Below are 109,893 nucleotides of genomic sequence, written 5' to 3'. Positions count from 1 at the left end.
TCCCGGGGATCAGGCGAGGGGTGCGCGGGCCGTGTTGGATGGTGACATGGCCCTACGACTCCCCCGCCCGCGCCGCTTCGACGTGTACGCCGCGTCGGCCGGTCTGCTCGGCGGCCTGTTGCTGTGGGGCATCGGGCTGGGCGTGCGGCCCGGCGACGACCCGATCGTGCTGTTCGACGGCCGCTGGCCGCTGCTGGTCCCGCTCGCCGTCATGGCGGGCTGCGAGGTGCTGCGCCGGGCCGCGCCGCTCACCGGCCTGCTGATCGGCACGGCCGCCCTGGTCACGGACACCCTCACGCAGGGCAGTCTGGTCACGCTGATCATGTACACCGACCTGATGTACGCCGCCGTGCTGTACGGCTCGCCCGCCTCGGCCCGCCGCATTCCGTGGATCACCGGGCTGCTCACGGTGGCCGCGACCCTGGTGCCGTTCGCGGTGTGGCGGGTGCCCGAGGCACTGCTCATCGGTGTCGCCGTCGGCGTGGTGTCGTTCGCGCCCGCCTCCACCGGGCTGATCGTGCGCAATCACCGCGAGGCCGCCGACGCCGCACTGCTGCGGGCCGAGCAGACCGCGCTGCTCGCGGAGATGGACCGGGTGCAGGCGGTGACCGCGGAACGCGCCCGGATGGCCCGCGAGCTGCACGACATGGTCGCCAACCACCTGTCCGCGATCGCCATCCACTCCACGGCCGCCCTCTCCCTGGACGACCCGACGACCACCCGGCAGGCGCTCGGCGTCATCCGCGAGAACAGCGTCGAGGGACTTGCCGAGATGCGCCGTCTGATCGGCATCCTGCGGGACGACGGCGGGGACGGCGAGCCGGCCGCCGCCCCCACCCTCGACGGACTCGGCGCGCTGGTCGAGGGCGCCCGCGCCAACGGTCTCGACGTCGTCCTGGAGGCGGCACACGGGGAGGGCCTGCCCGCGCCGGTCGAACTGGCCGCGTACCGGATCGTCCAGGAATCCCTCACCAACGCGCTGAAGCACGCCGCGAAGGGCACGGTACGCGTGACGCTCGACCGCCACGACGGGGTCCTGCACGTGCGGGTGACCAGCCCCTACGGCGGCCGGAACCTCCCGCGCGCCCCCGGCTCGGGGGCCGGCCTGGTGGGTATGCGCGAGCGGGCGGCGCTGCTGCACGGCACCTTCGAGGCCGGGCCGGTCGCGGGCCCCGACCCGACGGGCGGCAAGATCTGGGCCGTACGCGCCGCGCTGCCCCTGACCGAAGGAGAACCCGCATGATCCGCGTCCTGGTCGCCGAGGACCAGTCCGCCGTCCGGGCCGGACTGGTACTGATCCTGGGCAGCGCACCGGACATCGAGGTGGTCGGGGAGGCGGCGGACGGCGAGCAGGCGGTGGCGCTGGCCCGGGAGCTGCGCCCGGACGTGGTGCTGATGGACGTCCAGATGCCGCGACTGGACGGGGTGTCGGCGACCCGGCTGGTGGTCGCCGAGGAACTCGCCGACGTACTGGTGCTGACCACGTTCGACCTGGACGAGTACGTCTTCGGGGCACTGCGGGCGGGCGCCGCCGGCTTCCTGCTGAAGAACACGGAGGCGAAGGACCTCCTCGCGGCGGTGCGCACGGTGGCGGACGGCGAGGGGATCGTCGCCCCGGCCGTCACCCGGCGCCTGATCGCCGAGTTCGCCGCCCGGACGGTGCGGGAGCCGGCTGCCGTACCGGCGGCCCTGGAGGACCTGACCCGGCGGGAGCGCGAGGTGTTGTCCTGTCTCGGCGAGGGGCTGTCCAACGCCGCCATCGCCGACCGCCTGGACATGGCCGAGGCGACGGTGAAGACGCATGTCAGCCGACTGCTGCGGAAGCTGGAGCTGCGCAGTCGGGTGCAAGCGGCGGTTCTGGCCCAGGAGTTGGGTCTCTAGGACGCCGGGTCTCCGGGACCGGCCCGCGGGAGGCTCAGGGCAGAAAAAGAGGCCCCCGAAATGAACGGGGGCCACTCGGAAGACAAGCGCCCAGCGCCTCTCGGCCCGGGCCGGGAAGCCGTCAGCGACGGCTCGCCCGGCCACCGGCCGGCGGGTACTAGTCCTTCTGCAGGAAGAAGGCGGCCTCGGCGCTGTTGTCGCTCTCGTCGACGATGTGCAGCTCCTTGTCCTCCTCCTCCTTGTTGTTGTCGGAGCAGTCGATGTTGTTGTTGGCCGCCGACAGGATCGGGATGTCGATCACCTCGACGACGTCGCAGCTGAGGACCTGCGAGTTGTTCTCGAACTTCGAGGTGTCGTCGTCGGCGGCAGCGGCCGTGCCGGCGGCGCCACCGGCCATGACCAGGGCGGTGACGGTGCAGGCGATCGCCTTCTTGAGAGCCATGCGGGTTTTCCTCCTGAGTGGGGTGTGTCATCGCCGAAGGCATGCGCCCATTGATGAGCATCACACAATCGGCAGTTTCGCCGGGCTCGGAACAGTCACTGTCGAACTCGACCGTGCTTTCCGTGCGGCTATCAATGCAACGAATCCCTACCCCGCGGGTTCTGCTCCAACGGAGTGAATTCCCGTTCGCAGGCTCCGGCGGCGGCACTCCGCTCCGTCTTCGGCGACCTCCGGGCGGGCGGCTCGCGCAATTCTTTGCCCGCGTCCGCACTCTCAGTATCGTTCGCCCACAGGCAACTGTGCCGATGAGGAGTTACCGTCGTGCGCAGGTGCCGCAGCGCCCCGTCTCCGACTCAGACAGGACCCAAGGAATGTCGAGCACTCGTCTGGCCATTCTCTCGCTGTGTGCGGTGTCCTTGACAGCTCTCCAGGCTGGAACCGCTCAAGCAGGAGAAGAAAAGGCAACGTTCGAGAACAACACCCAGATCCTCTCCTGCGTGAACATCGAAGTCCTCGACCTTCCGATCGCGTCGGTTTCGGGAACGACGATCGACTGTTCCGATCATCATGAGGAATCAACCACCGCTTCCTCGTCCCGCGGATAACGGCTTCACTCCGTCGGAGCAACACCCGCCGCACCGCGGCTTCGTTCTCTGAATAGTCGCGTCGAGAAAACGCTGTCGGAGTACGGCTAGACAGCCGCAAGACGCGGCCACCACCGAGCGCGGGCGATGCCATCAGTGAATTTCGCTTGCCTCAAGTTCCACCCGACCCCACTCAGGAGGAAACCCGCATGGCTCTCAAGAAGGCGATCGCCTGCACCGTCACCGCGCTGGTCATGGCCGGTGGCGCCGCCGGCACGGCCGCTGCCGCCGACGACGACACCGCGAAGTTCGAGAACAACTCGCAGGTCCTCAGCTGCCTGCCCCTCGAAGTGATCGACATCCCGATCCTGTCGTCGGCCAACAACAACATCGACTGCTCCGAGAACAACAAGGAGGAGAAGGAGACCGAGGTCACCGTCGTCGACGAGGACGACAACAGCGCCAAGGCCCACTTCCTCCTCCAGGACGAGGCGTCGGAGGACCGGCACGCCGAGTACCGCTGAGTCGGCCACCGGGCGAGCCGTCCCCCGACGGCCCCACCTGACAGCGCGCCGACAGTGCCGCGGTGAACCCGGCACTCGCTGATCGCAGTCCGAGCGGCCCCCAGGCTTCAACGCCTGGGGGCCGCTCCGCCGTTTCCGGACACGGCGCCGCCCCGCCCGCCGCCCGAGTCACCCCCGCGCGCCCAACAGAACAGTGGTCCAGACCTATTGACCCATGGTCCAGACCTTTCTATTCTCGCGGCACTGCGGGCATGAGGCTCAGTCATGCCGGCGACGACAACTCCCATAAGGAGGCGCAGCATGCGCTTCAGACACAGAGCCGCGGCACTCCTCGCGACCTTGTCGCTCCCGCTGGCCGGTCTGGTGGGCCTTGCCAGTCCTGCCCAGGCGGCCACGAGTGCGACGGCCACCTTCGCCAAGACCTCGGACTGGGGCACCGGCTTCGGCGGCAAGTGGACGGTGAAGAACACCGGCACCACCACCATCAGCTCCTGGACCGTCGAGTGGGACTTCCCCTCCGGCACCAAGGTCACCTCCGCCTGGGACGCCACGGTCACCAACTCCGGTGACCACTGGACCGCCAAGAACGTCGGCTGGAACGGCACCCTCGCCCCCGGGGCGTCGGTCTCCTTCGGCTTCAACGGCAGCGGCCCGGGCTCCCCCGCCAACTGCAAGCTCAACGGCGGCAGCTGCGACGGCACCTCCGTCCCCGGCGACGAGGCCCCCTCCGCGCCCGGCACGCCCACCGCCTCGGGCATCACCGACACCTCGGTGAAGCTGTCCTGGTCGGCGGCGACCGACGACAAGGGCATCAAGAACTACGACGTCCTGCGCGACGGCGCCAAGGTCGCCACCGTGACGGGCACCTCGTACACGGACACCGGCCTCACCAAGGGCACCGACTACTCGTACAGCGTCCAGGCCCGCGACACCGCCGACCAGACCGGTCCGGTGAGCGGCGCGGTGAAGGTCACCACCACCGGCGACGGCGGTCCCCAGCCGCAGCCGGGCGACGAGGTCAAGCTCGGCTACTTCACCAACTGGGGCGTCTACGGGCGCAACTACCACGTGAAGAACCTGGTCACCTCCGGCTCCGCCGAGAAGATCACGCACATCAACTACGCCTTCGGCAACGTCCAGGGCGGCAAGTGCACCATCGGTGACGCCTACGCCGACTACGACAAGGCCTACACGGCCGACCAGTCCGTCGACGGCGTCGCCGACACCTGGGACCAGCCGCTGCGCGGCAACTTCAACCAGCTGCGCAAGCTGAAGGAGAAGTACCCGCACATCAAGGTGCTGTGGTCGTTCGGCGGCTGGACCTGGTCCGGCGGCTTCCCCGACGCGGTGAAGAACCCGGCCGCCTTCGCGAAGTCCTGCCACGACCTGGTCGAGGACCCGCGCTGGGCCGACGTCTTCGACGGCATCGACCTGGACTGGGAGTACCCGAACGCCTGCGGTCTCAGCTGTGACACGACCAGTGCCCCGAACGCCTTCAGCACCATGATGAAGGCCATGCGGGCCGAGTTCGGCGACGACCTGGTCACCGCGGCCACCACCGCCGACGCCTCCGACGGCGGCAAGATCGAGGCCGCCGACTACGGCGCCGCCGCGCAGTACATCGACTGGTACAACGTGATGACGTACGACTTCTTCGGCGCCTGGGCGAAGAACGGCCCGACCGCTCCGCACTCGCCGCTGACCTCGTACGCCGGCATCCCGCAGCAGGGCTTCAACTCCGCCGAGGCGATCGCGAAGTTCAAGGCGGCCGGCGTGCCGGCCGACAAGCTGCTCCTCGGCATCGGCTTCTACGGCCGCGGCTGGACCGGCGTCACCCAGTCCGCGCCCGGCGGCACCGCGACCGGCCCGGCGGCCGGCACCTACGAGGCGGGCATCGAGGACTACAAGGTCCTCAGGAACAGCTGCCCGGCCACCGGCACCGTCGCCGGCACCGCGTACGCCCACTGCGGCACCAACTGGTGGTCCTACGACACCCCGGCCACCGTCAAGTCCAAGATGGACTGGGCCGAGCAGCAGAAGCTCGGCGGTGCCTTCTTCTGGGAGTTCAGCGGTGACACCGCCGACGGCGAGCTGGTGAGCGCCATCGACAGCGGTCTGAAGTAATCCCTGAGGGAGTCATCCCTACGGGCCACAGGCCCTAAGCGACGTTGACGCGCTGACCGGGCGGGGCTGCTTCCAGCCACGCGAGGAATCCGGTCAGCGCGTCTTCGCTCATCGCCAGTTCGAGCCGGGTGCCGCGATGGAGACAGGCGAGCACCACGGCGTCCGAGAGCAACGCCAGCTCCTCCTCGCCCTCCGGCACCCGGCGGCCGGCCACTTCGATGGCCGAGCGCTCCAGCACGCGGCGCGGTCGGGGCGAGTACGAGAAGACCCGGTACCACTCGACCCGGTCACCGTTGTAGCGGGCCACTCCGTAGGCCCAGCCCTTGCCGCCGGCGTCGCCCTCCTTGGGGGCGTCCCAGCGCAGGGAACAGTCGAAGGTGCCGCCCGAGCGCTGGATCAGCCGGCGGCGCAGACCGAAGACGAAGAGCCCGATCACCACCAGGGCCACAACGATTCCGCACACAGTCAGAGCGAGGGCCATCGACACCGACCTCCTCGTCTCCTAGGTAACGGAACGGAAAAAACACCCGGATCTGCCTCAGCCGCGGCCGGGTCCGGATCGCTCCGGTCCCAGCCGCGGCTGAGTGACGTCATGGCACGACGTTATCGCACAGTGCTGTGGATCAGCGTCCCGCCGCCGCGCGCAGACGGACGTCCGCGCGACGCTCGGCGTGGGCGTCGCCCTCCGCCTTCGCGCGCTCGAGCTCCCGCTCCGCGCGCTGGACGTCGATCTCGTCCGACAGCTCGGCGATCTCGGCCAGCAGCGACAGCTTGTTGTCGGCGAACGAGATGAAACCGCCGTGCACCGCGGCGACGACCGTCCCACCGTCACTCGTACGGATGGTCACCGGGCCCGACTCCAGCACACCGAGCAGCGGCTGGTGACCGGGCATGACGCCGATGTCGCCGGACGTGGTGCGCGCGACGACCAGGGTGGCCTCGCCGGACCAGACCTCTCGGTCGGCCGCGACCAGCGCGACGTGCAGATCAGCAGCCAAGGTGGCTCCTCGGGTCACCACCCGGCCGGTCAGCCGGGTGTTGGTTACAAGTCTAAGGGGCGTGACGGAGGGGACGGGACGTGCCCGCCCCCTCCGGTGTGAGCCCTGGGGCTCACGATGAGCACGGGGCTCAGGAGACGCCGAGCTCCTTCGCGTTCTTCTTCAGGTCCTCGATGCCACCGCACATGAAGAACGCCTGCTCCGGGAAGTGGTCGTACTCGCCGTCGCAGATCGCGTTGAAGGCCGCGATCGACTCGTCCAGCGGGACGTCCGACCCGTCGACGCCGGTGAACTGCTTGGCGACGTGGGTGTTCTGGGACAGGAAGCGCTCCACGCGACGGGCACGGTGGACGACGAGCTTGTCCTCCTCGCCGAGCTCGTCGATACCGAGGATCGCGATGATGTCCTGCAGGTCCTTGTACTTCTGCAGGATGTTCTTCACGCGCATCGCGGCCTGGTAGTGGTCCGCCGCGATGTACCGCGGGTCGAGGATGCGGGACGTCGAGTCCAGCGGGTCCACGGCCGGGTAGATGCCCTTCTCGGAGATCGGACGGGAGAGAACCGTCGTCGCGTCGAGGTGGGCGAAGGTGGTGGCCGGGGCCGGGTCGGTCAGGTCGTCCGCGGGGACGTAGATCGCCTGCATCGAGGTGATCGAGTGACCGCGGGTCGAGGTGATGCGCTCCTGGAGGAGACCCATCTCGTCGGCCAGGTTCGGCTGGTAGCCCACCGCGGAGGGCATGCGGCCGAGCAGGGTCGACACCTCGGAACCGGCCTGGGTGAAGCGGAAGATGTTGTCGATGAAGAACAGCACGTCCTGCTTCTGCACATCGCGGAAGTACTCCGCCATGGTCAGGCCGGCGAGGGCCACGCGCAGACGGGTGCCCGGCGGCTCGTCCATCTGACCGAAGACCAGCGCGGTCTTGTCGATGACGCCGGACTCGCTCATCTCGTCGATGAGGTCGTTGCCCTCACGGGTGCGCTCACCGACACCGGCGAACACGGAGACACCGTCGTGGTTGTTGGCGACGCGGTAGATCATCTCCTGGATGAGCACCGTCTTACCGACGCCGGCGCCGCCGAACAGACCGATCTTGCCGCCCTTGACGTACGGGGTCAGCAGGTCGATGACCTTGACGCCGGTCTCGAACATCTCGGTCTTCGACTCGAGCTCGTCGAAGTTCGGAGCCTTGCGGTGGATCGGCCAGCGCTCACCGGTGTAGGTCTCGTCGACGTTCAGCACCTCGCCGAGGGTGTTGAACACCTTGCCCTTGGTGAAGTCGCCGACGGGGACGGAGATGGCCGTGCCCGTGTCGGTCACCGGGGCCTGGCGGACCAGGCCGTCGGTGGGCTGCATGGAGATGGTGCGGACCAGGCCGTCACCGAGGTGCTGCGCGACCTCGAGGGTCAGCGTCTTGATCTCGCCAGCCTGCGCCGGGTCGGCGACCTCGACGTGGAGGGCGTTGTAGATCTCCGGCATGGCGTCGACGGGGAACTCCACGTCGACGACCGGGCCGATGACCCGGGCGACGCGGCCCGTAGCCGTCGCGGTCTCAACAGTGGTGGTCATTAGTTGTCACTCCCCGCGTTCGCGTCGGCCAGGGCACTGGCGCCACCGACGATCTCGCTGATTTCCTGGGTGATTTCGGCCTGGCGGGCCGCGTTGGCAAGACGGGAGAGCGTGTTGATCAGCTCGCCCGCGTTGTCGGTGGCCGACTTCATCGCGCGCCGCGTGGCGGCGTGCTTGGAGGCGGCCGACTGCAGCAGCGCGTTGTAGATGCGGCTCTCGACGTAGCGCGGCAGCAGGGCGTCGAGGACGTCCTCCGCCGACGGCTCGAAGTCGTACAGCGGGAGGATCTCGTCCTTCGCCGTCGACTCCTGCGCGACCTCTTCGAGGCGCAGGGGCAGCAGCCGGGAGTCGACCGCCGTCTGCGTCATCATCGAGACGAACTCGGTGTAGACGATGTGGAGCTCGTCCACGCCGCCCTCCGCCGTGTCCTTCTCGATGGCCTCGATCAGCGGCGCCGCGACCTTCTTGGCGTCCGCGTACGAGGGCTCGTCGGTGAAGCCCGCGAACGACTCCGCGACCTTGCGCTCACGGAAGTTGTAGTGGGCGAGACCGCGCCGGCCGACGATGTACGTGTCGACCTGCCTGCCCTCGCGCTCGAGGCGCTCGGTCAGCTGCTCCGCCGCCTTGATGGCGTTGGAGTTGAAGGCGCCGGCCAGACCGCGGTCGCTCGTGAGGAGCAGGACCGCGGCACGGGTCGGGTTCTCCGCCTCCGTGGTGAGCGGGTGCTTCGTGTTCGACCCGGTACCGACCGCCGTGACCGCGCGGGTGAGCTCCTGCGCGTACGGCGTGGAGGCCGCCACCTTGCGCTGCGCCTTGACGACGCGCGAGGCGGCGATCATCTCCATCGCCTTGGTGATCTTCTTGGTCGCGGTGACGGATCGGATGCGACGCTTGTAGACCCGGAGCTGGGCTCCCATGAGTCAGGTCCCTTCCTTACGTCACTTGGCGGCGGACGGGGCGTCCTCGCCGAGCAGCTTGCCGTCCGAGGTCTCGAACTGCTTCTTGAACGCGGCGATCGCGTCACCCACGGCCTGAAGGGTGTCGTCGGACATCTTGCCGCCCTCGCGGATGGAGGTCATGAGGCCCTGCTCCTTGCGGTGCAGGTACTCCAGGAGCTCCTTCTCGAAGCGGCGGATGTCGGCGACCGGCACCTCGTCCATCTTGCCGGTGGTGCCGGCCCAGACGGAGACGACCTGGTCCTCGGTGGCCATCGGCTGGTACTGGTCCTGCTTCAGCAGCTCGACCATGCGCTGACCGCGCTCCAGCTGGGACTTCGACGCGGCGTCCAGGTCGGAACCGAAGGCGGCGAACGCCTCGAGCTCACGGAACTGGGCGAGGTCCACGCGAAGACGGCCGGAGACCTGCTTCATGGCCTTGTGCTGGGCGGAGCCACCGACGCGGGAGACCGAGATACCGACGTTCAGGGCCGGGCGCTGACCGGCGTTGAACAGGTCGGACTCCAGGAAGCACTGGCCGTCGGTGATGGAGATGACGTTGGTCGGGATGAACGCCGAGACGTCGTTGGCCTTGGTCTCGACGATCGGCAGACCCGTCATCGAACCGGCGCCCATCTCGTCGGAGAGCTTGGCGCAGCGCTCCAGCAGACGGGAGTGCAGGTAGAAGACGTCACCCGGGTAGGCCTCGCGGCCCGGCGGGCGGCGCAGCAGCAGCGACACGGCGCGGTAGGCGTCGGCCTGCTTCGACAGGTCGTCGAAGATGATCAGGACGTGCTTGCCCTCGTACATCCACTGCTGGCCGATGGCCGAGCCGGTGTACGGCGCCAGGTACTTGAAGCCGGCCGGGTCGGACGCCGGGGCGGCCACGATGGTCGTGTACTCCAGCGCGCCGTTCTCCTCCAGCGCGCGGCGGACCGACGCGATGGTGGAGCCCTTCTGGCCGATGGCGACGTAGATGCAGCGGACCTGCTTGTTCGGGTCGCCGGTGCGCCAGTTGTCGCGCTGGTTGATGATCGTGTCGACGGCCAGGGCGGTCTTGCCGGTCTGGCGGTCGCCGATGATCAGCTGACGCTGACCGCGGCCGATCGGGGTCATGGCGTCGACGGCCTTGTAGCCCGTCTCCATCGGCTCGTGCACCGACTTGCGCTGCATGACCGTGGGGGCCTGCAGTTCGAGGGCGCGGCGGCCCTCGGTCTCGATCTCGCCGAGGCCGTCGATCGGGTTGCCGAGGGGGTCGACGACGCGGCCGAGGTAACCCTCGCCCACGGCGACCGACAGGACCTCGCCGGTACGGGTGACCGGCTGGCCCTCCTCGATACCGCTGAACTCACCGAGGACGATGGCACCGATCTCGCGCTCCTCGAGGTTGAGGGCGAGGCCGAGGGTGCCGTCCTCGAACTTCAGCAGTTCGTTGGCCATGGCCGAGGGCAGGCCCTCGACCTTCGCGATGCCGTCGCCGGCAAGGGTGACCGTACCGACCTCCTCGCGCGAGGCCGCGTCCGGCTTGTACGACTGGACGAAGTTCTCCAGTGCGTCCCGGATCTCCTCCGGCCGGATCGTGAGCTCCGCCATCTGAGTTCCCTGCTCTCCTTGTTGGGCCCGAAGTTTCACTTGGGGGGTATTCCACGAGTCGGGACTCCCCCCAATGAGAGGTGAATCCTCTGCACGGCCCAACCAGGGCCGTCGTAAGTACGTACTGCTACTGCTTGTTGTGCTGTTGTCGCGCGGGAGCGTCAGCTCGCCATACGGCGGCCGGCGTCCTCCAGGCGGTCCGCGATGGAGCCGTTGATGACCTCGTCACCGACCTGCACCCGGATCCCGCCGAGGACCTCGGGGTCCACGTCGAGGTTGAGGTGCATCGGACGGCCGTAGACCTTCGCGAGGGCCGCGCCGAGGCGCTGCTTCTGCGTGTCGCTCAGCGGCACCGCCGAGGTGACGACGGCGACCATCCGGTCCCGCCGGTCGGCGGCGAGCTTGGACAGGGACTCGAGTCCCGACTCCAGGCTACGTCCCCGCGGCGCGGTGACAAGGCGCGTCACCAGACGCTCGGTGGTCCGCTCCGCCCGGCCGCCGAGCAGGCCGCGCAGCAGCTCGCCCTTGGCCGCGGTGGTGGCCGAGCGGTTGGTGAGCGCGGCGCGCAGCTCGGTGTTCGAGGCGACGATCCGGCCGAACCGGAACAGCTCGTCCTCGACGCTGTCGAGCCGGCCCCGCTTCTGGGCGGCGGTGAGGTCGGCGGTGTTCGCCAGCTCCTCCAGGGCGTCCACCAGGTCGCGCGACTGCGACCAGCGGGAGCGCACCATGCCGGCCACCACGTCGGCGGTCGGGCCGCTGACCTGGGTGCCGAGCAGACGCTGGGCGAGTTCGGCCTTGGCCTCGCCGGCCTGCGCCGGGTCGGTCAGGACCCGACGCAGCGACACCTCGCGGTGGAGCAGCGCGGTGACGGCGGCCAGCTCGTCGGCGAGCGAGCCGGCGTCCACGGACGTGGAGTCCGTCAGCGCGTCGAGACGCTCGCGTGCGGCAGCCAGGGCCTCGCGGCTCGCTCCGTTCATCGGGTCGCCTCTGCCTTCGTCGCCTTGTCGTCCAGCTCGTCCAGGAAGCGGTCGATGACGCGGCTCTGGCGGGCGTGGTCCTCGAGGGACTCGCCGACGAGCTTGCCGGCCAGCTCGGTGGCCAGCTTGCCGACGTCCTGGCGCAGCGCGGACGCTGCGGCCTTGCGGTCGGCCTGGATCTGGGCGTGACCGGCGGCGATGATCTCCTCACGCTGCCGCTGGCCTTCCGCGCGCATCTCGGCGATGAGCGTGGCGCCCTGCTCCTGCGCCTCCTGACGCAGGCGCGCGGCCTCGTGCCGGGCCTCGGCGAGCTGGGCCTTGTACTGCTCAAGGACGCTCTGGGCCTCGGTCTGCGCGGCCTCGGCCTTCTCGATACCGCCCTCGATGGCCTCGCGACGCTCTTCCAGAACCTTGTTGATGTTCGGGAGCAGCTTCTTGGCGAGGAAGCCGAAGACGATGACGAAAGCGATGAGGCCGATGACAACTTCCGGCCACGGCGGAATGAGGGGATTCTCCTTCTCACCCTCAGCCGCCAGGAAAACCAGGGCGGAGTTCACATCAGTGCCTTTCGTCGAAAGGGTCGGTCGTCAGTGCTCGTCTTAGTAGACGAACGGCATGACGAGACCGATGAGGGCGAGCGCCTCACAGAACGCGAAGCCCAGGATCTGGTTGGCGCGGATCAGACCGGCCGCCTCGGGCTGGCGGGCGAGGGCCTGGGTGCCGTTACCGAAGATGATGCCGACGCCGACGCCGGGGCCAATGGCGGCCAGGCCGTAACCGACGGAGCTGAGCGAACCTTCGACGGCAGCAAGGGTCTGGGACATGCCAGTTCTTCCTTCTCTTTACGGACCGGTGGGGGTTGGCCACCGGACGGCTGGGGGTGTGATGCGGGACGACTCAGTGGTGCTCGGCGAGCGCGCCCTGGATGTAGGTGCAGGTCAGCAGCACGAACACGTACGCCTGCACGGCCTGGATGAAGAGCTCGAAGGCCGTCATGATGATCGTCATCACGAACGAGACGCCCGCGTAGGCGATGCCGATGCCGTTCAGCATGTACCAGCTGGCGATCGTGAAGAGGAGCAGCAGCGTGTGGCCCGCGAACATGTTCGCGAAGAGCCGGACGGCGTGGGTGAAGGGGCGGACCAGCAGGTTCGAGAAGAACTCGATGGTCATCGACAGCGGCAGCACGGCGCCGAGGGACTTGTCGTAGCCCGTGACGTTCTTGAAGAAGCCGACGAAGCCGTGGCGCTTGAAGGTCAGCGAGACCCACAGCACGTAGACGATCAGTGCCAGGACCATCGGGTAGGCGATGATCGAGGTGACCGGGAACTGGGCGACCGGAATGATCGACCAGAGGTTCATCATCCAGACGAAGAAGAAGAGCGTGACGACGAGCGGTACGTACTTCTCGCCTTCCTTCTTGCCGATCGTCTCGTAGACGACACCGCGGCGGATGAAGTCGTAGCCGGCCTCGGCGACCATCTGGAGCTTGCCGGGGACGACCTTCGGCTTGTTGAAGGCGGCCCAGAAGAAGCCCACGATGATGACCGAGCCGAGCAGCGCGAGCAGCATCGGCTTGTTGAAGTACATGCCGTTGCCGTCTGCGTTGCCCCAGAGCGGCTCGAAGAGGAACGAGTGCAGGCCGGGAGCCGGGAAGCCACACCCGTCGAACAGGTGGCAGTCGGTCTCGAAGGCGAGCACCTGCGTCGGGTCAGCACTCACCGCGGGCTCCTTCATCGTGGCGCATGGGTACGGCAACCTCGTTGTGTCGGCGCGGCGCGGAGCCGCTGTACGGCACGGGACTGGTGTTACGGATGTGGGGGCGGCTGTGGGGCATCTCGCCTCGCGAATGAGCAGGCGTCAGCTGGGATGCCCGCGCCCGCGATGCCGCAGTTGGCACCGGACGATAGCAGGACTTCACATGCCTCTTTATCCCGGCCCTACCCGTCACGACGAGCGGCCCGTCTTTTCGGACTTTTCACTCGACGACTCGGGCTCGACGTAGAGAATCTTGGCCTTCATGTGCGCCCGCGTCTGCGCGGCGATCCACGTGAGCGTGACGACGACCAAAGTGATCGCGAAGGACCGGGGGTTGAACAGCGTCGTGTTCTTGAACGCGGCCAGGAAGACGAACAGCAGCAGGATCTGTGCCGCGTAGAGCATCAGGCCCATCGCCTGGAAAAGGTGCGGAAGCGATTTGGCGGTGCGCTGCAGGACGTAGAGCCCGATTCCCATGAAGAGCATCGCCACCACGGTCGCGACGACGGCGCCGACCGCTCCCTTGCCGCCGGCGACCACGGCGCTGACGACGGCGGCTACTGCGCCGACGGCAGCCGTGGGCACGGCAGCCTGAAGCAAGGTCCGGACGTCATTGGACGGCATGGCGGCAACTCCGCTTTTCACAGGGGGCAGGGTGTCGTCATGGACGAGCGTAGTCCCGGGCCGAACGATGTCCTGACGCCCAAGAGACCGTCGCACTACGGTCCTTAAGCCTTACCCGGGGGTTCTCGTGAACCGTATCACAAACTATTTGATGAGGTCTTTACCTGTGGGTGTGCTTACTGTCACACATGAGAGTGACAGTGCGCGTCTGAGCGATTACTGCACCCACTTGTCTGGTAATGGGGTACTTCGTTCCCCCACGAGTTGGCAATGCTCTAGTCAGATTCTTACCTTGTGCCTCTTACCTCGTGCGCGAGCGGGGGCCGACGGCAGTGGCTCCGTTGACGCCTGAGACTCCCGCGGCCACCGGCACCCGCTCCTCGTCCGCGCCCACCGCGGGCGTCGGCTCGGCCCCGGCCTCGACGGCGACGGCCTTGCGGCGGCGGTAGCGGGGCGGCACGAAGCGCTCGGCCCAGCGCGGGGCGCGCGGCGTGAAGCGCGGCAGCAGGAGCAGCACCAGCCCGACCGCGCTCAGCGCGACGACGCCCAGCACGATCCACATCGACGCGGAGTTGACGGAGTAGGCGAGCGCGCCGAAGGCGATCAGCGCCGACCAGAAGTACATGATCAGCACCGCGCGGCTGTGCGAGTGCCCGATCTCCAGCAGCCGGTGGTGCAGGTGCCCCCGGTCGGCGGCGAACGGCGACTGACCGCGCCAGGTGCGCCGGACGATCGCGAGGATCAGGTCGGCGGCCGGGATGGCGATGATGGTCAGCGGCATCAGCAGCGGGATGTAGACGGGCACCATCTGGTGCACGGTGTTGCGCTCGGAGCCGGAGAACAGCTTCATCACGTCCGGGTCGACCTGCCCGGTGACGGAGATCGCGCCGGCCGCGAGCACGAGCCCGATCAGCATCGAGCCGGAGTCGCCCATGAAGATCCGGGCCGGATGCATGTTGTGCGGCAGGAAACCGAGGCACATGCCCATCAGGATGGCCGCGAACAGCGAGGCGGGCGCCGCGGCCTCGATGCCGTACGAGTACCAGATCCGGTAGGCGTACATGAAGAAGGCCGCCGCCGCGATGCACACCATGCCCGCCGCGAGACCGTCCAGGCCGTCCACGAAGTTGACCGCGTTGATGGTGATGACGACCAGCGCCACCGTCAGCAGGGTGCCCTGCCACTGGGTGAGCGCCACCGTGCCGATGCCCGGCAGCGGGATCCACAGGATGGTCAGGCCCTGCACCACCATCACGCCGGCGGCGATCATCTGCCCGCCCAGCTTGATCAGGGCGTCGATCTCGAACTTGTCGTCCAGGACGCCGATCAGCCAGATCAGGGCCGCGCCGGAGAGCAGGGCCCGCGGCTCGTTGGACTTCTCGAAGACCTCGCTGAGGTTGGTGAGGTGGTCGGCCACCAGCAGTCCGGCGCACAGCCCGAAGAACATGGCGATACCGCCGAGGCGCGGAGTGGGTTCCCGGTGCACGTCACGTGCCCGGATCTCCGGCATCGCCCCCGCCACGATCGCGAACTTCCGTACCGGTCCTGTCAGCAGGTACGTCACCGCGGCCGTGATGCAGAGCGTCAGCAGGTATTCACGCACGGGCTTCCCCACAGGTCTCGCTGGCCATTCCCAGCCTCACACCCTAGCGATGCGCGCATATGGTTGAGGACTTCCGGGTAGCGACGATGGTTGCACGTGTGGCTGTGCACGTGCGCGCGCCTACCCCGCCTCAGTCCGGATACGGCGGGAACTGAGCGACCAGATCCCGTACGTCGTCCCGCGCCTTCGCCGGTTCCGCGGAGCCCCTGAGCACCTCGGCGAGCAGCGTGGCCACCGCCCGCATCTCCCGCTCCCCCATCCCCTGGGTGGTCACCGCCGCCGTCCCCAGGCGCAGCCCGCGGGCGTCCGCGTGGGGCAGTGCGCAGCAGTCCAGGACGATCCCGGCCGCCGCGAGCCGGCCCCGCGCGGTCCTGCCGTCGACGCCGAGCGGGGCGGGGTCGGCGGTGAGCAGGTGGGTGTCGGTCCCGCCGGTGGTGACGGTCAGGCCCTCGGCGGCCAGGTGGGCGGCGAGGGCGCGGGCGTTGGCGATCACCTGATGGGCGTACGCGGCGAAGGCCGGGGTCGACGCCTCGCCGAAGGCGACCGCCTTGGCGGCGATGGTGTGCATCTGCGCGCCGCCCTGCGTGAACGGGAAGACGGCCCGGTCGACCCGCTCCGCCAGTTCGCTCCCGCACAGGACCATGCCGCCGCGCGGCCCGCGCAGCACCTTGTGCGTGGTGGCGCAGACGACGTCGGCGTACGGCACCGGGCTGGGCGCCGCTCCCCCGGCGATCAGCCCCATCGGGTGGGCGGCGTCCGCGATGAGGTAGGCGCCCACCTCGTCGGCGATGTCGCGGAAGGTCGCGTAGTCGGGGTTGCGGGGGTAGGCGATGGAGCCGCACACGATCGCCTTGGGGCGGTGCGTGCGGGCCAGGGTGCGCACCTGGTCGTAGTCGATCAGCCCGGTCTCCGCGTCCACGCCGTAGCCGACGAAGTCGAACCAGCGGCCGGAGAAGTTCGCCGGGGAGCCGTGGGTGAGGTGGCCGCCGTAGGGCAGGCCGAGGGCGAGGACGGTGTCGCCGGGGCGCAGCAGTGCCGCGTAGGCGGCCAGGACGGCCGAGGAGCCGGAGTGGGACTGCACGTTGGCGTGCTCGGCGCCGAAGAGGTCCTGGGCGCGTTCGACGGCCAGCCGCTCGGCGACGTCGACGATCTCGCAGCCGCCGTGGTGCCGGGCGCCCGGGTAGCCCTCGGCGTACTTGTTGGCCAGCGGGGAGCCGAGGGCGGCGAGCACGGCGGGGGACGTGAAGTTCTCGGCGGCGATCAGCTGGAGGGTCGTCGACTGGCGGCGGCCCTCGGCGAGCAGGATCTCGGCCAGCTCGGGGTCCTGGCGCAGCAGGGCGCCGAGCAGGCTGTCATCGGCCTCGAGGATGTCGCGGGTGACCGACATGGTGCGCTCCGGGCGTGCGTCGACGGTGACGTACGACCAATGTAGGCCCGGGGCGCGAAAGCCGCCCGGCGTTGCCGCGCGACGGGGTGCCTACGTCCGCGCGGCGACCCCGGTCAGCGCCGTGACCACCGGATCCAGCGCCTGGTGTATCTCGTCCCCGATCGACCGGAAGAACGTCAGCGGCGCCCCGTACGGGTCGTACACCTCGTCCGCCTCCGCGGTGGGGGCCAGGAGCCACCCGCGCAGCGCGGCCGCCGCGCGCACCAGCGCCCGCGCGCGCACGACCACGCCGTCGTCCAGGGACGGCAGCGTCGCGGGGTCGATGGCGTTCACCAGGCGGGTGAACTCCTTGAGGGTGAAGGTGCGCAGCCCGGCCGAGTGCCCCATGGAGATGACCTGCGCGCGGTGGTCACGGGTCGCGGTGAGCACCAGGTCGGCGCGGATCACGTGCTCGTCGAGCAGCTCGCGCCCGGTGAAGCCGGCCGCGTCCGCGCCGAAGTCGGCGAGGACCGTCTCGGCGTTCGCCTCCATGGGAGCGCCCTCGTGGCCCCAGGTGCCCGCGCTCTCCACGATGAGGCCGCCGCCCAGCACGCCGAGCCGCTCCGTCACGAAATGCCGGGTCAGCCGCTCGGTGATGGGCGAGCGGCACACGTTTCCGGTGCTGACGTGGAGGATGCGGAAGCTGTCGCGCGGGAGTCCCACGAACGTCGTCGTGATCTCCGCGGCGCGTTCCCCGTTGCCTATGCCACGCCCCGTCCCAGGGGCCGTCAATTCGCCACCTCGAGGTCGGGTACTACCTTTCGCAGCTCCTCGGCCGACAGCGCGCCCGCGCGCAGCAGCACGGGCACCTCGCGGGTGACGTCGACGATGGACGACGGGACGTTGCCGGGGGTGGGGCCGCCGTCGAGGTAGACGGAGACGGAGTCGCCGAGCATCTGCTGGGCGGCGTCGCAGTCCTCGGGCGCAGGGTGGCCGGTGAGGTTGGCGGAGGAGACGGCCATGGGGCCGACCTCGGTGAGCAGCTCGATGGCGACCGGGTGCAGCGGCATCCGGACGGCGACCGTGCCGCGGGTCTCGCCGAGGTCCCACTGGAGGGACGGCTGGTGCTTGGCGACCAGCGTCAGGGCGCCCGGCCAGAAGGCGTCGACCAGCTCCCAGGCCATCTCGGAGAAGTCGGTGACGAGGCCGTGCAGGGTGTTCGGCGAGCCGATGAGGACGGGCGAGGGCATGTTGCGGCCGCGGCCCTTGGCCTCCAGCAGGTCACCGACGGCCTCCGGGGTGAAGGCGTCGGCGCCGATGCCGTACACGGTGTCCGTCGGCAGCACCACGAGCTCGCCACGGCGGACGGCGGACGCGGCCTCGCGCAGACCGGTCACACGGTCGGTCGCGTCGTTGGTGTCGTATCGCCGTGCCATTTAGCGGGCCTCCTCGTACACGTACTGCGGGGTCGAAGTCGGATGGGTGCTCACGGCAGCGCCTTGCGGGCGGTCGCGAAGCGGGGGCGGTTGTTGAGGTCGGGGTGGTCGGCCGCGTCGGCCCAGCCCCGCTCCTCGGTGAAGATCCACGGCACCTGGCCGCCCTGGGTGTCGGCGTGCTCGACGACGACGACCCCGCCGGGGCGCAGCAGGCGGTGCGCGGTGCGTTCCAGGCCGCGGATCAGGTCGAGGCCGTCCTCGCCGGAGAACAGGGCCATCTGCGGATCGTGGTCGCGGGCCTCGGGGGCGACGTACTCCCACTCGGTGAGCGGGATGTACGGCGGGTTGGAGACGACCAGGTCGACCTGGCCGTCGAGGTCCGGGAAGGCCGTCAGGGCGTCTCCCTGGCGCAGCTCGACCCTGGACCCCTCCATGTTCTTCCGCGTCCACTTGAGGGCGTCCTCGGACAGCTCCACGGCGTACACGCGCGAGCGCGGCACCTCCTGGGCCAGGGCGAGCGCGATGGCGCCGGAGCCGGTGCACAGGTCGACGATGCAGGGCTCGACGACGTCCATGGCGCGTACGGCGTCTATGGCCCAGCCGACGACCGACTCGGTCTCGGGGCGGGGCACGAAGACGCCGGGGCCGACCTGGAGTTCCAGGTAGCGGAAGTAGGCGCGTCCGGTGATGTGCTGGAGCGGTTCGCGTGCCTCGCGGCGGGCGACGACCTCCCAGTACCGGGCGTCGAAGTCGGCGTCCGGCACGGTGTGCAGCTCGCCCCGCTTGACGCCGTGCAGGTACGCGGCGAGCTCCTCCGCGTCGGTGCGCGGCGAGGGCACGCCGGCGTCGGCCAGTCGCTGGGTGGCCTGGGCCACCTCCGCGAGCAGCACGCTGCGGGGGTTCGGGGGTCGCCCCCCGTGGTGTTGCTGCACGCTGGTCCTCCGAGCTGTCGTACGGGGGTTACGCCGCGGCCAGCTTGGCCGCCGAGTCCGCGTCCACGCAGGCCTGGATCACCGAGTCGAGGTCACCGTCCAGGACCTGGTCCAGGTTGTACGCCTTGAAGCCGACGCGGTGGTCCGAGATGCGGTTCTCCGGGAAGTTGTACGTGCGGATCTTCTCGGAGCGGTCGACGGTGCGGACCTGGCTGCGCCGGGCGTCCGCGGCCTCCTTCTCCGCCTCCTCCTGCGCCGCCGCGAGCAGCCTGGAGCGCAGGATACGCATCGCCTGCTCCTTGTTCTGGAGCTGGCTCTTCTCGTTCTGGCAGGAGGCGACGACTCCGGTCGGGATGTGCGTGATGCGCACGGCGGAGTCGGTGGTGTTGACGGACTGGCCACCGGGGCCGGAGGACCGGTAGACGTCGATGCGCAGGTCGTTGGGGTTGATCTCGACGTCGATCTCCTCGGCCTCGGGCGTGACGAGCACGCCGGCCGCGGAGGTGTGGATACGGCCCTGGGACTCGGTCGCGGGCACGCGCTGCACGCGGTGCACGCCGCCCTCGTACTTCAGCCGCGCCCAGACGCCCTGTCCGGGCTCGGTGGCCCCCTGGCCGCCCTTGGTCTTCACGGCGACCTGGACGTCCTTGTAGCCGCCCAGCTCGGACTCGGTGGAGTCGATGATCTCGGTCTTCCAGCCGACCCGCTCGGCGTAGCGCAGGTACATGCGCAGCAGGTCGCCGGCGAACAGGGCGGACTCGTCGCCGCCCGCGCCCGCCTTGATCTCGAGGATGACGTCCTTGTCGTCGCTGGGGTCGCGCGGGACGAGCAGGAGGCGGAGCTTCTCGGTGAGCTCCTCGCGCTGCTTGTCCAGTTCCTTGACCTCGGCGGCGAAGTCGGGGTCGTCGGCGGCCAGCTCGCGCGCCGTCTCGATGTCGTCGCCCGTCTGCTTCCAGGAGCGGAACGTGGCGACGATCGGGGTCAGCTCGGCGTACCGCTTGTTCAGCTTGCGCGCGTTCGCCTGGTCGGAGTGGACCGACGGGTCGGCGAGCTTCTTCTCCAGGTCGGCGTGCTCGGCGACGAGTTCCTCGACGGCCTCGAACATCTTGGGCTCCTGCTTACTGCTTGGAAGGGGAAGGCGGGCGACCAAAAACGCCGGTCCCGGCGCTCCCCCGGCTGGGGGCGCGGCCGTGGACCGGCGATCGGTGGCTCGCTACTTCTTGGAGCCGGCGGCAGCCTTGCCGAAGCGGGCCTCGAAGCGGGCCACACGGCCACCGGTGTCGAGGATCTTCTGCTTGCCCGTGTAGAACGGGTGGCACTCGGAGCAGACCTCGGCGCGGATGGTGCCGCTGTCGATGGTGCTGCGGGTGGTGAACGACGCGCCACAGGTGCAGCTGACCTGCGTCTCGACGTACTCGGGGTGGATGTCGCGCTTCAAGGTGTCTCCTAGGTTCGGGAGGGCGCCGGGTCGCTTCCGCGGGATGCGGGCGCGTGAACCGGAGCCGACGTACCAGTTTGCCAGGACTGGTGTCCTCTTCCCAAACCGGGGGTTGCCGTCGGCTATTCCCCCGCGTTCACGACGCCCTCGGCGCCGCCGGTCGCCGTGCCCTCGGTGGCCGAGTCCGGGACCGGCTTGTCGTTCTTCAGGGCCGTCCACACCTGGTCGGCCTTGGCCTTCTCCAGGAGGACCCGGTTCGGGTCGGCGGGGTCGTAGACGACCGGCATCGTGACCATGTGCATGTTGGCGGGGCCGATGCCCTTCAGGCCGGTCGCGAAGGACATCAGGGAGTTGACCGAGCCCAGGTCGGAGTCGGTCGTCACGGTCTTGGTGGCGGTGTCGGCGATGTCGTACAGCTTCTTGGGGTTGCCGAGCAGGCCGATGTCCTTGACCTGGTCGACCAGTGCCTTGACGAAGGCCTGCTGGAGCTGGATGCGGCCGAGGTCGGAACCGTCGCCGACGCCGTGCCGGGTGCGGACCAGGCCGAGGGCCTGCTCGCCGGTCAGCGTGTGGGTGCCGGCGGGCAGGTCGAGGTGGCTGTCGGGGTCCTTGATGGCCTCGGTGGTGGTGATGTCTACGCCACCGAGGTCGTCGATGAGCTGCTGGAAGCCGCTGAAGTCGACCTCCAGGTAGTGGTCCATGCGCAGCCCGCTGATCGACTCGACGGTCTTCACGGCGCAGGCGGCGCCGCCGGTGGAGTAGGCGGAGTTGAACATCACGCCGTTCGCCGCGGGGTGCTCGCCGCCGTGGGCGTCGGTGCACTCGGGGCGGTCGATGAGGGTGTCGCGCGGGATGGAGACCACGCTGGCCTTCTTGTGGCCCTTGTGGACGTGCAGGACCATCGCCGTGTCCGAGCGGGCGGTGCCGTCGTCGGTGCCTCCGCCCAGCTTCTTGTTCCCGCCTGCGCGGGTGTCCGAGCCGAGGACCAGGATGTTCTGCGAGCCGTTGTCGGCCTTCGCCGGCCGGTCGGCGCCGAGGACCTGGTCGATGTCGACGCTCTGGAGGTTGCCGTTGAGCTGGTAGAGCACCACTCCGGCGCCGGTGCCGCCCAGGACCACGACGCCCGCCGCGCTCCAGGCCGCGACGAGCAGGGCCCTGCGCCGTCTGGCCCGGGGCTTGCGGCGGCGGCCCTTGCCCCGGCGGCCGGGTCCGGTGGTACGGGACTGACCGGGGTCGGGTATCGCGGGATCCGGCGTGCTCTCGGCGGACATGGGCTCCTCGGTGTTCGTACGGTCGGCTACCCCCTGCGCTCAGGGTCGGGTCGGTCGGCTCCGACGGGTTTCCGCCGGTTCCTCACCATCGTCCCTCCGTGACCGAGACGGCGGAACTCGGGACAGGGTTGCACAACGGTCTGTGGCCATCAGGTGGGGAATCGGTTACGCAGTGTGTTCCCCGTACATCGGCCCCCGCCGCTGACCTGGGAATCCTCGGGCACCCGTCCGGGTACCCGCGGGCGGCCGGGGAACCGCCGCCTGTGGCGAAGATCGCAACACGAACGGCCCATACAAGCCGGAAGTCCCGCCCCGTCACCTGCGTGACGGAACGGGACTTCGGGTCGGGTCCGGCGGCGGATCAGTCGCCGTTGCCCGGCGTCGGCGTCGTCTTCTGGATCTGCATCAGGAACTCGACGTTCGACTTGGTCTGCTTCATCTTGTCGAGGAGCAGCTCGATCGCCTGCTGCTGGTCGAGGGCGTGCAGCACCCGGCGCAGCTTCCAGGTGACGGCGAGCTCCTCGCTGCCGAGCAGGATCTCCTCCTTGCGGGTGCCGGACGCGTCGACGTCCACGGCGGGGAAGATGCGCTTGTCGGCGAGCTTCCGGTCGAGCTTGAGCTCGGCGTTGCCGGTGCCCTTGAACTCCTCGAAGATGACCTCGTCCATGCGGGACCCGGTGTCCACCAGGGCGGTGGCGAGGATGGTCAGCGAGCCGCCGTCCTCGATGTTGCGGGCCGCACCGAAGAAGCGCTTCGGCGGGTACAGGGCGGTCGAGTCGACACCACCGGACAGGATGCGGCCGGAGGCCGGGGCGGCGAGGTTGTACGCGCGGCCCAGGCGGGTGATCGAGTCGAGCAGCACGACGACGTCGTGGCCCAGCTCCACGAGGCGCTTGGCGCGCTCGATGGCGAGCTCGGCGACCGTGGTGTGGTCCTCGGCCGGGCGGTCGAAGGTCGAGGAGATGACCTCGCCCTTGACCGACCGCTGCATGTCGGTGACCTCTTCCGGACGCTCGTCGACGAGGACGACCATCAGGTGGCACTCGGGGTTGTTGTGGGTGATCGCGTTGGCGATCGCCTGCATGATCATGGTCTTGCCGGTCTTCGGCGGGGCCACGATCAGACCGCGCTGGCCCTTACCGATCGGCGCGACGAGGTCGATGATGCGGGTGGTGAGGACGCCCGGGTCCGTCTCCAGGCGGAGGCGGTCCTGCGGGTACAGCGGCGTCAGCTTGTTGAACTCCGGGCGGCCGCGGCCGTGTTCGGGCGCCATGCCGTTGACGGAGTCGAGCCGGACGAGGGCGTTGAACTTCTCGCGCCGCTCGCCTTCCTTGGGCTGACGGACCGCGCCGGTGATGTGGTCGCCCTTGCGCAGGCCGTTCTTGCGGACCTGGGCGAGGGAGACGTACACGTCGTTCGGGCCCGGCAGGTAGCCGGAGGTGCGGATGAACGCGTAGTTGTCGAGGATGTCCAGGATGCCCGCGACGGGGATCAGGACGTCGTCCTCGGCGATCTGCGGCTCCTGCACCTCGTCGCGCCCGCGACGGCCCCGGCGGTCGCGGTACCGGCCCCGACGGCCGCGGCGGCCGCCGCCGTCGTCGTCGTAGCCGTCGTCCTGCTGGCGGTCCTGACGGCCGCCGCCCTGCTGACGGTCCTGGCGTCCGCCGCCCTGGTTCTGGTCGTCGCCCTTGCCCCGGCGGTCGCGGCCACCGTCACGGTCGCGGCCACCGTCACGGTCGCGGTCACGGCCGCGGTCACGGCGGTCGCGACGGCGGCCCTCGCCGCCCTCGCCGTCGGAACGGGCGTCGCCCTGGCCCTGCTGCTGGGCCGACGCGTCGGCCTTCGGCTCGCTGCGGGTCTCCACGGCCACGGCCTCGGTGGCGGCGGACGGGCTGCCCGCGTCGGCGGTGGCCCGGCGGCGACGGCGCTCGGAGGGGGCCTCGTCACCGGCCTGCTCGCCCGACGGCGAGACCTTGGGGGACGGCTGACCGGGGATCTCGATCTGCTGCTGGGCGGCGGCCTTGTCCGCGGCGGTCTTGTCCGCCTTCTTCTCGGCCTTCTCCGCCTTGCCGGCCTTCTCCGCCTTCTCGGCGGGGGCCTCGTCGCCCGTACGGGTACGGGAGGTGCTGCGGCGCTTCGGCTTGGTCTCGCCGGCGGTGTCCGCGGCGGCGGGCGCGGCCTTGGCGGGGGCTCCCCCGGCGGCCTGCGCCTCCTTGATGACCTCGATCAGCTGGCTCTTGCGCATGCGCGCGGTGCCCCTGATGCCGAGGCCGGATGCGACCTGCTGCAGCTCGGCCAGCACCATGCCCTCGAGGCCGGTACCGCGGCGCCGCCGGGAGCCGGCACCGGTGGCAGGCGCGGAGGCGTCCGTGGCGGGCGCGGCAGCGGTCTCCTCGACACGTGCGCCCATCAGATCGGTGGTGTCGCTCACGAAGGGTCCTTCCCTGGAGCGGACGTCGGCCTGTCTGGCTCGGCGACCGGTTGTGCTGTCCGGCTTCGGTCCTTGCTGTGCGAACCGTGCCGGGGCGGTGGTCCGCCTGAACGGCGGAAGGAATATCTGGTGATGGCGCGCCCCCTGGCCGTGGCACCCAGTGTCTGTGTCACGCGGCGTGGTCGCACCGGTTCCGAAGCGTGCCCGGCGGGCCGCTCAGTGTCCGCGTCGGCCGTACTGCTCACGTACGACGTCCACTGCACAATGCGGCTTGGGGGGCTCCCGGAAGAATGTCTGTCCCGGACGGGGACACGAGGCACCTCGCCATGGTGGGGTCGGGTGCAGACTTGAGATTAACACTACCGGATCCAACAAACATTCCCCCTCTCGAAATCCGGCAACCGTGTCAGGTCGCCAGTGGCAGAACGCTCGCGCCCTGCTGGTCCAGGCTGAGCCGGTTGGCCGCCCAGTCCGTGCCGGCCAGCGCCTCGACCTTGTCGGCCGTGTCGGCGTCGGCCAGTGCCATCACCGTGGGCCCCGCGCCGGAGATGACCGCGGGGATGCCGTCGGTGCGCAGCCGCTCCACCAGCGCCGCGCTCTCCGGCATGGCCGGCGCGCGGTACTCCTGGTGCAGACGGTCCTCGGTGGCCGGCAGCAGCAGCTCGGGGCGCCTGGTGAGGGCCTCGACGAGCAGCGCGGCGCGGCCTGCGTTGGCGGCGGCGTCGACGTGCGGGACGGTGCGTGGGAGAAGACCTCGTGCGGTCTCCGTCAGTACCGGCTTTCCGGGTACGAAAACCACCGGAACGATGGAATCGGCGGGCTCCATCCTGATCGCCCTGGCGGCGCCGGACTCCATCCAGGACAGGGTGAATCCGCCCAGCAGGCAGGCCGCGACGTTGTCGGGGTGGCCCTCGATCTCGGTGGCGAGGTCGAGCAGCGCACCGTCGTCGAGGCGGGCCTCGCCGCCTATGGTCACCGCGCGCGCGGCGACGATCCCCGCGCAGATGGCGGCGGACGACGAGCCGAGTCCGCGGCCGTGCGGGATGCGGTTGGCGCAGACGATCTCCAGGCCGCGCGGCTGTCCGCCCAGCAGGTCGAAGGCCGTGCGCAGGGAACGGACGAGGAGGTGCTTCTCGTCGCGCGGCAGGGTCTCGCTGCCCTCACCCGCGATGTCGATGTGCAGCCCGGAGTCGGCGACCCGGACGACCACGTCGTCGTACAAGCCCAGCGCGAGGCCGAGGGCGTCGAAGCCCGGGCCGAGGTTGGCGCTGGTGGCGGGGACGCGCACCCTGACGGCGGCGGCGCGGAAGGCTGGACCGGCCATCGCTCGATGACTCTCCTTGAGCTGCGTGACTGTCGAATGACATTCGATGACGTACGGGACCCTGGGGCTCGCCGCTTCCTGCCGAACGACCGGCCCGTGCCGAACACGGTCGGCCGCGACCGGCACGACCGACCGCCACCAGCCGCTTTCGGACCGCGGAGACAACGCGGCGCCGCGGCATATGCGGCAGGCGGGTTCGGTACAGCCTATCGAAGGAAGGTTCTGTGGCGACATAGGGCGCACGGGAGGCGCACGATGCGTGTCGTAAGCCCCCTGTGCACCCCCCGTAAAGGACTTTCCCGGCCGAGCGTCGCTTACGCCCTCTTACGCCGGGGAGATGGGCGCGACCTCGGGTTCGGGCCGTGGGGCCGCGCCCCCGTCCGGGCTGTCGGATCGGAGGCGTGGCCAGGGCCGTCGTATCGCGCCCTCGGGCCCGGGCGGTCGGACCGTGCCCTTGGGCCGGGCCGTCGGACCGTGCCCTTGAGCCGGGCGGCCGGACGGTGCCCTCGGGCCGGACGGTCAGATCAGGCCGAGGCGCTCGGCCGCCGTCGCCGCGTCGACCGGGACGGTGACCGGCTGCGGGGCGCCCGCGACGGCCCAGTCGGGGTCCTTGAGGCCGTTGCCGGTGACGGTGCACACGATGCGCTGCCCCGGGTCGACCTTGCCCAGCTCGGCGGCCTTCAGCAGACCGGCGACCGACGCGGCGGACGCGGGCTCCACGAAGACACCCTCCTGGGAGGCCAACAGCCGGTAGGCGCGCAGGATCTCACGGTCCGTCACCTCGTCGATGGCACCGCCCGACTCGTCCCGCGCGGCGAGCGCGAGATCCCAGGAGGCGGGGTTGCCGATGCGGATGGCGGTGGCGATGGTCGACGGGTCCTTGACGACCTCGCCGCGCACGATCGGGGCGCTGCCGGAGGCCTGGAAACCCCACATGCGCGGCGTCTTCGTGCTGACCGCGTCGGCGGCGTACTCCTTGTACCCCTTCCAGTACGCGGTGATGTTGCCCGCGTTGCCGACCGGCAGGACGTGGATGTCGGGCGCGTCGCCGAGCATGTCCACGATCTCGAAGGCGGCCGTCTTCTGCCCCTCGATACGTACCGGGTTGACCGAATTGACCAGCGCCACGGGGTAGTTGTCGCTCAGCGCGCGAGCGAGCGTGAGGCAGTCGTCGAAGTTGCCGTCGACCTGGAGGATCTTCGCGCCGTGCACGAGGGCCTGGCCCATCTTGCCGAGCGCGATCTTGCCCTGCGGCACCAGCACGGCCGACACCATGCCGGCCCGCACGCCGTAGGCGGCGGCGGAGGCCGAGGTGTTGCCCGTCGACGCGCAGATGACGGCCTGCGCGCCCTCCTCCTTGGCCTTGCTGATGGCCATCGTCATGCCGCGGTCCTTGAAGGACCCGGTCGGGTTCGCCCCCTCGACCTTGAGGTGGACCTCGCAGCCCGTGCGCTCGGAGAGCACCTGCGCGGGCACGAGCGGCGTGCCGCCCTCGCGGAGCGTCACGACGGGCGTGCTGTCGGAGACGGGCAGCCGGTCCCGGTACTCCTCGATGATTCCGCGCCACTGGTGGGTCATTGCTGGTTACTCTCCTTCAACCCGCATGATGCTGGCGACACCCCGCACGGTGTCGAGCTTGCGCAGCGCCTCGACGGTACCGCCGAGGGCGGCGTCGGACGCACGGTGGGTGACGACGACGAGGGATGCCTCGCCGTCCTTGCCGGACTGCCGCACGGTGTCGATGGAGACACCGTGCTCCGCGAACACGGTCGCGACCTGGGCGAGCACGCCCGGTTTGTCGGCCACGTCGAGGCTGATGTGGTAGCGCGTGACGACGTCGCCCATCGGCGAGACGGGCAGTGCGGCGTACGCGGACTCACCGGGTCCGGTCGCGCCGCCGATCCGGTTGCGACAGACGGCGACGAGGTCGCCGAGCACGGCGGAGGCGGTCGGGGAGCCGCCGGCGCCGGGCCCGTAGAACATGAGCTGCCCGGCGGCCTCGGACTCCACGAAGACGGCGTTGTACGCCTCGCGCACGTTCGCCAGCGGATGGCTGAGCGGGATCATCGCGGGATGCACGCGCGCGGTGACCGATCCCCCGTCCGCCGCCCGCTCGCAGATGGCGAGCAGCTTGATGGTGCAGCCCATCTCCTTGGCGGAGGCGAAGTCGGCGGCGGTGACCTCGGTCATGCCCTCGCGGTAGACGTCGTCGAGGCGCACGCGCGTGTGGAAGGCGATCCCGGCGAGGATGGCGGCCTTGGCGGCGGCGTCGAAGCCCTCGACGTCGGCGGTCGGGTCGGCCTCCGCGTACCCGAGGGCGGTGGCCTCGTCGAGCGCCTCCTGGTACCCGGCGCCGGTGGTGTCCATGGCGTCGAGGATGAAGTTCGTCGTCCCGTTGACGATGCCGAGGACGCGGTTGACCTTGTCACCGGCCAGGGACTCGCGCAGCGGCCGGATCAGCGGGATGGCGCCGGCGACGGCGGCCTCGTAGTAGAGGTCCTTGCCGTGCTCGTCGGCCGCGGCGTGCAGCGCGGCGCCGTCCTGGGCGATGAGCGCCTTGTTCGCGGACACCACGGACGCGCCGTGCTCGATGGCGGTGGTGATGAGCGTCCGGGCGGGCTCGATGCCGCCGATGACCTCGACGACGACGTCGATGTCCCCGCGTTTGACCAGGGCGGTGGCGTCGGTGGTGACGAGGGCCGGGTCGATCCCCTCGCGCACCTTGTCGGGGCGCCGTACGGCGACACCCGCGAGCTCCACCGGGGCCCCGATCCGGGCGGCGAGGTCGTCGGCGTGCGTCGTCATGATGCGCGCCACCTCTGAGCCGACCACTCCACAGCCCAGCAGCGCCACCTTCAGCGGACGCGTACGCATCATCCGACCTCGTTTCCTCTTACCGTCTAGGTTCGACCAGTCTCACGCACCGGACGGGATTTCCTGCCATTCGTCCGCATCATGAGACGTTTATTTCATTTTCGCAGGGGCGGAAGACGGAAGATCTTCCGCCTCCGCCCCCCTTGATGCCGAGCTCGGCGTCCGGCTCAGCCGACGTCGAGACGCAGCAGATCCTCCTCCGTCTCCCGCCGCACGATGGCGCGGGCCTCGCCCTCGCGCACGGCGACGACGGGCGGACGCAGTGCGTGGTTGTAGTTGCTGGCCATGGAACGGCAGTACGCCCCGGTCGCCGGTACGGCGATGAGGTCCCCGGGCGCCAGGTCCCCCGGCAGGAAGGCGTCCTTCACCACGATGTCGCCGCTCTCGCAGTGCTTGCCCACGACCCGGGCGAGCATCGGCTCGGCGTCGGAGGTGCGGGAGACCAGGGCGACGGTGTACTCGGCGTCGTACAGCGCGGTGCGGATGTTGTCCGACATGCCGCCGTCGACGGAGACGTAGGTGCGCAGCCCTTCGAGGGGCTTGACGGTGCCGACCTCGTAGAGCGTGAAGGCGGTGGGTCCGACGATGGCGCGCCCCGGCTCGACGGAGATCCGCGGCGTACGCAGCTTCGCGCTCTCGCACTCCCGCGTGACGATCTCGGTGAGCGACTTGGCGATCTCGTGCGGCTCGCGGGGGTCGTCGTCACTGGTGTAGGCGATCCCGAGCCCGCCCCCGAGGTCGATCTCGGGCAGCTCGACCCCGTGCTCGTCACGGATGTCCTTGAGCAGCCCGACCACCCGGTGGGCGGCGACCTCGAACCCGGACATGTCGAAGATCTGCGACCCGATGTGGGAGTGGATCCCGATCAGCTCGAGCCCGTCGAGCTGCAGCGCCCGCCGCACGGCTTCGGCCGCCTGCCCCCCGGCCAGCGGAATCCCGAACTTCTGGTCCTCGTGGGCGGTGGCGATGAACTCGTGCGTGTGCGCCTCGACCCCGACCGTGATGCGGATCTGCACGCGCTGCCGCTTGCCGAGGGACTGGGCGATGTGGGCGACGCGCGCGATCTCCTGGAAGGAGTCGAGCACGATCCGTCCGACGTCGGCGCGGACGGCGCGCTCGATCTCCTGGGGCGACTTGTTGTTGCCGTGGAAGGCGATGCGGTCGGCGGGCATCCCGGCGGACAGCGCGGTCGCGAGCTCACCGCCGGAACAGACGTCGAGGTTCAGCCCCTCCTCGTGCAGCCACCGCACGACGGCACGGGACAGGAACGCCTTGCCGGCGTAGAACACGTCGGCATCCGCCCCGAAGGCGGTACGCCAGGCCCGCGCACGGGCCCGGAAGTCGGCTTCGTCGAGGACGTAGGCGGGAGTGCCGTACTCCTCGGCGAGCTGCGTGACGCTGATCCCGCCGACGGTGACGACACCGTCCTCGCCCCGCTCCACGGTCTGCGCCCAGACCTTGGGGTCGAGGGCGTTCAGGTCGGCGGGCGGAGCGGAGTAGTGCCCCTCGGGAAGGACATCGGCGTGACGGGGCCCGGCGGGGTGTGCGGAACGGCTCATGACGTCTTCTGTGCTCTCTTCAGAGGTGGTCGGGTGCGTCGATACCGAGCAGGGTCAGGCCGCCGGCCAGCACCGTCCCGGCGGCTTCGGCGAGGGCGAGCCGGGCGCGGTGGGCGGCCGAGGGTTTCTCCCCGCCGCGCGGCAGCACGGTGGCCAGGAAGGGCAGCGCGGCGTCGGCGACGGTGACGAGGTGCCGGGCGAGCCGGTCGGGCGCGCGGTGGGTCGCCGCGGCGGCGAGCACGCGGAGATGGTCGGCGAGGGCGGCGACGAGGTCTTGAGGACCGGTGACCGGACCGGGGTGGGCGCCGAATCCGAGATCCGCGGCGTTGCGGGCGAGGGCGCGGGTGCGGGCGTGGGCGTACCGCACCCGGAAGAGGGGGTTGCTCTCGCGCTGGGCGAGGTGCTCGTCGCCGATCCGGGGCCGGTCGTGGGCGGCGGGGTGGAGCAGGGCCCAGCGGGCGGCGTCGCGGCCGAGGGGCAGGGGGTCGGCGGGCGCGGGGACCGGACGCACGTTGACGGGCAGACTCTCGGGCGCCGGTCCGACCCCGTCGAGGCGCACCCCGAGGACGGCGGTCCACTCGGCGTCGAAGGCTTCGGCCGTGGCCCGGACGAGCGCGCCCTGCGACCGCAGGATGCGGGCGGCGACTTCGGCGACGACGACGGCACGGACGTCGTGGGGGCAGTGCAGCTGCACGATGCGGCCGTCGGGCCCGTCGGCGTACCCGTACCGGGCGCCGGCGCCGAGGATCTCCTCGACGAGCGCGGCGGGTGCGGCCCCGCCGAGGCTGATGTTGAGGAACCCGGGCCCGGTGAGGACTACGTCGGTGACACCGTCGGCGTCGACGAGGTACGGCCGCAGCAGCTGGGCCACCCGCTGAGGCGGCTGCCCGGCCGGCCGGGCCAGCTGGAGGGCGATGTTGGTCGCGTAGTCACCGCACCCTCCGGGCCCCGGCGGGGCGACCACGGCCCGCTCCGGAACGGTCACACTCAGCTCCCCCGCGTCGACAGCGCGACGCACCGCGTGCAGCACGGTGCGGGAGAGCTCTGCGGGGGTCACGGGTCAAGCGTATGGGAGGAGGGGGGTGGGTAGGCGAACAGGTTTGACCCTGATCCCGACATGTGGACGAACCACCCACCGCCCCCGTGCACGGGGAGACGTCCCTCACCCGGCCGGCTCGGCCTGAGCCGGCGACTCGCTCTCCCCCGCCGCACCGAACACGGCCCGGAACGCGCCCGCGCCACCCGCACGGGTCTTGCGCTCGACCAACTGCCGCACGAGCGCGACGAGCTCGGCCGGCTCGAAGGGCTTGGACAGAAAGGCGTCGGCCCCCGCGTCGAACCCGGCGTCGATCTCGTACTGCGTACAGGCACTGACGATGGCGATCGGAAGGTCCCGCGTACGCGGATCGGCACGCAGCCGGGCGGCGGTCCGCACTCCGTCCAGCCGAGGCATGACCACGTCCAGCGTCACGACGTCGGGCCGCACCTGATGGACGACTTCCAGACACTCGGCACCATCGCCCGCGGTCACGACCTCGAAGCCCTCCAGCTCGAGGTTGACCCTGATCAGCTGCCGGATGACCTTGTTGTCGTCCACAACAAGAACCCGGCCAGACGCCCTAGGCACAACTCGAGAGTAGGTCCGGACCGGCCACCGCGTCCGGCTTTTCCCCACTTCCACCCCGCGCGGGGGACAACGCCCCGACGGCTGACGCCGGCACCTGCCGACCGGGGGCGGGCTAACGACGCGGCACGACCGTGAAAACCCGTTCATGACCACCCCGGACGAGCTGGTAGTGTTCTACCCGTCGCCGCGAGCAACACCGACCGCGACCGACACGCCCCCGTAGCTCAGGGGATAGAGCAACGGCCTCCGGAGCCGTGTGCGCAGGTTCGAATCCTGCCGGGGGCACTTCGCCTCGACCAGCATGATCATGCGGTTGACCAGCGTAGATGCCTAACGCAAAGAGCGGGACCCAGTCTCACTGGATCCCGCTCTTTCTCGTTGTTGCGCACTGTTCGTGTGTGAGTGGCGTGTGGGTCAAGCTGCGGCGTTCTTGATCACTGTCCGAGCATGCCGGTAGAACCGCTCGCGACTGTCATCCAACCCGTCGGCGTCAGGCTGCGCGGTGCCATTCACGGTGGCTGCTGTCATCTCGGCAGCCCAGAGCCCATGGACCTCGAACACCTTGTTGGCCCTCTGCCGAAGATCGAAGTCCGGCATGACTTCGATGACGGGTAGCGCTTCGTCATGGTGCTTACGCACGATTTTGTCGCACTCGTCGTACAAGTCCGCGGCTTGGACGTTCAGGGCATCAGCCGCCTCGCCAGCCTTCGCACGGAAGTCATGCAGCATCTTTGAGATGGCCGTCGCCGTGGCGATCACCTGCTCCCTCACTCGCTGTTCCTCAGCGAGTCGTGCTTCATGACGCCGCTTGGAGTCTTCCTGCTTCTCAGCGTGGGCTTGTCTCGTCTTCTCGGTGCGGGCCGTGAAGTAGTGAGCCGTCCAAGCGGCCAAAGCGGAACTGATCAGGACGGCTCCGGCAGATATCAGTGCCGTTACCCACTGACTATCTTGCACAACGGTCGTCGTGACGCCGCCAGCTCTCGTCGTCGTGCTCTTTGTGCCGCAACCGGCCACCAGTGCCAGGAGAATAAAGGGCGCTACATGCCTTCCGACCTTTCGCATGATCGGTGACTGTAGCGCCCGGCCAATGGATCACCGAACGTCGGCGTCCCACCCCATGGTTCTCTCGATCCTCTTGTTGTTCTCCTCTTCGCTGTCGTCGATACAGCCCGCGTAGCGGCGGTGGATGACCTCCGGGGAGTTGCCGGCGCGCCGGGCCACCTCTGCTACCGGGAGGCCCGCACGGAGCCAGTTCGTGATGCATGTGGCTCGCAGGTGGTACGGCTTCCGGGCCAAGGGCGAGTCCAGCTTGTCCGGCGGAAGCGCCAGCAGTCTGGCTTCCTGCCACACCCGCCAGTAGCTGGAGGTACCGAGCAGGTCCCCCCGCTCGTTGGGGAAAAGCCGCCCGTCCTTGGCAGTGCCGAACTCCTTCAGGTGCGCTCGGAGCATCGCCACCAGCACGGGCGGAATCGGTACCGGCCTGTCCGTGCCAGGCTCCCGTGACTTCAGCCCACGCTTATCGTGCCGCTCACCGGAGTCGGTCCATTTCTTGCCGGAGATCGGACGTGTCTCCCAGAGAGTGAGGGTCCCCCATCCCTTTTCGGGGAGATGGCAGTCAGAGAGCCGGAGACCGACCACTTCCGCCGGACGCATCGCTGCGTACAGGATGCAGGCGAAAAATGCCACAAGGCGCCGCCCTCGGTTCCGATTCACCGAGCCGACATACGAGACGGCCGTAAGGAGTTGTCGCCCCTGCACCTCGTTGACCAATACTCGCGGGTCTACGGCATCGCTCCCATTTGCGGCAGGCCGTTTCAACCCAGCGAGCGGATTTCCGTCTAAATATCCCTCCTCGATCGCGTAGTCCATGGCCGTGTTGAATCCACGCCGACGGCGCTTGTACGTATCCGCTGCCGCCGGTTTGCCGTCCAGCTTGAACGACAGCCGATAGTGGACGTCTCGCACGGCCTTGGAGTCCCTGAGAGCCGACAGGGGAAGGGAATTGCTCGCCAGCCACGCACAGACCTTCTCCAGGTCCGGCGGGGGCTCTTGGCCCTTGTGAGCCGGAACGACGGCCCACCGTACGGCGCGCCGTACGTCTTCCAGGTCCGGCACCCCAGGGCTCTCCCCCAACATGCCGAGTGCTGCGGTAGCGAGGCTGTCCGCCAACCCCTCACGCGTCTTTGCCGCGGCCGTGCGCCAGCGCAGGGCCATGTACTCGCGCGAGAAATCCCACCACGAGGGGTCAGGCTTGACGTTTTCCTTCTCTGCCGCTGCCCGAAGTTCCGACTCGGGAAGCCCAGTCTCCACGTCGAAGGCTTCGCCCCTACGCATGGCTTGCCAAAGCTCCGAACGACGACTGTCGGCAAGGGCTGCCGTCATGAAAGTCGCATGACGGACTTTCCCAGCGACCACCCAACGGAGTTGGTAAGGCGCCGTCTTGCTGGAAATCTTGCTCACTTTCCACACCCGGACATCCGTAGAAAGCGTGGGCTTTTCAGGCGTGGCCGGGCACTCGCCTTCACGAGCACCCGGCATTGCGCTGGTCTTGCGATCGTTCACGCGGCTTCCTCCAGAGCTGCAATCCAGCGCTCCAACTCCGAACGGCGAATACGCACAGCGCCGTTCGGGAGCTTGATTGCCTTCGGTCCCTTCCTCAGCTGTCGCCAGCGGTAGAAGGTGGAGACGGGTACGCCGATTTCCTCGACAACTTCAGAGATCGTGAGCATTTCGTCACGCGTCACGGTCGACCTCCCCCGGGTTCTCGTCAGCAGGACGGGAGTCGGACAGGTGGGACAGTCCCGATTCCGGCTGTCCTACCTGTTTGCGCAGGTCAGATGACGGATTGGGACAGTCGGACACCTGGGACACCCCCGGCTTGCCCTCTGTCCGGGTCTCGGTGTCCGGGTAGTAGCGGCCGGCGCCATCCTTGGCGAGCTGTCCGTCTGCGGCCATGCGGGAGCAGGTGCGACGGACGTTCTCGGCATCGAGCTGCGGCAGCGCAGCGACGATGTCCTTGGGTCGGGCGCCGGGGTGGACGCGGACGTGTCGGAGAATGGCGGCGCGCGTGTCGCCGATGGTGTGGTCGGTGACCGGGCCATCGAGCATCTGCCAGGCGCCGGAGGCGGCTTGGAACTGGAGCGCGTACTCGGCTTCGTCGACGTCGCGACCGGTGACGTGCAGGATGCCGTCCGCCTGCCCACGTGCCCGCTTCAGCACGAGCGTGGCGTCCGCGGCTCCGGCGATGCCGTTGGTGCCAGACACCTCGGTCAGGAAGTCGTCCGAGCCTGCCTTGCGGACGTGGTGGACCAGTACCACGGCGATGCCGTAGTGATCGGCGATCCGCTTGGCGTAGCCAACGGCGACATAGTCCGCGTCGTAGGCGGACACTCCCTGTGGGGCGGGGCCACGCATCTTGGCGAACACGTCGATGACGACCATGCGAGCGTCCGGGTTGCGCTCCAGCCAGTTGGCGATTGCGTCGCTGCCTCCCTGGGGGAAGGGCGGGCATTCGGTGACCAGGGTCAGCCCGGCCGGGGCCGGCTGACCTCCCAGCATCTTGCCCATGCGGGTCTGGAGACGGCGCGGGGTGTCCTCCAGGGCGAGGTACAGCACCGGGCCGCCGTCCACGGGCAAGGTGTCGAAGGCATGGCCACCGGAGGCGACCGAGAGGGCCAGACCGAGGGAGAGCCACGACTTGCCCACCTTGGGCGGTCCGGCGAGCAGGTTGACGCCTTCGGCGAGGATGCCGGGCACCGCCCACTTGGGCTCCGGGAAGTCGGCGGCCATGAGCTGATCCGCGGTCCATGCGGTGCGCGGGCGCTCTCGCTTGGGCAGCTCCTTCGGGGCCGTCTCGGGGTCGCTGGGCACGGAGTACAGGTGCAGCGGGGGGATCGGGTTGGTGCTCATGCCGCGACTTTCCGGGGTCGGTTGGCGCCGGCGCGCAGGCCCGAGGCGATGGTGCGGCGTGCCTCGCGTTCGCTCTGGCCGACGCTGAGTGCGGCCTCGGTGAGCTTCTCGGTCACCTCGTGCGCGTCCAGCTCTCCCCCGGCGACGAGCTGTCCGAGGGCGACGGAGGCGATGTAGAGGGCGTGATTGTGCTGGTGGTCGCCGGAGCCGGTGACGCGGGCCAACTCGTCGTTGAGTGCCGTTGAGGAACTTGCCGCGCCGGTCGCGGGTGGACAGTGGCACCGTGACCGGCCGTTGTGGGGGCAGCGGCACAGGACGCAGCAGTTTTGCCAGCCAACTGGGCAGCGGCACCGCGGACGCAGCGTGGGCGGTGTCGTAGGAGCCTGCCGGAACGACGCTGCCCGCGCCGACGACGTAGCCGCCGGCCGCGCGGGTGTCGACCTTCCAACCGAGCTTGCCCTGTGTGTTGCGCAGTTCCTCGCCGTCGAGGGCGGTGAAGTACAGGTGCAATCCGCCTCGGCCGGTTTCCACGGTGTGGGTGTCGGCCGGGTAGTGCTGGTGGTGACGCTCGCAGAGAGCGGCGAGCACGTCGGCTCCGTCGAGGATGCCGCCACCGGCCCACGCGGCCGGCGGCTTGTCGTCGAGGCTCTTGGGGGTGTCGAGGTCGACGACGACCAGGCCGGAGGGCCCGGTGGCGACGCCGATGTTGTAGGGGGCGTGGGTCCAGCACCGAGTGATGCGATCCGGGTCGACGGTGGCCCGTTGCTCCCAGTCACGGATGGCGGGCCGCTTGTCGCCGGGGATGAGGGGGAACACATGCCAGCCGCGGGACGCAGCGTCAAGCGCGGCGGTGAGCTGGGCAGAGCCGTCCAGGTGAGGCATCCTGGGGGTTCTCCTGTTTCTGTCGAAGGGACAAGAGAGCCGGGGCGGGCGCGGTCTTGTGGTGAGAGGCGCCCGCCCCGGGCGCGTCTAGACGAAGGCGGCGTACTCCTGGCGGACGTAGCCGCGCGGGTTGGCGGTGGTCGCCGGGTGCTCCGGCCAGTACGGCGTGCCGTGGTAGTGGCCCTCGCCGTCCCGGTCGTAGGCGATGAGCCGGCGGGCTGCTTCCGTGGCCGCCACGACCGCGTCGCCGGGGGCGCCGTCCTCTTCGTCCCGCAGCGCGATGCGGTCCAGCAGGGCGGCCTTTCGGAGCCAGAACTCACGGCCAAGGTCTTGGCCGAACGGCTTGTCGGCGGCCGTCTGCGCGGTCCATCCGATCTCGCGGATGACGCTCGGGGCGAGCGCGTACGCCTCTTCCGGCGTGGGCCAGGGTCCCGGCTCGGGGCGATGGTCGGCGGTGACGTAGAGGCGGGTGCGCTTGCCGTCACGGGTCGGGTACCGGCGCGCCGGGCCGGTGTCGAAGGCGGCGGACAGAGCGGCGGTGACGCGGTCGGTGTCGGCCGGGTCGGTGATGACGCGGATCTCGAACACGAATCTCTCCTGCTCTGGCTGGTCAGCCGTGGAAGTGGTTGCGCTTGAACGTGGCCTTGCGAATGTTGACCGTGGTCCCGCCCCTGTGACCGCGTGGGTTGAACACCTGCACGGCGACCCAGCCGCCGAAGAGGACAGCGGCGAGGAGGACGAGCTGGGTGACCAGGGCGGTCAGGGCGGTGATGAACGCGGTCAGCAGGAACAGCCCGCCGCACACCGCGAGGAAACCGACGCCTCCGAGGGCGACGTTCACGGCCGCGCGGGAGACAGGCGGCTTGTGCGTGACCGGCTCGGGCTGGGCGGGGGTGACGGCGTAGCCGGTGACGACGCGGCCGTCGGGCAGGACGACGCTCGCCACCGACGGGACGCCCTGCTGCACGGGCGTGAGCGGCGCCGTGGGTGCGGGGGCGAGGGGCACGGGGCGATGGACTTCCACGCCCGTCGCGTCGTACGCGGCCGGGCGTCGGAGGGGTTCGTTCACGGTGGTGCCTCCTTAGTTGCCGAGTTCGGCGATGGCGTTGGCGGACGCCTGGACGAGGTTGTGGATGGGCTCGTAGGCGCCGGTTCCGGCGGCGAAGAACCCGAACAAGAACAGCACCAGGGCGGCGCCGCCCCCGGCGGACTTGGTCTTGACGGCGAGCGCGGACGCGGCGCCGAAGAGGAGCACGGCGGAGATGTTGAGGATCATCGGATGCCTTTCGGGCGGGGGGTGTCGGTGCCGGCGCGGTAGATGCGGGCCCAGCGGTTGTAGAGCCAGCGGCCGACGCGGATGCGCTTGCCGGTGGCCTTGCAGCGGCGGCAGTTCTTGCCGCGCTTGAGCCGTCCCTTGCGGTCGGTCTTCAGTTCGTGGCCCATGCCGCGGCACCTGCGGCAGTCGCCGAACGGCGAGGCCGCACACAGCCCGCAGTAACCGAACGTGACGATGAGGAGGCAGGCGATAGCAAGGAGAATGGGGGTCATCAGAGGCCCTCCAGGGCGGTCTCCGGGGTTTCCGCAGGTGGGCCGCTATCCGCTAGCGACCTGATCAGACATGGTTTGGGGTGCTAGCGGGGCCGCTAACGTTAGCGGGGTATGCCGCTAGCGCTAGCGGCCCCGGACGGTCAGCCCGCGTCCCGCTTTCCGTCACGCTCCGCAATCACGGTGGTGATGTGGGAGCGGTCGATACCGCGCCGGTTGACGACCTTGCCCTTGACCCGGCGGCCCACCTGGATGGTGGAGACGCCGTACGGCTTCAGGGCTGCGGACAGCCCTTCGGGGTCCCAGCCGCCGTAGACGTCCTCGCGCAGCTCGGCGAGCCGGGCGACGACGGTTTCCGACCACACCTTGGCCTCGGATGCCGGGATGACGGCGAGGATGTCGGCGAGCAGGTCGTAGGCCGGGCCCGTGACCGTCTCCGGTGCCTCCCCGAGCGCGTGGCCGGACAGCAGCCCGGCCGTCTCGCGTGCCTTGCGGGCGCGGGCGGCGATGGTCTCGGCGCCGGGGGCGTCGACGTAGACGGAGGCGACGATACGGGCGTCGGAGCCCTCGCCGACGAAGTAGTGAATGCCCTTGTCGCCCCAGGCGAACATGGTCGCCCGCACCCCGCGCTTGTAGGCCGAGGTGCCGAGGACCATGTCGTTCTCGGTCTGGCCCATGACCTTCAGGCACCAGCGGGCGGACGCGTTCGCGGAGATCCCGGTCGGCAGCGACTTGGCGTCGGGCCGCTGGGTGGCCAGCAGCATCACGATCCCGGTGGCGGGGCCACGCTTGACCAGGTCGGTGGCGATCTCCTCGAACTCCTTGCCGTGCTCGGGGTGCTCGAACAGCACCTGGCACTCGTCCACCCCGACCACGATCGGGTGCAGACCGAGCGAGCGCTTGTCCGCCAGCGCGGACGTGACCTTGGACTCGGGGCAGATGTCCCGGGGCAGGGAGCGGATCACCTTGGTGCGGCGGCGCAGTTCCTCGCGCAGCGCCCGCCAGTCGGCGAGGGCGTAGGCGATGGCTTCGTCGTCGTCGCCGGCGGCGTGCCGGTGGGAGACGGCGTTGCCGACCGGGTCGAGGTCGCCGGTGCCCTTCATGTCGTAGGTGTGCAGCTCAGCCCGGGGGTCGAGGGCGGCGGTGAGCAGCAACAGGCGGAGGAGGAAGGTCTTGCCCATGCGGGGGATGGCGCCGATCACCCCGGCGATGTACATCAGGGTGACGTCGATCCAGCGTCCGCGCTGGTCGGTGCCGTAGGCGACGGGCTTGAACAGGTCCACCGCGCCAGCCTTGGCCAGCGGCCACTGAGGCTTCTTCGCCTTGGTCAGGTCCTGGTCGCCGACCCACAGCACCAGGCGGCCGGTGTGTTCGTCGGCCACCGCCTCGGGCCACACGCAGCCGAGCGGGCGGCGCAGGCCGGAGGCGAGGCGTTCGCGGCGCTCGATGATGTCGGTCACGGTGACGCCGAAGGGGAGGTTGCCCTCCGCCCGCCAGCCCGGACCGTCGCGGGTGATCGGGGCGGTGAACTCGAACCCGTCCCGCCCCTTGGCCTGCGCCTGATTGATCGCGGGGATACCGAGCGCTCCGAGGGCGCGGAGCACGATGTCACTGGTGAGCTTGGCCGCCTTGGGCAGTTCCACGGCCCGGTGGATGACCGGGGCGTCCGCCTTGCGGCCGGCCGACCCGAGCGCCATCACCACCGCGCTCACCGACACGGCCTGCAACCACGTCGGGGCGAGCACGTAGATGGCCAGCGCGGTGGCCAGACCGGTGAACATGGCGAGCACGGTCACGAGGGTGCGCAGTCGGACCCGGCCGTCGCGCTGCCGCGACAGCTTCAGGTACTCGCCCGCGTCCTCGCGGCGCACGGCGGCGAGTCGGACCGGTTCGCCCTCGCGGTCGGCCACCCACCGCAGGGTGCCGCCCACGAACTTCGCGGCCCCCGTCGGTGCCTGGAGGGTGAGGCGGGCGGCGTAGACCGGGGCGCGCAGCACGTGATACCCGGCAGCGTGGGCGTAGTGGCGGGCCACCCACCCGGCGGCCGTCTTGAGTTCGGCGGTCGACCGCAGCCAGACCGGGACGACCGCCCGGCGCCGTGCTCCGGCGAGCCGACCGAGGTAGCCGGCGCCGGTCGCGGTCGGTGCCGACCGGTCGACCATCACGGGCGCCGACGGGTCGGCCGACCCGGCACCCGACCGTCCAGCGTCGGAGTCGGGCGACCGGTCGGCCGACTCGGCACGGGCCGACCGTGCCTTGTCGAGGTCGACCACCTCGCCGCCGGAGTCGGCGGCCATCTCGGCTTCCAATCGGTTGAAGAGTTCGTTGTCGTCGTCGGGGTGCTTCACTGAAGGTTCCTTCCGGAATGGCGGGAGGGTGGGCCCGGCCGACGCTGTAGGAGGTGGGCGGCCGGGCCCGTGGAGAGATGATGGGCGCCCTACTGGGCGGTAAGGGGGACACTTTGTACCCCCTTGTTGAGGGGTACAGTTCGTACCCCTCCGGCGGTCAGGCGGCGTGTGCGGCGGTGCGGGCGAGGGCGGCGGTGACGCGCTCGCCGATCCACTGGGCGACGTTGCAGGAGACGGCGTTTCCGGCCTGCATGGTCTGCTCGCCCTTGTTGCCGTGGACGATGTAGTCGGCCGGGAAGCGCTGCGCGAGGAGCTGTTCGCGCGGCTGGATCATTCGGTAGTGGCAGTCCTCCAGCGCGGGCGCCGGCGAGGCGATGCCAGCGGAGTCGACCGACGACAGGGTGTGCAGCGGCTCACCGGTCGTCTTCGTGGCCGCGTTGCGGTACGGGATGACCAGCCAGTGATGCCGACCCTTGGCCGTCACCGTGTCGACGGGCTCACCGACCGGTCGGGCCGTGGCATTGCGGCGCAGGGTCACGATGAACGAGTCATCCGCCTGCGGCGGGGTCAGCAGCGCCTCGAACCCCTTCGGGTTCGCCAGCCGCGTCCGCATCGGCTCACTGGCCCGGGTCGATGTGGTGTTCCACGTACCGCCGCTCGGCACCAGCACCGCATCCCCGATCTTCACCGTGCGGGCGGCCAGCGGTGCCGTGTTGGCGGGGACGGCACGGCCGTCGTGCCCGCCGTGGTTGACCGTGAGCACCATCCGCTGATCACCCAGCAGGTTCAGGCCCGCGCGGATGCGCTTGACGGTGTTCGCCGCCAACGGCCGCATCCCCTGCCCGCCCCGGTCGCCGATGCGGACTCCGAGGTTGGTCCAGTCGATGATGCTCGCGGCCGGACGCACGTACGGCTCCACCACAGCGTGGCGGCATGCGCTGTTCGGGCAGCGGTAGTCGTACTGCTGCTTGTACTTGCCCACCCGGCGCCCGTTGCGCCAGGACTGCACCGCCCGCACATCCGACTCGCACTCCGTGCAGTACGCCAGCGGCGTGGGCGCCAGGTCGGGCTGGGGGATGTCGGTGCGGGTGAAGACGATGTAGATCCGGTCCCGCCACTGCGGTGCGGGCAGGTTGCCGGTACCGCCGACGTGGGCGGAGGAGACGGAGACGATCTGCGAGCGGTAGCCGAGCATTTCCATGCCCTTGCGCCACCAGTCGAACAGCTCCCAGTCCACGGCGAATTCGAGGACGTTCTCACACATGACCGCCTTGTAGCGGTGCACTTCGGTCGCCCGGATCACGTCGTAGGCGGTAGCCCGAGTACGCTCCCAGCCCGCGTCGTCCACCCGGCCGTGCTCCTCCAGCTCGAAGGACAGTTGACCGTGGGTACGGCGGCGTCCGCCGGCCGGGGAGATCTCCGTGCAGATCGGCGAGGCCCACAAAATGTCCGTCCGGGGCAGGCGCCGCATGTCGTAGTTGTTGATGTCCGCGCACAGGTGGTCGGCATCGCGGTGATTGGCGGCGTGCGTCTCCACCGCGCGCTGCCAGTGGTTCGCCGCCAGGCGCAGTTCCAGCCCGGCCGCGACCAGGCCCGTGGAGGAGCCGCCCGCGCCGCAGAACAGATCGGTGAACGTCAGGCTCATGCCTGCACTCCCTTTACGAGGTCAGAGGTCGAACAGGCCCGGCGCGTCGTCCACCGGCCCGGCGGTGGTGCGGGCGCGGCAGGCGGCAGCGGTGTGGCACCCCGGGCACCAGGCCCGCAGCTCCCCCAGCGGCAACGTGACGGCCTTGACCGGCGGGGTGAGCGGGTCGGCCGGGGCAGCCATCAGCCTCACGCGGTGGCCGCGCTTGCTGGTGTAGCCGTCGTGCTCGCGCGGGCACCGCCCGTCGGTCTTAGCGTGCTCGTTACCGCACTGGCCGCTGCACTGGCAGCGGTGCCCGGCCGCTTCCATCACCGGCCGCCACGTGCCCACGGCCGCGAGAGGCTCGCTCATGCCGCCACCCCCACGACCGGGGCGTCCGTGCGGGCGCCGGTGCGGCCGGCGCGGCGTCCGGCGAGGGTGGCGAACAGCCGACCCAGCCCCGCCCGGCGCAGTCCGGCGCGTGCCTGCTTGGCCGCGTACATCGCCTCATCCGCCCGCCGAAGCAGGGCGGACAGGTCGTCGGTCGGGAAGTCCGCGGCGCGGACCCAGCCGAGCGAGACGGTGGTGTGCACGGCCGGGTCCTGGCCCTCGACGGGGCGGGCGAGCACGCCGTGCAGGACGGTGAGCAGGTCGCCGGCGGTGCCGTGGTCGTCGAGGAGGACGGCGGCGAACTCATCGCCCCCGAGCCTCCCCACGACCCCGGTGCGGCCGACGTGGTGGGCGAGCCGGTCGGCGGTCGCCTTCAGCAGGGCGTCTCCGGCGGCGTGCCCGTAGGTGTCGTTGACGTGCTTGAACTTGTCGACGTCGGCGAGGACGACGACCGCGCGCGGGTCCTTCAGCAGGGCCGTGGCACGGCGGGTGAAGCCGTCGCGGGTGCGTAAGCCGGTGAGCGGGTCACGGCGGGCGGTGTTCAGGCAGCCGTGCAGCCAGCGGACATGCACCGCCCACCCGGCAGCGAGCGGCAGTACGGACAGCAGGATCGTGGCCAGCGTGTTCATGCCGCCACCTCCTGACCGGTGTCACCGGACGCCTCAGCGTCCGTGTCCGCGTCGGTCTCGGTGTCGGGGGTGTCGACGGGGCGCAGGGCGCGGCCGTCGGCCCGCTCGGCGAGCAGCACGTCACGCACCTGCCGGGCCGGACCCGCACCGCACCGCAGCGCCTTACGCAGCGCCTCAGCGTTGACCCCGGCGTCCGGCCAGTCGGCCGTGAGCGTGCGGGCCTCGGTCAGCAGGTCCGCCACCGAGCGCGGCGCAGGCTTGCCCCGGCTCTTCCCGGCACGCTTCCGCGGCGCCTGCGTGGCCGGAGGGGTGGCCTCTTCCACGGCCGGTTCCGGCCCAGTCTCGGAGGCGGGGACGGTGTCGGGCACTGCGTCGGCCGGGTTCAGCTCCCCCAGCCTGAGCAGGACGCGTTCGCGGCGCGGGGTGCGGCGCCGCCAGGCACGGCCGTAACGCTCGCGCAGATCCGCGCGGGCCAGCAACCGCTCGCGCTCACGGGCGAGCGCGTCGGCATAGGAGGTGACCTCCCACAGCGTCATCCGACGCCACAGCGCGAACGTCGACAGCGGGGCGAGCAGCCAGCGCGAGAACCGCACCTTCTCCATACGGCGGCCGGTCGCGGCGCCGATCCGGACGGCGTAGATGTGCGCGCCGATCTCGGAAAACACCACCCACAGCAGCGGCATCGTGCCGTGCGCCACCTTCGCCCACAGCGAGTGCCCCGCAGCTACGTTCAACCCGCACGTGATCAGGGTGAGCACCCAGGGCACGAACCGCACCCACGCCAACGCCATATCCATCCGGATCAGCAGCAGGTTGGCCAGCGTGAACACCGGAATCGCCACGTCGATCCCGACCGGCAGCATCCACGGCTCACCAAATCCCCAGCGGGCGGCAGCAGCCGACACGGCGTCGAAGGAGGAGATGAGACCAAGCGCGCCGACACCGGCCGCCGCAGCGGCACCGATCCCGGCCAGACCCATTTCCGGGCGCGTCAGCGGCGGCACGGCCGGACGCTCGATGGTCTGCGTCGTCATGCCGCCATCCCCTTGCGAGTCGTATGGCGCCGGGCGGGGCGGGACAGGGGGACGATGTCGAACAGCTCAGGGTGCGTCTCGACAAGCCCGGCCGCGATGCGGATCAGGTCGTCGGGCATCTCGGGGTGGTCGGCAAGGATGTCGCGGGCGGCGTCCAGCCGGGCCGCACGCTCTTCCGTGCTCTCTCCCTCGACACCCAGCCACAGCTCAACCGGGGTGCCTAGGGCCAGTTCGATGAAGTCGTCCTCGGAGACGGCCTGATGGCCGCCAATGTACGTACGCATGGCAGCGCTCCTGTCGAAGGGACAAAGGAAGTGCCGGCAGCCGTGGCCTAGTGGTGAGAGAGACGACCGCGCGGCATGTGGCCCCGTACCGCGTGCACGGCGGGGCAGCGCCCTGGCCAGGAGTCGAACCCGGCCTACGACCGTCAGGGCGATTGCACTGAACCTCACGCAGGACGGAGTCCCACGTGGCCGCCTACTTGGCCGAGGAGAGACGGCGTGATCCCCATTCAGTTGTCAAAGATCAGCGGCTTCCTTCAGGTCCGTTTCACGGGACCCTCCGGGCCGTTGCGTAAGGAGCATGTACTACATGTTCCTCATCTTGCAGAGGGAGGTTTGCCCCGTCAAGCCCTTCGGCCGTTGGAGTTCGCGAGCCCCTCGCCGCGATGTACCTACAGACTGGCGCCGGCGCCAACGACACTCGACTGCGCGCCTGTACGACTCGGGTCGTTCTTAGCTAGCGTGAAGTCGTACCAAGTCGTCCCGGCTAAGCGGAGGTTGGCGTGGCGAACGAGCGACTGCGCGGTGCGATCGTGGACTTGGGCTTGACACTCGATGAGGTCGCTGAGCGGCTCGGGGTCGCACCGAAGACGGTCGAACGCTGGATTAACGACCCCGAGCGCAAGCCGTACCGCCGCTTCCAGTACGCGACAGCCTCACTGTTGAAGTGCGAGGTTTCGCATCTGTGGCCCGACGAACAGACGTCAGCCGAGGTCACAGCCGCCGGCAACGCGGAGTTGGTCAGGCTCTATCCGCACCGCTCCGTGGTGATGCAGACCCTTTGGACAGACCTCTACTCCAAGGCGAGGCGCCAGTTCGATGTGCTGGTGTACTCCGGTTTCTGGCTGACCGAAGACGCGACGTTCCACCGCATCGTGAAGGAGAAGTCAGCAGAGGGGGTGTCGATCCGCTTCCTCCTGGGAGAGCCGACGTCGCAGGCCGTGGCCGTACGTGGGGACGACGAGGGAATCGGCCCGGCAATGGCTGCGAAGATCCGGAACGCCCTGGTCAACTACGGCCCACTCTTCGGCCTTCCCGGTGTTGAGTTCCGGCTGCACAACACCACGCTCTACAACTCGATCTACCGAGCCGATGACGAGATGCTGGCTAACGGCCACATCTACGGCGTCGGTGCCTACATGGCCCCCGTACTGCATCTGCGACGCGTTCCCGGTGGCGAACTCTTCGACGCCTACGCTGAGAGCATCGAACGGGTCTGGGCATCGGCCCGCCCAATCTCCTCGCCGGCCGACTAGGAAGGCACGAACTGATGAGCCGTATCGACTACTTCCGCGACCCGAACGCCCCGAAGGCCAACTCAGTGGTGCCCTCGGTCACGGCAATCGTTCGGGACGATGCCGGACGACTTCTGCTCATCCACAAGACCGACAACGATCTGTGGGCGCTGCCGGGTGGCGGCCACGACATCGGCGAGCGCATCGCCGACACAGTCGCCCGTGAGGTCTTGGAGGAGACCGGCATTCACGTCGAGGTAGACAACATCGTCGGGCTCTACACCGACCCTGAGCACGTGCTCGCGTACGACGACGGAGAGGTCCGGCAGCAGTTCTCCATCTGCTTCCGAGCCCACCCTGTCGGCGGTTCCCTCCGCACTAGCAGCGAATCGAAAGAGGTCCGTTGGGTTGCCCCAACGGACCTCGACCGACTGGAGATCCACCCGTCGATGATGCTGCGGATTAGGCACGGCATCGACGAGTCGCAACGTGACCCCTACATCGGCTGATCGCCAACTGAGGCATGCGCCAAGCGCTCTTCAACGCGATCCGCAGCTGCGTGGATTTCCGGAGACGCACGCTGAATGAACCGCCCGACGATCGTGTCCGGGCCGTATCGCTGCACGATCTCATCCAGCCGTTCGGCTGGTGTGGTCTGTGTCCCGTCCGGTGTCGTCGTCATGTCGCAGAAGAGCAGGGCATCAACAAGGTCCGGGCGCTCTAGCTCGAACTCGCTCTCTAGCTCATGCCGCAGTCCGCGTTCCTCGGCTTCCAGAAGCGCACACGAGTGGTGGGCTACCAGGCGAACGACGCGTTCGTCCGCGCCCTCCTGGTGCCGGAGAAACCGTGCGCCGTCTAGCGGGTGGAAGCCGGTGGCGGCGATGGCCGGCGAGTAGCCTACGTCGTGCAGCACGGCGGCGGCTTCCAAAAGTTCGGCGTCGTCGCCCAGGATCGGGCTCAGGGAGCGAGCACGCTTGGCGACCCCCAAGGAGTGCGCCCATCGGCGCGGGAGCGGATCGGACAGCAGCGATTCGGAGAGCGAGTACGCCCACTCAGTGAGTCCCATGGCGGTTAAGACTACGACCGCGCAACAGGAGTTGGCAGAGCCCGCACGGTGCGGCCCTTACCGTGAACAGTGGCCAACAGACCGTTCCCCTCCATCTGCGCCAGGACGCGGCGTACGGCCGTGCGGGAGGCTCCAAAGCGGTTGCAGAGCTGCGACTCGGACGGGTACGGGTCGCCCACCGACAGCGATTCCTCGGCAATCAGGTCGGACATCCGTTCCGCGAGGGAACGGCGATCGCCACTACGCACAATGCGCCACCCGATCCCGGGAGCAGACTCCAAGACACCCTCAGCTTCGAGAACCTTGAGGGCTCGACGGACCGTGTTTCGGCCGACACCGTACGCACGCATCAGGTCGGCCTCTGAGGGGAGCAACGCCGGGTGTTCGTCCGTTCCGATCTGCTCCCGCAGCTTTTCAGAGACGACCAAGTAAGTCCCGCGCGGATTGGCCTCCGACACGCTGGCTCCTCTCACTACCTCCACTGCCCGCTGCCAAGAGTGCCACGTAGGTGCGCAGCGCTACGGCCCCACGGTTGCTGTCCCACGTGTCCGAGTGTCCCAACAGTGGGCTTGACCTGCAAGAACAGGTGGGACAGTCAACAACCAGGCTGTCCCACCTGTCCGAAGGCGTCACCGAATCACCCAAGGGGTGGGGTGCAGCGCAAGCGACAGTAAGGCTGCCGCATGCGCCTCAGGCGCCAGTGATACGCAACTTGCGGACGTCCCCGACGCCGTTGCAACCGGTCTTCCCTTCCCTGTAAAGCTCCTTCACCGCGGCACGAATGTGCTTCTGGCGAGCCTCTCCCAACACACCAGACATGACCTGAGGCAGGTGATCGTCAATCTTGAAGGAACCGATATCTCGTTGCAGCTTCTGGATGTTTCGCCGAATGCCGACTACCCACTCCTTCTCACGCTGCTGCTCCTCCTCGTCAAAGGTGTCGGCCTCACTGAAAAGCATTCCATTCTCAGGCGGCGGAAGAAGGGCACGACGCCACTCGACCTGGGCAAGGCTGACAGCCTCGCCGAAGAGCCACGCACCATCCAGGTGCCGAGTGAAGTACAGTAGGTAGTAGGCCACTTGATGGTGGGCACGGTTGCGTACCGCGATCTGCCATGAGGAGGCACCCACTGCCTTGCCCACTCGCTTGGCAAACTCGTTTGTGATCCGGCGCACAGCTTCGACATTGTCGGCAGAATTCCTGAACTCATCCCGCCACCACGGACCACCACAGGCGGCATCCATAGCTTCCAAGGTCGCATTCTTACCCGGAAAATCCTTAGAGCTGTTGAGATACCCACCGATACGACGAACGGCGTTTGCGTTGAAGTTCAACAGGATCTCAGTGGCGTGACGGCCTGTCGACCCTCTGCGTGAGCCGAATATCTGGTTCGTCAGAGCGTCGTAACTCACACCCAAACCAAAGGGGTCCAGAAAAGCAAACAGCGGCGCCCCTTTGGCTCTCTCCAGAACCTGCTCAAGGTGGATTTCTACCTTCCCTTTCAGGGCGTGCGCACTGACCCCCTTTCGCTGAGCCTCCCCCACCAAGGTGGCCAGCGAGCCGTAACTTTTACGCTGCTTCTCCACGAAATAACAGTCGAGCCGCCGGAAGTCGGCGATCCGTGCGGCTTCATCAAGGATGAGCGCGGGAGATCCAGGGGTGCCGTCCTCGTATCGGCCTGGCCCGGCGTAACCGTCGAGGTACACGACCCTTCCGTCCGGTGCGTAACGGCCGACCTTGCTTGCGAACGGCACGACGTATTGTTTGAGGATCCCGTGCTTCAGAACAGCAGCAGCCTTCTTGCTAACAAAGAAGGGACTGCTGCTGTCAAGCCCCGTCTCCCCCGCACTCTCACCGCTGACGTCGAGCACTGCGTCTTCGAGTGCCTCATCCGATCCGTCCATGACGCCGCCCCCTCTGCTCCGGACAAGTCCGTCACACATTGTGGAACAGACCGGAGCGGAAGGTAACGTTGTTGACGAAACTTGCCCTCAAGACCGCCTCAGGTGGGCGGGCACAACGCCCTCTAGACAGCGGCAGCCATGGGCATCTGATCCCAGGTCTCGCCAGCAAGCACGCGCCCTCCCGCCTTCGGCGTACGACCGCCCCACTGCTTGAAGAAGAACGCCACACCAGACTCCTGACATGCGTCACGGATACTTGTGACCCACGCTTCCTCCAACGGTCGGTGGCGGGGTCCGGACTCGCCACCCGCGATGACCCAGTCGATGCGGTCCAGATCCAACCCGTCCAAAGGGCCGAGCAGCGGCTCGCAGGACAGGAACCGCACTGCGGCGGGGACTTGCCTCAGGTCGTCCACACGAGCCAGCTCAGCCTGAGACTCAACAGACACGCCGACCCACACGTTCGACGGCCACTCCAGCTTCGGAGCAAGTTGCCGCAAGCGACGGGCACGCTTAGTTAGAAGCTGATAGGTGTGTTGAGGAGTGTCAGCCATTACCGCAAAGACTTGCCGAACAAAGCTCAAGGGAACGCGGGCATGGAACAGGTCCGACATGGAGTTTACAAACACCGTTCGCGGACTCTTCCATCCGTAAGGGATCGCCAGAGATTCCGGATGTAGAGTTACGTCGAAACCTGGGCCGGAGGTACGAGGGTCACCATCGTTCTGATACTTGGGTGCTCCCATCGCCTTAAGACGCTTAGAAAGCGCGAGAGCGTAACAATTGTCACATCCAGGCGAGATCCGATCACATCCAGTGGTCGGATTCCAGGTCGCCTCAGTCCATTCGATAGAGCTTCGGTCGCTCAACGGTCTCCTCCTGCCTTAACGGCCCGCACACGTCTCTTCGGGCAGACGCGATGTGAGACCTAACGATGCCTCTTGATGCAGGGTGACGGGGCCCGACTCCCGCAATTGCCCGCTACAGCCGCTCGTAATCTATCGAACTTACGTTCGCTTGCCCACCATGCCTGCACCTGCGGGCGCGGACACCTGACGCCTCGTGACGAGCGCCGTTGCTTGGGTCGCCCATGCGCTTGGAGGCGTCTATGCGCACCCCCCATAGATCTGAATCGACGGTTTCGGGGCACCCTGGGCGCACGGAGGAAGTAGCTAAGGGCTCTGACCTGCAACCATCACAGGTGCCACTCGTTGCCGGACAGGCAGGCTGTAACACCTGGTGTTGCAGCCTGTCCGCATCTCCACTCGTTGCCAGTCAATCACTGGAGGCAACCGCCACTGATCTCGGCACTCGTGTGAGGAGCGTGTGAGATGGTCGGAGGCGCCCACCGCGCCGACCTTCTCCGCAGGTCAGGCCCACCCCAACAGCCGTCCTGAGCATGCTCTCCGGAGCCGTGTGCGCAGGTTCGAATCCTGCCGGGGGCACCATCGATTAGGTGCCCAAAGACCCCGTCACCAGCGGAAACGCTGAGAACGGGGTCTTCGCGTATGTGCAGGCGGGTGCAGCCTGGAGCGGCCGTATGCCGGGGGCTGTGGACGAGGCGTGGACGGGATCTTGGAGCATCGCCGCAGGTGAGATCCCGGAAAGGCCAAGCCCGTACCGACGCCAGGCGCCCCCTGCCCGGCACGGAACCGTCACGCCGCGGGGGCTGCCGACAGCCGACCAAGAAGACTGCCGACACCTCATCGCGGGCCACCACCTCAGGCCTGAGCCCACGCCTGACGATGACGAGCAACGCCGTACACCTGCTCCACCTGGTCGGCCGTGAGGATGCCTGAGAGCGGACCGAGGGCCGACACCTGGCGCTCCTGGTACACCCGGACGTCGAGCTGCGTGGCGACCACCTTCAGCTCGGTGACGCCGACGAAGACGAGCACCGGCTCCACCGGTACCGGGAAGCCGCAATAGCGCTCAAGTACTCGGGCGACCCGCTTGGCCTCCGCCCGGCTCTTGCGTGCGTAGGGCGCCGGTTTCCCGTGATCGACTTTCACGGAATCGTCCCCGACCCATACGGCCCTCTTGTGGTGGTGCTTCGTATTGATGCTGAACACTCCGCCAGGCCCGATCAGTAAGTGATCGATGTCCACTTTGTTGGCCAAGGGGACGGAGTGCAGGACGCGCCAGCCGTGGCGCCCCAAGCGGTTCAGCTCGGCTCCCACTCGACGCTCCCCCGCCAATCCCTTTCGCCAGGAGTCCCACTCAGTGGGCCGCCGCAAAAGCCGTGAGACGACTCGCTCCATAAGCCCCGGGCCGGATTCGGCGAGCAGGTCACGCAAGGACTGCCCGGGAGTATTGACGGCCAGGTCATCGGCTGGCGTCAGAGCCGGCAGCATCGGACGCGCCTGAGCCAACGCCCTGTCTAGCAAGACGGGCCCAGTGATGCCCTGTAAGTGCTTGGTGAGCACAGTGATCAATTCGTCGCGGTATTCGGCCCGCAAGACCGTGACATCCCCCGTCGTGACGTCCGCCCAACCGACCGCGGTGCCATCAGGCAGGTTGACGTACAGACGATCATGCCCGTATCGCTTCCAGCGCGTGACGTGCAGCTCCACAAGGCCCCCCTGTTCTCCGGCATTGATGTTGCCGACATGCCAGCAGCAAGCGAGATGAGGCCACAAGAGCGCAGGGCAAGCCGCACGCTCAGCTTGCCCGTTACGAAGCGAAGCACCGGCGCGGGTAGGGCCGAAACGAGGGAGGCCCCAGGCGGCATGCCTGAGGCCTCAGTGTCGGTGCAGGTTGTCTCATTCGTACTCGCGGAGCAATTCCTCGATACGCCGGTTGGCAACGTCCTGCCGTTCGTCCAGGCACTTCGCGTAGCGAGTCAGCAGGACCTCGACACTGTTGCCGGCGCGCTCGGCCACCTCGGTCGGGTCGACACCGGCGTTGAGCCACGTCGACAGCGCCGAGTGCCGGAGATCGTATGGCCGACTCGCGAGCGGCGAGGCAGCGACGGCCGGCGGAAGCGCGAGGAACCGGGCCTCCTGCCACACGCAGTAGTAGGTCGAGGACGGGACGACCGAGCCCTTCTCAGTAAAGAAGAGCCGCCCGTCGTCCGCCGTGCCGAAGGTGGCCAAGTGCTCGCGGAGCACGGCGACGAGGTGGGGCGGGATGGGCACCCGCCTAACGTCCTCGGTCGGCCGGTTCTTCAGCCCGCGGTCGTCATGGGTCTCCCCCGAGTCGGTCCACTGCTTGCCGACGGACGGACGGGTCCGGTGGAGCAGCGCCGAGCCCCAGCCTTGCTCGGGAAGGTTCAGGTCCGTCTCGGCAAGGCCGACCGCTTCCGCCGGCCGGAGGCCGCCGAAGTACATGGCGGCGAACAGACCCACGAGGCGACGACCCCGAGCACGCCGGTACCCGCCCACGTAGGAAACCGCCGCCAGGAGGTTCCGCGCCTGCTCCGGGTTGGCGACAACCCGCGGATCGACTTGGTTGGCCACCTTCGGCTTCTGCCAACGAACAGCCGTGATCGGGTTCTCCTGCAACTCCCCCAGGTCGACGGCGTAGTTCGCAGCGTTGACGAGTGTCCTGCGCTTACGCCGCACGGTTTCCGCTGCTGCGGCTGTTCCGTCGAGCTTGAGTTTCAGGGAGTCGAGCACTGCGCGAGCCGTGACAGGTTCGGCGAGATCAGCGAGGGGACGAGACGCCTTGGAAACCCAATGAAGAACGTTCCGCACATCGTCCGGAACTTCGCGGTCATTCGGCGCCGGCAGTACGAAAGCCCAGTTGCGAAGTGCTTTGCGGATCATCTCGTCAGACGGCCGGCCGGGACGCTCGCCGAGAAGCTGCATGGTCACGCTGGTGAGCGATTCGTTGATGCCGTCGCGCGTGTTCGGGGCGGCATGCGGCCACTTCATCGCTAGGTACCGCAGCGCGAAGGTGTACCAAGATACGGCCGACTTCGTCTCCTCCATAGACGCTGGAAGACCGGTCCCCGTATCGAACTCCTCACCATCCCGCATCGCACGCATGAGCTTGGTGCGGTAGTGGTCGGCGAGCGCCTTGGTTCGGAAAGACTCGGAGAAGACGTTGCCGGCCACTGACCAGCGCACTCCATAGGACGGCGTCTTTGTGTCCCGCTTACGGACGCTCCAGACCTTTACGTCGAGAGATTTCACGCGGCGGTCTCCAGCTGCCGCAGCCAGGTCCGGAAGTCGCTCCGCCACACTCGCAACTCTCCATTCGGGAGCTTGAACGCAGCCGGCCCCTGCCCGAGCTCGCGCCACCGGTAGAACGTCCGCCGGGAGACTCCCCCAAGCTCATCAAGGATCTGCGGGACGGTCATCAGCTCGTCTTTCACGTCAGGCTCCTTCCAGGGCTGCGAGTTCTTCGCGAGCGGTTTGGCGGTTGAGTTGGAGATCACGGGCGATGGTGGCGGCGAGGGCGGATTCGCCGGGGGTGTGGCCGTGGCCGGCGTACTGCCAGTCGGCGAGGACGAGGACGGTGTCCGGCTCGCGGTCGTCGAGGCCGAGGGCGGCGTGCTCCTGGGCGGCGCGGTAGTCAGCGCGTGCCTGGCGGAGGGCGCCGAGGGTGGTGGAGTAGCGGCGGGACTTGGAGGAGAAGTGGCCGCGGAAGCCGAGCATGTGGGCCCAGGCCCACAGCCGCCGGTCCGGGTAGAGCGGGTCGAGCGTCTTGCAGGCTTCGATGAGGCGGCGGGTGTGGTCGGGGACGCTGTGACGGTCGAGTTCAGCGAGTTCGCCGATGCGGCGGTCGAGGGTGCCGGTGTTCTCGGCTGCTTTGGTGGCGTACTTGGCGACGTAGGAGGCGACGGCCTGTTCGGTGATGTCGGAGCCGTCCCCGAACGCCTTAATGGGGCGGACGTCGAGCTGGGTGCCCCAGCGGAAGGTCCGAGCCGGTTGGCTGTCGGTGGCCGGGACGGACACCGAGGTGTAGGAGTGCCCGGCGGCAGCGCGGATGGCGTCGGCGAGGAGATCGACCGTGGCCCAGGACGGCGGCGGGGTGTCCGGGCCGTCGGGTCCGTCGAGGCGGATCACGGCGTGGAAGTGCACGGCACCGCGCTTCTGGAACTCGGCGACCTTGCCGTACGACAGCCGGGCGCACTCCTTCAATTCCCGTTGGGTGATACCGGCGCGGGCGGCGATCTCGCGGCGCAGTCGGTTGGTGAAGCGCTGCCAGAGTTGTCCGGCGTGGTTGTTGAACAGCACGGCGCCTGCGTAGTCATACGCGGCCGGGTCGAGGGCAGTGCCCAGCTCCGGGGCGTCTGGTGCGTGGTGGGTGCCGCAGCGGCAGGCGCCGCGGTCGGGCCGGTTATGGACCGGGCCGAACGAGGGGGCGGTGAGAGTGGCGAAGACCCGCGGGCGATCCCGCACGGTGGCGGGAATGTCGCGGCGGTCGTCCCCGGCGAGGCCGGCGCGGATGAGGTGGTAGGTGTCGCCCGCGTAGGTCCAGGCGCAGGACGGGCAGCGGGATGCACGGCGGTTACCGCAGGCCACACGCAGGCGCCCGCCCGGCTCGTTGGCGGTGGTGTAGTGGTGCAGGGTCTCGCCGGTGGTTTTGTCCTTGTGGATCGTCCAGCCGGTCAAGTGGATGGGGTCGGCGCAGCCGCCGGTGCGGCGGATCTGCTCTTCCCAGCGGTGGTAGTCGGAAGCCGAAGCCACCCTCAGCAGGTCGCCGAGGGTGGTCGGGTCGAGCAGCGTCGGCACCAGCGCACTCCTGGACACGGCGGGCGTGAACGGTGCCGACGCCGTGGCAGGCCGGGCAGTCGACGGTGATGGTGCGCAGGTGACCACGGGGGTCCCGGCCGCCGAGGGTGACGGCGACCGTGGCGAAGCCGTCGCAGGCCGGGCAGATCTTCGGCGCGGGCAAGGTGTGCTGGGCCATGATGGTGGTTCCTTTCGATCGCGGTTGGAAGGAACGGCCCCGGGTGGCGGCGTGCTTGGCGGCTTGTGCGCCACCCGGCGGCCGGTCAGCGAGAGAAGCGCGAGCCCCGGCGGCTACGGCCCTTGGCCGCGTACATGGCCGCATCAGCTGCGGCGAGCGCATCGGTCAGGAGCGGCACCGGCAGCTCGTTGAGGCGGCAGACGCCGACCGAGGCGGCCAGCGGTAGCGACCTCCCGGCGTAGTCCAGTGGCCGGTGCAGTACGGCGATCAGCGCATCCAGATCGGCGGCGGCCAGGTTGCGGACGACGACCACGAACTCATCCCCGCCCAGGCGTCCGGCGGTCCCGTCGCGTCCACACCAGGTGCGGAGCCGGTCGGCGGTCGCGATGAGGGCGGCGTCCCCGGCGGCGTGGCCGTGGGTGTCGTTGAGGGTCTTGAAGTGGTCGAGGTCGATCAGGAGCACGGCCGCGGCCGGGTGCCGGCGGATGCAGTGTTCGGCGCGGGCGGTCCATCCGTCCCGGGTGTGCAGGCCGGTGAGCGGGTCGCGGCGGGCGGAGACGAGCCGGTGGGTGAGGATGCTCCCGTGCACGGCCCAGCCGAGTAACGGCACCAGGGCGGCGGCTATCTGCAGGTCCATGGGTGTTCTCCCTTGGCGATGGCGGTTGGCGGAGCGTGGTCCCGGGGGTGGCGGCGTGCTTGGCGGCTTGTGCGCCACCCGGCGGCCGGTCAGCGACGCTTAGCGTCGGAGGCGAGGAGCGAGCGCAGGACGAGGGCGCAGACGGCGACCGAGGCGGCCGTGATGGCGACCGCGAGGAGCATGGAGACCAGGACGGCGCCGACGACCAGGACGACGGCGGTGCCGCCGCCGACGAGGGCGAGCGCGGTACCGGGCGTGAGCTGGACCGTGGGCCGGGACGGGACCGGGGCGGTCGGGGCCGGCGGCGGTCCCGGGGCGCCGGGGGTGATGGTGGTCGGCTCGATGACCGCGGGCGGGGTGACGGTGCCGGTGGGCTGGGGCATGGTCGGGAGCTTGGGCCGGAACATGAGCGGATCTCCCTTCGCGGGTTACTTGACGGCGGTGTCGATGACCGGGGCGAGGAGGCTGTCGGCGAGGAGATAACCGCCGAGCAGCAGCACGGCGATCAGCCACCAGGGCGGGCGGATGAGCTTGACGCCGAGGACTCCGACGCAGAGCAGGGCGAACCAGAGCGGGACGTCCATGGGTGGCCTCCTAGCGGATCTTGCAGCGGTGGGTGCGGGCGGCGAGCTGGGCGGCGGACTGGCTGGTGTAGTCGGCGGACCAGCCGCAGCCGTCGTTGCTGCACACGGCGGCGTGCTTGGTCTGGCCGTGGCGGTCGCGGTGGGTGCCGATCTGCACCGGGCCGATCCGCATCACGGAGTGGAAGAAGTCGCGGGCGGGCATGACGAGTCGTCTCCTCTCGGGTCAGGCGAGTTGGGCGGCGATGGCGTCGGCCAGGTGCGGCGGGACGCCGAGACGGGCGCGAAGGGTGTCGGTGTCGATCCGGGCGCCGGTGCGGTGTTCGTGGTCGGCGGCGACCTTGCGGGCGTGGTCGACCAGCGCAGCCGGGACCGGAACCGCCGGCGGCGAGGCCGGGGCCGGTTCGGCGACCGGGAGGGCCGGGGGTTCCTCGGTGGCCGGGACGGACGCAGGCTCGGGCACCGGGTCCGGCTCGGCGGCAGCGACCGGTTCCCGCTCGACCTCGGGGGCAGGCTCCAGGTCCGGCGCGGCCGGTATCGGGGCGTGTCCGGCGGGTGCGTGGGCGAGGAGGGTGCCGCCGAGGAAGGCGAGGGCGGGCCATCCGGCGACGAGGATGCGCAGCCAGGCCGGGACGTCGCCGAGGTCGAGGAGCCCGGCGGTGGCGATGTTGGCGCCGAGCGAGGCGGCCAGGGCGATCAGGAACCAGCACCAGGCCAGTCGGGACGGCCCGTCGGAGCGCAGTCGGCGCCAGGCGGCGACGAAGAGCAGGTCGACGCTGATCGGGTAGGCCCAGGCTTTCCAGCCGTCCTGTCCCGCGGCGGCGGCGAGGTCGTGCAGGTGGGCGAAGGACAGGGCACCGGCGATCACGGCCTGTACGAGAACGGCGTCCGGGCGAAGTGCGGTGCGCATCGTCACCCCTCCTGGCCGGGGTACTGGGGGCCGTCGGTGGGGCCGTAGCCGGGCGGGAAGATGCCGGGCGGCGGCTCGGGCAGCGAGACGGCCAGGCACGGGCCGATCGCGTCCACGAAGTCCTGGTCGGCGCCGATGGTGTGGGCGTACAGGGCCAGGTCGCCGAGCAGGGCCACGGTGCGGCGGAAGTCCTCGGAGTGCGGGCACATGGCGTGCGCTCTCCCTTCGTTCGGTCGGGACGTACGCGGGTGAGAGTCAGGCAGCGGCCGGAGCCGACTCGACAGCCGGGGCCGGAACCGGGGCGAGGGCACCGAGGACGGGCCGGAACGGCGCGAGGGCGGGCAGGTCCGGGGTCAGGTCGGCGTGCCGGTTGCAGACGTTCACGGCCTGCCGCAGCGAGGTATGTGGGGCACGGATGCGGGCCCAGCCGCCGGACGAGTCGCCGGTGATGGCGACGCCCGGTGTCTCGGTGGGGATCTGGATCGCGGCCAGTACGGCATCGGGGGCGATGTCGCCGAAGGCCATGTTCGCGCTGGTTTCGTCGTTGACGCGGTGGGCGGTGCGACCGGTGAGCTGGGCGCGGAGCATGGTGATGCCCTTGCCGAGTTCGGAGCCGAAGCGCTGCCCGCAGATCTCCAGATAGATGCCGGCCGCGCGGCCGAGCTGGGCGAGCCGGGCCAACGCGGTGATGATCCGGTCCCGCCGCTTCTCCTCATCCTTGGTCGCGAAGAGGGCGAGTTCCGCCACTTCGTCGACCATGACGACTACGGGCACGGGGCGCAGGTCTTCGGGCAGGTCCCAGATGTCGGCGGCGATCTCGGCATCCGGCACGTCCGCGGTGATCCGCTGCTCTGCGCGGATGAGCTGGTAGACGTCCTGCATGTGGGCCACGAGGGCGTCGAGGAGTTCGGCGGCGGTGTCGGGGTTGTCGGCGAGCGCGGAGAACCGGCGGGCCAACGGGAACAGCTCGACGCCTTGCTTGCAGTCGATGCCGACCAGGGCGACGCGTTGCGGAGCGAGCGCGGCGACGAGGTTGCGCTGATAGACGGACTTGCCGGACTCCGTGGCGCCGAGGGTGAGCCCGTGCGGGACCGCGCGGTAGTCGCGGTAGTGGACCGAACCGTCTTCACGCAGGGCAACCGGGACCCGCATCGGCCGGGTCTCGACGTGCGCGGGCATCTGCACCCGCTTGAGGACGTCGTAGCCCGTCATCCGCAGCTCCACCACTCCGGATCGCAGCTCACGCGAGGTGACGCCGTACATGGCGAACGAGTGCCGTAGCCGGTCGCACGAGGCCGCCACGTCGAAGGCGTCCTGACCGGGGCGGAGCTTCAGCCGTAACACGAGACCGGTCCGGGTCACGCGTAGCCGGAGGATGCGCGGGGCACGAGGACCGGGCCCCGGCCGGTTGGCCACCCGGGCCACCGTCAGGCGCCAGCGAGGGGCCGGGACCGTCAGGCCGCAGGCGTCCATGACCGAGCCGTAGCGGACCAGGACCCGCAGTGTGGCGAGGGTGACCCCGAAGGTCAGCCAGTACCAGGCAGGGCGCCGCCACCGCAGGAGACCCGCAGCGGCGACGACCAGCACCAGGGCGACGATCAGCCACGTCATGGCTCAGGCCGCCTTCGAGGTCGAGGCGCCGGCGGCGAGCGAGGTGACTGCGACCGCGCGGAACGCGATGCCGTGCCGCTTCTGGCCGTTGAACTCGTTCTCCCACGGCCGGGCGATCAGACCGGTCAGCGCTACCGGGGTGCCCATCATCAAGTCACCCGAGATACCGGACTCCGGGACGGTCACCGACAGGATCTCCACCTCACCGTTCGCCGCGAACATCACGTCCACGGTCGACAGCGCGGCACCGCTCTCGGCGTCCATCGCGCGCTCGCCGGTACGGCGATCCTTCACCTTCGGCTGCGGGGGCTGAGCCACCATCACGGTGGCAGCGGACGTGTCGACGGGGATCTGACGCATGAGTGCGCTCCTAGGTTTTCGACTTGACGTACTTAGTACGTCGACCTGTCACGAGGGTGCACCTAAAGTACTTAGTGCGTCAAGTGCTTCTCGACTGTTGTCCGTTCGATGTGCTGCACTTAGTGCAACAAGCACTGAGAGGGGCTATGGCCGAGTTCACCGGGCGGGCGAAGTACCTGGAGATCGCCGACGACTTCAAGAGGCGCATCCGGCAGGGAGACCTGGAACCGGGCACCAAGCTGCCGTCCGAGACCGAGCTGATGAACACGCACGACGTCTCACGGACCGTGGCCCGCCAGGCGATCTCACGGCTCCGTGAAGATGGCTACGCAATCTCCCACCAGGGCAAGGGGAGCTTCGTCACCCTTCCCGAGGAGCCCCGCCAGACGAAGCACAGCCCGGAGTTCGAGGAGATCGCCGGGTATCTGTCCGACGTGCGGCGCGAGGTGCGTCGGCTCGCGGAACGGATGGATCAGCTTGAGCAACTGGTCCGGAAGCAGCCGCAAGACGACTGACCAACTCGTCGGCACGGCGCGTGATGGCGTTCACCTCCTCGGCAAGTGCCCTCAGATCTCGGTTCAGTTCCACCACTTCGGCCGGGGTCAGCGGCATCGTGGCTCCTTCGTCGCGTCGTCGGTCTGGCAACCTCTTGGGGTAGCTACGACGCTAGGAGCGAGGCGCCGCACTGCCCCGGAAAATTCCTCCGGGGTCCCATAGGGAGATGGGAAGACGCTCTAGCCATGCGAGGAATGACGACGAATCTGACGATCGGTGAGCGAGTCGCGTGGTACCGCCGCAGGCGGGGGATCTCTCAGGAGGTCCTGGCCGGACTCGTCGGCCGCACGGTGGACTGGCTGAGCAAGGCGGAGAACAACCGGATCGAGCTGGACAGGCTCTCGGTCATCAAGTCGCTCGCCGATGCCCTGGACGTCACGCTCGGCGACCTGTTGGCCGAACCGACCCTCTTGGAGTGGACGCCGGACAGCGGCACCCGCACAGTGCCGGCACTCCGTTCGGCCCTCATGAACTACCGCCAGCTGACACCGCTCTTGGGTGTTACGACCGAGGGCGAGCCGACATCGCTCGACGAGTTGAGCAGCAACGTCGCCGAAGTCTGGGACGCCTACCAGGACTCTCGCTATGGGTTCGCGACGCGGCGCCTACCGCTGTTGCTGGCCGACGCGCTCATTGCGGCCCAGGCCTACCAGGGCCACCAACGGGAGCAGGCCCACAAGCTGATGGCCATGACGTACCAGGGCGCGGCCATGGTGCTCACCAAGCTCGGTGAAACGGACCTGGCATGGATCGCAGCCGACCGCGGATTGGCCGCAGCGCAGCAGTCCGGCGACGCCGTGGTGACAGGCTCGCTTTTCCGCTCCGTCGCACACTGCCTGCTATCCAATGGCCGATTCGACGCGGCCGTGCAGCTGGTCGGGGACGCCAGCGAGTACCTGCGACCGGGCCTGTCGGATGCGTCACCCGAATTCCTGTCCATCTACGGAACCCTGTTTCTGGCCGGGTCCATGGCCTCGGCCCGTGCGGACGACCGGGCTACGACGCGAACGTTCCTGGACGAAGCAGAACGAGCAGCCCGCCGACTCGGGACCGACGCCAACCACGTCTGGACCGCCTTCGGCCCTACCAACGTCGCGATCCACCGAGTAGCCACGGCCGCCGAGCTGGGCGACATGCAGGTCGCCCTCGACCTGGGCCCGCGGATTGACACGGCAGGACTGCCGACTGAGCGCCGGACGCGGCACAACCTCGAAGTGGCGCGAGCGCTCAGCGCGTACAACCGGATGGATGACGCGCTCGCGAAAGTCCTCGAAGCAGAGAGCTGGGCCCCTGAACAGGTACGGAGCCACTACCTGGCGCGCGAACTGGTGCTCACCTGGGTGCGGGGGCAGCGCGGCCGGCCGAGCCGGAACCTGGCGGACCTGGCCGACAGGCTGCACGTCGTCTGAGCTGGGTACCCTCGGCTGCATGGCAGCGAACGCACACGAAGCGAAGATGGCGCATCCGCGCATGGCGGCGGGTGCGCTTTTCTTTGACGACGCGGACCGCGTCCTCATGGTGGAGCCCACGTACAAGGACTACTGGGACATCCCCGGCGGCTACGTCGAGGCCGGCGAATCCCCCCTTCACGCTGCCGTGCGCGAGGTGCGCGAAGAGCTGGGGATCACCCCGCCCATCGGACGCCTCCTCGCGGTCGACTGGGCACCGAACGAGGCCGAGGGCGACAAGGTGCTGTACCTCTTCGACGGCGGCCAGCTCAGCCGGGAGCAATTGGCCAGCATCGAGCTGCAGGCCGACGAGCTGAGAAGCTTTGAGTTCCTCTCCTCGGAACAGATCACCGAGCGCACCATCCCTCGACTGGCCCGACGCATCCTCGCCGCGGCAGAGGCCCGGGACGATGCGGTCCTGGTGTACTTGGAGCACGGCCAGAAGCCCGACAGCCGAGCCGCATGAGCCGCGAGGAAGCCATCCGTCTCGTGCAGCGGCTCATGGACTCCACCTACGCGGACGAGGCCGAGTGTGACGCCATGATCGCAGCCCTCGAACGCGGCACCGGTTGCCCGCACATCAGCGACTACATCTTCTGGGACTTCGATCCCGAGCTGACAGCCGCCAAGATCGTTGATCGAGCCATCTCGTACAAGCCGTTCGCCCTGTGATCAGAGCGCGGTAAGACTTTCCCTACTTCATCAAGGCCCGCGCACGGCGCGGGCGCGCGCCGCCTTTACGGCGGGGCCGCCGCCCTGTCTTCGCCAGCGGCGGCCCCGCCCGGCGGCGCGCCGCGTGCAGCGGGCAAGGACGAGAAATGATCTACCGCATGCCCAATGTGACCGCCAGGATGGCTGCCATGGGGGATTCCACCGTGCGCGCAGCGTTCCGTCTGACGTTCACTGACTACCACCAGGATCCGAACGACAGCGACGTGCTACGGCGAGCAGTGACCATCCATGCCGACCGGATCACGTTCGATGACGGCCACCTGAACCTTTGGCTCGCAGGCACCCACGTCGGAGAGTTTCCACTCGACATCATCGAGTCCGTCTGCCCTCACAGCGACGTCGGCAAGAAGCGTGAGACGCCGGAAGAGCTACGAGCTCGCTTCCCGCGGATGGGTCACCCATGGTCACCCGAGGACGACGCCCGCCTCCTCGCGTTTTACCAGGAGGGCGAACGAGACTTTGGTGCGCTCGGGAAACGGTTCGGCCGGAAGCCCAGCGCCATCCGGTCGCGGCTGGCCAAGCTCGGCCTCGACAAGCTCGCTTGATGGCGCTGAGGTTCAGACGTCGGCGGCTGGGGCGGTTGGCTCCACGGCTTTAGGCAGCCACTTTGGGGCGAGCCTCTAAGATCTTGGCCCCAACGTCGTGCTTTAACGGGCAGGTCCACAGACTGCCCGACTCGCCATCAGCTTACGGGGCCAAGATCACTCGCCCCAAAGCAGCTCCAGCCCAAAGCCGCTCCACCAACCTCAGGTATCACTCCTGGCGGTTATGCAGTGGCTCACCCTTTATAGTTAGGCAGGTGTTCAACTAGTTCGCTATATTCCGGACCGAGCTCATGCAGAGATAGGTGCCTTATACCGTTGTAAGTGGGTAGACCCCACTCGCGCACCAGGTCCTCGTACGAGAGTCCTAGCGATTTGAGACCTTGCCAGGTGAAGCGAATCCTCGTGTACATATCGAGCGTCTCATCAGAGGAGTTATCGAAGTTTTTCCAACCGATTCGATTGATTGCAGACTCGTCCCCGGCAAACAAGTCTCTATAGCCGACGAGAATGTCATGATAGTGCTGCAATATTGACCAACTGTTTTCATTCCAAACATCGAGAGCAAGCAAGCGATCACAAAAGCGACTCGCTAGGGCGTTAATTTTATCCTCCCTACCGTCGAACCATTCAGAGATGGCAGTGTATTGGTAGGTTGCCACGTTGAATAGGTGCATAAGCTTGGCCCTCTTCCCGTACTGCCTGAGAAGTGCCATAGCGGGTGGAGTTGGGATCCTATTGACTAGCGGGATGTACATCCGTTTAGTCCCTCTGCTTCGCCATTCTGGGTCATCGAAATTGAGAACCCTATCGATGTAGTCAGTCAGACTGACGACGTATACCTCGTTGCGATCCAGGGGGACCAGAAATAGAACAACTGCAACACTAGCGCCCATGGCCTCGACTGTGAGTAGTTCATCGACTTCCATGTCGTAGGTGATTGCATCGAACCGCACCGCCCATGGTTCATCTCCTTCCTTCCTGCTGGACAGCACCTCTCGACCCAGCAGTGGGTTAGAGCGTTGAACCGCTACCTTGGTCGCAATGTTGCTCTTATTGATTGACTTCAACTGGAAGAAGATGTGTTCACCCAGAGTCTCGAAGCTCTCACCGTCATCGCCTACGGGCTCGAAAATCTCCACGGTGCCGTCAATGCCATAATCGGGTGCGTATTCGTGAAGCACCCACTCCCGCGGTAGCGTGGAGCGCAAGAGCGCGCCAGAATCTTCTTCCATCACGTGCCTGAAATTGCGACGCTTTTTGTGGGCCATCTTGAATCCTCACTGTCGGGATGTTCTTCGGCGGTCCCAAAGCGAGGTGTTCCTCAGGGCCGACCCATACGCGACCGATCATGCCGAACGGACGGGGGCTGGGACACGGTTTCACCGCATCACGGTTCCCGACTCATCCCGCTCGCGTCGGGGGCCGCGGGGCGTACCACTTCCGTGACGGGTAGGGACTCATGGAGAATCGAGGTTCGCCGGGTGCGTACGACCCAAGGTGCCCAACGATGCCCCGGTCAGGTCCAGCGTCCCCCCAACCTCGCTCCCAAAGTGACAACCACTTGGACTGCCACGCCGCCGTTGAGCCCCACGCACAGCGCCTCAAGCGAGTCCGGAGTAGCGATCTGATTCAGGTGGAAGTTGGGGCGACATCTGTCCCGATGCACGAGTCTGACGCCCCGTGCTGCTAGACATGCATCCGTGCACTCAGCTCTCTCCCCCTCCCAACTCCAACTTCTGCGACACCTCATGCTCGCCGAGCTCCCACACCCCGAAGCGGATCCGGTCTCCGTAGCGGTCCGAGACCTCGAAGAAGCGAGCCTCCCGGGCGATGTGCAAACTCTCAGCTGGATGGGACTGTTGGAGGTCAGAGCAGAGCGCCTGGCCATCACGCCGCGCGGAAGGGCAGTGCACTTCGAAGCCGAGTGCGCCGTGCTCTCAACGCGCCTGGCCGAGGTGACCGCCTTCGCCGACGACCTCCAACGACGCACACCCTCCCTCAGCGCAGAACTGCACGCGCTCCGCCAGCTCGTCAGCGGGGCATGGAGCCTGACCGAGGCGATGGCATACGTGGAGCGTTGGGCGCACTGACCAGACCCTACGCTTCCTCGCCGGCCTCCTTTGGGAGCACAACGCGGCGATGGGGTTTGCGGGCCTTGTCGGGGACCGGCAGGATGCCGACTCTTTCAAGGTCAGCCGTAGTAATCGTGGGGGCGGCGAGGACGCGATCGAGCAGGTCTTGCTGGGCGGGCGCGAGGTCAACAAGTCGGCGCAGCACAGAAAGCAGTTCCATGAGCTCCCGCGACCAGTCGGCTGGCCAAGACTCGACATGCAAGTCGTCCAAGGGGCTGGTCTTGCGGCTGTTGGGGTTGGCCTTTCGGTAGCCGAACCATTTCTTAATGATCTGCATGCCGCCGACGTCGTAGTTCCACACTTCGGCTGGGACAGGACTGACATGCCCGCCGCCCAAGTGCAGGGTGCCGGTCATCTCGGCGTACCGGATTTCGGCGGGGACTTCCGCCCCGATGTGCTGGTCGTAACGAAGTCGGCGCGCATCGCCTAGCGGAAAGAGGACGTCTCCGGCCGGTCGGCCGTCTTCCGGATCGGGATAGCGCTCCCCGTACGTCGAGGCCCACAAGAGGCGCTTGCCCAGTTGCACCGCTTCGTGCCACAGGGCGGAATCGCGAGTGAGCGGCAGCCGCACGCCTGGGGTGAGGAGCTCCTCGGTGAACCGCTTAGTGAATCCGGCATGCCCAGCAACAGCCACCGCGTATGCAGCCAGATCGTGCACCGTGACGTCGTCGATGCCAAGTTGGGATGCAAGGTACGCGAGAAGGCGGGGATGCACGTTGGGAGTGCCGTCCGGATGAAGGATCGGCATGATCTTGCCCCCGCGGCCGTTGAAATGGTGGGTGTCGGGGAGCAGGGAGGTGGCAACGATCGCAGGCCCGGTTTCGATCTCGTGCGAGGACTGCTGGTTCAGGAAGAGCTGATCGGGCTGTATGGCTTCCCACAACGCCGGCCGGGCGAAGTCGATGACGCGGCTATCGGAGATCAGCCACTGCCGGTCGAAGCTCCGCATGGCGATGCGTACCAGGTCAGGCGCCAGGTTTGTTTCGACTGCGAGTTCCTGGGTGTGCGCCGGCTGTCCGGGCAAAGGATCCCTACTGGCGTGCAGCGAACGGTCCCGTGTCTCCTTGAGTAGCTCCGCCTTCTTAGCCAGATCGTTCTCGTGGATCAAACGCGCCCATCGCTTCTCAAGCACCTGCCTGCTGGGGCCGTTGACCCAGGAGCGGTTAGCAGTGATGCCCAGGCTCCCCCAGCGGAAGAGATCGTCGAGAGCGGGGAAGTCCTCCCACCCCGTCTCAGTGGCCGGGCGGAAGGGGCGGATGGCATCCGAGTGCGTGTCCTGCCAACCGTCGTCGTCCAGCCGGATCTCCTTGAGCTGGCGGTACTTGACGCCTCGCTTGCCGTGGACGGCGCGGTAATGGACACGGGCGGGCCGCTCAGGGTCGGTGTCTTTACTGCGGACGAAGATGCAGATGGCCAGAGGCTGGGCAACACCTGGGAAAATCCGGCTGGCCACATCGGGGCGGTGCCCTTCCGGAGACAGGTCGATAATCCAGCCCTCGTCACAGGTGCGCCGCAGGTAGTCCCGCATGCCACGCCCGCCAGGCCCAGTAGTGAACCCGGAGGGCGTGATGAAGCAGACGACTCCATGCTGGTCCTCCGGATGGGCGTCGAAGACCTTCCAGGTCGCCCAGCGCCAGAAGTAGACATAGAGGTTCTTCAGCACGTGCTCATAGCGGCCGTTACCAGGCCACTTGAAGGCCTCGATGGGAGCCACGCCCTGCGCGGGTGTGCCCTTCTCGACCCAGCCGCCGCGCCCCTTGGCCTTGTCGTCGTAGGGCGGGTTACCGATCGCAACGGTGACTGGCGTGCTGGCCTTCACCTGGTTCGCCCGTTTACGAGACTCCGAGATCACTCCGTACGTCGAGGCGAGGGTTTCCTCAGCCAGATACGGGTCGTCCAACGTGTCGGTGACGAAAAGCTTCATCCCATCCGGCGGTGCAACCGCGTGATGCCGCTTAAGCAGATCCGAGGTCCGCAGCTCGGCGACAGCGAAGGGCCCCATCTGCAGCTCGAAACCGATCAGGCGGTTCGCTAGATCACCTATCGCATCTGGCGTTGCTCCGGGGCCGAAGTTCTCTGCGGCCCAGGCGGCGACATGTTCAATGACCGCGTGGAGGTACGTGCCTGTTCCCATGGCTGGATCGACGATGCGCACGTTCTCGTCCGCATATCCGTCCGAGCGGCCCAGGCGTGTACGCAGCACGTCCTCGGTGAGACGCACCATTTCCTCGACCACTTCCCGCGGAGTGTAATATGAGCCGCTCTTCTGCCGTAGCTTCTCGTCGTACACTTCCAGGAACGACTCGTATAGGTGCAGATATGCATCCCGCCGGCCCTTACGAATCGATGCCCAGTCAACTGCGTCAATCACCTGAATGAGCAAATCGAGGCTGACCTCGAAGCTCACCGTGATGTTGTCGGTGAGGAGCTGAAGGGCCTTGCCCATCAAGGCATGCCCGGCGTCCAACCGCCGACCAACCTCATGCAGCCCCACCCCCTTCAAGGAGATGTTCTCGGTGCGCGCCAGCAGCAGCGCGAAAGTCACTGCCTGGGCATAGCCATCGGCGAAGGTGGCGTCATCAGCCGTCGGAAAGAGCAGTCTGCGCCAGTCGTTCTTCAGCCCTGTAAACCGCAACTCCTCAGGACGCCCACCCTCCGCCGCATACCTGCTCTCGAACTCCAATTGCTCCAGGACCGCCGCGCGTAACAGGCGACACAGCGGCGCAGTGCGCCGAACCAGAGCCGAGGCATGGCGGATTGGCTCGGGAACCCAGTGTAGGAAGGTCCTCAGGAGACTGTTGAACGCTGCGGGCTCACGAGCGGTTAGCGACCGTCCTGCACTGGCCAAGTCGCCCTCGAAAACGACCGGTGTGCCGATCTGCTCCCCGGTTCGAAAGAGTCGCCACTCCGTGCCGTTGGTGTAGAGCACGTTCGGCAGGTCACGCAGTCGCTCCCACTGCTTCTTGTTGCGCCCAGTGAACTTTTCCGGGTCAACAGAATGACCGGGACGTTTAACTTCGATGTAACCGACGATGTCGCCATGCACCTCGACGGCATAGTCGGGGCGTACACCCACGTCACGCAGAGGAGTTTCGGAGTGCCACAGAACTCCGTCCAGGGCATCATGACTGCCCACAGTCTCCAGGAGTTTCTGCATCGGCGGGCGGATGGACGCCTCAGGGTCGCCCGGGCCGTTCACCATGGCCTTGCACGACGCGCCGAAGGCTGATATCGCCTCCGAGAGCCAAGCGAACTGCTCCTGCGTCACTGCCGCACCCCCCACGAACTACCGATCATCACTTGATGGTATGTCAGGTCACCAGGAAGATCCAGACGAAGTCGCAGCGTGACATGAGGCGTTGAGGGAGCACGCGGAGTGCGGTGCGGGTCAACGCTTCGCAACAGGGGCAGGGGATCAGACAAGGCGGCGCCAGAACGGACCGTTGCTCTTGCGGCCCAGCCGTCGTCCCGACCGGCGGGGCACGGAGGGAACCGCGAAAGCCCACGCCCGCCCACGTTAGGGGCCGTGGACCATTCGTGGACCGATATGCGGTCCTCCACCTCATACAAGGCGCTGAACAGGAAGGATGCTGCGAGGTGCAGCGCCCTCCGGAGCCGTGTGCGCAGGTTCGAATCCTGCCGGGAGCACTTCGCATGAAGTGCCTGAAGACCCCGCCACCAGCGAGTTAGCTGGGTGCGGGGTCTTGTCGTATGCGCAGTCGGATGCGGCCGGTGACAGTGATCACGTAATGACCGCGTAATGATCTTGGCGGACTTTCTGGCAGGTCAGGCACCGTTTCAGGGCCGCGCGAACGCCCGTGCGTCTGGGCACGTGGAAGATCTTGTGGTGTCCTGCTCCCCGTGGCCGGTGTTCTCTCAGCTTTGATCGCAGTTCTGGGGACTCTGCTCGGCGTTGCCGTGACGCACCTGTTCCAGCGCCGAGCGGCTGCGCGTGACCAAATGTTCGCGGCTCAACAGCAGCTCCGCTCTGAGCGAATGACCGTGTACAGCGACTTCGCCGGAGCAGTAACCGAGTTCCGGCGAGGCCAACACGACCGCTGGCATCGCAAGGACGAGGACCCAGACGGCCCCGCCTTTTTCGAGGCTCGCGTTGAGGCGTACCGCCTTCGTGGGATCGCCCTCCATGCGCTGTTCCGAGTCCAGCTCATCGCAAGCAGCCAAACGGTGATCGATTCCGCACGACAGGCCTACGAACTGACGGCCGGGGCGCACGAAGCATCTGACAAGACGGAACTGAGTGCGCGTGGCAACCAGGCACGAGACGCGCTGGAGCACTTCGTGAAGCTCGCCTCCTCTGACGTGCGCTAACAGCGCGGAAGCCCCGGAAATCTCCGGGGCTTCTATGACCATCAGTTCACTTGGCTCTAGCCGTCCGAGTCCTCCCCCAAGCCCTTCAGGATCCGGTCGTTGATTTCCTGTTCCTGGCCGGCGACGCACTTCGCGTAGATCTTCAGCAACACATCCACCGAGTGCCCCGCACGCGCCGCCACTTCTGGAGCGGTCACGCCGGAGTTCAGCAACTGGGAGACACCCGCGTGCCGCAGGTCGTACGGTCGGGCCGCCAGGACGGACGAGACTTTCCCCGGCACGAAGGCAAAGCCGCGAGCCTGCTTCCACACCCGCAAGTACGACGACGTCCGTGACGGGCGTACCCGACCCTGGTCTCTTGGGCCCAGGCGGTTCACGCAAAGCGCTCTCCCCCGTCGCACGAGCTGAACCCGTCACAACCGCCCCCTCGCGGCACCGCCGCCGCCCCGGCTCGCCGCCGGCCCGGCTGCCTGCTGACGCTGCCCGGGCGGCTCGGTCGACGTCACTTCCCTCGTGGTACCAAGTGCAGGCGGGTGCCGCAAGTGCCGATTGTGGCCACTGGTGGACAGCTCGTCGTCCGCCCTTGCGGCTGCGATCCCTACGTCACGGTAAGGCTTTCGCCGATTCAAGGGGCCTTCACGGCTCCGTCGTCCGGGTGTTGAGCGAGACTTCCACGCAACGAGTCGACGAGCGTACGGAGTTGAAGTGGCCTTCCAGACGACGAGCGGCCGGGTACGGGGCAGGGAGACCGTCGACGGGGTCACTGCCGTGCTCGGGATCCCGTACGCGGCCCCGCCTTTCGGGGCCCTGCGTTTCCGGGAGCCGCGACCGGCGTCGGTCTGGGACGGGGTTCGGGACTGCACGGAGTTCGGTGCCATCGCTCCGCAGTCGGCGGAGTTGCCGGGGGCGCCGGTGTGGCGGGTCGGCGACGAGGACGTGCTCAGCGTCAATGTGTGGGTGCCGGAGCGGGTGGGTGGCGGTGCGCTGCCGGTGTTCTTCTGGATCCACGGGGGCGCCTACACCTTCGGGTCCTCCGCGCAGCCCGACTTCGACGGTACGGCCCTGGCCCGCGCCGGGCTGGTCGTGGTCAGTTGCAACTACCGGGTGGGTTTTGAGGGGTTCGGTCATGTGCCCGGCTTTCCCGAGAACCGCGGGCTGCTGGACCAGGTCGCCGCGCTTCGCTGGGTGCGGGAGAACATCGCGTCCTTCGGCGGCGACCCCGGTAACGTCACGGTCGCCGGGCACTCTGCCGGCGGGGGGTCGGTGGCCTGTCTGATGGCCATGGAGCGGACGCGGATCCGCGGACTGTTCCGGCGGGCCGTCGCGCACAGTGTGCCCAACGCCTTCTACACGGTGGGACTCGCCGCCGCGATCACCGAGAGGGTCGCGGCGCAGGGCGGGGTCGATCCGACGGCGAAGGGGCTGCTGTCCCTGTCGCCCGCGGAGTTGGTGGCCGCCTCCGACGCGGTCGCCGCGCGCTGCGGGGCCGAACCGGTGGCGGCGATCCACGCCTATGACTCCGTGATCTTCCAGCCCGTCGTCGACGGCGAGGTGCTGCCCGCGGACCCGCTGCGTGCCTTCGCCTCCGGGGCGGCGCGGGACGTGGACCTGCTGGTGTGCCACGCGCTGGAGGAGTACCGGTTCCTCCATGCGGTGGGAGCCGTGCGGGAGGTCACCACCGAGGAGGAGCTGGCGGACTTCGCCGAGGCCCTGTGCCTGCCGGCCCGCCTGGTCGACGGCTACCGTGCGCTGATGCCGGACGCCTCCGTGCTCGACCGCTACCTGGCCGTCTTCGGCGACGCTCAGTTCGGCGAGTACACCACCCGGCTCGCGGAGCGGCACGCGAGGGCCGGCGGGCGGGCGTACCTGGCCCGTTTCGCCCGCAGGCGCGGAGCGGCCAGGCCCTGGCACACCGGCGACGTCCCCTTCGCCTTCGGCAACCTGGACGCCGTCGGCGCCGACTTCCTCATCGGTGGCGCCCCCGACGAACACGACCGCGCCCTGTCCCGCCGCATGCTCCGTTCCTGGGCCGACTTCGCGGCCACCGGCGACCCGGGCTGGCCGGCGGTCAGCGCCGACACCACGCCGGTCAGGTGCTGGGGCGTTCCCGGTGATCACCTGGCCGACGACGACAGGTCCGGGCTCCGCGCCCTGTGGCGGGACGTCCGGTTCGGGCTGCTGGCACCCGGGCGGGTGACTGGGCGCCGCTCGCCCGGGTCTTCCGGCGGTTGAGGCCCGGCTTCCGGGGCGGAGCGGGCCACTCGTCACTCACTCGTCAGTTGTCACTCGTCACGGACTCATCACTCATCACTCGTCATTCGTCACGGCCTCATCACTCGTCACTCGTCCCTCGTCACTTGGTGGCCCCCTGCGCGAAGCCGTTGTAGATGTAGCGCTGGAGGAAGAGGAAGATCAGCAGCGTGGGGACGATCACGAGGATGGCTCCGGCGGAGATGTTCTCCCAGTGCGCCCCGAACGGTCCCTTGAAGCGGAACAGGGCCGTCGACATGGTGCCGAGTTCTTCCGAGGGCATGTACAGGAACGGGATGTAGAAGTCGTTGTACGTGGTGATGCCCTTGATGATGACCACGGTGGCGATCGCCGGCTTGAGCAGCGGGAAGATGATTTTCCGGTAGATGGTGAAGGAGTTGGCGCCGTCGAGCCGCGCCGCTTCGTCGAGGGACTTCGGGATCCCGCGGATGAACTGCAGGAAGATGTAGATCGACACGATGTCGGTGCCCATGTAGAGCAGGATCGGCGCCCAGCGGGTGTCGAACAGGCCGAAGCTGTTGACCACCTGGAAGGTGGCGACCTGGGTGGTCACGCCGGGCACCAGGGTGGCGATCAGGAACAGGGCCATGACCAGCTTCTTGAAGCGGAAGTCGAAGCGGTCGACGGCGTACGCCGTCATGGAGCCGATGATCACGGTGCCGGTGATGGAGAACAGCAGGATGAAGGCCGTGTTGCCGAACGCCGTCAGCATGTGGCCGTCGGAGAAGGCCGTGGCGTAGTTGGAGAAGTTGAGCCAGTCGTCCGGCAGGGCCAGTGCGCCCTGGCCGTCGGCGATCTCGTCGTAGGACTTCAGGGAGGTCAGGAAGACCACGAGGAGTGGGACCAGGACGACGAGGGAGGCGGCGATCAGCGACAGGTAGGTGAGCGCGGTGCCGATGCGGAGGCGTCGGCGGGGCCGGTCCTGGGCAGGGGCGGTGATGGTCATACGAGGTCCACCTTCTCGTCGGGCACGATGCGGCGCTGGATCCAGGTGATCAGCAGGATGACGGCCAGCAGCACGACGGCGCAGGCGGAGGCCAGGCCGGTCTTGTTGAACTGGAAGGCGAACTTCACCGTCTGGATGACGAAGGTCGAGGTCTCGGTCGCGCCGCCGGTCATGATGTACGGGATCTCGAAGACGGACAGTGAGCCGGAGATCGCCAGGATGACGCTGAGGCTCAGCACGGGGCGGATGCTGGGCGCGATGATGTGCCGGAACTGCTGCCACCGGCTCGCGCCGTCGAGCTGCGCGGCCTCGTAGAGCTCGCCGGGGATGGACTGGATCGCGCCGAGGAAGAGGACGAAGTTCAGGCCGGTGAAGCGCCATACGGACACGCCGGCGAGCGAGGTGTTGGCGGACTCCGGGCTGCCGAGCCAGGCGTGGCCGGTGTCGGCGCCGAACCAGGACAGGACGGAGTCGAGGGTGCCGCCGTCCTGGAAGAAGTAGAGGAAGACGAAGCCGATCGCGACCCCGTTGATCAGGTAGGGGAAGAACAGGATGCCCTTGAACAGGTTCCTGAAGCGCAGGTCGAAGCTGAGGACGGCGGCGAAGTACAGGGCGATGACGATCTGTACGGCGGATGCCGCGAGGTAGTAGAGGCTGACCGCGAAGACCTTGAACAGCTCGGGGCGGGTGAACAGCTCGGAGTAGTTGTCGCCGCCGACGAAGTTCCGGTCGGGGCTGACGCCGTCCCAGTCGGTGAAGCTGTAGTAGATCATGTTGCCCACGGGCACGTAGGTGAACGTGACCAGGAGCGCGAGGGGTGCCAGGAGGAAGAGCCACGGTGTGATGCGGCGCAACGGCCTCTCACGCCAGGAGGCGCCGCCCGGCGCGCGGTGCCGGGAGGAGCGTTCGGCCGTCCGGCCCGGTTCGGCGGGCGGGTGGGGCGGTGATGCGGTGGAAGCGGTGCGGGTCATTGCGGGGCCAGGGCCTTTCGTCGTCCGCTGAGGGCACTGGGGCGCGGGGCGGCGGCAAGGGCTCGCCGCACGAGGCATGGGGCACGCTCTGCACGCGCTCTGCACGGGCGTGGGGCGCGCTCCACGGGGGGCGCCGTGGCGCGGAATCCCTCCCGTCGAGGGAGGGACCCGGCTGGGGACCGGTTCGCGAGCCGGCCGTCCCGGTTCAGGAACCGGCCATCGTCCTGGCCTCGGACCAGCGCTTGTTCAGTTCGTCGAAGTAGCCGTCCAGCGATCCGTCCACGGCGCCGCGGGCGATGTCGATCAGCTTCTGGCGGTAGTCCGGTTTGGCCAGGCCGATCTCGGAGGCGTTGTCGATGGCGTTGACCTCGGCGGTGTCCGCCTCGGAGCGCTCCACCATCTTGACATCGTTGTCTACATACTCCTTGAGAGTGTCCGGCATACCCTCCGACTTCAGGGCGGAGACGGCGCCCTCCTTGGTGGCGTAGCCGGACTTCTCGGTGAACCAGTCGATCCAGGCGCGGGCCGCGGTCTTGTGGTCGGAGTGGATGTTGACGGCCTGCTGGTAGTCGGAGACCAGGGTGGCGCAGAACTTGCCCCCCGTCTGGGCCGGGACGGGCATGAAGCCGATGTCGTCGGGGTTCTCGCCGGCCTTCTCGGCGGCGTCCCGCATCTGGTTGATCGCCCACGAGCCGAGCATCATGCTGCCGATCTCGCCCTTGGCCAGCTGGGTCTTGGAGCTCTCCCAGTTGGTGGTGGCCGGGTCCTTCTCCGACAGCTTCCGGTGGACGATGTCGTGCAGCAGGGTGTCGAGCGTGTTGAGCTCCGTGCCCTTCTCCCAGGGTTTGGCCGTCTCGGCCAGCTTGTCCGAGGCCTGGGGGTCGCAGGCGACGGAGCCGACGCTGTTGGTCCAGGGGCTGCTGAGCGGCCAGCCGTCCTTGAAGTTGGTGTAGTACGGGGTGGCGCCGGTCTTCTCCTGGACGGTCTCGAGGTCGTCGAGGAACCGCTGGGTCGTGGTGGGCCAGTCGGTGATGCCGGCCTTCTTCCACACGGCCTTGTTGTAGACGAAGCCGTTGGCGGTGCCGAAGGTGGCGATGCCGTAGGTCTTGCCGCCGACGTCCGTCTTGTCGGTGAAGCGGTACGTGTCCTTCATGGACGAGGTGTCGCCGAGCGGCGCGAAGAACTTCGGGTAGTCGCCCTTGGCGATCACTGAGGGGATCAGCAGGACGTCGCCGTAGTCCTCCGTGTTCATACGGATCTTCACCTCACCCTCGTAGTCGGTGAGGCCCTCGAACTCGACCTTCACCTCGGGGTAGGTCTTGTTGAACTCGGCCGCGTACTTCTTCATCGTCCCGTCCTGGATCAGGTCGGTGCGGTTGGTCAGTACGGTGATGTTCCCGGAGACGCCGTCCGGGTTGACCGGTGCGGCGGCGGTCTCGTCGGCGTTCGGGCTCCCGCCCCCACTGCACCCCGCGACGGTCAGCATCGCGGTGGCGAGCAGAGCGACGCTCAGCGTCCTCTTCCCCATGTGCCCAGCTCCTTCCAAGGATCACGGCTCGGGCTCCGGTGGTTGTCGGCGACTATGTCAGCCGTCGATGAACCGGTAAAGCTCAGAACTTCACCGCGATACCCAATCGTTACCGGAGGCGGAAGGGTCCTTCATGGAACTGCTGGGTTGCGCCGTGGAAAGGCGAGGTTTCCTGTCAAGGAATGAGGGCTAGACCGGTTCACTTCTGTGGGGTTAGGTTGATCCGCATCGCACATGAAACGGGCCCGTCCCGCCTAAGGAGCCGCACATGAAGGAAGTCGTCCAGCTCACCGAGGGCTGGAGCCTGCGCCACAGCGAGGGGCCGCTGCCCGCTCAGGTCCCCGGCTGTGTCCACACCGACCTGCTCGCGGCCGGCCTGATCCCGGACCCCTTCCTCGGCGTCAACGAGAAGGAGGTGGCCTGGGTCGGCCGGCGCGCCTGGACCTACGCCCGCGACCTGGCGGGCACCGAAACCGCCGGCCACGGTCACGAGCGGAGTGATCTGGTCTTCGACGGACTCGACACGGCCGCGACCGTCACCCTGGACGGGCGGGAGCTGGGGCGCACCCGCAACATGCACCGCCGGTACCGCTTCGACGTCACCGGTCACCAGGGGCTGCTGGAGGTGGAGTTCGCCTCGGCCTACGACGAGGCCGCCTCGGTGCGCGCGCTGACCGGTGAGCGGCCCAACGTCTACCCCGAGCCGTTCCAGTACATCCGCAAGATGGCGTGCAGCTTCGGCTGGGACTGGGGGCCGACGCTGGTGACCGCCGGTATCTGGCGTCCGGTGCGGCTGGAGCACTGGTCGACGGCGAGGCTGGCCGAGGTGCGGCCCCTGGTGACGGTCGAGGACGGCACCGGCCGGGTCGAGTTGCGGGTGGAGGTCGAGCGCACGCGACAGGGCGCGGACCGTTCGCTCGCCGTGCGGGCGGCGGTCGGCGGCGTCGAGGCCCGTGCCACGGTCGAGGGGACGGAGGCCGTAGTGACGCTGGACGTTCCCGACGTCTCCCTGTGGTGGCCGCGCGGCTACGGCGCGCAGCCGCTCTACGACCTGGAGGTCACGCTGGCCGAGGACGCCCCGGGGGCGCGGCCGCTGGACTCCTGGCAGCGGCGGATCGGCTTCCGGAACGTGGAGCTGGACCGCTCCCCCGACGAGCACGGGACCGGGTTCACCCTGGTCGTCAACGGCGTACGGGTCTTCGCCCGCGGGGTGAACTGGATTCCGGACGACGTGTTCCCGTCCCGGATCACGCCGGAGCGGTACCGCCGGCGGCTGCGGCAGACGGCCGGGGCGGGAGTGGATCTGGTGCGGATCTGGGGCGGCGGGATCTACGAGGACGACGCCTTCTACGACGCCTGCGACGAGCTGGGTCTCATGGTCTGGCAGGACTTCCTCTTCGCCTGCGCCGCCTACCCCGAGGAGCAGCCGTTGCGCGGCGAGGTGGAGGCGGAGGCCCGGGACAACGTTGTCCGGCTCATGCCGCACCCGAGCCTCGTCCTGTGGAACGGCAACAACGAGAACCTGTGGGGTTTCCGGGACTGGGACTGGGAGCCCGCACTCGCCGGCGACTCGTGGGGCGGCGGCTACTACCTGGACCTGCTGCCGCGCGTCGTCGCCGAACTCGACCCCACCCGGCCCTACACGGCCGGCAGCCCCTGGTCGGGCTCGTGGGACCACCACCCCAACGACCCGGCCCACGGCACCCACCACTCCTGGGAGGTCTGGAACCGCCGGGACTACGCCGAGTACCGCGACTCGGTGCCCCGCTTCGTCTCGGAGTTCGGCTGGCAGGCACCCCCCGCCATGGCCACCCTGCGGCGCGCGCTGCCCGGCGAACGGCTCGCCCCCGACTCCCCCGGCATGCTGCACCACCAGAAGGCCGAGGACGGCAACGGCAAGCTGAACCGGGGCGTGGAGCGCCACTTCACGCTGCCCGAGGACGACTTCGACCGCTGGCACTACCTCACCCAGGTCGTCCAGGCCCGCGCCATAGCCACCGGCATCGAACACTGGCGCTCGCACTGGCCTGTGTGCGCCGGCACCGTCGTCTGGCAGATCAACGACTGCTGGCCGGTCAGTTCCTGGGCCGCCATCGACGGCGACGGCCGGCTCAAGCCCCTCTACCACGAGCTGCGGCGCGTCTACGCGGACCGGCTCCTCACCCTCCAGCCGGGCACCGACGGGCCGGTGCTCGCGGTGGTGAACCAAGCCGCCGAGCCGTGGCGGGCCCCGGTCACGCTGCGCCGGGTGCGGGCGGACGGCACCGAGGTGGCACGGCTGGTGCTCGACGTGGCGGTCGGCCCCCGGTCGGTGCGCCGGCAGGGTGTGCCGCGGGAACTGGTGCCGGACGAGCGTTCGGGCAAGGAACTGCTCGTCGCCGACTGCGACGGGCTGCGCGCGCTCCACGTTCCGGTGCCGGACAAGGACTTCGCGTATCCGGTGCCCCGCTACGACGTCGCCGTGGAGTCCCGGGTCGGTGGTGAGGCGAGTACTGTCGAGGTCGTGGTGACAGCACACACTCTCGTACGCGACCTGCTCCTGCAGGCCGACCGGCTCGGCCCGGACGCCGCCTGCGACACCGGACTGCGCACCCTGCTTCCCGGGGAGCGGGCCCGCCTGCGGGTCACGGGGGCGGCCGAGACCGGCGCCAACGCCGTGCGTGCCGCGCTGTACTGCGTGGAACCGGCGTGAGTGCACCCTCCGAACGCGTCACCATCAAGGACGTCGCCGCGGCGGCCGGGGTGTCCAAGGGCGCGGTGTCGCTGGCGTTCAACCACAAACCGGGCGTCTCCGAGGCCACCCGGGAGCGGATCTTCGCGGCGGCCCGGCATCTGGGCTGGGCCCCGAACTCCTCGGCCCGCAGCCTGTCGCGCCAGTCCGTCGACACCGTCGGACTGGCGATCTGCCGGCCGGCCCGGCTGCTGGGCCTGGAGCCGTTCTACATGGAGTTCATCTCCGGCATCGAGAGCGTGCTGGCCGAGCGGGACTGCTCGTTGCTGCTGCGACTGGTCGACTCCGTGGAGGAGGAGATCGGCCTCCAGGAGCGCTGGTGGCGGGAGCGGCAGATCGGGGGCTCCATCCTGGTCGACTTCCACCAGGAGGACCCGCGCATCGAACCGCTGCGGAAGCTGGGCCTGCCGGCCGTGGCGGTCGGCCACCCGTCCCTCACCGGGGGCTTCTCCTCCATCTGGACCGACGACGCCGCCGCCGTCGCCGAAGCGGTGCGTTACCTGGCGGCTCTGGGACACCGGCACATCGCGCACGTGGGCGGCCCCCGGGGCCTGGGGCACAGCGCCATCCGGACGACCGCCTTCGAACAGACCATGAGGGAACTCGGCCTGGAAAGCGGCCCGCACGCGGAGACGAGCTTCTCGGGCGACGACGGGGCGCGCGCCACCCGCTCCCTGCTCCTGGCCCGGGAGCGGCCCACGGCGATCCTCTACGACAACGACATCATGGCGGTCGCCGGGCTCGGCGTCGCCGCCGAGATGGGCATCTCGGTGCCGGACGACCTGTCGCTGCTGGCCTGGGACGACTCCCAGCTGTGCCGGCTGACCCATCCGACGCTGTCCGCGATGAGCCACGACGTGCACAGCTTCGGGGCCCAGGTCACGCGCGTGCTGTTCGAGGTGCTCGACGGGCGGGAGGTGGTCTCCCGGCCGGTGGCGACACCGTCGCTGGTGCCGCGCGCATCGACCGCCTCTCCCCGGGGCTGAGGCGGCGGTACGGAATTCGAGGGGCGTGGCGTGATGTCGCGCCCCTCAGGTGTGGTCGGGCGCTGGTGCGGTGGGTGCGGCTTCACGGCCTGGTTTACCGGTTAATGGCATTGACGATATGGGCGGACCTACGGACCGTCAATCAGTCATGCGATGACTATTTTCCCTGGTGACAGGCGCTTCCCGACATTCATATCCACTGGCCAGCCGGTTTAGCGGTTTAGCTTCTACGGCCCACGCCCCGCCCCTGAATGAATCGTGAACCGGCTATTGACATGGACGTAACACTCGATGCGTCATGGTGGGGCGACGGCCGTCAGGCACCTTGCCCGGCCGAAGTCGCCGCGTACCGCGACGAGTTGCTCGGTGCGTTCCGTTTCCACCACCGTGCGGCGCACCTTCCCCCTCCGGGAGTGGCCGCCCTTCGCCAGACATCGTTGTCAGACGTAGGAGAGACATGCGAAAGCCGAGAAGCACCCTGATCACGACGGCCGGCGTGGCGTTCGCCGCCGTCATGGGCCTGATGTTCCCGCTGACCGGGCCGTTCGCCGGCCGGGCCGAGGCCGCGCCCACCGGTATCCGCGTCAGCGACGGACGCGTCGTCGAGGCCGACGGGAACGACTTCGTCATGCGCGGGGTCAACCACGCCCACGCCTGGTACCCCGACCGCACGGGTTCCATCGCCGACATCGCGGCCAAGGGGGCCAACACCGTCCGCGTCGTGCTCAGCAGCGGCGACCGCTGGACACGGACGACGGCCTCGGAGGTCTCCGCCCTCGTCGGCCAGTGCAAGGCCAACAAGGTCATCTGCGTACTGGAGGTGCACGACACCACCGGCTACGGCGAGGACGGCGCCGCCACCACCCTGGACCGGGCCGCCGACTACTGGATCAGCGTGCAGGACGCGCTCCGGGGCCAGGAGGACTACGTCGTCGTCAACATCGGCAACGAGCCCTTCGGCAACAACAACTACGGCGAGTGGACCAACGCCACCAAGAACGCGATCGGCAAGCTGCGCGACGCCGGTTTCGCTCACGCCCTGATGGTCGACGCCCCCAACTGGGGCCAGGACTGGTCCGGCACCATGCGGGACAACGCGGCCTCGGTCTTCGCCTCCGACCCCGACCGCAACACCGTCTTCTCCGTCCACATGTACGGGGTCTACGACACGGCCACCGAGGTGCGGGACTACCTGAACCACTTCGTCGGCAACGGACTCCCCGTCGTGGTGGGCGAGTTCGGTGACCGGCACAGCGACGGCAACCCCGACGAGGACGCCATCATGGCGACCGCGCAGTCCCTCGGTATCGGCTACCTCGGCTGGTCGTGGAGCGGCAACGGCGGCGGCGTCGAGTACCTCGACATGGTCAACGGCTTCGACGCGAACTCCCTCACCGCCTGGGGCGACCGCATCTTCAACGGCCGCGACGGCATCGCCGCCACGTCGAAGACCGCCACCGTCTACGGCGGCGGTGGCGGCCCGGGCACGGGCACGGGCACGGCCCCCAACGGTTACCCGTACTGCGTCGACGGCGGCTCCTCCGACCCCGACGGTGACGGGTGGGGCTGGGAGAACAGCCGTTCCTGCGTCGTCCCCGGCGGCCCCGCGGACGGCTGACGACCGGGGCACGACAGCCCGCCGCCCCTGCCGGGGCCCGTCCGTCGGCCCGCCTCCCCGCCCTCGTGCGCGGGGAGGCAGTCGCCCGTCCGCGCCGCGGGCCCGCATCTCACCTCACGTCAGGGCCAGTACCGTCCGCACGACCTGCCGCAGCATGGACTCCGGGTGCGGGGCCGGGCCCGGGGAACGCCAAGCGACGAAGCCGTCGGGGCGGATGAGGACCGCGCCGCCCCGGGTCACCCCGTGGGCCCTCGCCCAGTCGGTGTCGTCGTCCTCCTGGACAAGGTCGGCCTCCGGGGTCCCGCCCACGCGGTACGACTTCAGCGGGACGCGCAGGTCGGCCGCCAGCAGGGTCGCCGCCTCGTGCCAGCCGGTGGGCTGGGCCGCGTCGCTGAGCAGGACGAGCGAGTCCTCGTAGAGGTCGAGGGTGGAGACGCGGGCGTCGCCGCCGCTCGGGCGGAGCCAGAGGTGGGGGGCCCGGCTGCCGGGGGCACCGGTGAGGCCCAGGCCCTCCGGGACCACGGGGGTCGCCGGGTCGGCGCCGACCACCGCGCCCTGGGGGTACCGGTAGCCGAGGGCCACGTTGAGGATGCCGCGCTGCGGGCCGCCGCCGGGGCCGGGGGCTCCGCCGGGCCCGCCGTCGGGGGCGCCGCCTGCCATGACCGGCGGCGGTGCGAAGCCCGGGTGGCTGTGCTCCACCGAGCGGGCCGCGGCCCGGGCGCTGGTGGCCTCGGCGACCGGGCGGCGTTCCGCGTCGTAGGTGTCCAACAGGCCCTCGCCCGCCCAGCCCTCCAGGACCGCGGCCAGTTTCCAGGCGAGGTTGTGGGCGTCCTGGATGCCCGTGTTGGAGCCGAAGGCGCCGGTCGGGGACATCTCGTGGGCCGAGTCGCCGGCCAGGAGGACGCGGCCGGAGCGGTAGCTGCGGGCGACGCGCTGGGCGGCGTGCCAAGGGGCCTTGCCGGTGATCTCGACGTCCAGGTCCGGGTCACCGATCGCGCGGCGGATGTGGGCGGCGCAGCGCTCGTCGGTGAAGTCCTCGACCGTTTCGCCCCGGTCGGGGTGCCAGGGGGCGTGGAAGACCCAGTTCTCGCGGTTGTCGACGGGCAGGAGGGCTCCGTCGGCGTCCTCGCCGGTCAGGTAGCAGACGATGAAGCGGCGTTCGCCCACGACGTCGGCGAGGCGGCGGGAACGGAAGGTGACGCTGATGTTGTGGAAGAGGTCGCCGGGGCCGCTCTGACCGATGCCGAGCTGCTCGCGGACCGGACTGCGGGGGCCGTCGGCGGCGATCAGGTAGTCCGCGCGGACGGTGGTGTGCTCGCCGGTCTCGCGGCTCTTCACGATCGCCGTCACGCCGTCGGCGTCCGGCTCGAAGGAGAGCAGCTCCGTGCCGAAGCGGAGGTCTCCGCCGAGGTTCGTGGCGTGCGTGAGGAGTTCGGGCTCCAGGTCGTTCTGGCTGCACAGGCACCAGGAGCTGGGGCTGAAGCGGGCCAGGCCGTTGCCGGGGTCGATCTGCTTGAACAGCCACTCCCCCGCGTCGCCGGCCAGCGTGGGCGTCTGGAGGATGCCGTGGTTGTCGGCGAGGGTGGCGGCGGCCCTGCGGATGTCCGCCTCGACGCCGGCCACCCGGAAGAGCTCCATCGTGCGGACGTTGTTGCCGCGCCCGCGGGGGTGGATGGAGGTGCCCGCGTGGCGCTCCACCAGGGTGTGCCGGACACCCAGCCGCCCCAGGAACACCGACATCGACAGGCCCACCAGGGAACCGCCGACGATGAGGACCGGGACGCGGTGGGCGGCTCCCGGGACGCTCCCGGTGGTACCGGGGGTCCCGGAGGACCCGGCGGACCCGGAAGTCCCGGAGGCCCCGGCGGGCCGGTCGGGCCGGTCGGCTCGTTCGTTCATCGTTGTTCGTCCTCCGTTGTGGCAGACGTCCGGGTCGGACCGTCGTGGCGTGACTGGCCCCGTGACAGGTGCGCGCGGGTGTGCGCCCGGGGCCTTCATGCATGCCCCGTACCGCCCGCCGAGGCCCGCGGCGGCTCAGGCTTCACCCGCTTAACCCTCCTGGTTCGCGGTCCCCGCGGGCACGGCTCACGATCGTGCTTACTGCGACCGCCGCACCCCGCCGTCCACGGCGCGCGCCGCGACGATCGCCGCCCCAGTCCACGAGAGGTACCCCGGAGAAGAGGTGGGCCGGATGACGGTCTCTCCCGTCGTAGCGACGGATGCCGTGTCGGCGGATGCCCTGTCCACGGAGGCCGCCGCGTCCGCGGCGACACCGGCCGCGGACGCGGACGGCGTGTCGATATCCGCGTTCGACGGAGCCCGTGTGCGGGTCGTCCTGATGCTGGACATCCACGACGGCATGCAGCAGGAGTTCCTGGACGCCTACGAGCGCATCCGCGACCGGGTGGCAGCCGTGCCGGGACACGTCAGCGACCAGCTGTGCCAGTCCCTGGAGAACCCCACCCAGTGGCTGCTGACCAGCGAGTGGGAGAGCGCGGCGCCCTTCCTGGCCTGGGTCAACAGCGACGAGCACCTGGACACCGTCGAGCCGTTGCAGGACTGCGTCCGCGACACCCGCTCCCTGCGCTACAGCGTCCTGCGGGAGACCCTCGGCGAGCCGGCGCCGTCCGCCGAGGCCGGTGCGGCCCTGCGGTCGGCCCCGCGGATCGGCGGCAACGTCGTACGGCACGCCCTGACCTTCACCGTGCGGCCCGGCAGCGAGGCCGAGGTCGCCCGGATGCTCTCCGAGTACGTGTCGCCGGACGCCCACGTGGACGACTCCACGCGGCTGCTGCGCACCTCGCTCTTCATGCACGGCAACCGCGTCGTGCGTGCCGTGGAGGTGCGGGGCGACCTTCAGGCGGCGCTGCGCCACGTCGCCCGCCAGCCCGGAGTACGGGCCGTCGAGGAAGCCCTCAACCCCCACCTGGAGCAGGACCGGGACCTTCGCGACCCGCGGTCCGCCCGGCGGTTCTTCACCCGCGCCGCCATGCCGGCCGTCCACCACGTGGCGTCCCGCGACGGCTCCGACGCGCGCACCCGGCGGCTCGCGCTGCTCTACCCGGTGCGGGCCGGCGCCGGTCCGGAACTGGCCCGGCTGCTCGCCCGGCAGGACGCGGCCGCCGCCCACGCCCCGGACGGTCCGCTCCTCGCCGCCACCGTCTTCCACCGCGACGACCTCGTCGTACGGCTCGTCGACGTGGACGGCGACCCCGAGGACTCGCCCGCGTCCGTCCTGGGGCTGCACGGCACAGCCGACGCCGTCGGCGCGGCCGCGCGGCTGCTGGACACCTCCGCAGTCGGCGTCGACGGGCCCCTGACGGAGCCCCGGACGCTGTCGCTGCTGCTCGCGCGGGCCCGTATGACGCCCCTGACCGACCGGCGCTCGCCCGCCACCTGAACCACGCGCCGCCGGACCGCGCCCCGGACCACCCGCCGGACCGACGGCACCGCCCCCGCGCCGGGCCGGCACGGCCCGGACCCGCGACCGACCTCCGCGAACCGACCTCACGACCCGACAACGCAACCCATCCACGCGGCCGGCCCGGGCCCGACGGCGCGCCCCCCACTGCCACGGCCGCGCGCACGGGTCTCCCCGACCTCCCCACCGTCTCCCCGCACCCGGAGTGAACGACATGACAGACCAGCAGGTACGCATCGTCTCCCTCGGCGACATCGCGCCGAACCGTCGCCGCGGCGGAGACCTCCGCGCCCTCCTCACGCCCACCACCGCCGGGTCGACCAGCGGCTTCATGGGCGTGGCCATCGTGCAGCCGGGCGAGCGCATCGCCGAGCACTACCACCCGTACTCCGAGGAGTTCGTCTACGTCACGGACGGCGCCCTGGAGGTGGACCTGGACGGTGTGCCGCACGCCCTCTCCACCGGGCAGGGTCTGCTGATCCCGCAGGACATGCGCCACCGCTTCCGCAACACCGGCGACACCGAGGCGCGTCTCGTCTTCCACCTGGGCCCGCTGGCCCCGCGGCCGGAGATCGGGCACGTCGACACCGAGGACGCGGCGGGCAACCCCCTGCCGCTCCCGGACCACGCCGGGTGCGCCGGGCACGAGCGTCCCGCCGCCGCGGCCGAGGCGGTGTCATGACCCGGCGTCGGGTCGCCGTCACGGGCATAGGCGTCGTCGCCCCGGGCGGGATCGGCGTGCCCCAGTTCTGGGGGCTGCTGTCCGAGGGCCGTACGGCGACGCGCCGCATCTCCCTGTTCGACCCGGCGGGGCTGCGTTCGCAGATCGCCGCCGAGTGCGACTTCCAGCCGCTGGAGCACGGGCTGGACCTCGCCACGGTCCAGCGCAGCGACCGCTACGTGCAGTTCGCGCTGGTCGCCGCCGCCGAGGCGGTGCGCGACGCGCACCTCGACATGGCGCAGGAGGACCCCTGGCGGGCCGGCGCCACGCTGGGCACGGCGGTCGGCGGCACGACCCGGCTGGAGCACGACTACGTACTCGTCAGCGAGCGCGGCTCGCGGTGGGACGTGGACGACCGGCGGGCCGAGCCGCACCTGGAGCGGGCCTTCACCCCGGCGACGCTGTCGTCGGCCGTCGCCGAGGAGTTCGGCGTGCGGGGGCCGGTGCAGACCGTGTCCACCGGGTGCACCTCCGGCCTGGACGCGGTGGGGTACGCCTACCACGCCGTGGCCGAGGGCCGCGTCGACGTGTGCCTGGCGGGCGCGGCGGACTCGCCGATATCCCCGATCACGATGGCCTGCTTCGACGCCATCAAGGCGACGTCGCCGAACAACGACGACCCCGCGCACGCCTCCCGGCCCTTCGACGCCGACCGCAACGGCTTCGTCATGGGCGAGGGCGCCGCGGTGCTCGTCCTGGAGGACCTGGAACACGCCCGGTCCCGTGGCGCGCACGTGTACTGCGAGATCTCCGGCTACGCCACCTTCGGCAACGCCTACCACATGACCGGGCTCACCAAGGAGGGCCTGGAGATGGCGCGGGCCATCGACACGGCGCTGGACATGGCCGGGCTGGACGGCTCCGCCATCGACTACGTCAACGCGCACGGCTCCGGCACCCAGCAGAACGACCGGCACGAGACCGCGGCCGTCAAGCGCTCGCTGGGCGAGCACGCCTACGCGACGCCGATGAGCTCGATCAAGTCCATGGTGGGCCACTCGCTCGGCGCGATCGGCTCCATAGAGCTGGCCGCGTGCGTGCTGGCGATGCACCACCAGGTGGTGCCGCCGACGGCCAACTACACGACCCCCGACCCCGAGTGCGACCTGGACTACGTGCCGCGCGAGGCACGGGAGCGGACGCTGCGGCACGTGCTGTCGGTGGGCAGCGGCTTCGGCGGCTTCCAGTCCGCGGTCGTGCTGAGCGGTACGGAAGGAGGGCAGCGATGAGCGGACCACAGCGGACCGGACGCCGTGCGCAGGACGGCGGCAGGCGTGCCGTCGTCACAGGCCTCGGCGTGGTGTCCCCGCACGGCATCGGGGCCGAGGCGCACTGGAAGGCGGTCGCCGACGGCACCAGCAGCCTCGGGCCCGTCACCCGGGAGGGCTGTGCGCACCTGCCGCTGAAGGTGGCGGGCGAGGTGCACGGCTTCGACGCGGCCGAGACGGTCGAGGGGCGGTACCTCGTCCAGACCGACCGGTTCACGCACTTCGCGCTGACGGCCACCGACCTGGCGCTGGAGGACGCCCGGTTCGGCCGGGCGGACGTCGAGTCGCCGTTCTCGGTCGGCGTGGTCACCGCGGCCGGGTCGGGCGGTGGCGAGTTCGGGCAGCGGGAGCTGCAGAACCTGTGGGGCCAGGGTTCGCGGTACGTGGGCCCGTACCAGTCGATCGCCTGGTTCTACGCGGCCAGCACCGGCCAGATCTCCATCCGCAACGACTTCAAGGGCCCGTGCGGTGTGGTCGCCGCCGACGAGGCGGGCGGCCTGGACGCCCTCGCGCACGCGGCGCTGGCCGTGCGGGGCGGCACCGACACGGTGGTGTGCGGCGCGACGGAGGCCCCGCTCGCCCCGTACTCCATCGTGTGCCAGCTGGGCTACCCCGAGCTGAGCGCCGCCGGTGACCCCGACCGCGCCTACCGCCCGTTCACGGAGGCGGCCTGCGGGTTCGCGCCGGCCGAGGGCGGCGCCGTGCTCCTGGTCGAGGAGGAGCGGGCGGCGCTGGAGCGCGGGGCGGACGTGCGGGCGACGATCGCCGGGCACGCGGCGACCTTCACCGGGCCGTCCCGGTGGGCCGAGTCCCGGGAGGGACTGGCGCGGGCCGTCCAGGGCGCGCTGGCCGAGGCCGGGTGCCGGCCCGAGGAGGTCGACGTCGTGTTCGCGGACGCCCTCGGTGTCCCGGAGGCCGACCGGGCCGAGGCCCTGGCCCTGGCCGACGCGCTCGGCGCACACGCCCGGCGGGTGCCGGTCACCGCGCCCAAGACCGGTACCGGACGGGCGTACTGCGCGGCCCCGGTGCTGGACGTGGCGACGGCGGTGCTCGCCATGGAGCACGGGCTGATCCCGCCCACCCCGCACGTGCTCGACGTCTGTCACGACCTGGACCTGGTCACCGGCCGTGCCCGGCCCGCCGAGCCGCGCACGGCACTGGTCCTCGGCCGCGGGCTCATGGGCTCCAACGCGGCGCTCGTCCTGCGCAAGGACGGCACCGCGCCCCGCACGGCATGAGGACCGACCGACCAACGCCAACCCCGAGTGAGCGCCGGCCCGAGGGCGGGCGCCGCCCCGAGTGAAGGAGACCCCGCATGACCGACCAACTGGACTACCAGGTGACCGTCGAGGAGCTGTCGACGCTGATGAAGCGCACCGCCGGCGTGCACGTCGACCCGATCACCCTCCAGCAGCAGGCCGACGACGGATTCGACACCTTCGGCCTGGACTCCCTCGGCCTGCTGGGCATCGTGGCCGAGCTGGAGAAGCGGTACGGGCTGGGCCTGCCCGAGCAGGCCGAGCGCTGCAAGACGCCCGCGGATTTCCTCGCGCTGGTCAACGGCGCCCTGAAGACGGGAGTGTGAGATGGCGGGCCACACCGACAACGAGATCTCCATCGCCGCGCCGATGGAGCTGGTCTGGGACATGACCAACGACATCGACAACTGGCCGCGGCTGTTCAGCGAGTACGCCTCCGTGGACGTGCTGGAACGCGACGGCGACCGGGTCACGTTCCGGCTCACCATGCACCCGGACAAGGACGGCAAGGTGTGGAGCTGGGTCTCCGAGCGGGTCGCCGACCCGACGACCCGCACCGTGCGCGCCCACCGGGTCGAGACCGGCCCCTTCCAGTACATGAACATCGTCTGGGAGTACGCGGAGACCGCGGACGGCACCCGGATGCGCTGGATCCAGGACTTCGCGATGAAGCCGGACGCCCCGGTGGACGACGCCTGGATGACGGACAACATCAACCGCAACTCGCGGACGCAGATGGCGCTGATCCGGGACCGGATCGAGCAGGCCGCGGGCGAACGGCGTACCGCCGCGGTACTCGCCGACTGACACCGCCGGGCCGGGGCCACCGGCCCGTCGGCCCAGTGGCACCCACGCAGTGACACGACGCAGTGACACCGAGGAAGGGCACCTCCCCATGCACCACACCCTGATCGTCGCCCGGATGGCACCCGGGGCGGCACCGGACATCGCGAAGGTGTTCGCCGAGTCCGACAGCGGCGAGCTGCCCCACCTGGTGGGCGTCAACCGGCGCAGTCTCTTCGAGTTCGGTGACGGCGTGTACATGCACCTCATCGAGAGCGACGAGGACCCGGCCCCGGCCATCGGCCGGCTGACCGGGCACCCGGAGTTCCGCAGGGTCAGCGAGCGGCTGGAGCCGTACGTCTCGGCGTACGACCCGGCGACCTGGCGCGGCCCGAAGGACGCGATGGCACGCTGCTTCTACCGCTGGGAGCGGAGCGCCGCCGGCTGACGGGCCGGCGGTCGACGCACCGCGCCGGGGTCGCCCAGCTCACACCGGGCGGCCCCGGCGCACGTGTGCGTGCCCGGCCGGACGCCTTCCGTTGCCCGTTCTCCTGTCCGCCGCTCGCGGACCGTTCGGGGCGCCCGAGGGTTGCACGACAGAACCGAACAGGTGTGTGAGAAGCCCCACTTCGCGCCGGTGCTGTTTCGGCGCGTACTTCCGCTTTGATCTCCGTGGCGACAGAAGCACGGGGGAGTCCGCCGTGCGCGCCCCGCCGACCGGAAGAGAGGACGCACGTCGTGGGCCGATCCACCGCCCGCCAGAGCCGCCGAGGCACGACGCCGGGCGGTGACCGGCGCGTGTCCCGCGCCCGGAGCCGACGTCGGCGCAGGTCCGCCCGCCTGGTCCTGGGCGGCCTGGCCTCCGGAGCCGTACTGCTCGCGGCGGGCGCCGCCGTCGCGCACTGGCAGCACACCCGGCCCGCGGTGACGGACGACCAGGCGGCCGACGTCGCCGACGCCCTGGACGCCGCCGGGCGCACGGACGCCCCGTCCGGGTCGCCGTCCGGGAAGACCGCGGGCGCTTCCGGGTCGCCGTCCGTGAAGGCGTCCCCTTCCGCGTCGCCCTCCCCCTCCACCATCGCCATTCCCCCGACCGGTCCCGGCACCTTCGTCACCGCCGAGGCCGACGGCTCCACCGTGGGCACCGGCAGCCGCGTACGCCGTTACAAGGTCCTGGTGGAGAAGGGCATCGACGTCCGGCCGAGCGCCGCCGCGGCCGAGATATCCGACGTGCTCGCCGACCGCCGCGGCTGGACCAGGGACGGGATCAACTCGTTCAAGCTGGTGAGCTCCGGGTCGTACGACTTCGTGGTGAAGATCGCCACGCCGGGCACCGTCGACGAGATCTGCGGCGCCTACGGCCTCGACACCGGGGGCGAGGTGAACTGCGCGGTCGGCACGGACGTCGTGGTGAACCTCAAGCGCTGGGTGCTGGGCTCCCCCCAGTTCGACGGACCCATCGGCGACTACCGGGCGCTGATCATCAACCACGAGGTCGGTCACCGCATCGGCCACGGCCACGAGACCTGCCCCGGCCCCGGCCGGCCCGCACCGGCGATGATGCAGCAGATCAAGGGGCTCAAGGGCTGCGTCGCCAACGCCTGGCCCTACGACCGCGACGGCAACTACCTCAGCGGGCCCTCGGTCCCCTGAGCGGCCGGACGACCGCCCCGGACACCGGGCCTGCCGTGCGGCGGCGTTCGGCGGACGGTTCGGGGGACAGCGGGCGGTGCCGGGGGCGATGATCGGCCCATGACCACCACACCGCGTTTCGACCCCCGCGCCCTGCTGGCCGAGAGCCGGCTCGGCGTGCTCGCGACGATCAAGTCGGACGGCCGCCCGCAGCTCTCCCCCGTCATGCCCGCCTACGACCCGGACGCGGACGTCATCCGCGTCTCGACCCGCGACGGTCTGGCCAAGACGGCGAACCTGCGCCGGGACCCGCGGGCCGCCCTGGAGGTGACCGCCCCGGACGGCAGGTCCTGGGCCACCGCCGAGGGTGTCGCGACCCTCACCGGGCCGGGCACCGACCCGCACGGTCCGGAGGTCGAGGCGCTGGTGGAGTACTACCGCGCCGCCGCCGGGGAGCACCCGGACTGGGACGAGTACCGGAGGACGATGGTGTCCGACCGCCGAGTACTGCTCACGATCGCCGTCGAGCGCGTGTACGGGGCCGACATCGGCTGAACGGAATTTCCTCGCCGCGGCGGTGATAGATCCGCGCGCCGTTTCCGTACCTCCTGGCGTACGCGTACACGTGCGAGTTCCTCGCGTCGCCCCTGGAGGCATCATGCGGCTGTCCCGCAGCAGGATCGGAGTCGTCGTCCTGTTCGCTGCGATGACCCTGACCCTCACCGCGCTGGCCTTCCCGGCCGTGCTCGGTCTGGACAAGGCCGACGGAAACCAGAACCGGGTCATCGCCAGTACGAAGTTCGGGCCGCTCACCGAGGCCGACCGGGACTTCGTGGTCAAGGTCCGGGCCGCCGGACTGTGGGAGTACCCGCTGGGCGAGATGGTGATGGAGCGCGGCACGACGAAGGAGATGAAGACGGCCGGAGAGCACCTGGTCGTCGGGCACGCCGGACTGGACGCGATGTGCCGGGAGATCTCCCCCGAGCTGGGCATCACGCTGCCCAACCGGGCCTCCCCGCAGCAGGAGGACTTCGTGGCGACGGTGGACGCCAAGAGCGGCAGGGAGTTCGACTCGTCGGCCGTGAACATCATGCGGGTGACCCACGGTCAGATCTTCCCGGCCATCGCCAAGATCCGGGCCACCACGAAGAACACGCTCGTGCGGCAACTGGCCGACCTGGCCAACGACACCGTGCTGGACCACATCACCGTGCTGGAGAAGACCGGGCTCGTCGAGTACGACAAGGTCACCTTCCAGCAGACCGGCCCGGCGAAGCTGCCGAGGGAGAAGGTCACCCCTCCCCCGCCGCAGCCGGGCGAGCGGGTACTGGTGCTCAAGCCGCGCCCCGACCTGAACGTGAACACCGCCACACCGGCACCCACGCCGTCACCGGCGGCCGGGTGAACCGAGCGGCCCGGCGGGCCGGTGTCAGGCGTCGCGGGCGGCGGTGACCTCCGCGGGCCGGCCCGGCGGGTACGGCGGGTACGGCTCGGGGTCGTCCGGTGCCGGGCCCAGGGGCTCGCCGCCCGCCTCGCTGAAGGCGGTGAGCGCCTCGACCAGGGCCGCCCGCTGGTGCGGCGCGAGCCGTTCGACGATCGTGGCGACCTCGGCGCGCCGCCGGGCGCTGACGGTCTCGACGGTGCGCCGGCCCTCGTCGGTGAGGCGCAGCAGGGTCTCGCGCCGGTCGGCGGGGTTGGTCTGCCGGTCGGCGAGGCCCGCCGCGATCAGCCGGTCGACCATGCGCATCGCCGTCGACGGAGCGACCCGAAGGTGGTCGGCGAGCGCGACCAGCTTGGTGTCGCCCCTGGTGAAGAGCACCATCAGCATCCGGAACTGAGGCAGCGTCACCCGCTCCTCCACCTCGGCGAGCGACCGCGCGGAGACCGCCACCAGCAGTCGTGAGGCGGCCAGTACCGCCCTGGTGACCGCGTCGACGTCGTCCAGGCCCCCGACGGGCATCTCACGCTCCGGCATGGGTCCTTTCTACCGCGCCTTTCTACCGCGCGAAGTCCCCGCTCACTCACCCGATCGGCGCGGAGTGCGCCGCCGCGGCACACCTCGGCCGGCACAGGGGGAACGGAGACCGCCGTCCGTGCATCTTCCCTGTGCAAGGGTGGAGGCCGGGTCACACATCGGGAGGGCGGCGATGGCGGTACGGACACCCCCGGTGGCACCGGGAACGCCCCGGCGTCCTCGCGCGTTCACGGGATCGGCGGCCGACGGCCGACGGGGCGTTGCCGCGCGGTGCGTTGCGGCCGGGAACCCTGGCGATCCCTTTTTGCGCTGTGCAATGATCCGGCCCCAGGGCCGGCCGACGCCCGCACGCCGTACGGCGCCCAGGAGAGACACCGGCACGGCGCCGCGGCACAGCACGGCACACCGGCCGCCGGCGGGCTCCCCTCCCGCTTCCCCGTCCCGGCCGCCGTACGGACCGACGAAGGAAGGAGGAGCGGGATCATGACCGCTTCGGGGCCGGACAGCGGCGCGACGCCGAACGAGCCCTACGAGCCGGGCGGTGTGCCGCCCGTGCCCGAGGACGTCTGGCGGAAGTTCCTCGAGGACGACGAGCGCGCCATCCGCGCCTCCGCCCTCCGGGAACCCGCCGCGCGCGAACGGACGCCCGGCTGGCAGCCGGGGCCGCCGCCCGCCGCGGTCGGCGAGCTGTGGCGCCCGGAGGACCCGTGGCCCGGGCCTGCCTGGCGGGAACTGGACGGCCGCGCCCGCGTCCGGCGGGTCGGCCGGGTGATCGGCACGGCCGCCGCGGTGGCCCTCGCCCTGACCGCGTGGTCACAGCTGTCCACCGGCCCCGGCACGCCCGGCGGCGGACCGGCCGACACCATCGGGCAGCGCCTGGAGGAGGGCTCCGTGCTGCCCAGCGCCGCCACCCCCGCGCCGACGGCGTCCGGCTCCACGAGCCCGGCTGCCTTCGAGCCCGACCCGTCCGCCGTTCCCCGGGCATCTCTCTCCCCCTGGACGTTCGACTGACCGCTGGTCCCCGCCGCACCGGCCCGGCGTGCTGCCGTCCGGCGGCCCGTCGACGCGTCAGGCGCTGCGCCCGCGGGACGCCGTCTTCCTGGCGGTCGCCTTGCCGGCCGTGCTCTTGCCGGCCGTGCTCTTGCCCGCCGTGCTCTTGCCCGCCGCCTTCTTGGCGGTGCCCCGGTCGGCCGTCTTCTTCGCGGGCTGGGCGGACTTCGCCGTCGACTTCCGGGCGGCCGAGGACGTCGACTTCTTCGTCTCCGTCTTCTTGGCCGCCGTCTTCTTCGCGGCCGTCGACGTCGACTTCTTGCCGCCGGTCTCCTTGGGGGCCCGCCGGGCGGGCTGCTTGCGCTGCCGCAGGGTTCTGACCTCCGCCTCCTCGGCCGGTCCGGCGCCGCCGCCCCGGGACTCCCGTGCCGCGCGCACGCTGCTCTCCAGCGCCGCCATCAGGTCCAGCACCTTGCCGGGCGCCGCCTCCTCGGGGGCCTGCGGAGGCGCTTCGCCGGCCGCCTTGGCGGCGACGACCTCCTCCAGCGCCTCGCGGTACTCGTCGTGCAGGTCGTCCAGGTCGATCTCGCCCAGCGTGTCCATCAGGGCGTCCGCGAGGTCCAGTTCCTGGTCGCGGACGGTGACCCCGGAGTCGGGGGCGACGTCCTCGGGCGCGCGCACCTCGTCCGGCCACAGCAGTCCGTGCATCGCGATGGCGTCGCCGACGACCCGGAGCATGCCGAGGCGCTCCCGGCCGCGCAGCGCGAACTTGGCGACGGCGACCCGGTTGCTCCGCTTGAGCGCCTCCCGGAGCAGCGTGTAGGGCTTGGCGGCGGGCGCGCCGCTCGCCGCGAGGTAGTACGCGGAGCCCATCTGGAGCGGGTCGATGCGCTCCTGCGGTACGAACGCCACGATCTCGATCGTCCGCGCGGTCGGGATCGGCAGGTGGGACAGGTCCTCGTCGGTGATCGGGATCATCGAGCCGTCGGCGTCCTCGTAGGCCTTGCCGATCTCGGACTGGCTCACCTCGCGGTCCTCCAGCTCGCAGACCTTGCGGTAGCGGATACGGCCGCCGTCCTCCGTGTGGATCTGGCGGAAGGAGACCGAGTGGCTCTCGGTCGCGTTCATCAGCTTGATCGGGATGCTGACCAGGCCGAAGGAGATGGCGCCGTTCCAGATGGATCGCACGTGCCGCACCTTTCCTGTCGGTCGACTGCCGGATGACCGTCGGGCGGTTTGTCACTGTTTCGTGAGATTGTCATGGTATGGCGCCTATCACTGAGGTGGAGGGGCGACGGGTCGCCCTCAGCAACCTGGACAAGGTGCTGTATCCCGAGACCGGCCTCACCAAGGGCGAGCTGCTGCACTACTACGCGACGACCGCCGGGGTGCTGCTGCCGCATCTGCGGGACCGTCCGGTCTCCTTCCTGCGCTACCCGGACGGTCCGGACGGCCAGGCGTTCTTCACCAAGAACGTGCCGCCGGGTACGCCCGACTGGGTCACCACGGCCGAGGTGCCGCGCTCGGAGGGACCGGCCCGGATGGTGCTGGTGCAGGATCTGGCGAGCCTGATGTGGGCGGCGAACCTGGTGACCGAGTTCCACACCCACCAGTGGACCGCGAGCGACCCGGACGAGGCCGACCGGCTGGTGTTCGACCTCGACCCCGGTCCGCCCGCGACCGTCGTGCACTGCTGCGAGGTCGCGCTGTGGCTGCGGGAGCGGCTGGCGGCGGACGGGATCGAGACGTACGCCAAGACGTCCGGGGCGAAGGGGCTGCACCTGCTGGCGGGGGTACGGGGGTCGTCGTCGGAGCGGGTGTCGGAGTACGCGAAGGCGCTGGCCGTGGAGGCGGAGCGGGCCCTGCCGAGGCTCGTGGTGCACCGGATGACGCGGAGCCTCAGGCCGGGGAAGGTGTTCGTCGACTGGAGCCAGAACGCCGCCCGCAAGACGACGGCCACCCCGTACACGGTGCGGGCCCGCGCGGTGCCGGCCGTCTCCGCGCCGGTGACGTGGGAGGAGGTGGCCGGGTGCCGGCGGGCGGAGCAGTTCGTCTTCCGGACGGAGGACGTGGGGCCACGGGTGCAGGACCACGGCGACCTGCTGGCGCCGCTGTTCGACCGGCGCCGGGCGGCTGCCCTGCCCTGACCCGCGGGCCCGGTCGGAGCCGGGGCGTCCCCTGCCGGACGGGGGGCTCCTCGGCTCACGCCCGGCCCGCCCTCCGCCCGCCGCACCTCAGACGCGTGTCCACGTGGCGCGGTCCCGGGCCATGGCGTGCAGGGCCTCCACGTCCGCCGGTTTGAGCATGCCGCCCAGGCGGGCCAGGTCCGGCAGCTCCCCGTCGGTGAGGACGCGGACCGAGCGCGGCGGTTCCAGGACCGTCACGTTCGCCGGGTCGACGAGGACCAGGACGGCGTGGACCTCCGCGGTCAGGGCGTAGGAGGCCCGGTCGGCGTCGGCGCGGACCCGGCGCAGCAGGGGGAGGGGTTCGCGGCGGCCCAGCGTGACCAGGGGGTCGGTGACGTGGACGCGTTGCCGGCGGGCGGGCAGCGCGTGCACGGCGAAGAGGCCGCCGGGGCCGATCACCAGGTGGTGGATGCGGTCGCCGCCGGGCAGCGGGACGGAGTGCAGGGTGCGCCAGCCGGCGCCGTCGAGGCGGTCCAGGGCCCCTCCCGCCGCCTGCTCGGCCGTCAGGGCGCGGCGCCGCGGGTCGGGACGCAGCCGGTGCGCCGGGCCGGGCTCGCGCTCCAGGGCGACCAGGAGCGCCTCGCCGGGCCGGTTGGGGGCGAGGTCGTCGTCCGGGTGCAGGGTGAGCCGGGCCAGCTCGGCGGGGGTCGGGACCGGGGGCGGGCCGACAGTGACCGGGCCGGTGAGGAAGGGGCCCAGCGCTGCGAGGACCTCGCCCTCCCGGTCGTCGCGCAGCAGGTTGACGCGGGCCGTCTCGCGGTCGTACCAGGCGACGTTCCCGCCGTCCGGGGTGCAGACGTACAGCCGTTCCTGACCGTGCCGCCAGGTCGGTACGACGCGCAGTCCGTCCATGCACCATCACCCCACGACCATGGGAACAGGCGGGGTGCTGCGGGGGCAAGAACCGGGCTACCTTTGACAGCGGTTGGGAAGATCCTCGGGCGGGGTGGGGAGGCGCCGTTGCGTACCCGTGGGAAAGGACCCGACGTACCGGCTCCGGGCCGGCCGTGGACGGAGATCGTGCCGGGGCTGTGGATGGGCGGGCACGAGTGCCGGCGGCAGGCCGGGGGGCTGGAGCCCGTCGTCGTGCGGGACGAGTTCGACCTCGTGCAGACACTGCTGCGGCTGCCCGGACACGGGCCGGACGCCGGTGTCGAGCACCATGTGTGGCCGATCCCCGACGGCCCCCTCGACGGCACTCAGCTGGCGGGGGTGATCCGGCTGGCCGAGGCCGCGGGCGAGGCACTGGACGCCGGCCGCAAGGTCCTGGTCCGCTGCTACCACGGCTACAACCGCTCCGGCCTCGTCGTCGCCCACACGCTGGTGCGCCGGGGCCGCACCGCCGAGGAGGCGATCCGGCTGATCCGGACCCGGCGTTCGCCGTGGGCGCTGCACAACGAGCTGTTCGTGGAGTACCTGCGGACCGGCCTGGACACCGTGCGGCTGCTGGAAGAGCTGGCCGAGTAGCCCGCCGCACGGGCCCGCGCGCAAAATGGACTTCCGTACCAATGATCACCGAACGCCTGGAGTGCAGTGGTCCCGAGCCGCCGTGGGTGCCCCGCCCGCGTCCCAGCCGTCCTGGCGCTGCTCACGGCGGTGACGGCGACCGGGGTGCTGGCCGGGTGCGGTGACGCCGGCGGGCTGCGGAGCGCGGGCGAGACACCGGCCGCGCAGAGCCCGGCCCGGCTCTGGCCCGACCTGACGCCGGCGTCCAGTCCGGCCTACGACATCGGCGAGGTCGACAACGAGGCCGTCAAGGGCGTCACGGTCCCCGGCGGCGACATCCGCCGGGCGGACCCGGTGGCCGCCGTACGGGCCGAGATCGCCGCGCACCCCGACGACTACGAGGGCGCGCGGGCGCCGTACCGCGAGACGGCCGACCGGATGGCGGACTGCGGCGCGGGAGCCGGGAGCGGCCGGTGTCCGGTGCTCCGGCCGTACTACCGCGACCTGACCGGCGACGGACGCCCCGAGCTGGCCCTGGGCTTCAGGCTGCTGCCCGAGAAGATGACCGCCGTGCGCGTCTACACCGCCGAGAGGAACCGGCTGGTACGGGTCATGTCCTACGAGGACGCCGTGAGCGCGGTGGAACTGGCCGGGCGGACGGTGATCGTCCGCTCGCCGTCGGAGGTCGCGGGCTACGAGTACCGGCTCCAGTGGACGTGGGACCCCGACCAGCGGGCCATGCTGCTCACGAGCGACGAGATGCTGCCCACGGACGACGGGCGCGAGCACGCGAGGCGACCGTCGCCGTCCTCGTCCCCCGCTCCGTCCCCGTCCGGGTCCGGGCCCCCGTCGGCGAGCGCCCGGTGAGGCTCGCCCTTCCCCGGTGGACCGGGCCGCTCGCGGTGAAGGCGGCGGTCTTCATCACCGTGATGTGCTGCGCGCTCGCCGCGCTGCTCGGCGTCCTGGTGCACGTCTCGGTGACCAACCAGACCGTGGGGCAGGCCCGCGACACCGCCCTGGCCCGGCTGCGGGAGGCGACGGACGCCTACGAGGCCGGGGACCCGTTGCGGCCGAGCGCCGGGGTCGATCCGCCGGGGCTGCCCGAGTCGCTGCGCGAGCTGGCGGTGTCGGGTCGGCGCGGCACGATGGTCGCCGAGTACGACGGGCGCCCCACGATGTGGGCGGCGGGTCCGGCCGCCGGTGGCCGGGCGCTCGCGGTGCGGGTCGACCACACCCAGGGCGAGCGCACCATCGACGGTCTCGACGGCGCCATCGTGTGGTCGTCGGCGCTGGCCATCGGGGCGACGCTGCTGGTCGGCGCGTTCGCCGTGACGCGGGTGACCAGGCGGCTGCACGCGACGGCGCGGGTGGCCCGGCGGATCAGCGCGGGCGACCTCGACGCGCGGGTCGGCGATCCCCGCGCGTCGGACCCGTCCCGCCCGCAGGACGAGGTGGCCTCGGTCGCCGCCGCGCTGGACTCCATGGCGGCGTCGTTGCAGGGCAAGCTGCTCGCGGAGCAGCGGTTCACCGCGGACGTGGCGCACGAGCTGCGCACCCCGCTCACCGGCCTGCACGCGGCGGCCGAGCTGCTGCCGCCGGGCCGCCCGACCGAGCTGGTGCGGGACCGGGTGGCCGCCCTGCGCACGCTCACCGAGGACCTGCTGGAGATCTCCCGGCTGGACAGCGGTCGGGAGCGGCTGGAGGTGGACGCGGAGCCGCTGGGCGAGCTGGCCATACGGGTGGTCCGCGGCTCGGGCACGGACACGCGCGTGGACGTCGTACGGGACGCGCGGGTGGAGACCGACCGGCGGCGGCTGGAGCGGGTGCTCGGCAACCTGGTCGCGAACGCGCACCGGCACGGGCGGGCGCCGGTGGTGCTGACCGTGGACGGGCCGGTCATCACCGTACGGGACCACGGGGACGGCTACCCGGAGTACCTCCTGGCCCACGGGCCGCAGCGGTTCCGCACCGAGAGCGGGACCAAGGGGCACGGTCTCGGGCTGACCATCGCGCTCGGGCAGGCGGAGGTGCTGGGCGCCCGGCTGGAGTTCACGAACCCGCCGGACGGCGGGGCGCTGGCCACGCTGACCCTGCCCCGGCAGCCCTGATCCGACCCGGACGGGCGGGGACGTGCCCCGATGGCGCAGTGCGACGGGCGGACCTCGCCCGCCGCTCCTAATGTGGCGATCAGTCAGCTTCGAACCCTTCGAGCTGTTCTGCTCCTTCGAGCCGTTCAGCCCCTTCATCCCGTTCAGACCTTTCGACCCCTTCGGTATTTCCGCCCCGCCCGCACCGTCCGCTCCCCGGGAGGTACTCCCATGTCCCTGCTGAACGCACCGTCCCCTCGCTCGTCCCTCTTCCGCGGCCTGGCCACCGCGGTCGCCGCCGGCGCGCTCGCCACCGCCGTCGCCGTCACGCCCGCCGTCGCGAACGACGAGTGGGGCGGCGGCAACTCCGGTTCCGGCAGCGCCGCCGGCCCCACCGGCGGAAACGGAGGCGGCTTCGGCGGCGACGGCCGTCAGGAGCAGGGCCAGTACCGGGGCGTGGTCACCGCCGACCGGCTCGCCCTGCGCACCTCGCCGACCCGCGGCGCGGACGTCATCCGGTACGCCCACCGCGGCGAGACCGTGCACATCTACTGCAAGACGCCCGGCGACAAGGTGAAGGGCAACCCCCTCTGGTACCTGCTCACGGACGGCACCTGGGCCTGGGGCGCGGCACGCTACATCGACAACATCGGTCCCGCGCCGCGCTGGTGCTGATGCGAACGCCCTCCACACCACACCATTTGGGTAAGTTCCGGACATGACCAAGGCCGGAACCGGAACCGGAATCACCGTGGCCCAGGCGGACACGCCCGCTCCCGTCGCCCGGCTCCCCCGGCGCCGGGGCGTCGAACTCGCGCTGATCCTGATGGCCGTGCTGCTGTCGGTGTTCGGGTACTGCAACGTCGGTCTCGCCCAGCACGGCACCCTCCCGCCCGGCGCCGCCGGTTACGGCGCCGGGCTCGGCGTGCTCGCGCTCCTCGCCCATCTGGCGGTGCGACTGCGCGCCCCGTACGCGGACCCCCTGCTGCTGCCCATCGGCGTGCTGCTCAACGGCCTCGGCCTGGTGCTGATCTACCGGCTCGACCTGGAGACGCCGGGCGACCGGGCGGCCCCCACCCAGCTGGTGTGGTCGACGCTGGGCGTCGCGCTGTTCATCGTGGTCGTCCTGCTCCTGCGCGACCACCGCGTCCTGCAACGCTACGCCTACGTCTGCGTCGCCGCCGCCCTCGTCCTGCTCACCGTGCCGATCTTCTTCCCCGCCGTGAACGGCGCCCGCATCTGGATCCGGGTCGAGGGCTTCTCCATCCAGCCCGGCGAGTTCGCGAAGGTGCTCCTCGCCGTCTTCTTCGCCGCCTACCTGGCCGCCAACCGCAGCGCGCTGGCATACGCGGGCCGCAGGGTGTGGCGGCTGCAACTGCCCACGGGCCGCGTCCTCGGCCCCATCGTCGCGGTGTGGCTGGTCAGCGTCGGCGTCCTGGTCCTGGAACGCGACCTCGGCACCTCGCTCCTCTTCTTCGGCCTGTTCGTGGTCCTCCTCTACGTCGCCACCGGCCGCACCGGCTGGATCGCGGTCGGCCTGCTGCTGGCCTCGCTGGGCGCGGTCGCCGTGGGCTGGCTGGAGCCGCACGTGCACAGCAGGGTGGAGGACTGGCTGCACCCCTTCGCCTCGATCGAGGCCGGTCAGGGACCCAACCAGCTCGCCCAGTCCCTCTTCGCCTTCGCGGCGGGCGGGGTGACCGGCACCGGTCTCGGCCTCGGGCACTCCGTCCTGATCGGATTCGCCGTCAAGTCGGACTTCATCCTGGCGACCGCCGGTGAGGAGCTGGGCTTCCTCGGCCTGGCCGCGATCTTCCTGCTGTACGCGCTGCTGGTGGAGCGCGGCTACCGGGCCGGGCTCGCCGCCCGCGACCCCTTCGGCCGGCTGCTCGCGGTCGGCCTCTCCTCGATCGTGGCGCTCCAGGTCTTCGTCATCGCGGGCGGGGTGACCGGGCTGATCCCGCTGACCGGCATGGCGATGCCCTTCCTGGCGCAGGGCGGCTCGTCGGTCGTGACCAACTGGGCGATCGTCGCGCTGCTGATCCGGGTGAGCCACGCGGCGCGGCGCCAGGCGGCCCGGTGACCCGGCACATCCGGCACGCCGCCGCGTTCTGCGCGCTGCTGCTGGTCGCCCTGCTGGTCAACGCCGCCCGGGTGCAGATCGTCCAGGCCCCGGAGTACGACGACAACCCGGCCAACCGCCGCCCCGACATCGCCCGCTACCAGCAGCCGCGCGGCGACATCCTGGTCGGCGACGAGCCCGTCACCGGCTCCCGGGACACCGGCGAGCACCTGCGTTTCGAACGGACGTACGCGGACGGGCCGTTGTACGCGCCGATCACCGGCTTCGCCTCGCAGGCGTACGGGACGACCCTGCTGGAGCACGCCGAGGACGGGCTGCTGTCCGGCGCCGACCCGATGCTCGCGCCGCTCCCGCTCTGGAACGACGTCACGGGCACCCACAACCCGGGCGGCGACGTCGTGACCACGATCGACGAGGCGGCGCAGCGGGCGGCGTTCGAGGGACTCGGCGGGCGCAAGGGGGCGGTGGCCGCGGTGGAGCCCTCGACCGGTCGCGTGCTGGCGCTGGTCTCCACCCCGTCGTACGACCCCCAGGCGCTGTCCGGGAACAGCGCGGACGCCACCCGGACCTGGGAGCGCCTGAACGGCGACCCGGACAAGCCGATGCTCAACCGGGCGGTGCGCCGCACCTATCCCCCCGGGTCGACGTTCAAGGTGGTCACCGCCGCGGCGGCCCTGGACGCCGGCGTGATCCGGGACCTCGACGCGCCGACCCGCTCCCCCGACCCGTACACCCTCCCCGGCACCCGGACCCGGCTGACCAACGAGGCCGACGGCTGCCGGGACGCCACGCTGCGGGAGGCGTTCGAGTGGTCCTGCAACACGGTGTTCGCCAAGCTCGGCGTGGACGTCGGGGTGCGCGACATGGCGGCCACGGCGGAGGCGTTCGGCTTCAACGACGACGGGCTGCGCATCCCCTTCGCGGTCTCGCGGTCCACCTTCGACACCTCGGTGGACCGGGCCCAGCTCGGGCTCGCCTCGATCGGGCAGTACAACACGCGGGCGACCCCGCTTCAGATGGCGATGGTGGCGGCGGCGGTGGCCAACGGCGGCCAGGTGCGCCCGCCGTACCTGGTGGAGCGGACCCAGCGGGCGGGCGGCAGCCTGGTGGCGACGGCCGGGTCACGGCCCTCCCGGGAGGCGATGCGGCCGTCCACGGCGTCGCGCCTGAAGGAGCTGATGCGGGGCGTGGTGGAGAACGGCACCGGCGCGAACGCGGCGATCCGCGGCGCCGTCGTCGGCGGCAAGACCGGCACCGCCCAGCACGGCGTCGGCAACTCCGGGACGCCGTACGCCTGGTTCGTCTCCTGGGCGCAGGGCGAGCGGGACCTGGAGCCGAAGGTGGCGGTCGCGGTGGTGGTGGAGGGCTCGGCTGCCGACCGGGAGGACGTCAGCGGGGGCGGGCTGGCGGCGCCGATCGCGCGGGGGGTGATGGAGGCGGTGCTCGGTGGGTGAGACGGGGGTACCGTCGCGCCGGGCGCCCGACCTACCGTTCGGTACATGACTGATGCCGTCGCGTACGAACTCGCCCAGGTCAACATCGCCCGCCTCAAGGCCCCGCTCGACACTCCCCTGTTGAAGGACTTCGTGGACTCGCTCGACCCGGTGAACGCCGACGCGGACGCGGCGGACGGGTTCGTGTGGCGGTTGCAGAGCGAGGAGGGGGACGCGACCGACATCGCGGTCTTCGACGACTCCTGGCTGATCATCAACATGTCGGTGTGGCGGGACGCGAACGCCCTGACGGCCTTCATGTACCAGGGGCGGCACCGGGAGATGCTGGCGCGGCGCAGGGAGTGGTTCGAGCGGGTCTCCGAGGCGATGACGACCCTGTGGTGGGTCCCGGCGGGACACCGGCCGACGGTCGCGGAGGCGGAGGAGCGGCTGCTGCACCTGCGGGCGCACGGGCCGACGCCGTACGCGTTCACGTTGCGGACGTCGTTCCCGGCGGGGGCGTCGGTACCGGTCGCGGGTGAGGTGCCGGCCGGGTCGGGGTGCTCGGTCTAGCGGCGCGGGCTCGCGAGGGCGGGACTCCCCGTCAACAACTCCCGCCCAAGGGATTGACGAGCTTGCTGACGCGCAGTCTCATAAGTCGGAGCGAGTCAGAGTGACCCCGGGTAACACGACGAGGTGGGACAGCCATGAGGACCCTGACGGAAGCCGACGCGCTCGAGGGCCTGCGCGACGCGCTGGGCCTGCTCAAGGACCGGGAACAGGTGGCCGAGCGACTGCTCGAATCCTCCGCCAGGCACTCCTTCGACCCGGACCGGGAGCTGGACTGGGACGCCCCCTTCGAGGAGGGCAAGTGGTTCTGGCCGCCGGAGCTGGTGTCGCTGTACGACACCCCGCTGTGGAAGCGGATGGGCGAGGAGCAGCGCATCCTGCTCTCCCGGCACGAGGCCGCCGCGCTCGCCTCGCTCGGCATCTGGTTCGAGCTGATCCTCATGCAGCTGCTGGTCCGGCACATCTACGACAAGGCGGCGACGAGCGCCCACGTGCGGTACGCGCTCACCGAGATCGAGGACGAGTGCCGGCACTCGAAGATGTTCGCCCGGCTGATATCCCGGGGTGAGACCCCGTGGTACCCGGTGAGCCCCGTCCACCAGAACCTGGGCCGCCTCTTCAAGACGATCTCCACCACGCCGGGCTCCTTCACCGCCACCCTGCTCGGCGAGGAGGTCCTGGACTGGATGCAGCGGCTGACCTTCCCCGACGAGCGGATCCAGCCGCTGATCCGGGGCGTCACCCGCATCCACGTCGTGGAGGAGTCCCGGCACGTGCGCTACGCCCGTGAGGAACTGCGCCGCCAGATGGTGACCGCGCCGAAGTGGTCCCGTGAGTTCACCCGGCTCACCTCCGGCGAGTTCGCCCGCGTCTTCTCCGTCGCCTTCGTCAACCCCGAGGTCTACACGAACGTCGGTCTCGACAAGCGCGAGGCCATGGCGCAGGTCAAGGCCAGCGGCCACCGCCGCGACATCATGCAGACCGGCGCGAAGCGCCTGACCGACTTCCTGGACGACATCGGGGTGCTGCGCGGGGTCGGACGGCGGATGTGGCGGTCGTCGGGGCTGCTGGCGTAGCACTTCCCGGGAACGGCCGGTCCGTTCCGTCGGCGTGGGTGGCCGCCGGGCTCAGCGGGTTACGCTGCGGGTCATGACCCCGCAGGCCCCCACCCCCGCCTACCGCCGGCTCAGTGTCGAGGAGCGCCGCGTCCAGTTGCTGGAGGCCGCGCTCGCCCTCTTCGCCCACCGGCCGCCGGAGGAGGTCTCCCTGGACGACGTGGCCGAGCAGGCCGGGGTCTCACGGCCGCTGGTGTACCGGTACTTCCCGGGCGGCAAGCAGCAGCTGTACGAGGCCGCGTTGCGGTCGGCCGCCGACGAGCTGCGGCTCTGCTTCGACGAGCCCCGCGAGGGTCCGCTGCTGGCCCGGCTCTCCCGGGCCCTGGACCGCTACCTCACCTTCGTCGACGAGCACGACACCGGCTTCAGCGCCCTGCTGCGCGGCGGCAGCGTGGCCGAGACCTCCCGGACCTCCTCCATCGTGGACGGCGTACGCCGGGCCGCCGCCGAGCACATCATGAGCCACCTGGCCGTCGCCGAACCCGGCCCGCGGCTGCACATGACCGTCCGGATGTGGATCACGGCGGTGGAGGCGGCGTCGCTGATGTGGCTGGACGAGGACAAGCAGCCGTCGCTCGACGAGATGCGGGACTGGCTGGTGGAGCAGTTCCTCGCCGTGCTGACGGTCACCGCCCGCCGCGACCCGCAGACCGCGGCACTGGTCGAGGCGCTGGCGGCCGACCTCTGACACCGGCCCGCGATCCTGTGACACCGGCCGACGGCCCTCTGCCACCGGGCGGCCGATCACCGACACTGGTGCCGTGAAGAGCGAAGACACCCCCTTCGAGGGCGGCCCGATGGACGGGCGGGTGCTGCCCGTGCTCGTCGGGATGACCGGGCACCCGCCGAAGACCTACCGCATCCCGGTGCCCGCCCCGGACGGCGGCCCCCCCACCGTGCTCGTGTACCGGAGGGAGCCCCGGGACGCCCGGGGCGGGCTGCGGTTCGCCCGCTGGAAGTACGTGTACGACCCCGAGGGCAAGAAGGGATCCGGCCGGAAGTGGCCCTGGTCGAAGCCGGACGCCGGACCGGGCACCCGGCCCGCCGCCGATCCAGACGCCACGCCGCGAGGCAAGCCGGACGACGCCGACGGGTGACCCCGTTGCGCCGAACCGCGCACACTCGGCGCGCGGGGCCCGCGACCACGGCACATGCTCACCGTGCGGAGCGGAGGGGCCGCCCGCGCCGGAGGTGATGACATGTCAGGAAGGCTTTTTCGTCTGGTGTGTACGGCGGCGGTGGCGGCCGGGATCGTCCTCGCGCCCGTACCGGCCGCCGCCGACCCCGAGCCCGGCACCGGCGACGACCGGTCCGTGGCGGCTCTGCTGACGGACCTTCAGCGGCTGTACCGGGAGGCGGAGAAGGCCACCGAGACCTACAACGGAACCGAACAGCGCCTGCGCGAGCAGCGCGCCGAGGTGAAGCGGCTGGACGCGGAGCTGGCGCGGACCCGGCTGTCCCTGCACGACAGCCGCGGCGCCGCCGGACGGCTGGCCCGCCAGCAGTACCAGAACAGCAGCAACCTCTCCCCGTACCTGCGACTGCTGCTGGCCCGCGACCCGCAGCACGCGCTCGACCAGGGGCACGTGATCGGCCGGCTGGCCCGCGAACGGGTCGAGACCGTGGGCCGCCTGACCGGCGAGGAGAAGAAGGTCGAGGACCTGGCCCGGCGCTCGCGCGAGGCACTGGACCGGCAGGTCTCCCTCGCCGAGAGCCAGGAGAAGCAGCGCGACGACGTCCGCGAACGGCTGCACGCCGTCGAGGAGCTGCTCGCCTCGCTCACCCCGGAGGAGCTGGCCGCCCTGGCGGAGCTGGAGAAGAACGGGATCGCCGAGGAGCAGGAGCGGTTCATGGCCTCCGGCGCGCTCGGCGACGACGGCAAACCCTCCGCCGGGGGCGAGAGGGCGGTGCGCTTCGCGGTGGAGCAGCTCGGCAAGCCGTACGAGTGGGGCGCCGAGGGCCCGGCCTCCTACGACTGCTCGGGGCTGACCTCCGTGGCCTGGGAGCGGGCCGGGACGCCCATCCCGCGGACCAGCCAGGAGCAGTGGGCCCGGCTGGAGCGCGTCCCGCTGGACGAGCTGCGCCCCGGTGACCTGGTCGTGTACTTCCCCGAGGCCACCCATGTGGCGATGTACCTCGGCGACGGCACGGTCGTCCAGGCGCCCCGCCCCGGCGCCGAGGTCAAGGTGTCACCGATCGCCGCCAACCCGGTGCTGGGCGCCGTACGGCCCGACCCCGGCGGGGAGCCGCTGCGGCGGTACACGCCGCCGAGGCTCCCCGCGGGGGCGACGGACGGGTCCGACGAGGGGTACGCCGACGCCTACGCGCCCGCGGCGCCCGAGACCTCCATCAGGTAGCCCTCGGTCTTCGCCGGGTCGTAGAAGAAGTTCTCGAAGTCGGCCGGGTCGTTGAAGCCGTTGGCGAAGCGGTCGGCGACGGGCTGGAGCTGCATGCCGGCGCCGATCAGGTTCAGGACGTGCTCGGGCGGCGGGGCGAGCATGGTGTTCGTCCACTTGGTGACGTGCTGGGCCGTCTCCCAGTAGCGGTCGAAGGTCTGCTGCATCCAGGCCTCGTCGAACTCCTTGTCGCCGTGTTCGAGGATCGAGGCGAGGTAGGAGGCGGCGCACTTGGAGGCGGAGTTGGAGCCCTGGCCGGTGATCGGGTCGTTGGCGACGACCACGTCGGCCACGCCGAGGACCGCGCCGCCGCCGGGGAGGCGGCCGATCGGGTTGCGGACGGTGGGGGCGTAGCGGCCGGCGAGGGTGCCGCCGGCGTCGGTCAGTTCGACCTTGGTGGCCCGCGCGTACTCCCACGGGAGGAACTTCTCCATGAGTTCCAGGGTCAGGGAGAGGTGCTCCGAGGGGTCCTTGACGTCCTTGAAGGCGTCCAGCGGGCCGCCGGGTATGCCCTCCCAGAACAGGATGTCGGCGCGGCCCGAGGTGGTGAAGGTCGGCATGATGAACATCTCGCCGACGCCCGGCACCAGGTTGCAGCGCACGGCCTCCGTATCCGGGTGCTCCGGGCGCGGGCCCATCCCGTGGACGTAGGCGACGGCGAGGGCGCGCTGCGGCTCGCTGTACGGGGAGCGGGAGGCGTCGCGGCCGAACATCTGGACCAGTTCGCCCTTGCCCGCCGAGACCAGGACGAGGTCGTAGGCGCGGGAGAAGTAGTCCAGGTCGCCGACGGCCGCGCCGTGGATGACGAGCTGGCCGCCGCGCTGGGCGAAGGTCTCCATCCAGCCGGCCATCTTCACCCGCTGGTCGACCGACTGCGCGAAGCCGTCGAGGCGGCCCAGCCAGTCGATCGCGCGCTGCGAGGGGCCCGGGTCGAAGGAGCCGGGGGCCGCGACCGAGACGCCGAGTCCTTCGATCTTCGGGGCCTGGGACTCCCAGAAGTTCAGCTGGAGATCGCGCTCGTGCTGGAGTGCCGTGTGGAACATGCACTGCGTCGACATGACCCGGCCGGTGCGGATCTCGTCCGCGGTCCGGTTGGACATCAGGGTGACCTCGTAGCCGTGCGACTGCAGGCCGAGGGCGAGCTGGAGACCGGACTGGCCGGCTCCGACGACGAGTATCTTCCGCATGCGGGGGACGCTCCTAAGGGGACTGCTCGGGGGACTACTCGGGGGTTTCGTCGAGCGCGTGGCCCACGAGGGACAAGAGGGTCTCGATGGCCGAGATTCGGCGGCGCGCATCCATGATCATTACAGGTATGTGCGCGGGGATCGTCAACGCCTCCCGCACGTCCTCCGCCTCGAACAGCTCGCTGCCGTCGAAGTGGTTCACCGCGACGACGTACGGCAGTCCGCAGCTCTCGAAGTAGTCCAGTGCCGGGAAACAGTCCTTGAGGCGGCGGGTGTCGGCCATGACGACGGCGCCGATCGCGCCGCGCACCAGGTCGTCCCACATGAACCAGAACCGCTGCTGTCCCGGCGTGCCGAACAGGTAGAGCACCAGGTCGTCGTCGAGCGTGATGCGGCCGAAGTCCATGGCCACGGTGGTGGTGAGCTTGCCCGGCGTGGCGGTGAGGTCGTCGGTCTCCTCGCTCGCCTCGGTCATCAGCGCCTCGGTCTGCAAAGGCGTGATCTCCGAGACGGCGGTGACCAGAGTGGTCTTGCCGACGCCGAAGCCGCCGGCCACCACGATCTTCGTGGCGATGGGCGCGCGCGTGCGGTCCGCCTGCCAGGGCTGCATGGTCTCGTCCGGGTCGACGAGCGGGGAGACGCCGTAGGCGGCGGCGTCAGAGACGACGGAGTCCACTGAGCACCCTTTCGAGCAGAGCGCGGTCCGGACGGCCCGTTCCGTGGCCGGTTCCGGTGCCGTACACACGGATCTTTCCCTGGTCCGCCAGGTCGCTGATGAGGACGCGGACGACGCCGAGCGGCATCTTCAGCAGCGCGGCGATCTCGGCCACCGTACGCATGCGGCGGCACAGTTCGACGATGGCCCGCATCTCCGGCATCACGCGGGAGGTGAGGCCGCCGTTCGTCAGTTCCTTGCGCTCCTCGGCGGCTTCCAGCGCGGCGGTGCCGGCCGTCGCGCCGACGAACGTCTCCACGAGCAGGACGTGGCCGAAGCGGGTGCGGCCGCCGGTGAGCGAGTAGGGGCGTACGCGGGCGGGTTTGCGGTCGGCGCCGCGTACGGGGAGGCTCCCGCGGCCGTTCTTTCCGGGACTGCTGCTCATCGGGCGCTCCCCGTCGACTCGGACGACTCGGACTCCAGGGATTTCCGCAGCTCGCTGCGGAGTTCGGGAGTCAGGACGTGGCCGGCGCGGCCGACGAAGAGCGCCATGTGGTACGCGACGACGCTCATGTCGCAGTCCGCGGAGCCGTGCACGCCGAGCAGCGAGCCGTCGCTGATCGACATCACGAACAGGCTGCCCTCGTCCATGGCGACCATCGTGTGCTTCACGTTGCCGAACTCCATCAGCCGGGCGGCGCCGACGGTCAGGCTGCCGACGCCGGAGACGACGGTGGCGAGGTCGGCGGCGGAGCCGCGCGGGCCGGTGCGGCGCACGGTCTGTGCCGCGCGGGCCGCGTCGTTCCTGTCCTGGTCGGAGGAGAGGAGCAGCAGGCCGTCGGAGGAGACCACCGCGACCGATTGGATGCCGGGGACCTCCTCGACGAGGTTGGTCAGCAGCCAGTGGAGATTGCGGGCTTCGCTGCTCAGGCCGAAGGTACTGGGCGCGGTCAACTGCTTGCCTCCTCGACAGTGCCCCCCGTGGCTTCTTCGGTTGTCCCCGCTGCGGCGGACGGCGCCTCGTGCTGCTCCGTCCGGTCGGCGATCTCCGCCTCGACGTCGCGGCGGCCGGCTTCCGCACCGCGGCGGAACCCTCCCAGGCGACGGCGGAGTGCCTCGGCGTCGACGGAACCCGACGTGCGCGGCCTCGGTGCCGCGGCGGGGGTGGTGAGTTTCGGGGTCCGCTTGGGCAGGCCCTTGTCGGTGACGGGTTCGGCCGGTTCGCTGCCTGTGACCTCGTCCGTCCGCGAGGCGCCCTCGTCCGGCGTGCGGTCGTGGGCGTCGGGGCCGATGGCGTAGGGGTCCGGAGTGGGGTCCGGCGCCCGGGTGGGTTCCGGCTCCGCTGCGGGCTCGGGCTCCGCTGCGGGCTCGGGCTCCGGTGTGGGCTCGGGCTCCGGTTCCGGGGTCCTGTCCCGGTCCTGCTGTCCTGCCTGGGCAGGGATCAGGAGAGCCATGGTGGTGTCGTCGGGGAGGTCGTGACCTGTGGCGCCCCCGGTGCCCGGTTCCGGGTCCGGTGCCTGTTCCGCCGCGGGCTCCGGCGCCGATGCGGGCTCCGGCCGGGGCTCCGCTTCGTCGGCGGGGCGCGTCTCCGGCCGCGGCTCGGGCGTCGGCCCCGTGCCCTCCGGTTCGTCGGTGCTTCCGGGCCTGCGAACCTCGTCCGCGCCCTCCGCCTCCGCCCGCCGTACGGCCTCTTCCGCCGAGGCGACCAGCGGGTCCGCGTCCTTGTGCGCGCCCTTCTCCGCACGGCCCTGAAGGACGTTGGAGTTGGCCTCCGCGTCGGCGCCCGGCAGGGAGTAGGAACCCGTGTCGGTCATCTGCACGCTCGGGGCCAGCGCGGCCGGCGGTGCCGCCGCGAGCAGCGGGGCCGGGAGCACGACGACGGCCGCGACACCGCCCTGCTTCTGCTCCCGCAGCCGCACCCGCGCCCCGTGCCGGTGGGCGAGCCGGGCCACCACGTACAGGCCGAGCCCGAGCCCCTCGTCGCCTTCCTGGTCGTACGGCGCCGCCGGGTCGAAGTCGGTGAGGCGGGCGTTGAGCCGCTGGAGGCGTTCGGTGGCCATGCCGATGCCCTCGTCCTGGACGGAGAGCATCACCTCGCCGTTCTCCAGCAGCCAGCCGGAGACCTCGACGGGCAGGTCGGGCGGCGAGAAGGAGGTGGCGTTCTCCATCAGCTCGGCCAGCAGGTGGGAGAGGTCGTCGGCGGCGAATCCGGCCACGTGCGCGTGCGGCGGCAGCGCGGCGATGCGGACCCGCTCGTACCGCTCGATCTCGCTGACCGCGGCCCGGACCACGTCGACCAGCGGCACCGGTGAGGCGCTGTGCTGGACGTGCTCGGTGCCGGCGAGGACGAGGAGGTTCTCGCTGTGCCGGCGCATGACGGTGGCGAAGTGGTCGAGCTTGAACAGGGTGGCCAGACGGTCCGGGTCCTGCTCGCGCTCCTCCAGGCTTTCGATGACCGCGAGTTGCCGCTCGACCAGGCCGAGGGTGCGCAGCGCCAGGTTCACGAAGGTGGAGCCGATGCTCTTGCGGACCACCTCCAGCTGGGCGGCGGACCGGTCGAGTTCGGCGCGCAGTTCCTCGCGGGCGTCGGCCATCTTCTGCCGCTGGGCGACGAGGTGCTTGCGGTCGGACTCCAGCGTGTTGACGCGCTCGGCGAGGGTGACGGCGTGCGCGTGCAGGGCGTTGACGGAGCGGACGACCTGGGCGAACTCGTCGTTGCGGCCGGTGAAGGCGACGGCCTCCTCGGCCGCCGGGTCCTGAGCCTCCGCCAGCCGGGCCGAGCCGCGGCGCAGCACCGACAGCGGGCGGGTGAGGGTGCGGGCCATGGCGGTGGCGATGCCGACGGCGAGCAGGAGCAGGGCGCCGAGGGCGGCGATCCGGATCTCCAGCGTGGTGACGTCGTCGTCGCGCAGCTTCTCCAGGTCGGTGACGCGCTTCTCGTAGAGGGCGGACTCGGCGCCGCGCATGGCGTCGATCCGGGCGGAGAGCGCGGCGTCCAGCCGCTTCGCGCTGGTGTCGAGGTCGTCGTCGGAGAGCGTCGGCTCGTCCGTGAGGTCGGCGAGGTACTTGTCGGCGGAGTTGACCTCGGGGCCGGCGACCGTGGCGTCGAAGCTGTCCCGCGCCTCCTTGGGCGCGCCCTCGCGGAAGTCGGCGAGGGCGGCGTCGGAGCGCACCCGGGCCTGCTGGGCTGCGGCGGCGAGCGCGTCGCGCTGCTCGGCGTCGG

Annotated in this window: 112 protein-coding genes, 1 tRNA gene and 1 pseudogene (1 of these 114 running past the window's edge); 41 read left to right on the top strand and 73 right to left on the bottom strand. The window is 70.0% G+C overall.

The annotated features are described in order from the left end of the window. The first annotated feature begins 46 nt into the window (after nucleotides 1-46). Together ACLIN4_RS24385 and ACLIN4_RS24380 are read left to right on the top strand one after the other, a co-directional pair. Nucleotides 47-1,243 (top strand): sensor histidine kinase, encoded by a 1,197-nt coding sequence (locus ACLIN4_RS24385; protein ID WP_290014632.1) that lies wholly within the window; start codon nucleotides 47-49, stop codon nucleotides 1,241-1,243. Next, nucleotides 1,240-1,881, top strand: coding sequence for a response regulator (locus ACLIN4_RS24380; protein ID WP_100049288.1), 642 nt, complete (start codon nucleotides 1,240-1,242; stop codon nucleotides 1,879-1,881). Before ACLIN4_RS24385 ends, ACLIN4_RS24380 begins: the two co-directional genes overlap by 4 nt. 157 nt (nucleotides 1,882-2,038) lie before the next feature. Here the strand turns inward: ACLIN4_RS24380 and ACLIN4_RS24375 are convergent, their stop codons facing one another. Next, nucleotides 2,039-2,323, bottom strand: coding sequence for a hypothetical protein (locus tag ACLIN4_RS24375; protein ID WP_100049289.1), 285 nt, complete (start codon nucleotides 2,321-2,323; stop codon nucleotides 2,039-2,041). A gap of 793 nt (nucleotides 2,324-3,116) precedes the next feature. Here ACLIN4_RS24375 and ACLIN4_RS24370 point away from each other — a divergent pair. Together ACLIN4_RS24370 and ACLIN4_RS24365 are read left to right on the top strand one after the other, a co-directional pair. After that, nucleotides 3,117-3,431 carry a hypothetical protein gene (locus ACLIN4_RS24370; RefSeq protein ID WP_257003386.1) on the top strand — a complete coding sequence of 105 codons (315 nt, stop codon included), beginning with the start codon at nucleotides 3,117-3,119 and terminating at the stop codon, nucleotides 3,429-3,431. A 300-nt stretch (nucleotides 3,432-3,731) separates the two neighbouring features. Next, complete coding sequence (locus tag ACLIN4_RS24365; protein ID WP_107476528.1) at nucleotides 3,732-5,555, top strand: glycoside hydrolase family 18 chitinase; 1,824 nt, start codon at nucleotides 3,732-3,734, stop codon at nucleotides 5,553-5,555. Between the two features lie 34 nt (nucleotides 5,556-5,589). Here ACLIN4_RS24365 and ACLIN4_RS24360 read toward each other — a convergent pair whose 3' ends face one another. The 25 genes from ACLIN4_RS24360 to ACLIN4_RS24240 all read right to left on the bottom strand — a co-directional run bounded on the left by ACLIN4_RS24360 (nucleotide 5,590) and on the right by ACLIN4_RS24240 (nucleotide 31,868). Further along, entirely contained in the window at nucleotides 5,590-6,036 is a 447-nt protein-coding gene (locus tag ACLIN4_RS24360) for a DUF2550 domain-containing protein (protein ID WP_043379860.1), read from the bottom strand. Between the two features lie 142 nt (nucleotides 6,037-6,178). Then, nucleotides 6,179-6,553 (bottom strand): F0F1 ATP synthase subunit epsilon, encoded by a 375-nt coding sequence (locus ACLIN4_RS24355; protein WP_064729863.1) that lies wholly within the window; start codon nucleotides 6,551-6,553, stop codon nucleotides 6,179-6,181. Between the two features lie 130 nt (nucleotides 6,554-6,683). Then, nucleotides 6,684-8,120, bottom strand: coding sequence for a F0F1 ATP synthase subunit beta (gene atpD, locus ACLIN4_RS24350; protein WP_100048725.1), 1,437 nt, complete (start codon nucleotides 8,118-8,120; stop codon nucleotides 6,684-6,686). Beyond that, a complete protein-coding gene (locus ACLIN4_RS24345) occupies nucleotides 8,120-9,037 on the bottom strand; it encodes a F0F1 ATP synthase subunit gamma (protein WP_100048724.1) in 918 nt (305 codons plus the stop codon). The genes atpD and ACLIN4_RS24345 overlap by 1 nt, the downstream gene beginning before the upstream one ends. A gap of 21 nt (nucleotides 9,038-9,058) precedes the next feature. After that, the gene (gene atpA / locus ACLIN4_RS24340) at nucleotides 9,059-10,648 is read right to left on the bottom strand and encodes a F0F1 ATP synthase subunit alpha (protein WP_100048723.1); all 1,590 of its coding nucleotides are present in this window, start codon (nucleotides 10,646-10,648) and stop codon (nucleotides 9,059-9,061) included. Nucleotides 10,649-10,809: 161 nt separating this feature from the next. After that, nucleotides 10,810-11,625 carry a F0F1 ATP synthase subunit delta gene (locus tag ACLIN4_RS24335; protein WP_107476527.1) on the bottom strand — a complete coding sequence of 272 codons (816 nt, stop codon included), beginning with the start codon at nucleotides 11,623-11,625 and terminating at the stop codon, nucleotides 10,810-10,812. After that, the gene (locus ACLIN4_RS24330) at nucleotides 11,622-12,182 is read right to left on the bottom strand and encodes a F0F1 ATP synthase subunit B (RefSeq protein WP_175461221.1); all 561 of its coding nucleotides are present in this window, start codon (nucleotides 12,180-12,182) and stop codon (nucleotides 11,622-11,624) included. Before ACLIN4_RS24330 ends, ACLIN4_RS24335 begins: the two co-directional genes overlap by 4 nt. Before the next feature lie 42 nt (nucleotides 12,183-12,224). Continuing rightward, a complete protein-coding gene (gene atpE / locus ACLIN4_RS24325; protein ID WP_030545783.1) occupies nucleotides 12,225-12,449 on the bottom strand; it encodes an ATP synthase F0 subunit C in 225 nt (74 codons plus the stop codon). A gap of 73 nt (nucleotides 12,450-12,522) precedes the next feature. Next, nucleotides 12,523-13,362 carry a F0F1 ATP synthase subunit A gene (atpB, locus tag ACLIN4_RS24320; RefSeq protein WP_179342282.1) on the bottom strand — a complete coding sequence of 280 codons (840 nt, stop codon included), beginning with the start codon at nucleotides 13,360-13,362 and terminating at the stop codon, nucleotides 12,523-12,525. Nucleotides 13,363-13,572: 210 nt separating this feature from the next. After that, nucleotides 13,573-14,007 (bottom strand): hypothetical protein, encoded by a 435-nt coding sequence (locus ACLIN4_RS24315; RefSeq protein ID WP_100048721.1) that lies wholly within the window; start codon nucleotides 14,005-14,007, stop codon nucleotides 13,573-13,575. A 301-nt stretch (nucleotides 14,008-14,308) separates the two neighbouring features. Next, nucleotides 14,309-15,610, bottom strand: a complete 1,302-nt coding sequence (locus ACLIN4_RS24310; RefSeq protein WP_107476526.1) for an MraY family glycosyltransferase — start codon at nucleotides 15,608-15,610, stop codon at nucleotides 14,309-14,311. A gap of 130 nt (nucleotides 15,611-15,740) precedes the next feature. After that, nucleotides 15,741-16,997: a serine hydroxymethyltransferase gene (gene glyA / locus ACLIN4_RS24305; RefSeq protein ID WP_100048719.1), complete on the bottom strand. Its 1,257-nt coding sequence runs from the start codon at nucleotides 16,995-16,997 to the stop codon at nucleotides 15,741-15,743. A 90-nt stretch (nucleotides 16,998-17,087) separates the two neighbouring features. Beyond that, nucleotides 17,088-17,768: a protein-tyrosine-phosphatase gene (locus ACLIN4_RS24300; RefSeq protein ID WP_100048718.1), complete on the bottom strand. Its 681-nt coding sequence runs from the start codon at nucleotides 17,766-17,768 to the stop codon at nucleotides 17,088-17,090. After that, complete coding sequence (locus ACLIN4_RS24295) at nucleotides 17,765-18,412, bottom strand: L-threonylcarbamoyladenylate synthase (RefSeq protein ID WP_043379884.1); 648 nt, start codon at nucleotides 18,410-18,412, stop codon at nucleotides 17,765-17,767. Before ACLIN4_RS24295 ends, ACLIN4_RS24300 begins: the two co-directional genes overlap by 4 nt. A 50-nt stretch (nucleotides 18,413-18,462) precedes the next feature. Further along, nucleotides 18,463-19,302: a peptide chain release factor N(5)-glutamine methyltransferase gene (gene prmC / locus ACLIN4_RS24290; RefSeq protein ID WP_100048717.1), complete on the bottom strand. Its 840-nt coding sequence runs from the start codon at nucleotides 19,300-19,302 to the stop codon at nucleotides 18,463-18,465. A gap of 70 nt (nucleotides 19,303-19,372) precedes the next feature. Continuing rightward, nucleotides 19,373-20,449 carry a peptide chain release factor 1 gene (gene prfA, locus ACLIN4_RS24285; protein ID WP_100048716.1) on the bottom strand — a complete coding sequence of 359 codons (1,077 nt, stop codon included), beginning with the start codon at nucleotides 20,447-20,449 and terminating at the stop codon, nucleotides 19,373-19,375. 108 nt (nucleotides 20,450-20,557) lie between these two features. Then, entirely contained in the window at nucleotides 20,558-20,782 is a 225-nt protein-coding gene (gene rpmE / locus ACLIN4_RS24280; protein WP_018571447.1) for a 50S ribosomal protein L31, read from the bottom strand. 122 nt (nucleotides 20,783-20,904) lie between these two features. After that, on the bottom strand, nucleotides 20,905-22,053 hold the full coding sequence (locus ACLIN4_RS24275; RefSeq protein ID WP_382020514.1) for an LCP family protein: 1,149 nt from the start codon (nucleotides 22,051-22,053) through the stop codon (nucleotides 20,905-20,907). Nucleotides 22,054-22,414: 361 nt separating this feature from the next. Continuing rightward, a complete protein-coding gene (gene rho / locus ACLIN4_RS24270; RefSeq protein WP_411576225.1) occupies nucleotides 22,415-24,484 on the bottom strand; it encodes a transcription termination factor Rho in 2,070 nt (689 codons plus the stop codon). 406 nt (nucleotides 24,485-24,890) lie between these two features. Then, nucleotides 24,891-25,808, bottom strand: a complete 918-nt coding sequence (thrB, locus tag ACLIN4_RS24265) for a homoserine kinase (protein WP_100048584.1) — start codon at nucleotides 25,806-25,808, stop codon at nucleotides 24,891-24,893. Nucleotides 25,809-26,327: 519 nt separating this feature from the next. Further along, nucleotides 26,328-27,386 (bottom strand): threonine synthase, encoded by a 1,059-nt coding sequence (thrC, locus tag ACLIN4_RS24260; RefSeq protein ID WP_100048585.1) that lies wholly within the window; start codon nucleotides 27,384-27,386, stop codon nucleotides 26,328-26,330. A 6-nt stretch (nucleotides 27,387-27,392) separates the two neighbouring features. After that, complete coding sequence (locus tag ACLIN4_RS24255) at nucleotides 27,393-28,685, bottom strand: homoserine dehydrogenase (protein WP_043379906.1); 1,293 nt, start codon at nucleotides 28,683-28,685, stop codon at nucleotides 27,393-27,395. Nucleotides 28,686-28,849: 164 nt separating this feature from the next. After that, entirely contained in the window at nucleotides 28,850-30,241 is a 1,392-nt protein-coding gene (lysA, locus tag ACLIN4_RS24250; RefSeq protein WP_269957706.1) for a diaminopimelate decarboxylase, read from the bottom strand. 19 nt (nucleotides 30,242-30,260) lie between these two features. Next, a complete protein-coding gene (gene nrtL / locus ACLIN4_RS24245; protein WP_411576224.1) occupies nucleotides 30,261-31,298 on the bottom strand; it encodes an ArgS-related anticodon-binding protein NrtL in 1,038 nt (345 codons plus the stop codon). A gap of 105 nt (nucleotides 31,299-31,403) precedes the next feature. Next, complete coding sequence (locus tag ACLIN4_RS24240; protein ID WP_373420261.1) at nucleotides 31,404-31,868, bottom strand: response regulator; 465 nt, start codon at nucleotides 31,866-31,868, stop codon at nucleotides 31,404-31,406. Nucleotides 31,869-32,081: 213 nt separating this feature from the next. Here ACLIN4_RS24240 and ACLIN4_RS24235 point away from each other — a divergent pair. Then, nucleotides 32,082-32,153: transfer RNA gene (locus tag ACLIN4_RS24235), tRNA-Arg, on the top strand. A gap of 129 nt (nucleotides 32,154-32,282) precedes the next feature. Here the strand turns inward: ACLIN4_RS24235 and ACLIN4_RS24230 are convergent. The 16 genes and pseudogenes from ACLIN4_RS24230 to ACLIN4_RS24155 form a co-directional block, all read right to left on the bottom strand. Continuing rightward, nucleotides 32,283-32,930 (bottom strand): hypothetical protein, encoded by a 648-nt coding sequence (locus ACLIN4_RS24230; protein WP_411576223.1) that lies wholly within the window; start codon nucleotides 32,928-32,930, stop codon nucleotides 32,283-32,285. A 30-nt stretch (nucleotides 32,931-32,960) separates the two neighbouring features. Then, nucleotides 32,961-34,430: a tyrosine-type recombinase/integrase gene (locus ACLIN4_RS24225; protein ID WP_411576222.1), complete on the bottom strand. Its 1,470-nt coding sequence runs from the start codon at nucleotides 34,428-34,430 to the stop codon at nucleotides 32,961-32,963. Further along, entirely contained in the window at nucleotides 34,427-34,597 is a 171-nt protein-coding gene (locus ACLIN4_RS24220; protein WP_037740571.1) for a helix-turn-helix transcriptional regulator, read from the bottom strand. Before ACLIN4_RS24220 ends, ACLIN4_RS24225 begins: the two co-directional genes overlap by 4 nt. A gap of 4 nt (nucleotides 34,598-34,601) precedes the next feature. Then, the gene (locus ACLIN4_RS24215; RefSeq protein ID WP_411576780.1) at nucleotides 34,602-35,777 is read right to left on the bottom strand and encodes an AAA family ATPase; all 1,176 of its coding nucleotides are present in this window, start codon (nucleotides 35,775-35,777) and stop codon (nucleotides 34,602-34,604) included. Beyond that, on the bottom strand, nucleotides 35,774-36,001 hold the full coding sequence (locus tag ACLIN4_RS24210; RefSeq protein WP_411576818.1) for a hypothetical protein: 228 nt from the start codon (nucleotides 35,999-36,001) through the stop codon (nucleotides 35,774-35,776). Before ACLIN4_RS24210 ends, ACLIN4_RS24215 begins: the two co-directional genes overlap by 4 nt. 169 nt (nucleotides 36,002-36,170) lie before the next feature. Continuing rightward, nucleotides 36,171-36,659 (bottom strand): annotated as a pseudogene (locus tag ACLIN4_RS24205) (bifunctional DNA primase/polymerase); the annotation flags it as partial. Nucleotides 36,660-36,746: 87 nt separating this feature from the next. Beyond that, nucleotides 36,747-37,247, bottom strand: coding sequence for a hypothetical protein (locus ACLIN4_RS24200; protein ID WP_411576221.1), 501 nt, complete (start codon nucleotides 37,245-37,247; stop codon nucleotides 36,747-36,749). 22 nt (nucleotides 37,248-37,269) lie between these two features. Continuing rightward, on the bottom strand, nucleotides 37,270-37,728 hold the full coding sequence (locus tag ACLIN4_RS24195; protein WP_411576220.1) for a hypothetical protein: 459 nt from the start codon (nucleotides 37,726-37,728) through the stop codon (nucleotides 37,270-37,272). Nucleotides 37,729-37,740: 12 nt separating this feature from the next. After that, nucleotides 37,741-37,935, bottom strand: coding sequence for a hypothetical protein (locus tag ACLIN4_RS24190; RefSeq protein ID WP_411576219.1), 195 nt, complete (start codon nucleotides 37,933-37,935; stop codon nucleotides 37,741-37,743). Continuing rightward, nucleotides 37,932-38,207: a hypothetical protein gene (locus tag ACLIN4_RS24185; protein WP_411576218.1), complete on the bottom strand. Its 276-nt coding sequence runs from the start codon at nucleotides 38,205-38,207 to the stop codon at nucleotides 37,932-37,934. Before ACLIN4_RS24185 ends, ACLIN4_RS24190 begins: the two co-directional genes overlap by 4 nt. Nucleotides 38,208-38,347: 140 nt before the next feature. Next, nucleotides 38,348-40,552, bottom strand: coding sequence for a cell division protein FtsK (locus ACLIN4_RS24180; protein ID WP_411576217.1), 2,205 nt, complete (start codon nucleotides 40,550-40,552; stop codon nucleotides 38,348-38,350). 157 nt (nucleotides 40,553-40,709) lie between these two features. Beyond that, entirely contained in the window at nucleotides 40,710-42,197 is a 1,488-nt protein-coding gene (locus ACLIN4_RS24175) for a DNA cytosine methyltransferase (RefSeq protein ID WP_411576216.1), read from the bottom strand. A 21-nt stretch (nucleotides 42,198-42,218) separates the two neighbouring features. Then, the gene (locus tag ACLIN4_RS24170) at nucleotides 42,219-42,548 is read right to left on the bottom strand and encodes a hypothetical protein (protein WP_411576215.1); all 330 of its coding nucleotides are present in this window, start codon (nucleotides 42,546-42,548) and stop codon (nucleotides 42,219-42,221) included. Further along, nucleotides 42,545-43,195, bottom strand: a complete 651-nt coding sequence (locus ACLIN4_RS24165) for a GGDEF domain-containing protein (RefSeq protein WP_411576214.1) — start codon at nucleotides 43,193-43,195, stop codon at nucleotides 42,545-42,547. The genes ACLIN4_RS24170 and ACLIN4_RS24165 overlap by 4 nt, the downstream gene beginning before the upstream one ends. After that, nucleotides 43,192-44,229: a DUF2637 domain-containing protein gene (locus ACLIN4_RS24160; protein ID WP_411576213.1), complete on the bottom strand. Its 1,038-nt coding sequence runs from the start codon at nucleotides 44,227-44,229 to the stop codon at nucleotides 43,192-43,194. Before ACLIN4_RS24160 ends, ACLIN4_RS24165 begins: the two co-directional genes overlap by 4 nt. Beyond that, nucleotides 44,226-44,513 carry a hypothetical protein gene (locus ACLIN4_RS24155; protein ID WP_411576212.1) on the bottom strand — a complete coding sequence of 96 codons (288 nt, stop codon included), beginning with the start codon at nucleotides 44,511-44,513 and terminating at the stop codon, nucleotides 44,226-44,228. Before ACLIN4_RS24155 ends, ACLIN4_RS24160 begins: the two co-directional genes overlap by 4 nt. A gap of 500 nt (nucleotides 44,514-45,013) precedes the next feature. Between ACLIN4_RS24155 and ACLIN4_RS24150 the strand changes: the two genes are divergently transcribed. Together ACLIN4_RS24150 and ACLIN4_RS24145 are read left to right on the top strand one after the other, a co-directional pair. Beyond that, nucleotides 45,014-45,766, top strand: a complete 753-nt coding sequence (locus ACLIN4_RS24150; protein WP_411576211.1) for a helix-turn-helix domain-containing protein — start codon at nucleotides 45,014-45,016, stop codon at nucleotides 45,764-45,766. 14 nt (nucleotides 45,767-45,780) lie between these two features. Beyond that, a complete protein-coding gene (locus ACLIN4_RS24145) occupies nucleotides 45,781-46,254 on the top strand; it encodes an NUDIX domain-containing protein (RefSeq protein WP_411576210.1) in 474 nt (157 codons plus the stop codon). Here ACLIN4_RS24145 and ACLIN4_RS24140 read toward each other — a convergent pair. The 16 genes from ACLIN4_RS24140 to ACLIN4_RS24065 all read right to left on the bottom strand — a co-directional run bounded on the left by ACLIN4_RS24140 (nucleotide 46,242) and on the right by ACLIN4_RS24065 (nucleotide 58,674). Continuing rightward, nucleotides 46,242-46,811, bottom strand: coding sequence for an HD domain-containing protein (locus ACLIN4_RS24140; protein WP_411576209.1), 570 nt, complete (start codon nucleotides 46,809-46,811; stop codon nucleotides 46,242-46,244). The genes ACLIN4_RS24145 and ACLIN4_RS24140 overlap by 13 nt on opposite strands. Nucleotides 46,812-46,822: 11 nt before the next feature. Beyond that, complete coding sequence (locus ACLIN4_RS24135; RefSeq protein WP_386814635.1) at nucleotides 46,823-47,269, bottom strand: GntR family transcriptional regulator; 447 nt, start codon at nucleotides 47,267-47,269, stop codon at nucleotides 46,823-46,825. Nucleotides 47,270-47,501: 232 nt separating this feature from the next. Next, nucleotides 47,502-48,716: a three-Cys-motif partner protein TcmP gene (tcmP, locus tag ACLIN4_RS24130; RefSeq protein ID WP_411576208.1), complete on the bottom strand. Its 1,215-nt coding sequence runs from the start codon at nucleotides 48,714-48,716 to the stop codon at nucleotides 47,502-47,504. Nucleotides 48,717-48,838: 122 nt separating this feature from the next. Beyond that, complete coding sequence (locus ACLIN4_RS24125; RefSeq protein ID WP_411576207.1) at nucleotides 48,839-49,585, bottom strand: DUF5131 family protein; 747 nt, start codon at nucleotides 49,583-49,585, stop codon at nucleotides 48,839-48,841. Nucleotides 49,586-50,437: 852 nt separating this feature from the next. Further along, nucleotides 50,438-51,289 (bottom strand): nuclease-related domain-containing protein, encoded by an 852-nt coding sequence (locus ACLIN4_RS24120; RefSeq protein WP_411576206.1) that lies wholly within the window; start codon nucleotides 51,287-51,289, stop codon nucleotides 50,438-50,440. Nucleotides 51,290-51,478: 189 nt separating this feature from the next. Further along, nucleotides 51,479-52,852 carry a tyrosine-type recombinase/integrase gene (locus tag ACLIN4_RS24115; protein WP_411576205.1) on the bottom strand — a complete coding sequence of 458 codons (1,374 nt, stop codon included), beginning with the start codon at nucleotides 52,850-52,852 and terminating at the stop codon, nucleotides 51,479-51,481. Further along, nucleotides 52,849-53,019, bottom strand: coding sequence for a helix-turn-helix transcriptional regulator (locus ACLIN4_RS24110; protein ID WP_175438207.1), 171 nt, complete (start codon nucleotides 53,017-53,019; stop codon nucleotides 52,849-52,851). The genes ACLIN4_RS24115 and ACLIN4_RS24110 overlap by 4 nt, the downstream gene beginning before the upstream one ends. A gap of 16 nt (nucleotides 53,020-53,035) precedes the next feature. Then, a complete protein-coding gene (gene repSA, locus ACLIN4_RS24105; RefSeq protein ID WP_411576779.1) occupies nucleotides 53,036-54,400 on the bottom strand; it encodes a replication initiator protein RepSA in 1,365 nt (454 codons plus the stop codon). 260 nt (nucleotides 54,401-54,660) lie between these two features. Then, nucleotides 54,661-55,212: a GGDEF domain-containing protein gene (locus ACLIN4_RS24100; RefSeq protein ID WP_411576204.1), complete on the bottom strand. Its 552-nt coding sequence runs from the start codon at nucleotides 55,210-55,212 to the stop codon at nucleotides 54,661-54,663. An 89-nt stretch (nucleotides 55,213-55,301) separates the two neighbouring features. Then, a complete protein-coding gene (locus ACLIN4_RS24095; protein ID WP_411576203.1) occupies nucleotides 55,302-55,619 on the bottom strand; it encodes a SpdD-like protein in 318 nt (105 codons plus the stop codon). Nucleotides 55,620-55,640: 21 nt separating this feature from the next. After that, nucleotides 55,641-55,796 carry a hypothetical protein gene (locus ACLIN4_RS24090; RefSeq protein WP_011030192.1) on the bottom strand — a complete coding sequence of 52 codons (156 nt, stop codon included), beginning with the start codon at nucleotides 55,794-55,796 and terminating at the stop codon, nucleotides 55,641-55,643. 10 nt (nucleotides 55,797-55,806) lie between these two features. Next, nucleotides 55,807-55,998: a mobile element transfer protein gene (locus ACLIN4_RS24085; protein ID WP_011030191.1), complete on the bottom strand. Its 192-nt coding sequence runs from the start codon at nucleotides 55,996-55,998 to the stop codon at nucleotides 55,807-55,809. A gap of 21 nt (nucleotides 55,999-56,019) precedes the next feature. Continuing rightward, complete coding sequence (locus tag ACLIN4_RS24080) at nucleotides 56,020-56,703, bottom strand: DUF2637 domain-containing protein (RefSeq protein WP_411576202.1); 684 nt, start codon at nucleotides 56,701-56,703, stop codon at nucleotides 56,020-56,022. A 2-nt stretch (nucleotides 56,704-56,705) separates the two neighbouring features. Next, nucleotides 56,706-56,912 (bottom strand): hypothetical protein, encoded by a 207-nt coding sequence (locus ACLIN4_RS24075; protein WP_411576201.1) that lies wholly within the window; start codon nucleotides 56,910-56,912, stop codon nucleotides 56,706-56,708. A gap of 46 nt (nucleotides 56,913-56,958) precedes the next feature. After that, the gene (locus ACLIN4_RS24070; protein WP_411576200.1) at nucleotides 56,959-58,314 is read right to left on the bottom strand and encodes an FtsK/SpoIIIE domain-containing protein; all 1,356 of its coding nucleotides are present in this window, start codon (nucleotides 58,312-58,314) and stop codon (nucleotides 56,959-56,961) included. A gap of 3 nt (nucleotides 58,315-58,317) precedes the next feature. Continuing rightward, the gene (locus tag ACLIN4_RS24065) at nucleotides 58,318-58,674 is read right to left on the bottom strand and encodes a hypothetical protein (protein ID WP_086700227.1); all 357 of its coding nucleotides are present in this window, start codon (nucleotides 58,672-58,674) and stop codon (nucleotides 58,318-58,320) included. A gap of 146 nt (nucleotides 58,675-58,820) precedes the next feature. Here ACLIN4_RS24065 and ACLIN4_RS24060 point away from each other — a divergent pair, with 146 nt between their 5' ends. The 5 genes from ACLIN4_RS24060 to ACLIN4_RS24040 all read left to right on the top strand — a co-directional run bounded on the left by ACLIN4_RS24060 (nucleotide 58,821) and on the right by ACLIN4_RS24040 (nucleotide 61,954). After that, a complete protein-coding gene (locus tag ACLIN4_RS24060) occupies nucleotides 58,821-59,189 on the top strand; it encodes a GntR family transcriptional regulator (protein WP_086700225.1) in 369 nt (122 codons plus the stop codon). A gap of 234 nt (nucleotides 59,190-59,423) precedes the next feature. Further along, the gene (locus ACLIN4_RS24055; RefSeq protein WP_411576199.1) at nucleotides 59,424-60,638 is read left to right on the top strand and encodes a helix-turn-helix domain-containing protein; all 1,215 of its coding nucleotides are present in this window, start codon (nucleotides 59,424-59,426) and stop codon (nucleotides 60,636-60,638) included. A 19-nt stretch (nucleotides 60,639-60,657) separates the two neighbouring features. Next, nucleotides 60,658-61,143: an NUDIX domain-containing protein gene (locus tag ACLIN4_RS24050; protein WP_411576198.1), complete on the top strand. Its 486-nt coding sequence runs from the start codon at nucleotides 60,658-60,660 to the stop codon at nucleotides 61,141-61,143. Next, on the top strand, nucleotides 61,140-61,349 hold the full coding sequence (locus tag ACLIN4_RS24045; RefSeq protein ID WP_411576197.1) for an e9imm peptide: 210 nt from the start codon (nucleotides 61,140-61,142) through the stop codon (nucleotides 61,347-61,349). The genes ACLIN4_RS24050 and ACLIN4_RS24045 overlap by 4 nt, the downstream gene beginning before the upstream one ends. A 146-nt stretch (nucleotides 61,350-61,495) precedes the next feature. After that, on the top strand, nucleotides 61,496-61,954 hold the full coding sequence (locus ACLIN4_RS24040) for an SANT/Myb-like DNA-binding domain-containing protein (protein WP_411576196.1): 459 nt from the start codon (nucleotides 61,496-61,498) through the stop codon (nucleotides 61,952-61,954). A 233-nt stretch (nucleotides 61,955-62,187) separates the two neighbouring features. On the opposite strand, the gene ACLIN4_RS24035 is transcribed toward ACLIN4_RS24040, so the two are convergent. Next, the gene (locus tag ACLIN4_RS24035; RefSeq protein WP_411576195.1) at nucleotides 62,188-63,222 is read right to left on the bottom strand and encodes a DUF4365 domain-containing protein; all 1,035 of its coding nucleotides are present in this window, start codon (nucleotides 63,220-63,222) and stop codon (nucleotides 62,188-62,190) included. Nucleotides 63,223-63,861: 639 nt separating this feature from the next. On the opposite strand from ACLIN4_RS24035, the gene ACLIN4_RS24030 reads away from it, so the two are divergent. Next, nucleotides 63,862-64,044: a hypothetical protein gene (locus tag ACLIN4_RS24030; protein WP_411576194.1), complete on the top strand. Its 183-nt coding sequence runs from the start codon at nucleotides 63,862-63,864 to the stop codon at nucleotides 64,042-64,044. A gap of 7 nt (nucleotides 64,045-64,051) precedes the next feature. Here the strand turns inward: ACLIN4_RS24030 and ACLIN4_RS24025 are convergent, their stop codons facing one another. Further along, complete coding sequence (locus ACLIN4_RS24025; protein WP_411576193.1) at nucleotides 64,052-67,354, bottom strand: type ISP restriction/modification enzyme; 3,303 nt, start codon at nucleotides 67,352-67,354, stop codon at nucleotides 64,052-64,054. Nucleotides 67,355-67,947: 593 nt separating this feature from the next. Between ACLIN4_RS24025 and ACLIN4_RS24020 the strand changes: the two genes are divergently transcribed. Next, the gene (locus ACLIN4_RS24020; RefSeq protein ID WP_289908742.1) at nucleotides 67,948-68,415 is read left to right on the top strand and encodes a hypothetical protein; all 468 of its coding nucleotides are present in this window, start codon (nucleotides 67,948-67,950) and stop codon (nucleotides 68,413-68,415) included. Between the two features lie 56 nt (nucleotides 68,416-68,471). On the opposite strand, the gene ACLIN4_RS24015 is transcribed toward ACLIN4_RS24020, so the two are convergent. Then, nucleotides 68,472-68,792, bottom strand: a complete 321-nt coding sequence (locus tag ACLIN4_RS24015) for a hypothetical protein (protein WP_411576192.1) — start codon at nucleotides 68,790-68,792, stop codon at nucleotides 68,472-68,474. A 328-nt stretch (nucleotides 68,793-69,120) separates the two neighbouring features. Here ACLIN4_RS24015 and ACLIN4_RS24010 point away from each other — a divergent pair, with 328 nt between their 5' ends. Beyond that, nucleotides 69,121-70,647 carry a carboxylesterase/lipase family protein gene (locus ACLIN4_RS24010; protein WP_307652113.1) on the top strand — a complete coding sequence of 509 codons (1,527 nt, stop codon included), beginning with the start codon at nucleotides 69,121-69,123 and terminating at the stop codon, nucleotides 70,645-70,647. A 121-nt stretch (nucleotides 70,648-70,768) separates the two neighbouring features. Here ACLIN4_RS24010 and ACLIN4_RS24005 read toward each other — a convergent pair whose 3' ends face one another. From ACLIN4_RS24005 to ACLIN4_RS23995, 3 genes are all read right to left on the bottom strand, one after another. Beyond that, on the bottom strand, nucleotides 70,769-71,632 hold the full coding sequence (locus ACLIN4_RS24005) for a carbohydrate ABC transporter permease (protein WP_307652114.1): 864 nt from the start codon (nucleotides 71,630-71,632) through the stop codon (nucleotides 70,769-70,771). Beyond that, on the bottom strand, nucleotides 71,629-72,603 hold the full coding sequence (locus ACLIN4_RS24000; RefSeq protein ID WP_100049331.1) for a carbohydrate ABC transporter permease: 975 nt from the start codon (nucleotides 72,601-72,603) through the stop codon (nucleotides 71,629-71,631). Before ACLIN4_RS24000 ends, ACLIN4_RS24005 begins: the two co-directional genes overlap by 4 nt. Before the next feature lie 205 nt (nucleotides 72,604-72,808). Continuing rightward, entirely contained in the window at nucleotides 72,809-74,131 is a 1,323-nt protein-coding gene (locus ACLIN4_RS23995; protein ID WP_307652115.1) for an ABC transporter substrate-binding protein, read from the bottom strand. A gap of 268 nt (nucleotides 74,132-74,399) precedes the next feature. On the opposite strand from ACLIN4_RS23995, the gene ACLIN4_RS23990 reads away from it, so the two are divergent. The 3 genes from ACLIN4_RS23990 to ACLIN4_RS23980 all read left to right on the top strand — a co-directional run bounded on the left by ACLIN4_RS23990 (nucleotide 74,400) and on the right by ACLIN4_RS23980 (nucleotide 79,466). Continuing rightward, nucleotides 74,400-76,823, top strand: coding sequence for a glycoside hydrolase family 2 protein (locus ACLIN4_RS23990; protein ID WP_307652116.1), 2,424 nt, complete (start codon nucleotides 74,400-74,402; stop codon nucleotides 76,821-76,823). Then, nucleotides 76,820-77,848 carry a LacI family DNA-binding transcriptional regulator gene (locus ACLIN4_RS23985; RefSeq protein ID WP_307652117.1) on the top strand — a complete coding sequence of 343 codons (1,029 nt, stop codon included), beginning with the start codon at nucleotides 76,820-76,822 and terminating at the stop codon, nucleotides 77,846-77,848. The genes ACLIN4_RS23990 and ACLIN4_RS23985 overlap by 4 nt, the downstream gene beginning before the upstream one ends. A 457-nt stretch (nucleotides 77,849-78,305) precedes the next feature. Beyond that, the gene (locus ACLIN4_RS23980; protein WP_411576191.1) at nucleotides 78,306-79,466 is read left to right on the top strand and encodes a cellulase family glycosylhydrolase; all 1,161 of its coding nucleotides are present in this window, start codon (nucleotides 78,306-78,308) and stop codon (nucleotides 79,464-79,466) included. Nucleotides 79,467-79,580: 114 nt separating this feature from the next. Here the strand turns inward: ACLIN4_RS23980 and ACLIN4_RS23975 are convergent, their stop codons facing one another. Next, nucleotides 79,581-81,365 (bottom strand): FAD-dependent oxidoreductase, encoded by a 1,785-nt coding sequence (locus ACLIN4_RS23975; protein ID WP_411576190.1) that lies wholly within the window; start codon nucleotides 81,363-81,365, stop codon nucleotides 79,581-79,583. A 292-nt stretch (nucleotides 81,366-81,657) separates the two neighbouring features. Here ACLIN4_RS23975 and ACLIN4_RS23970 point away from each other — a divergent pair, with 292 nt between their 5' ends. From ACLIN4_RS23970 to ACLIN4_RS23925, 10 genes are all read left to right on the top strand, one after another. Next, nucleotides 81,658-82,866, top strand: coding sequence for a SchA/CurD-like domain-containing protein (locus ACLIN4_RS23970; protein WP_411576189.1), 1,209 nt, complete (start codon nucleotides 81,658-81,660; stop codon nucleotides 82,864-82,866). 235 nt (nucleotides 82,867-83,101) lie between these two features. After that, nucleotides 83,102-83,569 (top strand): cupin domain-containing protein, encoded by a 468-nt coding sequence (locus tag ACLIN4_RS23965; protein ID WP_019326886.1) that lies wholly within the window; start codon nucleotides 83,102-83,104, stop codon nucleotides 83,567-83,569. Then, nucleotides 83,566-84,837 carry a beta-ketoacyl-[acyl-carrier-protein] synthase family protein gene (locus ACLIN4_RS23960; protein ID WP_289908748.1) on the top strand — a complete coding sequence of 424 codons (1,272 nt, stop codon included), beginning with the start codon at nucleotides 83,566-83,568 and terminating at the stop codon, nucleotides 84,835-84,837. The genes ACLIN4_RS23965 and ACLIN4_RS23960 overlap by 4 nt, the downstream gene beginning before the upstream one ends. After that, on the top strand, nucleotides 84,834-86,114 hold the full coding sequence (locus tag ACLIN4_RS23955) for a ketosynthase chain-length factor (RefSeq protein ID WP_107479788.1): 1,281 nt from the start codon (nucleotides 84,834-84,836) through the stop codon (nucleotides 86,112-86,114). Before ACLIN4_RS23960 ends, ACLIN4_RS23955 begins: the two co-directional genes overlap by 4 nt. A gap of 77 nt (nucleotides 86,115-86,191) precedes the next feature. Next, complete coding sequence (locus tag ACLIN4_RS23950) at nucleotides 86,192-86,461, top strand: acyl carrier protein (protein ID WP_107479789.1); 270 nt, start codon at nucleotides 86,192-86,194, stop codon at nucleotides 86,459-86,461. A 1-nt stretch (nucleotide 86,462) separates the two neighbouring features. Then, entirely contained in the window at nucleotides 86,463-86,942 is a 480-nt protein-coding gene (locus ACLIN4_RS23945; protein ID WP_100046658.1) for an SRPBCC family protein, read from the top strand. A gap of 88 nt (nucleotides 86,943-87,030) precedes the next feature. Then, nucleotides 87,031-87,366, top strand: coding sequence for a TcmI family type II polyketide cyclase (locus ACLIN4_RS23940; protein WP_100046659.1), 336 nt, complete (start codon nucleotides 87,031-87,033; stop codon nucleotides 87,364-87,366). A 290-nt stretch (nucleotides 87,367-87,656) separates the two neighbouring features. Continuing rightward, on the top strand, nucleotides 87,657-88,571 hold the full coding sequence (locus ACLIN4_RS23935) for a DUF3152 domain-containing protein (protein WP_100046660.1): 915 nt from the start codon (nucleotides 87,657-87,659) through the stop codon (nucleotides 88,569-88,571). Nucleotides 88,572-88,670: 99 nt separating this feature from the next. Continuing rightward, on the top strand, nucleotides 88,671-89,105 hold the full coding sequence (locus tag ACLIN4_RS23930; RefSeq protein ID WP_100046661.1) for a PPOX class F420-dependent oxidoreductase: 435 nt from the start codon (nucleotides 88,671-88,673) through the stop codon (nucleotides 89,103-89,105). A gap of 103 nt (nucleotides 89,106-89,208) precedes the next feature. Next, nucleotides 89,209-89,955 carry a DUF4142 domain-containing protein gene (locus ACLIN4_RS23925; protein ID WP_289908750.1) on the top strand — a complete coding sequence of 249 codons (747 nt, stop codon included), beginning with the start codon at nucleotides 89,209-89,211 and terminating at the stop codon, nucleotides 89,953-89,955. A 24-nt stretch (nucleotides 89,956-89,979) separates the two neighbouring features. Here ACLIN4_RS23925 and ACLIN4_RS23920 read toward each other — a convergent pair whose 3' ends face one another. After that, nucleotides 89,980-90,525, bottom strand: coding sequence for a MarR family winged helix-turn-helix transcriptional regulator (locus ACLIN4_RS23920; RefSeq protein WP_290014562.1), 546 nt, complete (start codon nucleotides 90,523-90,525; stop codon nucleotides 89,980-89,982). 483 nt (nucleotides 90,526-91,008) lie between these two features. Between ACLIN4_RS23920 and ACLIN4_RS23915 the strand changes: the two genes are divergently transcribed. Beyond that, nucleotides 91,009-91,536, top strand: coding sequence for a hypothetical protein (locus ACLIN4_RS23915; protein ID WP_107479792.1), 528 nt, complete (start codon nucleotides 91,009-91,011; stop codon nucleotides 91,534-91,536). 57 nt (nucleotides 91,537-91,593) lie between these two features. Here ACLIN4_RS23915 and ACLIN4_RS23910 read toward each other — a convergent pair whose 3' ends face one another. Next, nucleotides 91,594-92,703, bottom strand: coding sequence for a Ku protein (locus ACLIN4_RS23910; RefSeq protein WP_411576188.1), 1,110 nt, complete (start codon nucleotides 92,701-92,703; stop codon nucleotides 91,594-91,596). Between the two features lie 77 nt (nucleotides 92,704-92,780). Between ACLIN4_RS23910 and ligD the strand changes: the two genes are divergently transcribed. After that, complete coding sequence (ligD, locus tag ACLIN4_RS23905) at nucleotides 92,781-93,662, top strand: non-homologous end-joining DNA ligase (protein WP_290014557.1); 882 nt, start codon at nucleotides 92,781-92,783, stop codon at nucleotides 93,660-93,662. An 87-nt stretch (nucleotides 93,663-93,749) separates the two neighbouring features. Here ligD and ACLIN4_RS23900 read toward each other — a convergent pair whose 3' ends face one another. Further along, nucleotides 93,750-94,553, bottom strand: a complete 804-nt coding sequence (locus ACLIN4_RS23900) for a nuclease-related domain-containing protein (RefSeq protein WP_411576187.1) — start codon at nucleotides 94,551-94,553, stop codon at nucleotides 93,750-93,752. A gap of 108 nt (nucleotides 94,554-94,661) precedes the next feature. Here ACLIN4_RS23900 and ACLIN4_RS23895 point away from each other — a divergent pair, with 108 nt between their 5' ends. The 11 genes from ACLIN4_RS23895 (at nucleotide 94,662) to ACLIN4_RS23845 (ending at nucleotide 104,789) form a co-directional block, all read left to right on the top strand. Beyond that, the gene (locus tag ACLIN4_RS23895; protein WP_411576186.1) at nucleotides 94,662-95,168 is read left to right on the top strand and encodes a protein-tyrosine phosphatase family protein; all 507 of its coding nucleotides are present in this window, start codon (nucleotides 94,662-94,664) and stop codon (nucleotides 95,166-95,168) included. A gap of 66 nt (nucleotides 95,169-95,234) precedes the next feature. Continuing rightward, on the top strand, nucleotides 95,235-96,014 hold the full coding sequence (locus tag ACLIN4_RS23890) for a hypothetical protein (RefSeq protein WP_411576185.1): 780 nt from the start codon (nucleotides 95,235-95,237) through the stop codon (nucleotides 96,012-96,014). Then, a complete protein-coding gene (locus tag ACLIN4_RS23885; protein WP_411576184.1) occupies nucleotides 96,011-97,255 on the top strand; it encodes an ATP-binding protein in 1,245 nt (414 codons plus the stop codon). Before ACLIN4_RS23890 ends, ACLIN4_RS23885 begins: the two co-directional genes overlap by 4 nt. Before the next feature lie 210 nt (nucleotides 97,256-97,465). Further along, nucleotides 97,466-97,909, top strand: coding sequence for an SH3 domain-containing protein (locus ACLIN4_RS23880; RefSeq protein WP_107478598.1), 444 nt, complete (start codon nucleotides 97,466-97,468; stop codon nucleotides 97,907-97,909). A 43-nt stretch (nucleotides 97,910-97,952) separates the two neighbouring features. Continuing rightward, nucleotides 97,953-99,314: an FtsW/RodA/SpoVE family cell cycle protein gene (locus tag ACLIN4_RS23875; RefSeq protein ID WP_179342543.1), complete on the top strand. Its 1,362-nt coding sequence runs from the start codon at nucleotides 97,953-97,955 to the stop codon at nucleotides 99,312-99,314. Beyond that, nucleotides 99,311-100,768, top strand: a complete 1,458-nt coding sequence (locus ACLIN4_RS23870; RefSeq protein WP_289908757.1) for a penicillin-binding transpeptidase domain-containing protein — start codon at nucleotides 99,311-99,313, stop codon at nucleotides 100,766-100,768. Before ACLIN4_RS23875 ends, ACLIN4_RS23870 begins: the two co-directional genes overlap by 4 nt. 45 nt (nucleotides 100,769-100,813) lie before the next feature. Continuing rightward, on the top strand, nucleotides 100,814-101,320 hold the full coding sequence (locus ACLIN4_RS23865; protein ID WP_107478596.1) for a DUF3291 domain-containing protein: 507 nt from the start codon (nucleotides 100,814-100,816) through the stop codon (nucleotides 101,318-101,320). 134 nt (nucleotides 101,321-101,454) lie between these two features. Further along, complete coding sequence (locus tag ACLIN4_RS23860; RefSeq protein ID WP_107478595.1) at nucleotides 101,455-102,393, top strand: AurF N-oxygenase family protein; 939 nt, start codon at nucleotides 101,455-101,457, stop codon at nucleotides 102,391-102,393. 73 nt (nucleotides 102,394-102,466) lie between these two features. Then, the gene (locus ACLIN4_RS23855) at nucleotides 102,467-103,120 is read left to right on the top strand and encodes a TetR/AcrR family transcriptional regulator (RefSeq protein WP_107478594.1); all 654 of its coding nucleotides are present in this window, start codon (nucleotides 102,467-102,469) and stop codon (nucleotides 103,118-103,120) included. Between the two features lie 73 nt (nucleotides 103,121-103,193). Next, nucleotides 103,194-103,529 (top strand): hypothetical protein, encoded by a 336-nt coding sequence (locus ACLIN4_RS23850; RefSeq protein WP_100046673.1) that lies wholly within the window; start codon nucleotides 103,194-103,196, stop codon nucleotides 103,527-103,529. 102 nt (nucleotides 103,530-103,631) lie between these two features. Further along, entirely contained in the window at nucleotides 103,632-104,789 is a 1,158-nt protein-coding gene (locus ACLIN4_RS23845) for a C40 family peptidase (protein WP_289908759.1), read from the top strand. Here ACLIN4_RS23845 and ACLIN4_RS23840 read toward each other — a convergent pair. The 5 genes in view from ACLIN4_RS23840 to ACLIN4_RS23820 are tightly spaced (at most 34 nt apart) and all read right to left on the bottom strand, a layout consistent with a single transcriptional unit that may run on beyond the window. Continuing rightward, nucleotides 104,753-106,015 (bottom strand): styrene monooxygenase/indole monooxygenase family protein, encoded by a 1,263-nt coding sequence (locus ACLIN4_RS23840; protein WP_289908760.1) that lies wholly within the window; start codon nucleotides 106,013-106,015, stop codon nucleotides 104,753-104,755. The two genes, ACLIN4_RS23845 and ACLIN4_RS23840, sit on opposite strands and share 37 nt — an antisense overlap. Nucleotides 106,016-106,049: 34 nt before the next feature. Beyond that, nucleotides 106,050-106,691, bottom strand: coding sequence for a GTP-binding protein (locus ACLIN4_RS23835; protein ID WP_179342542.1), 642 nt, complete (start codon nucleotides 106,689-106,691; stop codon nucleotides 106,050-106,052). Beyond that, nucleotides 106,672-107,115, bottom strand: coding sequence for a DUF742 domain-containing protein (locus ACLIN4_RS23830; RefSeq protein ID WP_100046676.1), 444 nt, complete (start codon nucleotides 107,113-107,115; stop codon nucleotides 106,672-106,674). Before ACLIN4_RS23830 ends, ACLIN4_RS23835 begins: the two co-directional genes overlap by 20 nt. Continuing rightward, nucleotides 107,112-107,624: a roadblock/LC7 domain-containing protein gene (locus ACLIN4_RS23825; protein WP_107478591.1), complete on the bottom strand. Its 513-nt coding sequence runs from the start codon at nucleotides 107,622-107,624 to the stop codon at nucleotides 107,112-107,114. Before ACLIN4_RS23825 ends, ACLIN4_RS23830 begins: the two co-directional genes overlap by 4 nt. Next, a protein-coding gene (locus tag ACLIN4_RS23820) for a nitrate- and nitrite sensing domain-containing protein (protein WP_411576183.1) crosses the window boundary here: on the bottom strand, nucleotides 107,621-109,893 show its 3' portion. It continues 748 nt past the right edge of the window; 2,273 of the gene's 3,021 nt are visible here — the last part of the coding sequence; its start codon lies beyond the right edge, outside the window; its stop codon occupies nucleotides 107,621-107,623. The genes ACLIN4_RS23825 and ACLIN4_RS23820 overlap by 4 nt, the downstream gene beginning before the upstream one ends.

Origin of the sequence: Streptomyces mutabilis (assembly GCF_046628145.1) — a bacterium.
Taxonomy (GTDB): Bacteria; Actinomycetota; Actinomycetes; order Streptomycetales; family Streptomycetaceae; genus Streptomyces; species Streptomyces mutabilis.
The sequence above is the reverse complement of the archived record's forward strand: the minus strand, read 5'-3'. Positions and strand labels throughout refer to the sequence as shown.

What these genes read in the sequence shown, in the direction of transcription:
- ACLIN4_RS24385 (WP_290014632.1), top strand. Translation starts at nt 47, where the DNA reads ATGGCCCTACGACTCCCCCGCCCGCGCCGCTTCGACGTGTACGCCGCG.
- ACLIN4_RS24380 (WP_100049288.1), top strand. Translation starts at nt 1,240, where the DNA reads ATGATCCGCGTCCTGGTCGCCGAGGACCAGTCCGCCGTCCGGGCCGGA.
- ACLIN4_RS24375 (WP_100049289.1), bottom strand. Translation starts at nt 2,323, where the DNA reads ATGGCTCTCAAGAAGGCGATCGCCTGCACCGTCACCGCCCTGGTCATG.
- ACLIN4_RS24370 (WP_257003386.1), top strand. Translation starts at nt 3,117, where the DNA reads ATGGCTCTCAAGAAGGCGATCGCCTGCACCGTCACCGCGCTGGTCATG.
- ACLIN4_RS24365 (WP_107476528.1), top strand. Translation starts at nt 3,732, where the DNA reads ATGCGCTTCAGACACAGAGCCGCGGCACTCCTCGCGACCTTGTCGCTC.
- ACLIN4_RS24360 (WP_043379860.1), bottom strand. Translation starts at nt 6,036, where the DNA reads ATGGCCCTCGCTCTGACTGTGTGCGGAATCGTTGTGGCCCTGGTGGTG.
- atpD (WP_100048725.1), bottom strand. Translation starts at nt 8,120, where the DNA reads ATGACCACCACTGTTGAGACCGCGACGGCTACGGGCCGCGTCGCCCGG.
- ACLIN4_RS24345 (WP_100048724.1), bottom strand. Translation starts at nt 9,037, where the DNA reads ATGGGAGCCCAGCTCCGGGTCTACAAGCGTCGCATCCGATCCGTCACC.
- atpA (WP_100048723.1), bottom strand. Translation starts at nt 10,648, where the DNA reads ATGGCGGAGCTCACGATCCGGCCGGAGGAGATCCGGGACGCACTGGAG.
- ACLIN4_RS24335 (WP_107476527.1), bottom strand. Translation starts at nt 11,625, where the DNA reads ATGAACGGAGCGAGCCGCGAGGCCCTGGCTGCCGCACGCGAGCGTCTC.
- atpE (WP_030545783.1), bottom strand. Translation starts at nt 12,449, where the DNA reads ATGTCCCAGACCCTTGCTGCCGTCGAAGGTTCGCTCAGCTCCGTCGGT.
- atpB (WP_179342282.1), bottom strand. Translation starts at nt 13,362, where the DNA reads ATGAAGGAGCCCGCGGTGAGTGCTGACCCGACGCAGGTGCTCGCCTTC.
- ACLIN4_RS24315 (WP_100048721.1), bottom strand. Translation starts at nt 14,007, where the DNA reads ATGCCGTCCAATGACGTCCGGACCTTGCTTCAGGCTGCCGTGCCCACG.
- glyA (WP_100048719.1), bottom strand. Translation starts at nt 16,997, where the DNA reads ATGTCGGTCACCCGCGACATCCTCGAGGCCGATGACAGCCTGCTCGGC.
- ACLIN4_RS24295 (WP_043379884.1), bottom strand. Translation starts at nt 18,412, where the DNA reads ATGGCACGGCGATACGACACCAACGACGCGACCGACCGTGTGACCGGT.
- prfA (WP_100048716.1), bottom strand. Translation starts at nt 20,449, where the DNA reads ATGTTCGAGGCCGTCGAGGAACTCGTCGCCGAGCACGCCGACCTGGAG.
- ACLIN4_RS24275 (WP_382020514.1), bottom strand. Translation starts at nt 22,053, where the DNA reads ATGTCCGCCGAGAGCACGCCGGATCCCGCGATACCCGACCCCGGTCAG.
- thrB (WP_100048584.1), bottom strand. Translation starts at nt 25,808, where the DNA reads ATGGCCGGTCCAGCCTTCCGCGCCGCCGCCGTCAGGGTGCGCGTCCCC.
- thrC (WP_100048585.1), bottom strand. Translation starts at nt 27,386, where the DNA reads ATGACCCACCAGTGGCGCGGAATCATCGAGGAGTACCGGGACCGGCTG.
- ACLIN4_RS24255 (WP_043379906.1), bottom strand. Translation starts at nt 28,685, where the DNA reads ATGATGCGTACGCGTCCGCTGAAGGTGGCGCTGCTGGGCTGTGGAGTG.
- lysA (WP_269957706.1), bottom strand. Translation starts at nt 30,241, where the DNA reads ATGAGCCGTTCCGCACACCCCGCCGGGCCCCGTCACGCCGATGTCCTT.
- ACLIN4_RS24230 (WP_411576223.1), bottom strand. Translation starts at nt 32,930, where the DNA reads ATGCGAAAGGTCGGAAGGCATGTAGCGCCCTTTATTCTCCTGGCACTG.
- ACLIN4_RS24220 (WP_037740571.1), bottom strand. Translation starts at nt 34,597, where the DNA reads ATGCTCACGATCTCTGAAGTTGTCGAGGAAATCGGCGTACCCGTCTCC.
- ACLIN4_RS24215 (WP_411576780.1), bottom strand. Translation starts at nt 35,777, where the DNA reads ATGAGCACCAACCCGATCCCCCCGCTGCACCTGTACTCCGTGCCCAGC.
- ACLIN4_RS24190 (WP_411576219.1), bottom strand. Translation starts at nt 37,935, where the DNA reads ATGATCCTCAACATCTCCGCCGTGCTCCTCTTCGGCGCCGCGTCCGCG.
- ACLIN4_RS24185 (WP_411576218.1), bottom strand. Translation starts at nt 38,207, where the DNA reads ATGACCCCCATTCTCCTTGCTATCGCCTGCCTCCTCATCGTCACGTTC.
- ACLIN4_RS24175 (WP_411576216.1), bottom strand. Translation starts at nt 42,197, where the DNA reads ATGAGCCTGACGTTCACCGATCTGTTCTGCGGCGCGGGCGGCTCCTCC.
- ACLIN4_RS24170 (WP_411576215.1), bottom strand. Translation starts at nt 42,548, where the DNA reads ATGAGCGAGCCTCTCGCGGCCGTGGGCACGTGGCGGCCGGTGATGGAA.
- ACLIN4_RS24165 (WP_411576214.1), bottom strand. Translation starts at nt 43,195, where the DNA reads ATGAACACGCTGGCCACGATCCTGCTGTCCGTACTGCCGCTCGCTGCC.
- ACLIN4_RS24160 (WP_411576213.1), bottom strand. Translation starts at nt 44,229, where the DNA reads ATGACGACGCAGACCATCGAGCGTCCGGCCGTGCCGCCGCTGACGCGC.
- ACLIN4_RS24155 (WP_411576212.1), bottom strand. Translation starts at nt 44,513, where the DNA reads ATGCGTACGTACATTGGCGGCCATCAGGCCGTCTCCGAGGACGACTTC.
- ACLIN4_RS24145 (WP_411576210.1), top strand. Translation starts at nt 45,781, where the DNA reads ATGAGCCGTATCGACTACTTCCGCGACCCGAACGCCCCGAAGGCCAAC.
- ACLIN4_RS24140 (WP_411576209.1), bottom strand. Translation starts at nt 46,811, where the DNA reads ATGGGACTCACTGAGTGGGCGTACTCGCTCTCCGAATCGCTGCTGTCC.
- tcmP (WP_411576208.1), bottom strand. Translation starts at nt 48,716, where the DNA reads ATGGACGGATCGGATGAGGCACTCGAAGACGCAGTGCTCGACGTCAGC.
- ACLIN4_RS24110 (WP_175438207.1), bottom strand. Translation starts at nt 53,019, where the DNA reads ATGACCGTCCCGCAGATCCTTGATGAGCTTGGGGGAGTCTCCCGGCGG.
- ACLIN4_RS24100 (WP_411576204.1), bottom strand. Translation starts at nt 55,212, where the DNA reads ATGGACCTGCAGATAGCCGCCGCCCTGGTGCCGTTACTCGGCTGGGCC.
- ACLIN4_RS24095 (WP_411576203.1), bottom strand. Translation starts at nt 55,619, where the DNA reads ATGTTCCGGCCCAAGCTCCCGACCATGCCCCAGCCCACCGGCACCGTC.
- ACLIN4_RS24090 (WP_011030192.1), bottom strand. Translation starts at nt 55,796, where the DNA reads ATGGACGTCCCGCTCTGGTTCGCCCTGCTCTGCGTCGGAGTCCTCGGC.
- ACLIN4_RS24085 (WP_011030191.1), bottom strand. Translation starts at nt 55,998, where the DNA reads ATGCCCGCCCGCGACTTCTTCCACTCCGTGATGCGGATCGGCCCGGTG.
- ACLIN4_RS24080 (WP_411576202.1), bottom strand. Translation starts at nt 56,703, where the DNA reads ATGCGCACCGCACTTCGCCCGGACGCCGTTCTCGTACAGGCCGTGATC.
- ACLIN4_RS24075 (WP_411576201.1), bottom strand. Translation starts at nt 56,912, where the DNA reads ATGTGCCCGCACTCCGAGGACTTCCGCCGCACCGTGGCCCTGCTCGGC.
- ACLIN4_RS24070 (WP_411576200.1), bottom strand. Translation starts at nt 58,314, where the DNA reads ATGACGTGGCTGATCGTCGCCCTGGTGCTGGTCGTCGCCGCTGCGGGT.
- ACLIN4_RS24065 (WP_086700227.1), bottom strand. Translation starts at nt 58,674, where the DNA reads ATGCGTCAGATCCCCGTCGACACGTCCGCTGCCACCGTGATGGTGGCT.
- ACLIN4_RS24060 (WP_086700225.1), top strand. Translation starts at nt 58,821, where the DNA reads ATGGCCGAGTTCACCGGGCGGGCGAAGTACCTGGAGATCGCCGACGAC.
- ACLIN4_RS24055 (WP_411576199.1), top strand. Translation starts at nt 59,424, where the DNA reads ATGACGACGAATCTGACGATCGGTGAGCGAGTCGCGTGGTACCGCCGC.
- ACLIN4_RS24050 (WP_411576198.1), top strand. Translation starts at nt 60,658, where the DNA reads ATGGCAGCGAACGCACACGAAGCGAAGATGGCGCATCCGCGCATGGCG.
- ACLIN4_RS24045 (WP_411576197.1), top strand. Translation starts at nt 61,140, where the DNA reads ATGAGCCGCGAGGAAGCCATCCGTCTCGTGCAGCGGCTCATGGACTCC.
- ACLIN4_RS24040 (WP_411576196.1), top strand. Translation starts at nt 61,496, where the DNA reads ATGATCTACCGCATGCCCAATGTGACCGCCAGGATGGCTGCCATGGGG.
- ACLIN4_RS24035 (WP_411576195.1), bottom strand. Translation starts at nt 63,222, where the DNA reads ATGGCCCACAAAAAGCGTCGCAATTTCAGGCACGTGATGGAAGAAGAT.
- ACLIN4_RS24005 (WP_307652114.1), bottom strand. Translation starts at nt 71,632, where the DNA reads ATGACCATCACCGCCCCTGCCCAGGACCGGCCCCGCCGACGCCTCCGC.
- ACLIN4_RS24000 (WP_100049331.1), bottom strand. Translation starts at nt 72,603, where the DNA reads ATGACCCGCACCGCTTCCACCGCATCACCGCCCCACCCGCCCGCCGAA.
- ACLIN4_RS23995 (WP_307652115.1), bottom strand. Translation starts at nt 74,131, where the DNA reads ATGGGGAAGAGGACGCTGAGCGTCGCTCTGCTCGCCACCGCGATGCTG.
- ACLIN4_RS23990 (WP_307652116.1), top strand. Translation starts at nt 74,400, where the DNA reads ATGAAGGAAGTCGTCCAGCTCACCGAGGGCTGGAGCCTGCGCCACAGC.
- ACLIN4_RS23980 (WP_411576191.1), top strand. Translation starts at nt 78,306, where the DNA reads ATGCGAAAGCCGAGAAGCACCCTGATCACGACGGCCGGCGTGGCGTTC.
- ACLIN4_RS23975 (WP_411576190.1), bottom strand. Translation starts at nt 81,365, where the DNA reads ATGAACGAACGAGCCGACCGGCCCGACCGGCCCGCCGGGGCCTCCGGG.
- ACLIN4_RS23970 (WP_411576189.1), top strand. Translation starts at nt 81,658, where the DNA reads ATGACGGTCTCTCCCGTCGTAGCGACGGATGCCGTGTCGGCGGATGCC.
- ACLIN4_RS23965 (WP_019326886.1), top strand. Translation starts at nt 83,102, where the DNA reads ATGACAGACCAGCAGGTACGCATCGTCTCCCTCGGCGACATCGCGCCG.
- ACLIN4_RS23960 (WP_289908748.1), top strand. Translation starts at nt 83,566, where the DNA reads ATGACCCGGCGTCGGGTCGCCGTCACGGGCATAGGCGTCGTCGCCCCG.
- ACLIN4_RS23955 (WP_107479788.1), top strand. Translation starts at nt 84,834, where the DNA reads ATGAGCGGACCACAGCGGACCGGACGCCGTGCGCAGGACGGCGGCAGG.
- ACLIN4_RS23950 (WP_107479789.1), top strand. Translation starts at nt 86,192, where the DNA reads ATGACCGACCAACTGGACTACCAGGTGACCGTCGAGGAGCTGTCGACG.
- ACLIN4_RS23945 (WP_100046658.1), top strand. Translation starts at nt 86,463, where the DNA reads ATGGCGGGCCACACCGACAACGAGATCTCCATCGCCGCGCCGATGGAG.
- ACLIN4_RS23940 (WP_100046659.1), top strand. Translation starts at nt 87,031, where the DNA reads ATGCACCACACCCTGATCGTCGCCCGGATGGCACCCGGGGCGGCACCG.
- ACLIN4_RS23930 (WP_100046661.1), top strand. Translation starts at nt 88,671, where the DNA reads ATGACCACCACACCGCGTTTCGACCCCCGCGCCCTGCTGGCCGAGAGC.
- ACLIN4_RS23925 (WP_289908750.1), top strand. Translation starts at nt 89,209, where the DNA reads ATGCGGCTGTCCCGCAGCAGGATCGGAGTCGTCGTCCTGTTCGCTGCG.
- ACLIN4_RS23920 (WP_290014562.1), bottom strand. Translation starts at nt 90,525, where the DNA reads ATGCCGGAGCGTGAGATGCCCGTCGGGGGCCTGGACGACGTCGACGCG.
- ACLIN4_RS23915 (WP_107479792.1), top strand. Translation starts at nt 91,009, where the DNA reads ATGACCGCTTCGGGGCCGGACAGCGGCGCGACGCCGAACGAGCCCTAC.
- ligD (WP_290014557.1), top strand. Translation starts at nt 92,781, where the DNA reads ATGGCGCCTATCACTGAGGTGGAGGGGCGACGGGTCGCCCTCAGCAAC.
- ACLIN4_RS23900 (WP_411576187.1), bottom strand. Translation starts at nt 94,553, where the DNA reads ATGGACGGACTGCGCGTCGTACCGACCTGGCGGCACGGTCAGGAACGG.
- ACLIN4_RS23880 (WP_107478598.1), top strand. Translation starts at nt 97,466, where the DNA reads ATGTCCCTGCTGAACGCACCGTCCCCTCGCTCGTCCCTCTTCCGCGGC.
- ACLIN4_RS23875 (WP_179342543.1), top strand. Translation starts at nt 97,953, where the DNA reads ATGACCAAGGCCGGAACCGGAACCGGAATCACCGTGGCCCAGGCGGAC.
- ACLIN4_RS23865 (WP_107478596.1), top strand. Translation starts at nt 100,814, where the DNA reads ATGACTGATGCCGTCGCGTACGAACTCGCCCAGGTCAACATCGCCCGC.
- ACLIN4_RS23860 (WP_107478595.1), top strand. Translation starts at nt 101,455, where the DNA reads ATGAGGACCCTGACGGAAGCCGACGCGCTCGAGGGCCTGCGCGACGCG.
- ACLIN4_RS23855 (WP_107478594.1), top strand. Translation starts at nt 102,467, where the DNA reads ATGACCCCGCAGGCCCCCACCCCCGCCTACCGCCGGCTCAGTGTCGAG.
- ACLIN4_RS23845 (WP_289908759.1), top strand. Translation starts at nt 103,632, where the DNA reads ATGTCAGGAAGGCTTTTTCGTCTGGTGTGTACGGCGGCGGTGGCGGCC.
- ACLIN4_RS23840 (WP_289908760.1), bottom strand. Translation starts at nt 106,015, where the DNA reads ATGCGGAAGATACTCGTCGTCGGAGCCGGCCAGTCCGGTCTCCAGCTC.
- ACLIN4_RS23830 (WP_100046676.1), bottom strand. Translation starts at nt 107,115, where the DNA reads ATGAGCAGCAGTCCCGGAAAGAACGGCCGCGGGAGCCTCCCCGTACGC.